The sequence below is a fragment of the Pseudomonas sp. GM102 genome (genome assembly GCF_000282555.1).
In the GTDB taxonomy this organism is placed as follows: Bacteria; Pseudomonadota; Gammaproteobacteria; order Pseudomonadales; family Pseudomonadaceae; genus Aquipseudomonas.
In genome coordinates this window covers 1-102,053 of record NZ_AKJB01000090.1, presented here as the reverse complement: position 1 = coordinate 102,053, position 102,053 = coordinate 1, and the positions used below count along the sequence as shown (strand labels likewise).

Below are 102,053 nucleotides of genomic sequence, written 5' to 3'. Positions count from 1 at the left end.
TGTAGATACCTATGCCGCGATTAGAGAGTGTCAGTCGACATCGATGTTGCCTGACACACCGCTATCGCGGGCAAGCCCGCTCCCACAGGTTCTGCGTTTGATGGCCTGGATGTTTCTAGCCTTGAAGCGCTTCCATCAGCACTTGCACCAACTGCCCACCTTGCGGCGTAGCCCAGCTTCCGGCGAGTTCTGCAATCAGCTGGTTGGTGGTCGTCAGCGTCACGCCGCCTTTATCCATCCGCCGCAGGGCGATGTCATCGGCCATGACACTCGGTGAGCCGCCACCATCGGCCACCACCTGAACGTCATACCCCTCGCGCACCAGGCTCAGCGCCGGATACACCGTGCAGACGTCGTTGGTGACACCGGCAATGATGAGTTTTTTTCGGCCCGTGGCTTTGACGGCGGCGGCGAAATTTTCATCGTCCATCGCGTTGACGATACCCAGGCGTTTGACGCGGGAAGCGAATTCGGCGGGCAGGATCTGCTCCAGTTCACTGAGCAGCGGCCCCTGAGCGTATTCCTCCATGCTGGAGGTCAAGACCACCGGAAGCTTCAGGATGCTTGCGGCTTTTGCGAGCATCAGCGCATTGCGTTTCAGCTCTTCGAACGGAATGGATTTCACCCACCCCATCGTCCCCACCTGGTGATCGATCAACAGCAGGGCGGCATTGTCGGCACTGAATTTTTCGTACGTCATGATGATTCTCCTGGCAGTAAGGTTGGGGCATGCATGGGAATGGCCGTTTCCTCAGGCGTTTTGAGCCGGGCTCATGGTCGGGTAATCGATATACCCCTGAGCGCCCGGTGCGTAGAACGTGTCTTTGTCCGGCACATTCAGCTCGGCGCCTGTGAGAAAACGCTCGGGCAGGTCGGGATTGGCGAGGAATGCGTTGCCAAACACCACCGCGTCGGCCTGGCCCTTAGCGAGCAGGGATTGGGCGGCGTTTTGGTCGAGCCCACCACCGATCAGGTAGCTGCCATCGAACAGTGGGCGCAACAAGGCGTGGTAGTCGACGCTGGCGCCGAACAGGGCAACGTGCAGATAAGCGAGATTCAGCCCGCGCAATTGCTCGACCAGCCAGGTGTAGGTTTCTTGCGGGTTGGCATCGACGATGTCGTTGAAGTTCATTTCAGGGGAGAGTTTGATGCCGACGCGATCACTGCCAATTTCCGTCGCCATGGCGTTCAACACCTCCAGTACAAAGCGAGCACGGTTTTCAACCGATCCACCGTACTCATCCGTGCGCTGATTGCTGCTCGTCGAGAGAAACTGTTCAGGCAGATACCCCGAAGCGGCATGCAGCTCCACACCGTCGAAGCCGGCCTCGATGGCCAGGCGTGCGGCCTGACGGTAGCCCTCGATGACCGCGGCAATTTCGACCACGGTCAGCGCATGTGGGGTGACGAAGTCCTGAAGGCCCGTGGCTGTCCAGGTCTGGCCGGCAGGTTTGATCGCGGAGGGGGCCTGCGGCAACGCGCCGCCAGGCAACAGCGAAGGGTGCGATATGCGTCCACAGTGCATCAGCTGCATGAAGATCCGACCGCCGCGAGCATGAACGGCTTCGCAAACCTGCTTCCAGGCAGCCACTTGCTCGGCGGTTTCGATACCGGGAGTACGCACATAACCCTTGCCAAGGGCCACAGGGAACACCCCTTCAGAGATGATCAACCCGGCACCGGCGCGTTGCGCGTAGTAGGTCGGCACCAGCTCGGTCGGCACCCCGTAATCATCGGAACGCGAACGGGTCATCGGGGCCATGACCATGCGGTTGGTCAGTGTATGGCGACCGATCTGGACCTGAGAAAAAAGCGAATGCATTGCGGTACTCCTCGGTAAACGATGTGGCTATCATTGATCAATCCGAATCCGGGATAAACCGGGTAAAACTGAATTGACTGATCCACTGATGGAGCAATGACATTGGAGTTTCTCAACGACATGGCGTTGTTCGTCGAAGTCGTGAAGGCGCGCAGTTTCCGCCGGGCGGCGGAGGCGATGGGGATGCCGAATTCGACGCTGTCGCGTCGGATAAGTGGCCTTGAAAAGGAAATCGGACTAAGACTTTTGCATCGCACCACGCGCAAAATCGAGCTGACCGAGGCGGGGCAGTTGTACTTCGACCGCTGCAAACGCATCGTCGACGAAGCGCGGCTAGCGCACGAGCAGCTCGGCGAAATGCTTGCCCGGCCCAGCGGTGTACTGCGGGTTTCACTCCCGGTGGATTTCGCCAATATTTACCTGGCACCGCTGATTGCGGAGTTTGCCCGGTTGTATCCCGGTATCAGCTTCGAGTTGGATCTGACCCCGCGTCAGGTCGATCTGGTGAGTGAGCCGGTTGATGTGGTCATTCGCATGGGCGAGCCCGCGAGTTCGAATCTGATCGCCCGTAAGCTCGCCAGTTTGCGCCGCAGCCTGTACGCCTCACCCCGTTATCTCGAACTGCACGGTGATCCGACTCATCCCACGGACCTGACCAGTCACGAATGCCTGCGTATGCGCGGCACGCGCGCCGACCGCTGGATACTCTCCGGCAGTGAAGGGGAGGTGGAGGTTGAGGTTGGCGGTCGATTCGAACTCAACAGCGTTGGAATGATTCGACGTCTGGCGACGCTGGATCTGGGTATTGCGTTATTGGGGGAAGGTATCGTTGCGCAAGACCTTGCCGATGGCACACTGCGCAGAGTCTTGCCGCAGTGGCAGGCTTCACCCGTCTCGGTTTACGCCCTCACCGAAACGCGGCTGTTGCCGGCGAAAACCCAGCGGTTTATCGAGTTTCTGCGTGAGCGGCTTCAGGATGCGTAGCGTTCCGGGCTGTTCATGGAGTGGGCTATTTCTCTAATCTTGTGCAAAATCACGGGTACAGCGTACTCACCGCCTATTGATCGCATGTTAAGCACGTATTGTGAGTAATCGATCGCGCTAATGCAGTGCAACGAGAGCCAATGAAAAACCATTTTGAGATAAGTGATGTCTTTGAGCCCGATCCAGTCACCCATCAGCAGCCGGCGGTAACAGCATGATCGAGGTCACCGAGGTTTCCATTGCCCAACTGCGTGCTGCGCTCGAATCGGGCCAGACGACGGCGGTTGAACTGGTCCAGGCCTATCTTGCCAGGATCGACGCCTACGACGGCCCCGACACGCCCACCGCCCTCAACGCCGTGGTGGTTCGCAACCCCGATGCGCTCAAGGAAGCGCAGGCGTCCGATGCCCGTCGGACCAAGGGCGAATCGCTGGGGCCGCTCGATGGCATTCCCTATACGGCCAAAGACAGTTATCTGGTGAAGGGGCTTACCGCCGCCTCTGGAAGTCCCGCGTTCGCGAACCTGATTGCTTATCGCGATGCGTTCACCATCGAACGGCTTCGTGCCGCTGGCGCAATTTGCCTGGGCAAGACCAATATGCCGCCCATGGCCAACGGCGGCATGCAGCGCGGGGTGTATGGCCGGGCCGAGAGCCCATACAACGCTGACTATCTCACCGCACCCTTCGCCTCGGGCTCATCGAACGGCGCCGGTACTGCAACCGCCGCCAGCTTCGCGGCATTCGGCCTCGCCGAAGAAACCTGGTCGAGCGGCCGGGGCCCGGCGTCGAACAATGGTTTGTGTGCCTATACGCCTTCGCGCGGCGTGATCTCGGTGCGCGGGAACTGGCCGTTGACGCCGACCATGGACGTTGTCGTGCCGTTTGCCAGAACCATGGCCGACCTGCTCGAAGTGCTCGACGTGGTGGTGGCGGATGATCCCGACACACGAGGCGATCTGTGGCGGATGCAACCTTGGGTGCCCATCCCGAGTGTCGCCTCGGTGCGTCCCACTTCCTATGGGTCGCTTGCCGCGAACACCGATGCCCTCGCTGGCAAACGCTTCGGCGTTCCTCGTATGTACATCAACGCGGATCCCGAGGCGGGCACCAGCGATGCGCCTGGCATTGGCGGTCCGACGGGCCAGCGGATCAACACCCGCGCTTCCGTGATCGGCCTTTGGGAAGAGGCTCGCAAAGCACTCGAAACCTTTGGTGCCGAAGTGATCGAGGTCGATTTCCCGCTGGTCTCCAATTGCGAGGGCGATCGTCCTGGTGCACCGACGGTGTTCAACCGCGGCCTGGTTTCCAAAGAGTTCCTTCACCATGAGTTGTGGGATCTGACGGCTTGGGCGTTCGACGATTTTCTGCGGGCCAACGGCGATCCAAAACTCAATCGCCTGGTCGATGTGAACGGGCCGCTGATTTTCCCCCACGACCCGGGGACGCTGCCCAACCGTGAGGGCGACCTTGCCGCTGGCATGGATGAATATGTGCGGATGGCCGAGCGCGGCATCACCCCTTGGGAGCAGATCCCCACGGTGCCGGACGGGCTACGCGGCCTTGAGCAGACGCGCCGGATCGATCTTGAGGACTGGATGGATCGGTTGGGGCTTGACGCAGTGATCTTCCCGACGGTGGCCGACGTTGGGCCGGCGAATGCCGATGTCGATCCGAAGTCTGCGGACATCGCATGGAGTAACGGTGTCTGGGTCGCCAACGGCAACCTCGCCATCCGCCACCTGGGTGTTCCCACGGTCACGGTGCCGATGGGAATCATGCCGGACATCGGCATGCCCGTCGGGCTGACATTCGCCGGTCGTGCCTATGACGATTCGACGCTGCTGCACTTGGCTTCGGCGTTTGAGTCGACGGGGACGAAGCGATTGATTCCGCCTCGAACCCCACCATTGTCCGGTGGCCAGAAATAAGAAGGGCGGGATTGGGGCTGTACACGCTCCAATCCCGCCGCTTTCAGGTATTCAGTCGGCTGCTTTGGTTCTGGTATGTCAGTGATGAATGGGGGGCAGCCTACGATGGCTCTGTGACCTGAAAGCTCTTGCTTAGGTATCCTGAGTTCCCATATTTGAGCCCGGTCTGGAGCTTTGCATGAAAGTTGGCGTGATCTCCGATACCCATGGCTTGCTGCGCACCGAAGCCCTTGCTGCCCTGGAGGGTTGTGAGTGGATCATTCACGCCGGCGACATCGGCAAGCTCGAAATCCTTGATCAACTGGCGTCAATTGCCCCGCTGCATGTAGTACGCGGGAACAATGATCTGGACGCCCCTTGGGCAGAAAATCTCGCCGACCGACTATGTTTCGACCTGAATGGATGGCAGACCTTGCTGGTACATGACATTGCCGATGTCCCAGCCGAGCTTGATGCAGGCATCAGGCTGGTGATCACCGGCCATTCGCATAAGCCACGCATTGAATGGCGCGGCGAACGGCTATACCTCAACCCTGGCAGCGCTGGCCGGCGGCGCTTCAAACTACCGGTGACGCTGGCTCTACTCGAGGTGCTTACGTGTTCGATTGAGCCGCGCCTGGTCTCGCTACTGGAATGACATTCCTTGGAGGGGCTTGGAAAGGCATGCAGTTTCATCTCATACAGCTTTGCAATGAAAGCATCAGGATTGGATAGCAGTCTGCTTTTTGGGGCCGATGGCTACTTGTTGCGAAGGGCAGCAACCGACCCAAACTTGCCTCACAGCTTGCCAAATAACGGATGCTCAATGGACAACGGGCATCACACACATCGGGTTCAGGTTTCCATTGCCATGGACCTTGCGCTACCCCGTGTAGTACTTGTCCCAGAGCTTGTTCCGGAATCGCTTGGCCGGATCGAATTGCGCCTTGAGTGCGAACAGGCGTGGCGCGTTGGGGTAGGCACGTGAGAACTGCTCCCGCGTCGCATGCAGCTGATAGGGCAGATAATAGGTACCCCCAAGCGACAGCGCGGCGTCGATAAGTTCGCGCGTCCACGTGCCGACTTCCTCGCGGTCAACCATGGAAACGTGTTGCCAGTAATAGAGTACGAAGGAAAACACTTCTTCGCGTGCCCAAGACAAAAACGAGTCGGGGTCGCCCGGAGCGTGCCGGATGGAGATATTAACGGCGTCAACGCGGTGCGCCTGTAGGATGGCGGCCATTTGCTTTACGAACGCATTGAACTGTGCCACCGGCACAAAATATTCCTGCAACGCGTAGGTACTGTTTCGGGTTGCGATAGGCCCAAGTGAGGCGACATCCGCACTGGCCTCGTAATTGCGCCGCACAACCGGGTGGTTGAGGTAGCGCAGTGGATCGATCACATCCTTGCGAATCAGCGGGCCGCCGGGAAGCTTGGCCACACTCCACATGAGGGTCTGGTTGAATTTGTACGATTGACCCGGCGCGACCAGCCTTTCTGCGACTGTCAGCTCTTTGTCCGAGGCACGCCAGGTGACGGAAGTGGCCTGGTCAAAGTAAGGGGGGGCCAGATCGGCGTTGTGCAGAATAGTCTGTTCGTTCCCACGGACCTGGTCATTGAAAAAATTCGGGTAATCGGCAACTGACATGCGGTGTATCTGACGTTCCATTGTGACGTTGGACGCGAGGTCCAGTTCGACCTCAGTGATCACCCCCAGCGCACCATAGCCACCGATGGCAGCGTGGAACAAGTCGGCATTTGCGGTGCGGGACGCTTCTACTACCGAACCGTTGGCGAGCACCAGTTGCAGAGAACGCACAGAGTTGATTACCGGGCCAGCGCCGACATAGCGCCCATGAGCATTGACCGACAGCGATCCGCCGACGGTGAAGTTGGCATAGCTCTGCATGATTTTTATCGAGAGATCGTGCGGGTCTATGACCGACTGCAGGTCACGCCACCGCATCCCTGTTTGCACGCGTATGACCCTGCTCTCAGGCGAGTAACGGATTACCTGATTGAACTGACGCATGTCGAGGTGCAGGCTGTCTTCGGTGGCAATCTGTCCACCCATGCTATAGCGGCCACCACCGATACTGACCGGGCCTGACCACATGGCAAGCGCCTGTTGAATTTCGTCGGTGGTGCGCGGTGCGAACAGGCGATTAACCCAAATCGGATTGAGCAGCGTCACATCGTTAACCAAGACGCCCGATGGTGCCGCCCATAACGACCAAGGTGAAAGCACACTGACTGCAATCCCGGCCATGCCAGCCTGGAGTAGATTGCGCCGAGTGAGAATATGCGACGACTCTGAAGTGGAGTGTGGTTGCGTATTGTCGATCATATTGCGTTCCCTCGCTGTGAATCGAAAATAACGCGCACATTCGGACTTCGAAGCAGACTCGCTGAATTGACGGTACACCGTTGCTACAGAACTCGTCCGAAATACCACAGAAAGTGGAGATTCGACCCGGGAGCCTGACGCTTTTGCTTTGCCATCATCTTGTCCACTGCCCGCTTTTGGCCGATTCCTACTGTCACAAAGGGCTGCTATCGACCCATAGCTGTCATTAAATTGAGGTAACGAAGCGGGTTTCGAGGCCTACACTTACTGGCGGTAGCGCATTAATCAATACGACGGCATCGTCGCCCTGGTTAAGGTAGATCAATGAGTCACCGGTCTCGAACGTAACTCTGAATCCGGCCAGCCAAGGCTCTTGCCCGTTGAAAGAGTCAAGAATTCCCTCAACTGCGCAAATTTTTGTGTTCTCGAGGTGGGTTGCTGATAGAGCCGCAAGCAGGTTTTCCCTCTTCCAGGAGCAGGTCACGTTTGGCTCTATCTCGAAGGAAGCCGGCGTATCAGAAGGCAACAAGTCCGCACCTACTCTCTCGCCATCACTCAAGAGATACATGGATAGAACTTCTCCTTCGCCAAAACGCCACTCTAGAGAACCTATGTCTCCCAGATCTTTCTCGTCGTTGAAATAGTACTGGTCGTGCAGCAGCACGCTCAGCCGCTTTCCCAAAAGCGAACGTGCGTTTTGCAGGTCTAGGACAGCTCTTGTAGGGGATGGGGAGTGTCGGCTAGACATCGGCATCTCATATAGGTGGGAAGAGAGGCAGATACTACACAAACGCCATTAAGTCCGCTTTTGGCCGTTTTCTGCTCTGCGCGAAGTGCAGCAATAGCTCATGCTCAGACGTTGGGATGGTGAAAAATGATGCTGGTTGCGACGGCCGTTGCCGCAGGAACTTCAGGGTATTGGCCAGGTCCATAGCGGCCCGGTATCGGAATTGCCGAGCAGCGCTGTGATCTGTTTACGGCAGCGCCATCCGAATTCAGTCGAGTCCGCCCCCTGATGCCAACCAAGAATTTTCTGCCGGGTCTCATCCTGGTGTTCTGCGCCATCGCGTCGCTTTGTTCGTTTGCTGCCGAGCGAAGAGCGCCCGCGCAAAGCAACAGCGCATCAACGACCCTGATCGAAACCGCCTCGCGGCAGTATGAAAATGGCCAACTGGATCAGGCCGCCGCCACGCTGGAGCGTGCCCTGCATATCCAGCCGAACAATCCCGCGACGCTGCATTACCTCGGTGTGTTGCGTCTTCAGCAGGGGCAGTACCAGCAGGCTGAAACCTTGGCGGTGCGCTCGAACATGCGGGTGGGTCGTAACGTCGAGTTGCGCAACCGCAACTTCCAATTGATCCAGGCGGCGCAGCAGGCCCAGTCTTCGGGTACCTCACCCAATGCCAAAGAGGACCTGGTCGCAGTGCAGAAGGGGTTGGCAGAGGAGACCCAAAGGCGCCGCGAAGCGGAAATGGCGGTTGTTGAGCAATCCACTCAGAACCCTGGTCGCGACGCTGACAACTTCACTCGCGCAGAGGCAAATCGGGTTTCGGACGCATCGACGGCTGGCAGCGCCGGGCCCGAAGGACAATTGCAAAGGGTTAATGTCGAACCAGAGCCTGCGTACGGTGAGGTTGAGATTCCCCGCGGCCATATGCCACCTCCGGGTAAATGCCGAATTTGGTTTCCTGATCGTCCGCCGGGGCATCAGCCTGCACCGGGCAAATGCAAGAAGCTGCGACATCGGGTTCCGTCAGGGGCCTACCTGGTGCGCGGTTGAGTTTCTGGGTGTGCAACCAACCCTGAGCGCGTCAGCTCAGGGTCGAAAGCTGCTTGCTCCGCTATTGCAGCGGAACATACACATCAGTTTGCCATTGATCCTGCGGTGTCTCGGGATAGACGCTCAGGTAATGAAAGAACAGCGGCTGGTCACGAAGTTCCTCTCCACTGGCGGGAAGCCAATCGCGGTAAATCGGATAGATCGTTTCGCCGATGTGATCCGGTGACCCCGTGTGTCGCACCACGACGCAGCGACCGCCAGGAATGACGATCTCGTGCACGCCGAATTCATTCGGCGCCACGGCCTCGTGAATCTCGCCGCAAATGGCGAAGCGAAATGCTTGTGAAGGTGTCGTATCGGGGTTGCCATAGGGAATGCCAAAGCTGCGACTCGATGCCACCGGCGACTGTCCGCTCTGCATACGCCACTCGATGAACTTGCGCACACTCTCATTGACGAGCCCGGCTGGCCCGCAGTGCTCAAGCGTCGCTACCCTGACTTCAGGGAATTCCACGATTCGTACTTGCATGATGATAGTCCTGGAAAAGTGAGGGATTGCGAATACCGCATTCCAGACCTGCCAGTTCGGTTCCTTCCTGAACGCACTCGGCGTCATACCGAACGCCCGCCTGAACGCCCTGCAAAATGCCTCGGGACTTTCAAAGCCGGCACCGAGTGCGGCGTCCAGTACCGAGTGATCAGCGGCGGCGGCCAGGCGATGTGCTGCGCGTCGTAGTCGCATCAGTTGCACATAACGTGAGACAGGCACTCCTACGAACGCGGTGAATTGTCGATGGAAGTGAAACGCCGAAAAGTTCGCCACATGGCTCAACGTCTTCACCGACAGGTCACCTTCGAGATGGGCATCAATGTAGGCGAGTACGGTGTTGAAGCGTTTTGTGTAAGCGAAGTGGGTCGGCATGTCAGACACTGGGAGAAGGCTCCTGGAAGTACGGTCGGCAATAGAGTCGACTATAGCGGCGTGAACGCGCCTAGCCGCATTTGCTCAAGGCACGTTTTGGGTTGGCCAATGCGATCTTCCAAATTGTGCAGGAGCACGATTACACAGCCTGAGCCGAAAGCAGGCACCCGTTACCTCGCCTAAGCTGGAAAGGAACAAAAGGGTGAAGGCGTCCGGCGTACTCACCTTCGCCACGCAAAGGAAGCGATGAATATTTTTGTGATGCTCCAGCCGTTGTTCGACATTCTGATGTGGCTGCTGCCATTGTTGGTCCTGGCCGTCATCATCAAGACGCCCTGGTTCAAGGGCTGGTTCGGTGAGTTGCTGGTGCGGGCATTCGCCCACTATGGGCTGGATGGCCAGGTCTACCGCCGGTTGCACAACGTCACACTGGACACGCCCGATGGCACTACACAGATCGATCATGTGTTCCTGTCGCCCTTTGGCATTTTCGTGTTGGAGACCAAAAACATGGGCGGCTGGATCTTTGGAGGTGAGCGCCAGGCCCAGTGGACGCAGCAGATTTTCCGGCATCGCTTCAGGTTCCAGAACCCGCTGCGGCAGAATTACAAACACTTGAAGGCACTAGAAGCGCTGCTCAGCGTTCCGCCCGAGCACATCCATTCTGTAATCGCCTTCGTCGGCGGCAGTCGCTTCAAGACCGTCATGCCGGACAATGTCACCCAAGGCGTCAGCTGCATCCGCTATATCAAGTCCTTTCAGCAGCCTGTGTTTAGCGAAGCGCAGGTGAGTGTAATGGTGAAGGCGCTGGAGAGCGGGAAGAGGGAGAGCACGCTCACTACCCACTACGAGCATGTACAACGCCTGAAACAGCGAAACGACCCTTTCGCGAAACGCAGTTGCCCGCGTTGTGGAAGCGCTTTCGAAATTCGTATCCGTAAGACGGGCGATAGAGCAGGAGAGCGATTCTGGGGGTGCAGCGCCTACCCCAAGTGTCGAGCGAAACAGGATTTGGATTAGTCCTCTCCAGGCACTTCGTTCTTTGACGCCGCGAATGAAAACAACTGACTGATCATCCGTTCCCCGGCAAAAGCGGCCTGGAACGAGAAAGCCTCGTTGTGCTTGAACGCCATGAGTACCTTGGGCCCGGTAGCTGCCAGGCATCGAAAACAATCGCATTGTCTGGACCAACGCAAACCAGTCCGCTGAACGGAGCCAAGGGCAGGCGCAACACCGTCTAATCTGAGTAGTACGCGAGCACAAACATGCCTCACGCCTCTTGCTACAGGGGAAACGGGATGACCGGAACAACAGCATGCCAATGCTCGTCTTGGGGCCTACTCTCACTGCTGGCCATCAACCTGGTGCTGACGGCGGGATGTGCAGGCAAAGCTGCCACGGCTCACTATTCGGCCTCAAACATAGGCTCAAACTGCTATGCAAAAGCGCTACCCACTTCCGGCGAGGGTGGCCTGGCTTGGGGCTCCACCTTGAACATGGCTCGCGAAAAATCCATGGCTAACTGCATACGCTATGCCGGCCGATCCGGCGGCACGCCGAGTACCTGTGAAGTGGTGTTGGCGGAGTGCAAAAATTAGAAAACGGCTCGTTAAATGGAACGAGCCGTTGTTGTGACGGTGCTTATCGGGGGAAGTGCACGGATGTCAGACCGGATTCAAAGATGGTCCGCATCAATCACAGCCTTGGCGAATGCCTGCGGATCTTCCTGCGGCAGGTTGTGGCCGATGCCGCCGCTGATCAGCCGGAACTCATATTTGCCGGTGAAGCGCTTGGCGTAATCCTCGGGGGCAGGGTGCGGCGCGCCGTTGGCATCGCCTTCAAGGGTGATGGTCGGCACGCTAATGGAAGGCGCCGTAGCCAGTTTCTGCTCTAGCGCTTCGTATTGGCTTTCACCTTGAACCAGCCCCAGGCGCCAGCGGTAGTTGAATACGGTGATGTCGACATGGTCGGGGTTCTCCAGAGCCTTGGCGCTGCGGTCGAAAGTGGCGTCATCGAACGCCCATTTCGGCGACGCCAGTTGCCATATCAGCTTGGCAAAGTCGTGGGTGTTTTTCTCGTACCCGGAGCGACCGCGGTCGGTGGCGAAGTAAAACTGATACCACCACTGCAACTCGGCCTTGGGTGGCAGCGGATTTTTGCCGGCCGCCTGGTTGCCGATCAGATAGCCGCTGACCGAGACCAGCGCCTTGACCCGTTCTGGCCACAACGCCGAGACGATGTCGGCCGAACGCGCGCCCCAGTCATAGCCACCGAGCACCGCCTGTTTGATCTTCAGCGCATCCATAAAGTCGATGACGTCACTTGCCAGTGCCGCCGGTTGACCATTGCGAACAGTTTTATCGGACAGGAAATGTGTATTACCGTAGCCACGTGCATACGGCATAAGCACTCGATAGCCCTGTGCTGCAAGCAATGGCGCGACCTCGTCATAGCTGTGAATGTCGTACGGCCAGCCGTGCAGAAGAATGACTACCGGCCCATCGGCCGGGCCTGTTTCGGCGTAGGCCACGTTCAACAGTCCGGCGCTGACATGCTTCAGCGGGCCGAACGGGGAGGGTGCCGCATGAGTGGCGCCGGCACTGATCGCGTCTGGCGCCACAGCTGCGGTTGTTTGTGCGTGGGCCGCACCGAGAGCGCTGAACAGGGTGAACGCGAGGATCGACGAGCCGACCAGACGGCGGCGAGTTGTGCCGGTTTTGTTCTGCAGTGCCATCTTCATGGTGATGTCTCCGTTGCAAGCCGTTGGCCAGGGGGGCTGGCTGATCCCCTTCAAACCTGGCTTGCATTTGAACGCGGCGACGTATCTGGTTTGTGTCGCATCGGATGCCAGATGAAAACTTATGTACCGGGATGTCATCCAGACACACTGCGATACACCGCGCCAACGAGCTATCCCGCCATTTAGGGTGTTTACTTCTAATCAGGCCTATATGCACAGAGAGGAAAGCACCATGGGCAACGAACAGGTGGCACCTGATACGAAAGGTGTTGCGGTGAAGTTACTTGCAACGGTTGACCTTGGCCCTGAGATCGAGGGCATGGCAGGGCGCCAACTTAGAATGCGTATGGTGACCATCGAGCCTGGAGGCGTCTTCGGGCCGACTCACAACCATAAAGACAGACTAGGCACCGTCTACATACTGCAAGGAACCATCACTGACCATCGAAATGGAGTCGCCACGGACTATGGGCCAGGAGTGGGCTGGCCCGAGGACAGGAACACCACACACTGGCTTGAGAACCGAGGAACGGTTCCGGCGGTGGAGATCTCGGTGGATATTGTCAGGCAAGAGTAGGCTCAGACCTGATATCAAACATGATCGGGCCTGACACGTGGCTCAGCCGGAAACGGCGCCGACAGAAAGACAGATCGTCCCAGTCTTGAGCCGATCTATCAATGCCGGTTAGAAGTGCCAATGCTCAGCGTGAACGACACGACAGAACGGGCCCGCCAGAGTTGCATTGTGATGAGCGACGATATTTTCGGCCTTCAATGCAGGGGTGTCGGTGCAGGTATGACCGTCGGCGATCAACACTGCATCGAACCCAAGATCTCGTGCGGCGCGGCAGGTGCTGTCGACACAATACTGGGTCTTCATTCCGGCAATAACCACGCCTTGAGATCCACACGCTTTTAGCCGATCGGCCAGGTCAGTCATGGCGAAAGCGTTGGGTCGGATTTTTTCGAAGATCACTTCGTCTCCTTGTAGCCGCAGTTCCTGCACCAGTTGCGTCAACGGGCTTGCAGGTTCGATAGGCGAGCCTGGGGGACCTACGTGGCGAGCAAGAAAAACTGGCGCGCCTGCTTTCCGGGCTTTGCTCAACAGGCTATTCAAAGTGTCTAGCAACGCGTCGCCAGCCCATGGCTTATCCGGGCCATGAAACAATCCAACCTGCATATCGAGAATCAACAGTGCATACATAGTGCTTTTCCTTGCGTTTGGACCAGTGACAAAAGGGCAAAAGAAAAGGCCCTATCCATCACTGGCGGGCCTTTTGAAGTTCGTGCGTTATTGGCTCACGGCACCTCTCACGACCCGCCTCGGGCGGTCGTGGTAGTGGTGGTCGAGGCAATGCGTGGCTGATTCATAGGGCTGACAGTATCAGCACGGTACATGGTTGGAAAGGGGGCGCATCCGTGCGCCAAACGACCTGTTTTAGCGCTTGATCAGGGAAATCTTGGTTCCTTCGATGCTGATCCCGGCCATTAAACCCTGCTGGTCGAAAATGAACGCGTAGGCATCGTCCTTCACTGTCGTGCTGGACAGATTTTTCGCCACCCCTTCATCAACCATTACAACGGTGGGCCCTACGCCGATTTCCCAACCCTTGGTTTTACGTACATAGTCCACGGCTTTGTCGGTCATCAGGAAAACCGCATAGCCATACGACTGGGCGCCTGCCTGCAGCCCCCAGGACCCGGTTACGGAGTTGTAATAATTCTCTACTTTCTTGTCCTTCAACAACACGCCTTCGCCATAGCTGCCGCCAAACACAAGGCCTGCCTTGATGATTTTCGGGAAGACAAGAATCGCTTTGGCGTTGTGCGAAATGTTTTCAGCAAATGGCGTGGACTTGTAGAGCGTTTGCAACGCTTGCCGAGAGTCGACATCCAGGTCCTCGGCAGTTGCCGCACCGGCAGTGTTCAGGAGGCTGGCCGATGCCAGCGAAGCTGTCGCAAGGACGATCGATAGGAAGAACCGCATTGACTGAGTCATTTTAGTACTCCGATACGGGAGCATTGGATGTGAGGCAGTCAGCACCTGCCCTCGGCAGAAATCCGAGCCTGCTGAAATTATCCAGCGCACCCTAAAGTGTGTGAATACTGGCTTCGCCCTTGAATGAAGCAGGCCAGAGGCCTTTGATCATTGGCGAGGTCATCACTTGCTTTGACCTCTGTGTATTGGCCGGGTTCGTCGTCAGAAACGATGATGGTCAAAAGTAGATACTGTTAGTCAAAAGGGCACCGGTGCTGCTGGCCTGTACTAGGCTGTTCATCCAGGACAACCTGCTGGAGAGGGCAACGATGCCTGAATGTTTTGATACGCTGGATACTGCATTCGCAGCGGTAGCCAGGGACAAGGAAAAGAAACGGTTATGGACTATCCTCACTTTTCAGGGCAGCAATACGTTTTACCTGTTCTGGAGTGCAGCCAATGCCGGTCAGATTGTGGCGGGCATATTGAATGAGGATTTGCCTGCCAGCGATGCCTCCTTGCCGACAGTGTTACCTAACAAAGCGCTGCCGCAACTCAAGCGAGGTGGCGTGGACAAGGGCCACCCTGAGTACGAGCAAAACGAGATCAACCGCCAAACGGTATCGAAGACAAAAGCGTTGCGGGCAAGCGTGGCCGACGTGCTGGCTCAGCAATGGAAGGTCAACACCTGGACCTTCACAGGGCATGCGGAGGAGCGAATGCTGCTTAACTTTGGTGCCCTTTACACTCAGTTTGCTGTTGCGTCAGGACAGATTCCGACGGTAATCATCTACAACTCTGACTCGCCGTGTACGGTCGACGACCCGCGTGCGAGCTCTTTCTTGCAGCCGCGATCCTGTTCGGCCAAGTTGACCCATCTGGCCAAGCGTTACCCCTTTGCGCAGTTCACTATCTACTATTACAAGGCCTATCACGGCGGGGGATCCGCATCGAAGGACGGCGCGTCCTCCAGTTCGAGCGCTGGCAGCACGTCCCCCAACTTCGTCTCGGGCGACAACATCGAGTTGCTGCCTTTCACCCCGGAATTACGGGAGTTGTGCGCCCAGAACAACATTAAATAGTCGCTTTCAACGAAAAGCTCAAGTGTCGTAGCGTAACGCAATGGCGCCGTCGTGCCGCTTGATTTTAGAGGAGATGCAGCATGGACCGATTCACCGGCGGTTGTCTGTGCGGCAACGTCCGAATTGAAGCGTCGGGGCTCCCATACCGGGTCGGCCTTTGTCACTGTCTCGACTGCCGTAAGCATCATGGGGCACTTTTTCACGCCTCGGCAGTGTTCCCTCAGGATGCGGTGACGATCGATGGCGAAACACGCGACTACGCCGGGCGGTTTTTCTGTCCCCGTTGCGGCTCGTCCATTTTCGCTCGCACAGCCGACGAAATCGAAGTGAACCTGGGATCCCTGGATGCCCCTGACCAACTGAAGCCAACCTACGAAAGCTGGATCATCCGTCGCGAATCCTGGTTGCCACCGTTTCCGCTGACGCGACGATACGAGCGTGATCGTGATGCCACGGGGCGCTTTGAGGAGTAGGCCGTCAATCGGCATATCCAGCAGATAGCTCCTCTCCTGGAAAAACTCACCCATCCTGCAACAGTTCCAAGGCACGATCAAAGTCGAACAGCTCCACCTGCTCCGCGACCAGAGCCAGGCGTTTGGCCAAGGCGCGATCGAGTGACAGATTGCGCAGTTCGGTAAGCGCTTCCATGGCGGCCGTGTCACTTTCGGCCAAAAGACCTTTGAGCCTGTTCAGTTGCTCGCTCAACTCGGGGCCATTCTGCAGGTCATCGCTCATCGATGCGGGGGCGTTTGCGGTCAGGTCAGCCAGGGCCGCCAAGGTCGGCAGCAGGCAACTCTCGACCTCCGTCGCCAGCGCTTGCACCCTCGTAGCGGACTCGCCGTTCTGGCAGGCCTGTTCCAGCGCAGCGGCAGCCTGCGCCACGGTTTTGGCGCCGATGTTGCCGGCCGTGCCGCGCAGGCTGTGAGCCACTCGTCTGGCCGCGCCAGCATCCGGGTCAGCCAGTGCCGCCTGGAAATGCTCGGTAAAGCCTGTCTGAGAGTCTCGAAACTTGCAGAGCAGGCGAAGATAGAGTTCTCGCCGGCCCATGCAGCTGGCTAGGCCGGCAACCATATCAATGTCCGCAAGACGATCCGGCAACCCATCTGGCAGGCCTGCATCTGGCGATGATGGTGCTGCCTGGGCAGCGGTCCGTGGCCTGATCCATTTTGCCAGTGTGGCGAACATGTCATCGACATCGAGTGGCTTGGATATATGGTCGTTCATGCCACTGCTCAGGGCTCGCTCGCGGTCACCGTCCATGGCGTTGGCAGTCATGGCGATCACCGGCAAAGCGTTAAAGCGCGGCTGCTGGCGAATCTGCTGGGTGGCGGTGTAACCGTCCATCACCGGCATTTGGCAATCCATCAGCACGCCGTCGAAGTTGCCATCCTCGGCCAGGATGTCCAGGGCCTCCTGGCCGTGCCTGGCCAGTCGCAGCCGTATTCCGACACTCTCCAGCAGCTCGCAGGCCAGTTCCTGATTCAGTTCGTTATCTTCCACCAGCAGCAGCCGGGCTCCATTCAGGCTGGCTACGGTGCTGGCATTTTGTTGGGAGCGTTCGTCGGCACGAGTATCGCCTTTCGGGCCTCTGCCCAGCACCACACCGATGGCTTCGAGCAAAGAGGACGGCGTTACTGGCTTGGTCAGCACCACCGGTAACTGGATGCCCTGACGCTCGGCTTCCTCGCGCGCCTCTTCGCGGCCAAAGGCGGTGACCATGATGACCGACGGCGTATGCATCAGGCTGGCGGAATGCATTCTGCTCACGGTTTCCACGCCATCCATGCCGGGCATCCGCCAATCCATCAGCACCAGATCGTAGGGCAGCGCCTTATGCTCGGCGTCGGCCAACATGCGCAGCGCCAGACTACCGTTATGCGCGACATCCACCTCCAGGCCAAAGCTGCGCGCCATGCCCGAGAGGATTTCACGGGCACTGGCGTTGTCGTCCACGACCAGCACCCGCATACCCAGCAGTTCATCGGCCTTGAACATACGACGCGGCTGAACGCCTTGCTGCACGCCGAGGCGCACCTGGAAATGGAACGTGGAGCCGACTCCCGGCTCGCTCTCAACCCAAATGTGGCCGTCCATCAGCTCCACCAACTTCTTCGAGATGGACAAACCCAGCCCAGTGCCGCCGTATTTGCGCGTGGTCGAGCTGTCGGCCTGACTAAACGACTGAAACATGCGCGAACACTGCTCGGCGGTCATGCCGATGCCCGTGTCGCGCACCCAGAAATGCAGTTGCACACGGTCGTCCTGCACGCCAACTTCTTCCATACCAACCACAATTTCGCCGCGTTCGGTGAACTTGGCAGCGTTATTACCCAAGTTGATCAGCACTTGCCCCAGGCGCAGGGGGTCTCCGAGCAATGCAGTGGGTAGATCGGGCGGGGTCTGGAACAACAATTCCAGGCCCTTGTCCTCGGTTTTCAGGCCAATCATGGCGGCGAAGCTGTCGAGTACGTCCTCCAGGCGGAAGGGGGTCTGTTCGAGGCTCATCCTGCCGGCCTCGATCTTGGAAAAATCGAGGATGTCGTTGATGATCCCCAGCAGGTTCTCCGCCGAGCGGTGCACCTTTTCAATGTAGTTGCGCTGGCGACTATCCAGATCGGTACGCAGCGCCAAGTGGCTCATGCCGATGATGGCGTTCATGGGCGTGCGGATCTCGTGGCTCATGTTGGCGAGGAACTCGCTCTTGGCCTGGGTCGCGTCCTCGGCCGCCGCCCTTGCCTCTGCCAGTGCAGTCACGTCGATGTTGATGCCGGTTGCGCGCAAGGGCTTGCCGTCAGGTGTACGTGAGAAGCGGGTGAGCGATTTGAATGTGCGCACCCGCCCATCGTTTTGCCGCACGATGCGAAAGTCGAACTCGGTGCGATCATCATCACTTTGGATTGCGCGCTCGAACGTGCTACTGGCACGCGCCATGTCATCCGGATGCACCAGCGCCTTCCAGTGCTCCAGAGTGCCACCGAATTCGCCAGGCTCAAGCCCGAACAGCGTTTCGAGCTGTGGCGTCCAATAGTTTTTGCCGCTGATCAGATCAACGTCGAACAAACCGATGTCGCCGGCCTCCTGCGCCAGGTTCAGGCGATCGCTGGCAATACGCAGCTTGGCCTCCATCGCCCTGCGTTCGCTCACGTCGCGCACCGAGGCACAAACGCAGACGCCACGGCCCTCCAGGCGGGGCAGATGGGACAGGCCAATTTCCACGGAGAACAGGCTGCCGTCCTTGCGCACGCCGCTCAGATCATCCAGGTCGCCGCCCATCTGCCGGGTGCCGCCGCTGGCAATGAACCCGTCGCGTAACTTGACATGCCGCTCGCGGGCAGCCTGCGGCACCAGATGCTCGATGCTGGCACCGATCAGTTCGCCCTGTTCATAGCCAAACAGAGTGTCCATTTGCGGATTGGTCATCAGGATATGGCCGTCGGCACCCAGCACCAGCATGCCGTCCGGTGCCGCCTCGATAATGCCGCGGTACCAGGCCTCGGTGGTGCGCAGTGCCACCTGCTGGGCCTCCAGTTCCCTGGCCTGACGTTCCAGTTGCAAGGTTTGGGCACCCATCTCGTCAGCCTGGCGGCGAGTTTCCTGCAGTAGCGCCTGGGCCGCCTCGCTGCGTTCCATAATGGCCATGGCTCCGGCCAGCCTTGGTAGCACTTCCTGCAGCAGCAACGCCTCGTTCTCTTCCAGCGGGCGAAAGCCGGCCATTTCCATAACCCCGAGCAGACGCTCGCCACGCAGCACAGGCTGAACCAGCAGATGGCTGGCGGGGGCTTCACCCAACTGTGTGCGCACACGCCAGAACTGCTCAGGCAGATCCTTGAGCTGGCGGGGTTGGCGATCCAGTGCGCACTGGCCAAGTAGCCCTTCACCGAGCTCGAGCTCCGCGCGCAGTGGGCGCTCACTGTCCACCGCATAACCACCCAGCAATTGCAGGCGTGGCGCACCTTCATAGAGAACGTACAGCGCGCCTTGGCACATGCCCAGCTGTGGCGCGATGCGGCAAAAGAAAGCTTGGGCCAACTGCTGCGGCGTCTCTGCCTGTTGCAGATCCACTTGCAGGAGCGAGGCGTGGGCCTTGACCCAGCGCTGGCGCTCAAGTTGACAAGCCTCCAGTTGCAACGTGGCGATGGCGCGCGCCAGGTCGCCGGTTTCGTTGCGAAGCTCGGTGTGAGGGATCTGACCGTCCAACTTGCCGGATGCCAGCTCGTCAACCGCCGCGCGTACGCGATTCAGCGGCACGCGGATGGAGTGACTGACCAGCCAGGTCAACAGCAAGGCCAGCGTCGATCCGCCCAGCAGCAACACATAAGTGATCGTGCTGCTGTGCTGCGCATACTCGGCCAGATTCTTCGCCGTATCGTAGATGTCGGCTTCCTTGTTTTTCTCTATCTGCAGAAGCAGCTCTTCGCTTTCCTGCTCCCGGGCGAGAAACTCCTTACTGTTGAGTAACATCAGCGCCTGACCCAGGGAGCCCTTGCCAGCCAGTTCCAGTGCTTCATCGCCATTTTTCTGCAGGCGCTGCAAGACCACCTCAAACGCCAGCAAGCTGTTGAGGCTGCTCTGTCGCCGCAGCGTTGGGCGAACCTGCTCCAGGGCCTCGTGCAGACGCTCTTGGGCGACGTCCATCTGCGCTCTGGCGCTGATGCGGATGTCCGCGTTGCTGGTAGCGACGGCGCGTTGCAGTGCCAGCAACAGATGCGGAAGCCGCACCCGAATCTCCTGCACATGCTGGATACCGACCAGATCCTGTTGGTACAACTGCTGCATTTCGTACCTGAGTGAATACTGGGTGCGCAGGCTTTGCACGCCAAGCACCAGGATCAATACCAGCAACGCAGCGAAACCGATAATCAATTTACTGCGCAGGGACAGGCGCTCGAGCAGCTCGAACAGTCTGTTCATATACCGCCTCATTCAGCTGGGTGTGCACAAGGATGCAAGGACTCAGGGCTGGTCAGCGATCTGCTCGAGTAAGGCTAACTGCTTGGCCATGTCCTGATCGCTGTCGGCGAACCGCTCGGCAATTTCCCGGAACCGTTCGGCATTGGCCAGAAAGGTATCGCAGATGTCTGGGTCGAAATGCGAACCCCGGCCTTCGCGCATAATTTCCACCGCCTGCTCATGGGGCATACCGGGCTTGTACACGCGGCGGCTGATCAGCGCATCGTAGACATCCGCCACGGCCATCAAACGGGCGCTGATGGGGATGTCGTCGGTGGCCACCCCTTGCGGATAGCCACTGCCATCCCATTTTTCCTGGTGGCCATAAGCGATTTCCTTGGCCAGATGAAGGAAGTCGACGCCTATCCCTAACTGACCCTCGGCGTGTTGGATGGCATCGCGCCCCAACGTCGTGTGGGTCTTCATGATCTCGAACTCTTCCAGAGTGAGACGTCCCGGCTTGAGCAGGATGCGATCGGGAATGCCGATCTTGCCGATATCGTGCAGCGGTGCCGATTTGAACAGCAGCTTGATGGTTTCCTCGTCGAGGAAGTGGCGGAAGCGAGGATGCTCGCGCAGTAGCTCGGCCAGCAGTTTGATGTAGTGCTGGGTACGGCGAATGTGGTTGCCGGTTTCGTTGTCGCGGGTTTCGGCCAGCGATGCCATGGCGTGGATGGTGACGTCCTGGATTGCAGTCACCTCGCGGGTGCGGCGCTGCACCTCCTGCTCCAGAAATTCGTTCTTGTCACGCAGGAAGTCCGCAGCCGCCTTGACCTTGATCTGGGTCGCGACCCTGGCCATGAGCACCGGGGGGATGATCGGTTTGGTGATGTAGTCCACGGCGCCCAGGTTCAAGCCGCGAATCTCGTCCTCTGTGGCAGCCATGGAGGTCAGGAAAATGATCGGAATATGGCGAGTGCGGGGGGCAAGCTGGAGCTGCCCGGCAACCTCGTAGCCGGACAGGCCCGGCATCATGATGTCCAGCAGGATCAGGTCGGGAAGTGGGTCGCTCTGGAGAAGACGCAACGCTTTCTCGCCGCTGTTGGCTGCCTTGACCCGATAGCTGTCCTTGAGTAACTCGGCTATCAACATCAGGTTGTCGGGGGTGTCGTCGACCACCAGAACGGTGGCTGATGGATAAACGCTCTGCATGCTATCCATAGATGTTGGCTCCCTAGCCTGACAATTAAGGAGAGGCCGTACTTACGCCATTCCCTTGCTGGCAAGCGTAGCTAGGAAATCTGCAATCGCTAGGAGAAAGTCGGAGGCTTGTGGGTGTCCGTTTCTGGCCGATTTCTGCCTGTTGCATCGACCGGTTGAATCCACATCTTCAAATTCTGCCGTTTGACGCTATTTATAATGTTGCTCAAACACCGCTACCTGATCCGGCGTGATCAGTTGAAAGGGCACCCAGACATCCGTCTCGACCGGCTCCCCTTTGATCATCTTGATGGCCGCTTGCAGCGCGCTGGTCGCTTGCGCTTTGGGGTCTTGAAAGACGGAGGCTACGAGCATTCCACGCTTGATGGCCGCCAGACCGTCAGGCAGGCCGTCGATGCCGACAATTGCAATCTCGCCCTTGGCTTTGCCGGCTTGCTGCAGTGCCATGGCGGCGCCGATGGCCATCTCGTCGTTGTTGGCCACGATGGCATCAAAACCGGTGCCGGCCAGCAGCCAGTTGCTGGTCAGGTCCATCCCTTTGTTGCGCTGCCACTCGGCACTTTGTTGTTCGACGATCTTGATACCGGGATAGTCCTTGAGCACTTGTTTGACACCTTCGGTGCGGTCGTGCGTGGAGTTCTGCGCGAGGTCGCCCATGATGATCGCGATGTTGCCTTTGCCCGCCATCTTGTCAGCCAGATAGCGCATTTGCAGTTGCCCGGCCTCAACGTCGTTGGAGGCCACCGTGACCACGCCTTTGGGCAGGACGCGTTCGTCCGGATGGCGGTTGACGTAGACCAGCGGTATTTTCGCTTCGACGGCGGCGCGAGTCATGTTGGCGGTGGCGGCGGTGTCCACGGGCAGGACGATGACGGCATCCACTTTCTGGCCGAGAAAGCCCTGAATCTGATTGAGCTGGCGAACCACATCGCCCTGGGCATCCTCGAACTGGATCTGGACGTTCTCCTTCCTGGCGGCATCTTCCAGGCCGCTGCGCACATAGGTCATGAAATTGTCGTCAACCCTGGCAATGCTGACGCCGATGCGATAGTCGGCTGCGGCCCATTGGCTGAAGAGGAATAACAGCGTGGAAAAAAGAAGTGTGCAGCGACGCATGATGGTTTTTCCTTTTTTGTTATGAGTTGAAATTCATCAAGATCAAAAAAATGCGTAATGCGATCTGTAGCAGCTGTCGAGCCTGCGAGGCTGCTCCTACAAGGGCGGATCTCAGCCTCGCTGACCGGCATTTCAATCCAGCGTGAAGGCTAGCCGAAAGCGTTCAAGTGCCGCTTCGCTGTCGCCGCTGGCCCAGCCCTCAAGCCCGACGACACCGGTGTATCCCATGCGGAACAAGGCTTTGGCAATGGCCGGATAATGGATTTCGCCGGTGCCCGGTTCCATGCGGCCGGGGACATCGGCGACCTGGATTTCCCCGATGGCGCTGCCTGCGCGCTGGATCAGTTCGATCAGGTTTCCTTCGCCGATCTGGGCATGGTAAAGGTCCAGGTTCATCTTCAGATGAGGGCTGCCCACAGCCTCGATCAGCGCCAGGGTATCGTCGGCGCGAGCGAAGGGAGTGCCGGGGTGGTCCACCTCGGTATTGAGGTTTTCCAGCAAGAATACCCGGCCTGCGTCTTCGCCCAGGCGAGCGATTTTTTCCAGGGTCTTGCAGGCGCTCAACCACATGCGTCCGGTGGTGTGGGCCACGGGTTTGACCGGCAAACCTTTGTCACCCAGGCCAGTGCCATGCAGGTTGAGACTCGGGCAATTGAGTTGTGCGGCGACGGCCAGCGATTCTCGTGCGCTGTCGAGCAGGTGCTGGATGTCTTCGGGGTCGGTCAGGTTGCCCGAGATGTAGCCGGTCATCGAGGTGAAGTCAGCGCCCGTGGCGACAAGGGCCGCAATGTCTTTCTTCGTCCAGTCCCAGAGTTCGGCACTGAACCCCAGCGCGTGAATGCGTTTTACGCGCTCTGTGAACGGCAAGTCGAGGAAGACCATCTCGGCACTGATCGCCAATTTGAACGGTGTGAAACTCATGAATGGGCTCCTTGCACGCGCACTGGTTTGCCCTGCTGGAAGGACTCGATACACGCGCGGGCAATGGCCAGTGCCGCGCGGGCGTCTTCGCCGCTGGCGAGCGGTTTTTCACCAGTGCGCAGGCAGTCGACAAAGTGGTTGAGCTCGGCCACATACGCATCACGCAGCAGGTCGGTGTCGAGGCGCTGGGTATCGGCCTGGATGCCATTGGCCAGATAGCGCACCAGGTCAGACTCATTGACGCTGCCCATGGTCAGCATGCCAGCGCTGCCGAACACTTCCCCTCGAACATCGTAGCCATACACGGCCTGGAAATTGGCCTCGGCCGTCGCGATGGCGCCGTTGTCGAAACGGATCGTGACCACGGCGGTGTCGAGGAAGCCCTTGGCCTTGTAGTCCGGTGCGATCAGGGCATCGGCCATGACAAAAACTTCGACCACTTCGGAACCGGGATTGAGGTAGCGCAGGGTATCGAAGTCATGGATCAGGGTTTCGAGGAAAATCACCCACTGCGGCGAGGCAGCCGGATTGTTCAGCGCCGGGTCGCGGGTCAGCGAGCGCAGCAGTTGCGGCGTACCGATGCGGCCTGCGACCACGTCCAGGTGGGCGGCGCGGAAGCTTTTGGCGAAGCGGCGGTTGAAGCCGACCTGCAGCGGCACGCGCGCATCGGCAGCTGCGGCGATGGCGCGGTCGGCCTCGTCGAGGGTGATGGCCATGGGTTTTTCACAAAACACGCCTTTGCCGGCGCGGGCCGCACTGATCACCAGTTCGGCATGGCTGCGGGCGGGGGCGGCGATCAAGACAGCGTCGATTTCCGGGTCATCGAGCAGTTGCTGTGGATCGGTATAGACCCGTTGCACACCCAACTCTGCAGCCAGGCGCGCGGCTTGACCGGGGGTAGGGTCGGCGATGGCGGCCAGACAGGCGCCGGGAATGTGTCTGGCGGCAGTCAGGCCGTGAAAGCTGCCCATGCGGCCAGCACCGATGAGACCCAGGCGGATGATCTTGGACGTACTCATGAAATGACTCCCTTTTATTGTTGTTCAATGACTCGCAGCAGGAATGTCCTCGCTGGCGTTAATCAAGAGAGCAAGGGCTGTGCCAATATCTAAATGCTTGATATTTAAGGAGTTAATTAATATTTACTGAAAGATGTGTTCATTCGAATGACATGTCTACACTGACATGTCTAAAACGTGAACATAGAAGCGGATTGATGATGGTGAACCCACAGCTAACAGCCTTCAGCGCGCAAGACCTCGATTACATCACCGCGCTCGGGCCTGCATCGTTGAACGAAGGACCGATCGCCGAGCTGGACCAGGCTTGGCTGGCTTGCCTGAAAGGGTGCATCGATCGACCTGCGGGGGTCAGGCAGGTTATCTGGGATTCCTGGCTGCGCAGCGTCAGTGCCGGCCTCGATCCTGAGGATGGCGAATACCGGTTCGTCGCCCCGGCCGTTCTGGCCGCAACGCTTGCGGCCAATCGCGCCTTGATCTCCGCAGCGGCGGAGGTCATGAAGGGATTACTGGCTTACAACCCCAGGGGCCATATCAATCTGACCGATGCCGCAGGCACGACCCTGTATTTCTGCGGCCTGGACCTCACGCCTGTGGGCAGCCGGCTGTTGGAGTCGGTGCAGGGCACCAACTGCACCGGGCTGGCGCTTGCCGAAGATCGCTTGGTGTATGTGCTGGCCGAGGAAAACTTCGGGATCGGCCTGCGTCGCCGGCGCATGCATTGTGCTGCCGCGCCGATCAGGGATGCGCAGGGCAGGACGCTGGCCATGCTGACCTTGACCGCTGAGCCGGGCTGGTTTCATTTCCATACACTGGGCACCGTCCAGGCAGCGGCCGAAGCGGTCTCGCGGCAGATGGCGCTTCAAGCTCTGTTGGAAGAACAGCAAACCGTCCTCGAAGTGCTCAACGAGGGTCTTGTGGTGCTGGATGAACGGGGCTGCATCAAGGCGCTCAACCGTTATGCCCGCCAATTGTTTCGTGTGGGGCTGGATCTACTGGGCAGCCCGTTCCAGCGTCTGGGCCAGAGCGAGCTGACCGATGAGATTCTGCTGCGTGGCGGGGAAGGGCAGCAGTATGAAGGGATAAGGGACCTGGATTGCACGTTTGAATTGCATGATCGCAGCCACTTGGCGTGTCTGGTCTCGGTGTGCCCACTGGAGCAGGGCGGGCGCATTGTTTCGTTGCGCGAGAACCGGCGCATCCGGGAAATTACCCGGCGGATCATCGGCACTCAAGCCAGCTACACCTTCGAGACCATTCAAGGCAGTTCGCGAGCCATACAGGACGCGTTGCACCTGGGGCGGATTGCCAGTCGCAGTGACTCGACCACGCTGATCCTGGGGGAAAGCGGCACCGGCAAGGAGCTGTTCGCCCAGTCAATCCATAACGCCAGCGAGCGTTGCAACGGTCCGTTTGTGGCCGTCAATTGCGGGGCCATTCCGCGAGATCTGGTGCAGAGCGAACTGTTTGGTCATGTCGAGGGCGCCTTCACCGGATCGGCCCGTGGCGGCTCTGCCGGGAAGTTCGAATTGGCCGATGGCGGAACGATCTTCCTCGACGAAATCGGTGACATGTCTTTCGATGCCCAGGTCAGCCTGCTGCGCGTCTTGCAAGAAGGCGAGGTGACTCGCGTGGGCGCGAAAAAATCGCAGCAAGTGGACGTACGCATCATCGCCGCCACCCACCGCAACCTGAGCCAGGCGGTTGCCGATGGCGCCTTCCGTGAGGATCTTTACTACCGGCTCAATGTACTGAACCTGACGGTTCCGCCGCTGCGGATGCGTCGGGAAGATGTTCCATTGCTGGCGCGGCATTTTCTCAATCGTTGCACCCGGTCGTTGCGCAAATCGGTGCAGGGCATCTCGCCAGAGGCGTTGGATATTCTTTCGGCCTATAGCTGGCCGGGTAATGTTCGTGAGTTGGAAAACACCATTGAACGTGCGACCAATCTGGCGGTGACCGAACTGATCCAGCCAGCTGATCTACCGCTTGAAATCAAGCAAAGGCTACGTCAGCCGGTGCCGGGAAGTGTGCCCGAACCCCGGGCTGCCCTAGACCTCGGCACCCATGAAATGAATGCGATCATCGCCGCCCTCAGGGATACCCGCGGCAACATCCGCCTGGCCGCGAGGCAGCTGAATGTTTCTCGCGGCGGGTTGTACAACAAGATGAATCGGTTCGGGCTGAGTGCCGATGCTTTCCGTTCGGAGCCCGACTTCTGATGAGTAGGATGAATGAAGAGCGACCTTGTGGCGAGGGAGCTTGCTCCCGCTGGGTCGCGCAGCGGCCCCAATAGGGCTGCCGCAGTTTTTTCAGAAAGAACTCAGTGATCGGTTTTGGGGCTGCTACGCAGCCCAGCGGGAGCAAGCTCCCTCGCCACAGGTTTGGTGTGTCTGCGAAAGTGTGTGGATATTCTCGGTAACCCTCACAGGTTCAGCCTCGAGCGTTCTCTGAGGTGATGATCTGCAATGGGATATAAATTCGATGCCGTATCGGATCGAAGTCCGGCGTGGTCTGCAGTTCGACCAGCAAGTCGACCAGCGCTGCCGCCAGCAATCGCGGCTGGGAGTCGATCACCAGGCTGATCAATCCCTGATTCAACGCTTGTCGCGACAGCTCGGTCGACTCCTGCAGAATGCAGCACAGCGACGGCTGCTTCGGTAGCTGCGACAGGGCATTGATGACCCCGTCGCCGCCACCGCCGACCACGCACAACCCCCGCAAGTCGTCATGCCGCGCCAACAGGTCCAGCGTCGCCTCTTCGGTGATGTCGCAATTGTCCAGATTGATCACCGCTTCCAGCAGCCGCAACCCTGGGGCGCGCTCCGCCAGGTAGCTGCGCAGCCCCTCGACCCGCGCCTGATGGCCAAGAAAACGGTGGCCGCCGAGCAACACCCCGACGCTGCCTTTGCGGGCGCCACACGTGTGCGCCATCAGCCAACCCATGGTACGTCCGACCTCGTGATTATCCTGGCCGACGTAAGGCTCATCCGCCGTCTCATGAATGTCCGACAGCATCGCGATCACCGGCACGCCGGCCTCTCTGATCTGCGCGATGGCGGCATTGATCAGCGGATGCGCGAAGCTGACCACCGCCAGAGCGTCGCACTGCACCGCCAGTTGTTCGATCTGGGCAATGATCGCGCTGGGCGTGCGATCGAAAACGTACTCGAATTGAATGCTCAGGTTGGCGCCAGCCTGACGCTGCGCCGCCTCGGTGATGGCGGCGGCCACGTTGCCATAAAACGCCTGGGCGGTACCGAGTAGCAGGATGCCGAAACGATAGGTGGGACGCCGTTCGCGGATCCGCTGGCCGATCAGCCTGGCGGCGAAATAACCGACCGCTTCGGCGGCCTGGAATACCTGCTCGGCGGTGTCCGGGTTGACCGGAGCCCTGGCGTTGAGCACCCGGTCCACGGTGGCGACACTCAAGCCAGCGTGTTCGGCAACGGTGGCGATGGTTGGGCGTTTAGTGTTGTTCATGGCGGGCCCCGCAAGCGCTTTGATAGAAAACTATCAAGCTTCAATGGGCCTGGATGATAGCTTGATAGGGAATGTATTCAAGGGCTTGAGGGTGATTTCTGCGCTCTCTATATTTTCCCCAGCGATGTGATCCCGCGTCGAAAAGTGCCTAAAATAATCAAGCTTGCGGAGAACAATAAAATGCCTGAACAAAACGCAGCCTTTGAAAACCCCGGTAAACCCAAGCCTCGGGATTATCGATTGACCGGCCCCGAAGCCGCCCGAGCGGCGCAAAAAGGCCTGGTATCGGCAAGCTGGTACCAATCCCCCATTTCTCGTAAACGCATGAAGGAATTAATGCAGCGCCGCGATGGCCCGGCCTTGCTGGATACCGCGATCTGGCTGTCGGCGATGGTCGTGACCGGGGTCGGTGGTTACTGGTTCTGGGGCTCCTGGGCCTGCGTTCCGTTCTTCTTCGTCTACGGGCTGCTCTACGGCACGGCGTCCAATGCCCGTTGGCACGAAGCGGGTCACGGTACGGCGTTCAAGACCCGCTGGATGAATGACGCGATCTATCAGCTGTCGAGCTTCATGTTCATGTTCGAACCCCAAGTCTGGCGCTGGAGCCATGCACGGCACCACACCGACACCGTGATCGTCGGCCGCGATCCAGAGATTGTCGAACCACGTCCGCCAAGCCTGATCAATATGGTGCTGAGCCTGTTCAGAATGCCTTACGCGTTGAACACGATGTGGTCAGTCTGCAAGCACGCGGTAGGGCGGATGGGTGAAGAAGAGCAGACGTTCATCCCCGAATCCGAGTGGCCCAAGGTGGTGAGGGACGCACGCGTCTGGCTGGTGATTTATGCGCTCACCGTGGGTACTGCGGTTTATCTGCAGAGCTGGTTGCCGCTGATGTTCATCGGCCTGCCGACCCTCTATGGCGGTTGGCTCTCCTACCTGTTCGGCCTGTCGCAGCATGTCGGCCTGGCTGAGGACGTACTCGATCACCGCAGCAACTGCCGCACGATTTATATGGGCCCGGTGCTGCGCTTTATGTACCTCAACATGAACTATCACCTTGAGCATCACATGTATCCGATGGTGCCGTTTCACGCGCTGGCGCAGCTTCACGAGGAGATTCGCCGTGACTGCCCGCCGCCTTACACCAGCCTGTTCGAGGCTTTCAAGGAAATCCTCCCGACCATCTGGAAGCAGCGCAAAGACCCGACGTATTTCGTCTCTCGTCCTTTGCCACAAAGCACCAAACCCGCCGCAACCGTCCGGGCACAACCTGAAGCAATGCCGGGCTGACATCCAATAGGCACAACCCCTGTGGGAGCGGGCTTGCTCGCGAAGACGGCGTCACAGTCAACATCGATGTCGCCTGATACACCGCTTTCGCGAGCAAGCCCGCTCCCACATGACACCTTCCTGCCTGTACCACTACAAGAGAAAACGCCATGACCGATCAATGGATCGATGTATGTGCCGTGGACGATATCGACGATGAAGATGTCATTCGTTTCGACCATGGCCAGCACACCTATGCCGTCTACCGCTCCGCTAACAGCGAGTTTTTCGCCACCGCGGGCCTGTGCACCCACGAGTCCATCCACTTGGCTGATGGTTTGGTGATGGACCATGTCGTCGAGTGCCCCAAGCACAACGGGCGTTTCGACTATCGCTCCGGCAAAGCCCTTGGCGCACCGGTGTGCGTCAATCTCAAGACCTATGAAGTCCGGGTCGAGGCGGGGCGTGTGCTGCTCGCCATCACGGTTTAACTGCACGGAGTCTGTGCCATGAATCCTGCCAATGCTCCACTGGTCATCGTCGGCGCCGGGCATGCGGGTGGCCGTGCGGCCCTGACCCTGCGCGGCGAAGGTTATAGCGGTCGCCTGATTCTGATAGGCGACGAGTCCCACGCGCCCTATGAACGTCCGCCGCTGTCCAAGGGGCTGTTGCAGGGCACGGTCGATCTGGCGGGTTACAGCCTGTGCGATACCGCTCAGCTCGCCGAACTGGACATCGAACACCTGGCCGGCAACCCGGTGAAATGCCTGGATCCGCAGCAGCATCGTCTGCAACTGGCTGACGGCAGTTGGCTGCATTACGCCCGGCTATTATTGGCGACGGGAGGGCGCTCGCGCAGACTCGCCTCGGTGCCCGAGCACCTGCTCAATGTGCATTATCTGCGTACCCATGACGAGGCCCTGGCACTGCGCGCTTCGTTGCAACCTGACACCCGCGTGGTGATCATCGGTGGCGGCTTCATCGGGCTCGAAGTCGCCGCCACCGCCCGGGCCTTGGGTTGCACCGTGACCTTGCTCGAGGCCGGTCCGCGCTTGGCGGGTCGGGTGTTGCCGGAGCAACTGTCCAGTGTCCTGCTGGACCTGCATCGCAGTCAGGGCGTGGATGTCCGGCTGAATGTGGCGATTGAGGCGGTGCAGGGCACTACTCACGTTGAGTCCGTGCAACTGGTCGACGGCGAGTTGCTGCCCTGTGACTTGGTGGTGGTGGGCATCGGCATGCAACCCAACATTGAACTGGCCGCGGCCGCAGGACTTGAGGTCGGCCAGGGCATTCGCGTCGATGCCCAACTGCGCACCAGCGCGCAGGACATCTTTGCGGCGGGCGATGTCTGTGAGTTTCGACTGCACCCGCAAGGCGTTTTCCAGCGACAGGAAACCTGGCGCAACGCCGAGACCCAAGGTCGTCACGCCGCCCTGAATCTGTTGGGCGGCGAGCTGCCTTTCGAGGTCATTCCCGGTTTTTGGTCCGATCAATACGACTGGGGATTGCAGACCGTGGGCATGATCGCAAACACACAACCCACGGCGAGCCGGATAACACCGGGTGGCGGATTCCTGTTGTTCTACCTCGATGCCGAGCAACGTTTGCAAGGCGCTTGCGGCTGGGGGCAGGGGAATAGCATCGCCAAGGACATCAAGCTGTGCGAACGGCTGATCGCTCACCGTAACCTCCTTTCGGTAGACGCTCTGGCCGACGCCGATGTACCGCTCAAACAACTGCTGAGGAACTGACATGCGTGAATTCCTGGTCTTTCAGTCCCAGTGGGCCATGCAAGATCACCGCGGCCAATGCGACCTTCCCCTGGAAGCGCAAGTGGAGAAAATCGCCGCCGCCGGCTTCGACGGCATCACCGACCATTTCTGGGTCGCGCCACATGCCGCACGCCTGCATGCCGCCGCCAAGGCGCAAGGCCTGCAAATCGAAGGGCAGGTGTTCCCCCGCACCGTGGATGATCTGGCGGCAGCGATCGACGTCGCGGCCCGCTACGGCTGCCACCACCTCACGCTGCAAGCAGACGTGCGGCCGCGCACGCTGAAGCAAGCTATCGAACTGATCGAAGGCTGGCAGCGTCTGGCCGAGCAGGTGGACTTTCCCGTTCTGCTGGAAACCCACCGTTATCGCCTCACCAATGACCTGTTGTTCACCCTCGACATTCTCGAGGAAATGCCCAATCTCAAACTGTTGGCCGACCTGTCCCACTATGTCGTAGGCCGCGAACTGCCAGAGCCGGCCACCGCCGAAGACGACGAACAGATCCACACCATCCTGCGCCACAGTTGGGGTTTTCATGGGCGTGTCGCCAACGGCGAACAGGTCCAGGTGCCCCTGAGCTTCGCCCAGCATCGACCCTGGCTGGAACGTTTCCTGGGCTGGTGGCGCTATGGAATAGAGGATTGGCTGGCCCGCCCGAACACGCCCGCCAGCCTGTCCTTCACCTGCGAACTCGGCCCGCCACCTTATGCCATCACCGGTGCCGATGGACGCGACATCACCGATCGCTGGGCCGAGGCGCTGATGCTTAAGGAGGTGATACGTGAGGTTTGGGATGATTGTCGGGCGGGGTCAAATGATGGGGGGGGATTTAATGCAGGAGTGGCGTAGGGTAGGCACTTTCAACCCCATAGCGGACGTTTAGCAAACTCGATCCTTTCGCCTGTCCTTGGTCAGGCGGGGACGGGTTTGGGCGGCGCATCTGCAAAATAGCCGCACAGCGCTGCCATACATTTGATTCAGAAGCGCTCGACAACGGGCTCTTGGTGCTGGCGGCCGCCCATGCAGTCGCTACATCCAGAAGCGTGTCTAGGCCTCAGTCTCGATGACTGCTTAACGCACAACATCCACTGCAGTGAACGTGTACACGCTATTCGATTTGTCCCACGTCGACTCCAGCGTCAGGGAAACCCCCAAATCCTCGATAAAGGCGTTGGAGGTTTTACTGGTGCCCTGTTCGCACTCAAGCGCGATGGCATCGCCGGTCAGTGAGGCGAATACTTGCCGGGCAGGGAAGCGCTGACCCACGGTGCAAGTCGTCGACAGCTTCATGGGTTTGTCGGTTGGCCGGGCAGGCACTTCTTCCATGACCAGGCGAGCGCTCAACGTCTGGCCGGGGCTCCAGCTCGTCGGGGCCTTAACCTCAAGTTCGCGGGTGAGCAACACGCGTCCATCGCCTACGCCGTTCATTTTCGACTTCAACTGAATCAGGCCCGCCTGGGTGAGACGCTCGACGTGGAAGGTTTTGCTGTAGATCTCGTTCTTCTTCAGCAAACCGCCATCTGCGGTGTACTCAACCGTCACCGGACGATCCTTGATCGCATTGCCTGTCCTGGTGGCGTAGGTGTAGCTCAACGTTTTGAATTTCGGCTTGAGCAGAGGCGAGTCGAGGCGCTTGAGCACGTCTTCCGGTACGGCGACACCGGCAATGCTCGTATCCGGTTGTGGCTGAGGATAATCCGCCGGCGTGATGTCCGGGCGCAGTTGGGTAAGCATCGCACCGTCAACGGCGCCTTGCAGGGAACAATTGACCCGCGACTGAGTGCCCTGTTTGCCTTGCGCCTCGACGATCAAGATGCGTTCCACACGTTTGTTACCCGGCGCCGTGCCTGGCTGCGGTTGGATGAGTCGCCATTGGTCACCGACCTTGAGTTCACTGCGCACATAGGACGAGCCTACATTCTGCAGTTGCCCAGGTTGCTCCATCAGCGGCGCGAGGCGCTTAGCCACTTCGTCTATGCCGCCTTCAACAATGAAGCCCCAGAAATAGTAGTGACCCAGTTGGCCGAGGTCGTTACTCTCGTCGACATAGGACAACAGTTTCATACCGGCAACGATCGGCGTACCGCGCAGAGACACTGAATTTTCCGGGCTGCTGCCGCGGCTTTTAACGGTTATCCACGCCGCATCTTTTTCCTGCTTAAGCGGCGCAAACGCCCCCCAGGCATCACGGTGGGTGTTCAGGCTGGAGAAGAAACTGGCATCGCAGCGGGTGAAGGCCTTGAACGTTTCGGTCAGCGCAGAATCGCTGGCTTGGGCGACGATGGGCAGGAGCAGAGCGCAAGCGAGGAGCAGAGCAGAGGACGGCAACTTCATCGAACGGGATGTCCTTATCAGTGGGCTGTACGGATGACGGCATATGGCCATTATCCAGAAACTGGAGGGTGAACTCCAGTCGTTCCTGTGCAAGTCACGATCGTCCACCGGGTTGCTTTACACTCCAATGTCGCTATGGGGTAAAACTTGAAAACCACGTTCGTTATTGGCTGAAAGCAGCCTGTCAGTTAGGGAAGAGTTGAATGGTGTTCAGGGTGATGGTGGTCGGTGGCTACGGAAACTTCGGTAGCATCGTTTGCAGGCATTTGGCGACGATGCCAGATGTGGAGCTGGTGATCTCGGGCCGCGATCCACACAAGTTGCAGCGCAAAGTCGATGAGTTGAAAAGCCAATCGGGCACTGTCGCCGAAAGTTGGTGCGGCAATGCCATGGGCACTGAGTTCAAATCCGTTTTGGGCTCGATGAACATCCAGTTGGTCATCCATACCGGCGGCCCGTTTCAGGGGCAATCCTATGCAGTCGCCGAAAGTTGCATAAACGCTGGCGTGAACTATTGCGACCTGTCGGATTGCCGAACCTTCGTCAACGGCGTTGGCGTACTCGATGCCCAGGCGAAACAGGCCGCAGTGGCGATCCTCAGTGGCTGCAGTTCAGTGCCGACGCTTTCGTCAGCCATCATCGATCAGCAGCGCTCTCGCTTCAGTCGTATCGACTCGATCGAGCACGGCATATCCTCTTCGGCGAAGATACCGGGATTGTCGACCGTCGAAGGCGTACTCGCCTACGCAGGTAAACCGATCAAGCAATTCAAGAATGGCAAGGTGCATGAAGTGTTGGGTTGGCAGGATCTGACGCTTCGCAAGATGCCGCACTTGGGCACTCGGGTGCTGGCCAACGTCGATGTGCCGGACATGGATATTTTCATCGGCCGCTATGGCGCGCAAACCCTGAGCTTCAAGGCCGGCGCAGGCTTGAAGCTTGGGGGTGTCGCCAACTATCTGCTGGCTCAGGCGCTGAGGATCGGGCTGGTTCGCGACCATGCCCTTTGGGCCGCAAGACTGCATCGGCTGGGGACCAGGTTTGAACGCTTCGGCGATGGTAAAAGCGCGATGTACATCGACGTTCAGGGCATGGGAGTTGATGGGAAACCGCTGGCCATGACCGTGCAACTGACGGCCATGAATGACAAAGGTCCGGAGATCCCAAGCTGCGCAGCTGTAGCCTTGGCCGCGAAAATGGCCCAGGGGTATGTGCCGCAACCCGGTGCCCGGGCTTGTGTGGGCGAAATTACTGTCGATGAATACATGGCAGCGATCAACGATCCGGACAATTTGAGCCTGTCCGTGCAGTTCTCTGACGAGCCGCGCTGAGATGCTCTATCTATGCCTGAAGTACCTCCACGTCATCGCCGCGATTTTCCTGTTCGGATTCGGCATGGGCTCCTACCTCTACCTGATCGCAGCCAGCCGTACGGCCAACCCTCAAGTGATTGCGCATGTGGCCCGAATGGTCGTGCGTTTCGACACCTGGATCACCACGCCGGCAGGCTTTATTCAGATCATCACGGGCTACTTGCTGATGAGGCTCTCCGGACTTCCCATGACCACGGAATGGGTGCTGACTTCGTTGATTATCTTCTTCTGCGTGGGTTCGCTTTGGCTGCCGGTATTGGTGCTGCAGAAGCGGCTGTATCTGATGGCGTCGTGCGCGGTTGAGGCTGGAAACGGACTCGATGATGAATACCGATCCGTGTACAAAAAATGGTTGTGGATGGGGGTAGTCGGTTTTGTCGGGATGTTTGTGATTGTGCTGATGATGGTGACGAAGATGACGCCGGTGCAACTGGTCGAGCTATTGGGATAGCAGGATCGGCTGGCTCAAGACTTGGTGTTCCAGGCCACTGCGCACAGGGCAAGTCCCGCCACATTCAACGAGACCGGATTGAAGGCATCCTTGAGCATTGATGGATTGAAAATCGCCACATCCAGCAGCAGGCCAAATAGCGCCGTCGCGGCGACGGCAAGAGGCCAGCCACTGCGCGGCGCGAGCAGTATCCATAAGGCCAGTGCAATCTCTGCGACCCCGGCAATATTGGCGAACAGCTCAACCTGAGTGATCCCGTGAGACTGGATCATTGTCAGCTCGCCCGGGCTTAGCCACAGCAACTTGGGAATCAGACCGTGGTAGCCAAACATGAACGCCAGCCCCCCACGGGCGATCCAGTTAATGCGTGTGAGGGCGTTCATAGGGGCGCTTTCAAAAAGCGCTGTTCATGATCAGGATCCGGCAACAGGCACCTGTCGTATTTCCCGAAGAGCCGATAACGATTAAGCGCAATGCGGTCGTATGCCCAATCTCGAAGCTTGCGAGGGAAGATGCGCAAGAGGTTCACGGGGCGCCAGAGTGCGGGCAATTGGGCGATGACTTCGAAAAATGCGTCTGAACGCTCCCAGTAATGTCGGTCACGGATCACTGCCATGGTCTCGAATTGATCCACGGGCAAACCTGCCCACGCGAGCAGGGCCTGCCCCTCGGGTGACTGAACCGCCGCCAACCGCACGCGCCGCTGGCGGTCATGGCGAATCAAGAACCTCGCCCAGCCATTGCACAATTTGCAGACTCCGTCGAACAAGACCACAGTTTCTCCTGGCTTGAGCAGGGGGGCGGGAGAGGGGCGGATTTGCGAGGCTGGCATAAGCAATGGGTCCGAGGGAGCCTGGTTATCCCGGATCATAACCGCGTATCAGCGTTAAAGTCTGCGTTTGGCCGGTTGCTTTCAGTCACGAAGGGCCGTTAACGGACCCAAAGGTGACGGTAGCGCAAGACCGCAATCAGCAAGAAAGCGGGTGTTGGATTTCTATCACTGCTTGATTGAATTTGCCGTCAAGGTATCTACCAAACCCGAGGTGATTCAGCAGGTGGGCGGCGAAGAAAGCATCTCCAGACCACTCCCGCACGGGTCTATCAGGTAAAAACCAGAACGGAATCACTTTTTCGGTGGTTTACCGCTGGCAGGGATGTGCAGGTACGACATCACGCTTTCAGTCAGTTCGGTTGCCAGTTTGACCGCTTCTTTATTGCGCGCCATCACGCCGGCGACCAAGCCTTCGATCAAGGCCAGCACGGCGATGTTGGAACTGGTCAGCACCGGGTGATCGCAAGGCGCAAACAGCGTGTGCTCGGCAATGCCGGTGAGCGGCGAGGCGGGGGAGTCGGTAATGGCCAGCACCGATGCGCCACGTTCATTGGCGAAGCGTGCCAGTTGCAGGGTGTCGAGGGAGTAGCGCGGCAGGGAGATCGCCAGCAACACGTCCTGGTCGGTGATTGCGGCCAGACGGTAAGCGGCGTTTTCGTTGCCGCCTTCCATGCTGATGGCCGCGGCGTCCGCACAAAAGGGCATCAGGGTCGAGGCAGCAAGACCGGCGAAGTAAACACTGTTGCCGAACCCCAGAATGTAGATTTTGCGTGCCGTGGTCAGGCGAGTGACGAAGGCTTCAAAGGTGTCGGCGTGGTTGTTGGTCACTGCCGTGGCCAGGTTGCTGCTGGCGCTCTGGAGTTGTTCATGCAGGCCAAACGCGCCACCGGGGCGATGGGCAAGTTCGTTGCGCAGTTTGTCGACCGGCGACACCATCTGCTGCAACGTTGCGACCAGCTCGGCCTTCATGCCGCTGTAGCCACCGAGGTCCAGTGCTTTGGCCAGACGGTTGACGGCGGCGGGTGAGGTCAATGTCTCGTGAGCCATCTCCTCGATGGTCAGTGTCGCGGCCTTGAGCGGGTGACGCAGGATAAAGTCCGCCACCTTGCGCAGTGACGGCGGCAGTTCGGAAACGATTTCCGTCAGTTTGCGCATGACCGGCGCGGCATAGACAGTGGTGTCTTTCGATGGGGTTGGCATATCCAGCTCAACATTTCCTGAAGGTGAAAGAAGGGCTGTGCCTGATGCCCTGACAAGGTTGGCTGGAGTGTATCCCAAGCCTGCCTTGTCAGGGCAGCGCCGAGCCGTGGATGGGTGGGCGGCGGTCTTACTTCAAACTCCCGGACAGAAACTGCTGGAGGCGTTCGGATTGCGGGTTGACCAGCACCTCGCTCGGGTCGCCGCGCTCTTCGACAACGCCCTTGTGCAGGAACACCAGTTGGTTCGACACCTCTCGGGCAAAGCCCATTTCGTGAGTCACCACCACCATGGTGCGGCCTTCCTGCGCCAGATCCTGCATGACTTTAAGCACTTCGCCGACCAGTTCGGGGTCGAGCGCCGACGTCGGCTCATCAAACAGCATCACTTGCGGTTCCATCGCCAGTGCGCGGGCAATGGCCACGCGCTGCTGCTCGCCACCGGACATATGCGCCGGCCAGGCGTTCATGCGGTGGGCTACCCCGACTTTATCAAGGTAGTGCTCGGCCTTTTCCCGTGCCTCTTTCTTGCCCAGGCCCTGCACATGCACCGGGGCTTCCATGACGTTTTCCAGAGCGCTCATGTGTGACCAGAGGTTGAAGTGTTGAAACACCATCGATAGCTGTGAACGCATGCGTTGCAACTGCTTGGGTTCGGCCGCCTTCAGCCCGCCAAGCTTGTTGGCGACCAGCTTGAGCGGTTCGCCATTGAGTACGATATTGCCCGCATTGGGTTGCTCCAGCAGGTTGATGCAGCGCAGGAACGTACTTTTGCCAGAGCCGCTGGAACCGATGATGCTGATCACGTCACCGGCCTGTGCTTGCAGGGACACGCCCTTGAGCACCTGGTGCGCGCCGTAGCTTTTATGCAGGTCTTGAACTTCGAGTTTGTACATGGTTTTAACTCTCTGGCATCAGTCGCTGAGCAAGCGACCCTGGCGAATGGGGGTAGAACCGGCAACTTTGGCCAACCACAATCCAGGCTGGGCATAACGCAGCCGTTCGCGGGCATAGAGAATCCCGTCGGTACTGGCGTTCACCACGCTATGGCGGTCGGTCAGCGGGTCGATGACCTCGAAGAGCGGATCGCCAACCTTGACCTGCGCGCCCAGCGGTTGCAGAAAACTCACCACACCCGGATGGGGCGCACAGGCGTACTGCGCGCCGGCGAATGGCATGGCCTGGCAATGGCTCGGCGGTGCCGCTGGCCAGTCACCGCTGATCAGGCCTTGTTCGGCGAGATACCCGAGAATGGCTTGTGCACTGTCGACGCATTGCCCGCGCTCGGTGTCTGCCATGCCACGCAATTCGATGGTGGTGGCCATGCACGCCAGGGGAATATTGGCTTCAGGAAACCGCTCAGCCAGGCGTAACCATGCAATTGCGCAGGCTTCGTCGAAGGCACTGCCGCCCGCATCTTCGGCCAACAACGTGACCCCGGCGCCGAGGCGAGCGGCCAGTGACTGCAAGCGTGGCCAATGTTGCGGCATCGCATACAACAACATGATCGATTCGAAGTCGCAGTGCAGGTCCAGCACCACATCGGCGTCACAGGCATGCTGCAGCAACAAGCGACGCAGGCCGTCGAGTTCCGAGGTCGGTGCTGGCATGGCGGCGAGGGCATCGCCCATGGCGCGGCGGATGCGTGCGACGTTGGCGTCGGCATCGTCTACCAATTGGCCTTCCAACAGGGGGGCGACGGCATCGACCAACTCCGGGAACTCGCGATTGAAGTTCTTGCCGCTGGAGAACTCAAAGCGCCCCTGATGGGTGGCCTGGAACATCTGGGCGATACCGATCGGGTTGGCCATTGGCACCAACTCGATCACCCCGCTCAGGCGGCCTTGTGTTTCCAGTTCCAGAAGACGGCGCTTGAGCTCGACGGCGACGCGCATCCCCGGCAACTCGTCGGCATGCAATGACGCCTGGATGTACGCTTTGCGTGGTCCACTGCCAAAACGAAACAGCGTCAGCGTGCGTTCGGTGCCCGATGCACTCCACGGCAAGCGGTATTGAATGTGCTCCATAACAGCTCCTTAGTACTTGCGCGGTGCCAGATACGCCAGCCAATGGCGCTCGGCCAACTTGAACAGGCGCACCAGAATGAAGGTCAGGGCGAGGTAGATGAGCCCGGCGGTGATAAACGCCTCGAACGGCAGATAGAACCGTGAGCTGACAGTCCGCGCGGCCCCGGTGATGTCGACGAGGGTGACGATGGAGGCCAGGCTGGTGGTTTGCAGCATCATCAGCACTTCGTTGCTGTACTGCGGCAATGCCCGGCGCAAGGCCGATGGCATGAGAATGCGGCGATACAGGGTCAGGCGTGACATGCCCATGGCCTTGGCGGCTTCGATCTCGCCATGGGGGGTGGATTTCAAACTGCCGGCCAGCAACTCGGCGCTATAGGCACTGGTGTTGATCGCGAAGGCCAGGCAGGCGCAAAAGGTGGCGCTGGAGAGGTAAGGCCAGAGCACGCTTTGGCGCACGGCTTCGAACTGCGCCAGGCCGTAATAGATCAGGAACAGTTGCACCAGCATCGGCGTGCCGCGAATCACGTAGGTATAGAGCCAGGCCGGGAAGTTGATCAGCGGTGATCGCGACACCCGCATCAGCGCCAGTGGAATCGCCAATACCAAACCCAGGGCCAGGGAAATGAACAGGACTTTGAGGGTTAACAAGGCGCCATTGAAGTACAGCGGCAGGTTTTCCCAGATCAGGTTGTAGTCGAGAATCATCGGCGGTTTCCCTCACAATTCGGCGGCTTTGATGCCGACCGAGTAGTGTTTTTCCAGATAGCGCAGCACCAGCAAGGACAGGCTGGTGAGCATCAGATACAGCGCCGCTACCGCGAGGAAAAACGTGAATGGCTCGTGTGTGGCATCCGCTGCGTTCTTGGCTTTGAACATCATGTCCTGCAAGCCGATCACCGAGATCAGCGCGGTGGATTTGGTCAGTACCAACCAATTGTTGGTGAACCCGGGAATGGCGAAACGAATCATCTGCGGTACCAGAATTCGCCAGAACACCTGCGCACCGCCCATGCCATAGGCCACGCCAGCCTCGGCCTGACCTTTGGGGATCGCCATGAAGGCGCCGCGAAAGGTTTCCGAGAGGTAGGCACCAAAAATGAAGCCCATGGTGCAGACGCCAGCGATAAAGGGGTTGATGTCGATATAGCGGGTGTAACCGAGCGCCAGGGCGATGCGGTTCACCAGATCCTGGCCACCGTAGAAAATCAGCAGGATCAGCACCAGGTCTGGAATACCGCGAATCAGGGTGGTGTAACTTTCCCCGAGCACGGCCAGCCATTTGAGTGGTGACAATCGGAATGCCGCGCCGATCAGCCCCAGGGCAATTGCCAGGGACATGGACGTCAAGGCCAGGTTTATGGTCAGCCAGGCGCCATCGAGAATGCTCGATCCGTAGCCGTGAAGCATCATGAAGTTCCTCAAGCGAGCGCCGCGAGGCGCGCAAGACAAGCCCCGACAGACGCCTGCGATGGGCCGTCGCCGGGTCTTGGGTCAGGGGGGCAGGGGTAAGGCTTACTCGCCGTAGATATCGAACGCGAAGTACTTGGCCATCACTTGCTGGTACTTGCCATTGGCGCGAATGGCGTCAATCGCGGCACTCAGGCGCGCAACGTTGGCACTGTCGCCTTTGCGCACGGCGATCCCGGCGCCCCGGCCAAAATATTTCGGGTCGTTGATGTCGGGCCCTGTCAATGCGAAACCCTGCCCCGCCGGTGTTTTGATGAAGCTCTCATCGGTGTTGACGATGTCGGCGAGGGTGGCGTCCAGACGACCCGAGGCGAGATCGAGGAAGGCTTCATTTTGTGAGGAGTAGCGCACCACGACGACGCCGGCTTTTTCCAGTTGCTCGGTGGCAAAACGATCGTAAGTCGAGGAGCGCTGCACGCCGATTTTCTTACCCTTGAGGTCCACCAAAGGGTCATTGATCAGGTTGCCGGCCTTCATCGCGAACTTGCCCGGTGTGTGGTAGTACTTTTTGCTGAAGTCCACGGACTTCATCCGGTCTTCCGTGATTGACATCGACGACAGCACGGCATCGATCTTGCGCACTTTGAGCGACGGGATCATGCCGTCGAACTCCTGAATCACCCACTCGCATTTGACCTTCATTTCTTCGCACAAGGCGTTGCCGATGTCGTAATCGAATCCGCTGACGTTGCCCTCTGGTGTCTTGAAGGAGAAGGGAGGGTAGGCGGCTTCGATACCGATACGCAGGCTGTCTTCGTCGGCATGTGCCAGGAAGCTGAAAGCGCATAGCACCAGAGCACCTAGAAGTTCTGTCTTGTTCATATTGTTGACTCCTTGGAGGGCATTTTGGGGGTACGGGTGCCCGCCATCCGGGTTGGCGCGGCGGATCAGTCCTGTGATCGGCGAGGCTATAAATGACACAATAAAAATCAATTTTCAATACTTGTGAAAATATTCATATCAGTTCGGGGCGTGGCAAAGCGCAACAGTGCCCGGTTAGCGTGGGCACTGTTGACCGGTTCTGCGGGGATCAGAAAGATTATTCCGGGGGAGGCGAATGACCGTTTTTTGGTGTGGATTCAACCGGTGATGCGACCGATTGGCTGAATTTTTCAGCGGGTGTTTCGTCGTTCAGGGTTTCCCAACGCCAACCATTTCAGACGCCGCGACGGCGAACAGGACCTTCAGGCAATATCCATGAGAGGGTGGGATGCTAGCGTCTCCAAAGAACCCAGCCAAAAGCCTGTTGCCGGACTTCAAAAGTGTCTCGCAGGGATGATAGTGCGGCGGCCAGGCATGATTGATTCATTGTGCCTGGCTAGCGCTCACTGCATTTTTTTGTTCCTGGGATCGTCCGCCGGGTTGAGGTAAGTGATCCCCCAAGGCCCTGTGCCGTGGAGTTGAAGCACGGTTTCCTGTTCTCGACTGGCGCCGAACATCGACATGCCGACAGGAATGATCAGGGTGTCACCCGGATGATAGGCCTTGGCCCGTGCCGGATCGAAGGTGTCTCCGGTGGCGAAGTAGAAGGTGCCCGAGATAACGGTTACGCGTTCGGTCACGGGATGGGTATGCACGCCGATTTTTGTATTGGCCGGCAGCTTCAAGCGCAGGGTGAAGGGCTCGGCGGCTTTCAGATCACCTTCAATCACGGCAATCATTGCGCCGGGGCCCACTGCCGGCGCAGGTTTCCAATTGAGTCCGGATGAGGTGGCGGCAATAAAACCCGCTTCCTCGGCCAGGGCGGTCAATGTCAGAAAGGAAGGGCTGAGCAAGGCCAACAAAACAGCGGCCGCTTTGTGGGCAATCATCATGGTTTCCTCGTGTCTGGGGGCCTCAGCGCACAGGAGCAGAGCCTGTGCAATCAAGTCATATATACGTTGACGGTAGCCGAATGCCGGAGCGCGGATATACCCATTGTGAACCAGTGCTATAACGCATAAGCATGATTTATGCTGGCCTGGTCCTACCGGCGCCCACCCTGGGGGTGACAACCATCATGAAGAAGATCGACCCAAAAGACGGCGAGGAGGGAGGCTCCGTCTCCGCACTGATAGAAGCAAAAATCAAGGAGCTGACTGACTGGCGGGGTGAGACCCTTGCTCGGGTTCGAACGCTGATCAAGCAGGCGGACCCTGAAGTGGTCGAGGAATTGAAGTGGAGAGGGGTTCCGGTGTGGTCGCACGCCGGCATCATCTGCACCGGTGAGACATACAAGAATGTCGTAAAGATGACCTTCGCCAAAGGTGCCTCGCTGGAGGACCCTTCAGGTCTGTTCAACGCCAGCCTCGAGGGCAACACCCGACGTGCCATTGATATTCATGAAGGCGAGAGAATTGATGAAGAAGCGTTGAAGGCCCTGATTCGTGCGGCGGTGGCGCTCAATACGTCGAAGTAAATTGTTCTATACGGCTAACTGATCGACTCCAGAGTTCTCGGATAAAAAAATCGGCACTGTTTAGATCGATTATTTCTTTCGGTTCTTTATATAGCTCTGGGGCGAATATCCGTAACTGATAAAACCGCGTCTTCGTTTTGCTTCTGTATGCGATGAAGACGCTATCGCCGCTATAACAGACGGCGCCGTACCGACCGCGACACTAAAGCGGTTTCAACGTCAAAACCTGCTGCTCGGCCATCATCTTGTCGTCCCTTCGCCAGTCCTTAGAATCCGCCTCCATCAGCTTCGTCCAACTATCGAATCGCTTAGGGAGTTACACCATGATGAACGCCATGCAGATGCCAATGCCGATGATGAACGCCAACATGCCGATGATGCCAATGATGGGCATGCCGATGATGATGGCGACCATGAGCTGCGAAATGATGGACGACGGCATGATGTGCAAAATGATGCCGGCCGCTGGCATGGACATGGCCATGTTCAAGAACAGCGCTGAAATGATGCAGATGATGATGAACTGCGGCATGCCGATGATGATGCACTGCGCCAACATGAGCATGATGTGCATGTCCCAGGCGAGCATGGCCATGCCGATGATGAACATGATGATGCCAATGCCGATGATGGGCATGCCGATGCCGTCGATGAAGTGCGTGATGGAGTGCACCATGATGGCCGACGGCATGATGTGCAAAATCATGCCGATGGCCGGCATGAACATGGACGTGATGAAAAGCTGCTGCGACTTGATGATGAAAATGATGAACGATTGCAGCATGCCGATGATGATGAGCTGCAATGGCATGCCGCTGATGTGCTGCACCTGCTGATCCCTGACAACACAAAAAAAGCCCCCGCGACCTTACGGTTACGGGGGCTTTTTCATTCCAGCAGACACCACATCCCCCCGTAGGAGCGAGGCTTGCCCGCGAAGGCAGAGTATTAGCCAATATCAATGTTGGATGTTCATTGCTCTTTCAGGCGATTAATCCAGCCGTTCCGGGTATGTCACCACCAGATAAGCCACGGCCTCACTGTCGGCGGGGTTGCGGTAGCGGTGGGGTTGGTCGGCGTAGAACAGGATCGAGTCGCCGGTAGACAGCAGGTAACGTTCATCGTTGACGCTGATTTCCAGCACACCCTGCGACACCACCAGGTTCTCCTGGACACCGGGCCCATGCCCCTCGCTGTGGTCTTCGCCCAAAGGGCTCAGGCGCAGTTCGTAAAACTCCGATTGGCGTGCCACGTCGAACGGGAACAGGGCGCGGCTGACGAAGGCTCCGCTGGCGCTGACCAAGCGTTTGCTCTCACGCGCCGACAGCACGGCCACACCTTCGAAGGCCCGATGCTCCAGAAAGGCGGCCACCGAGACCTTCAGGCCTTTGGCAATTTTGCACAGCACTTTGATAGACGGCACGCTGCGTCCGGACTCGATCTGCGCGAGCATTGCCCGACTCACACCGCATTGTCGGGCCAGCGCGTCGAGGGACAAGTGACGCTTGCCCCGCAGCCGTTGCAGGTTCTGTGCGACTCGCTCACAGATCGGGTCTTCTTCCAGTGGCTCCAGATTATTCAAGTCCGTCACGGGTTCGTCTGCACTCGCCAGAAAACGCGAGGGTTGCTGCGCGTTCATGCGTGACGGGTCTCGGTCGAATGAGCGGCCTGAATCCATTGATAGGCCTGTAGACCGGCGTTACGTGCATACATCTCCCACATGGCCCGCGCCCGTTGCTGAGCCTGTTTGCGTTTGCGGTAACTGGCGAAGTCGATGAGGTTGTCAGTCGGATTCATGGGGCACTTCACTGTGGTGATGAATGACGGGATGGGCTGAGAGTACTTGGATATTTTTATAACGATAAATACTGATTTTGTATTTGTTAATTCATTTTTGTTATTTAAATTAATATTCCATTAAGGAATAAGCAGATAATTATCTATTCCTTTTGTTGTCGGTTCAGGTGGTGCACTTTGAGGGCCTGCACATCCATGTGGATGCGCGCGACACCAGACAGGAAGCCTCATCATGACCATCAAAGCGATCAACGTTCGCAACCAGTTCAAGGGTGTCATCAAGGAAATACTAGAGGGCGAAGTGGTGTCCGAAATCGACGTGCAAACCGCTTCCGGGATCGTCACCTCGGTGATTACCACCCGTTCGGTGCGCGACCTTGAATTGAAGGTGGGGAGCGAAGTGATTGCCTTCGTCAAATCCACCGAGGTGTCGATCGCCAAGCTCTGAAATTGAAATTTGAGCGACGAAAATCTGTAGGAGCGAGGCTTGCCCGCGAAGAACGATGACGCGTGATACCTGAAAAACTGCGGTGCATTCTTCGCGGGCAAGCCTCGCTCCTACAGGGTCTACGTCTTGACTTCCATAACGTTGAGGTTTTCATGGCGACTCCTTTCAAGCGCTCCGCATTGACACGGTTGGCAGCCTCCGTGGCTGCGGTGAGTGCGTTACTCAGCCCCGGCGCTCAGGCCGAAGGCAAAATCAGCATTGCCCAGCAATTTGGTATCGGTTACCTGATCCTGGATGTGGTGCGCGATCAGCAGCTCATCGAGAAACATGGCAAGGAGCAGGGCCTCGACATCAAAGTCGACTGGAGCAGCATCTCGGGGGCCACGGCGATGAACGAGGCGTTATTGGCCGGTGCGCTGGATGTGGTGTCGGCCGGCGTGTCGCCGATGCTGACGATCTGGGACCGGACCAAGGGCAAACAAAACGTCAAGGCCATCGCCTCGCTGGGGTCGATGCCCAATTACCTGCTGACCAATAATCCGAACGTAAAAAGCCTCAAGGACTTCACCGAAAAGGACCGCATCGCGGTACCGGCTGCAGGGGTAGGTTTCCAGTCGCGCACTTTACAAATCGAAACGGCGAAACAGTTTGGCGCGCAAAACTTCAAGAAGTTTGACGACATCTCGATCAGTCTCGCCCACCCGGATGCGACGTCGGCGCTGATTGCCGGCGGTTCGGAGATCAACTCACATTTCTCCAGTTCGCCGTTCCAGTACCAGGAGCTGCAGAGTCCCAACGTACACAAGGTGCTGAGTTCCTACGACGTATTGGGTGGCCAGGCCACGTTTAACGTGCTGTACACCACCGAGAAATTCCACGACGAAAACCCGAAAACCTACAAGGCGTTTTACGCGGCACTCGCCGAGGCCGAGAAAATAATCAAGGCCGATAAGCCTGCAGCCGCCCAGACCTACATCCGGGTGGAACAATCGAAGCTGGCGCTGCCACTGGTTGAGAAAATCGTCGCCGACCCTGAAATCGACTTCACCGTTGTGCCCCAGCGCACCTTCATCTACGCCGAGAAACTCCAGGAACTCGGTGTGCTGAAAAACAAGGCTGCCAGCTGGAAGGATTACTTCTTTGAAGAAGCACACAGCAGCGAGGGAAGCTGAGCGGGTCAGAGCCCCCGGCTGCTTCTGATCAACTCATAGGCTCGACGTACCAGCGGATTCACGGTGTTGGGCCGAATCCACAAGTGGTAGGTCACGTCCGGCAGCCGTGGCAGGCCATCGGTCTCGCCGAGTACGCGCATGTCCGGGCCGAGCATTTCCATGCTTCTGGGCGTGACGCCCAGCCCGGCACGCGTCGCGGCTTTGATGCCGATCAGGTTCGACGCCAGGTACGCCTGCCGCCATGGAATATTGGCGCGCTCCAGTGCCTCAAGGGCGTACCGACGATAAATACTCGGCTCATCCACCAGGATCAGCGGCAAAGGTTCGCCGGGCGTATGGATGTACTGCGCCGAGCAGATCCACCACACCGGCGAGGTGCGCAAGGCAAAGCCTTCGAGCGTCGGGTCTTCGCGAGTGGAAATCACCATGTCGACCTTGCCCCGGTGCAGGTCATCCATCAAAAACGGGCTGCGGCCGACATCGATTTCCAGGCGCAGACGAGGGGCCGAGCGGGCGATGTGGCTGAGGATCGGCGGCAGGATGGTATCGGCAATGTCATGGGGCGAGCCGATGCGCAATACACCGCTCAAGTTGCTTTCGCGCAGCGAGTTCAATGCATCGTCGTTGAGCGAAAGCATCTGCCGTGCATGGCGCAACAACTGCAAACCGGGTTCGGTGAGTTGCTTCTGTCGCCCGCGCTTCTCGAACAGGCTCACCCCGACTTGTTGTTCCAGGCGTTGCATGTGCTGGGTGACCGACGATTGCGTGCGAGCCAGTTGCGCGCCGGCCTCGGCAAAACTGTGGTGATCGACCACGGCAATGAAGGTGCGCAGTAATTCGAGATCGAGGGTAGATGAGGTCGACATGGCCATTCCCGAGGCTGTTTTTATATCAAGGCTGCAAACATAAACATTACATTTATTTATGTATTTTTGGCGATATTTTATTGTGTAAGACACAAATTCCAGTAATTGCTGGGGTTTCTAAGATTGTCGTTTAGCGACAATACGGCAAGTTATAACGATATTAGATATTTGAATTTCCGTTACACCAATGCTGTACCTAGGATGCCCTCACATCAGGTCGGGGGACGCCGATCATTCCATGAGGGGAAATCCATGTTGCTTGAGCACTCACCTGTAAAACGATTGTTGCCTGCCTTGCTGGGCGCCGTGATCTCATTGGCCGCCAGTGCCGGTGCTCAGGCTGATGCAACGCTGGACAAGATCCAGCAACGCCATGTGCTGACAGTGGGGGTTGTACTGTCCGGCGGCCCCTTTGGCAGTATCGATCCGGGTACCCAGAAGCCACGGGGTTTGAACGTTGACCTCGCTCAGGAGTTGGGCCGGCAATTGGGCGCCGAGGTGCAACTGGTGCCGGTACTGCCCGCCAACCGCGTGCAGTTTTTGCAGCAGGGCAAAGTTGATCTACTGATTGCCAACATGGAATGGACGGCCGAACGCGGCGAGATTCTCGGTTTTGTGCCGACGCCGTTCTACCGCGTTGGCGGTTCCGCGGCGCTGCTCAAGGACAGCAAAATCACCCGTTGGGAAGACCTCAAAGGCCAACCCGTTTGCACCTCCCAAGGCAGCAGCTACATCAAGCCGCTCACCGAATTGGGCGTTGAAATCAAGGCCTTCAAGAGCTCGTCGGAATCCTTGCTCGCGCTGCGTGGCAACAACTGCGTCGCGGCGGTGCATGACGCCACGCTGATCAACCCGTTGATCGCCGACAACGCCGAATGGCAGGGCTATCGCGCGCTCAGCCCGGAACTCAACCCGGCCCCTTCAGTGATCTGGACCCGACCAGGCGAACGCGATACCCAGGCTCGACTCGACCCCATCGTCAAGGAACTGCATCGCAGCGGTTGGCTGATCGAAGCCCAGACCCGCAATCGCATCACCCCCGCGTCACCAGCCTTGGTGGATTTACAGAAACAGTTCCAGGCCAACGGTGCCTGACCGGTTCACCTCATCGTTTCAATAAGCCGCCGACTGGCTCGGCGGTCGTTCAAGGAAGTCGTGCATGAACCGATATTTTTCCGCCAGAGGCCTGGCCACGTTGTGCCTGGCAGGATGCGCCGTGCTGGGCGCCAGCCTCGCTCAGGCCGACGCCACACTGGACAAGATCGAGCAACGCCACGCCATCAGCGTCGGGGTGATTCTCAGTGGCCCGCCATTCGGCACTCTCGACCCCAAGACCGGCGAGCACCTGGGGTACAACGTCGAACTGGCCAAGGGCATCGCCAAGGCGCTGGGCGTCGAGGCGCAAACGGTTTCCGTGCTGGCGCCCAACCGGGTGCAGTTCCTGCAACAGGGCAAGGTCGACATCCTGATCGCCAATATGCAGTTCACCGAAGAGCGCGCCGAGATTCTCGATTACGTGCCCACGCCTTATGAAGAAGTCGGCGGTGCCGCGTTGATTCGCAAAGGTGCGGGCATCACCCAGTGGGCCGACCTCAAGGGCAAACCGGTGTGCGTGTCCCAGGGCAGCAACTTCATCAAGCCATTGCAGGAAACCTACGGCGCACAAATCAAGGCGTTCCGCAGCCAGTCCGAATCACTGTTGTCGTTGCGCGGCAATGGCTGCGTGGCGGCGGTGCATGTCAGCCCGACCATGCATACCTTGTTGAGCGATGCCGAGTGGGCCGGGTATGAAATCCCGCTGCCGGGTGATTTGATCCCGTCGAACTCGGTGATCTGGGTCCGCAAGGGCGAACACGATACCCAGGCGAAACTCGATGCCATCGTGCGTGACTGGCACCGCAGCGGCTGGTTGATCGAATTGGGCGAGCGCACCGGCATGGCGCCGTCGCAGGCCTTGCGTGACCTGCACGAGCAATACCGCAACGCGGCACCGTTGGCTGTGCGGCCATGAGTCGGCCGTTGTTCGTCGCCCTGCAGCAACTGCTCGGCGCCCGTCATGTGCAGAGCAACGAAGAGGCCGCCGCGTACCTGACCGACAAACAGGGCCGTTATGTGGGGCAGGTGATTGCCGCTGTCCATCCGGCAAACACCGAAGAAGTCGCCGCGGTGGTTCGTGCCTGTATGGCTTGTGATACGCCGGTGGTGGTGCAGGGCGGCAACACCGGGCTGATGGGTGGAGCGACCCCGGACGCCAGTGGGCATGCGGTGTTGCTGCTGCTCGATCGCATGAACCGCGTAAGGGCGGTGGACACCGACAACGACACCCTGACCGTCGAGGCGGGCTGCATTCTGCAAACCATTCAGGATGTCGCCCGTGACGCCGGGCGTCTGTTCCCGCTGAGCCTGGGCGCCGAAGGCAGCTGCACCATCGGCGGTAATCTGGGCACCAATGCCGGCGGCACCGCGGTGTTGCGTTACGGCAATACCCGCGAATTGACCCTCGGTCTGGAAGTGGTCACCGCTCAGGGTGAAATCTGGAATGGCCTGCGCGGTTTGCGCAAGGACAACACCGGCTACGACTTGCGCGACCTGTTTATCGGCAGCGAAGGCACGCTCGGCATTATCACCGCCGCGACCCTGAAACTGTTCCCGCTGCCCAAAGCCCAAGCCACGGCGTTGCTAGCCTTCGATTCGTTGGCCCAGGCGGTGACGTTCCTGTCCCATGCCCGCGCCGGTTTCGGCGCCAGTCTCACGGCGTTCGAACTGCTCAGCGCCGAGTGCTTCGCGCTGCTGCGTGAACAATTTCCCGAAGGCCCGCAACCCTTTCTTGGCGCTCGTCAGCCCTGGTTCGCGCTGTTGGAATTGTCCGATAACCACAGCGAAAGCCATGCCCGCGAAGCGTTTGAACAGGTACTGGGCGAAGCCTTCGAACAGCGCTTGCTGGCCGATGCGCTGATCGCCGAAAGCCTCGCCCAGAGCCAGGCGTTATGGCTGTTGCGCGAAAACATGAGCGAGGCGCAGAAGCGTGCCGGTCGCAACATGAAGCACGACGTCTCGGTGCCGATTTCCCAGGTGGTGGCGTTTGTCGCCGATACCGATGCGTTGTTGCAGCGTCATTTTCCCGGTGTGCGGCATTACACCTTCGGCCATCTGGGCGACGGTAACCTGCACTACAACGTCGCCCATCCGCAGGATTCGACGGTCGAGGCGCACATGATCCATTACGTGGCACTCAGCCAACTGGTGCACGACAGCGCCCACGCCCACGGCGGTTCAATCAGCGCTGAACACGGTATCGGCCAGCACAAACGGGACATGCTCGGGCGCTATAAAAGTCCCGTAGAACTCAACCTGATGCGTCGGATCAAGCAGGCGCTGGACCCGAAAAACCAGCTCAATCCGGGCAAGGTACTGGAGGCGATCGAGTCATGAATGTTCGCCTGTCCAAACGCGTGCAGCGCGTCTCGCTGTCGGCCAATGCCGCCGCCAAATCCCAAGCCACGGCCCTGCGCGAGGCCGGTCGCGACATCCTTGACCTGACCATCGGCGAGCCGGATTTCGACACCCCGGACCACATCAAGCAGGCCGCTTATGCCGCCATCGCTGCCGGTGCCACCAAGTACACGCCGACACCGGGCGTGAAGGCCTTGCGAATTGCGGTGCAACGCAAGCTCCGGCAGGAAAACCATCTGGACTACCCGCTGGAATCGATCGTGATTGCCAACGGTGCCAAACAGATCATCTTCAATGCCTTCGCCGCCACCCTCGACGACGGCGATCAAGTGCTGGTGCCGACGCCGTATTGGCCGTCGTTTCCGGACAGCGTGCGCTTCAACGGTGGCGAGCCGGTGTTCATCGAATGCGGGTTGGCGCAGGGTTGCAAACTGACGGCCGAGCAGTTGGAGCAATACATCGGCGAGCGAACTCGCTGGCTGATCCTCAACGGCCCCGGCAACCCCAGCGGCGCGGTATACAGCGAGGCCGAGCTGCAAGCCTTGGCCGAGGTGCTGCGGCGCCATCCCCAGGTGCTGATTCTGCTGGATGAGCTCTACGAACATATCCGCTTCGACGGTCGGCCGGCCCAGAGCCTGCTCAACGTCGCGCCGGATTTGCAGTCGCGCTGCCTGCTGGTGGGCGGCGTGTCCAAGACCTACGCCATGACCGGTTGGCGCATTGGTTTCGGTGCCGGACCGCAAGTGCTGACCCATGCGATGACGGTGGTGCAATCGCAATCCACCTCGGGCGCTTCGTCGGTAGGGCAAGCCGCCGCGTTGGCAGCTTTCGACGGTGGGCTGGATTTTTTGCGGTCGCAGGTCGCGGCCTATCAGCAACGCCGGGATTTACTGGTGAGTGCTTTACGCAAAGTCGACGGCCTTGAAGTGCTCGAACCTCAAGGTGGTTTCTTCGTATTTATTCGTTGCGCCGGATTATTGGGCCGCTATCGCCCGGATGGTCAGCGCTTGCAAACCGATGCCGACGTCGTCGCGTATTTGTTGGAGGAAGGCGTGGCCGGCGTAGCGGGCAGCGCTTATGGCTTGTCGCCGTGGTTTCGCTTGTCCATTGCCACTGCGACTGAAACCGTCGCCGAGGCCGGACGACGCATCGCTCAAGCCTGCGGGCAATTGCGGGGCGAACCATGAGTCATTTGCTGGAACTGTTCGTCCGCTGGGCCGCCGGGTTCGGCCTGAACTACGGCTTTCTGCTGGACGCCTATCAGCGCGGAACCCTGGAGCAGGGCGCGCTGACCACGGTGTTGCTGTGCCTGTTCACCATCGTCGGCAGCCTGCTGGCGGGTCTCGGGTTGGCGGCGATGTTGACCTCGGGCAAACCCTGGCTGGCGAAACCTGCGCGGGTGTTTGTCGAAGTTACCCGCAACACGCCGACGCTGGTGCAGCTGTATTGCGCGTTCCTGGTGCTGAACATGCTGCTGACCCAGGCCGTCGGCGCGGCCAACCCGCTGACGCCGTTCGCCTGGGTGGTGATCGTGATCTCGCTGCACAAGGGCGCGTTCCATGCCGAAGCCTTGCGCGCCGGCATCGAAGCCGTGCCGGCGGTGACGATGGAGGCGGCCAGTTCGCTGGCGTTCAGCAGTCGGCAGTTGTTGTGGAATGTGCAACTGCCGCTGGCCCTGCGCTTCGCCTTGCCGTCGCTGATCAACAACCTGATCGACCTGGTGAAAATGACCGCCGTCGCCTCGGCGATTGCCGTCGGCGACATCACCTACGCGGCGATCATGATCTGGACCCAGAGCGATAACGTGCTGGAGTTGATGATTCTGATCCTGACGTTTTTTGGTCTGCTGAGTTTTACCGTCAATTGTGTGGGGCGCCTGCTCGAAGCGCGCCTGAGGATGCCCGGCTATGGCCATTGAATCGTCCGTCACCGCGCCAGTGGCCTGGCCACGGCGGCATGTCGGCAAGTTGCTGGTGTTGGCGGTTGCGGTGCTCTGGCTGGGGTATTTCGCCCCGCACAGCCCGGTGCTCAAGGCCTTGTTGCAATGGTCGCCAGCGCTGGTCGTGGGCTTTGGCCAGAACATTCTGATCAGCCTGGTGGCGATCGGGCTGGGGTCGTTGCTGGGGTTGCTGGTGGGTGCCCTGGGGTTGTCGCCGTTGTGGCTGCTGCGCTTGCCGGCACGGATCTGGGTGCAGGTTTTTCGCAACGCGCCGTGGCTGGTGCTGATCTATTTCACCACCTATGTGTTCCCGTTCGAGATCCACATCGGCAGCGCCTATGTCTCGTTCCCCGATTGGGTCAAGGTCACCCTTGGCCTGGCGTTGCCGGCGAGCGCCAACGTTGCGGAAATCTTCCGTGGCGCGGTCGCCTCGATCCCCAGTACCCAATGGGAGGCCGCACGTTCCCTGGCGTTCACCCGTGGGCAGATTTTCCGCTCGATCATCCTGCCGCAGTGCTTCAAGCGCATGTTGCCGCCGTGGATGAACCTCTACGCGGTGATCACCATGGGCACCGCACTGGCGTCATTGGTGGGCGTGCATGACGTGATCGACACCGCGCAAATCGCCAGCAACACGGTGAACCTGACCGGTTTTACCGTGGTGATTTACCTGAGCCTGCTGGTGCTGTTCTTTGCCTATTGCTACCCGATTTCCCGACTCACCCAACACTTGGAGCGACGTTATGCCTTCTACTGAAACCGTCGCTGAACCTCTGGTCAGCCTGCGCGACCTGCATCTGTCGTTTGGCAGCAACCCGGTGCTCAAGGGCATCGACCTCGACGTGCACCGTGGGCAGGCCGTGTCGATCATCGGCCCGTCCGGTTCCGGCAAGTCGACGATCCTGCGTTGCATCACCGGCCTGTTACAGCCTCAGCGCGGCAGTATTCGCGTCGGCACCACCGAGGTTCACACCCTGGCCCAGGAAGCCCAGCGCATCGAGTTGCGCAAGCGCGTGGGGTTTGTGTTCCAGCAGTACAACCTGTTCCCGCATTTGTCGGTGCTGGAGAACCTGGTGATCGCACCGCGCAAAGTGCTGGGGCGCAACCGCGCCGAGGCGGAGAAAGACGCCCGCGCCTTGCTGGCCAAAGTGCGCATGGAGCACAAGGCTGATGCTTATCCGGGACAACTTTCCGGCGGTCAGCAGCAGCGAGTGGCGATTGCTCGCGCATTGGCCATGCGCCCGGAATTGATTCTGTTCGATGAGGTGACCTCGGCCCTCGACCCGGAAACCGTCGGCGAGGTGCTGACGGTGATTCGCGAGCTGACCGAAGAGGGCATGACCTGTGTGTTGGTGACCCACGAAATGCGTTTCGCCGAAGAGATCAGCGACATCGTCTACTTCACCGAAAACGGCGTGATCGTCGAGCACGGCAGCGCCGCGCAGATTTTCCAGCACCCCACCAGCGAACGCACTCAAGAGTTTCTTCGTCATGCACTGGGCGATCCGGGACGCCGTCCCCGCGTCGCCAACGATCCGTATCTGTTGACCAATCTGAGCCGCTACAGCCTGTCTGTCTAATACCGAGGAGCCTGTTCATGAGTACCGATAACCGTGCCGCTGTCATCGAAGATTTCCTCAAGAAAATCCGCGTCATCAATCAGCGTGGCGTCGACCGCGCTGCGTTGACGCAAATCGTCGCCTTGCTCGAAACCCTGGCTGAGCGTCGCGATCTGTTCAATTTCGACGCGTTCCCGGCGCCAGTGCCGGGGCAGGGCAGCACCGCGTTCCGCTACCGTCTCAACGACGATGGCGACACGCCGACGCTGTACCTCAACTCGCTGTTGCCGGGCAAAAGCACCATCCCCCACAACCACGAAACCTGGGCGATCATCAGCGCCGTCGAAGGCCAGGAAATCAACTACGTCTACGCCCGTGATGACGAGGGTCGCGAGCCTGGGTTCACGACCCTGCACCTGGAAAAAGAAGTGATCGTGCAGCCTGGCACCTCGATCTCGTTCCTCGGTGAAGACCTGCATGGCATTCGTGTCGAAGGCGAACAACCGACCTTGCATTTCCACCTGTACGGCTTGCCCCTGGAATCGCTCAACGGTCGTTATGGGGTCGAGGCCGACGGGCGCATTCTCAATTACAACGCCTCGCAAATGGCCCCATCGATCAAGGCCTACGCATGATCGATCTGGCCCACTGGCAATGGCTTGAAGATCGGCATCTTGCGTAAGGATCTGGGGCTTGAATACCGCGTGGTGGCCCTGAAGCCAGGCATTTAAGCGATAGATCGAGCGATGGAAAACCTGTGGCGAGGGAGCTTGCTCCCGCTGGGCCGCGAAGCGGCCCCAAACAAAGGACAGCTACGCAGTCCGACGGGAGCAAGCTCCCTCGCCACAGGTTCAGTGCCATGCATAACTGACGGGAGTTGGTCGCTGGCCCTTCGACAATATTCATTTTTTATTTTTCACACGGGACTCTCATGAGCCAGACGGTAACTCCAGGGCAACTGCAGCAATGGCTGTTCGACGGGCAGGAAATTGCCCTGTTTGATGTGCGTGAGTATGGCCAATATGGCGAAGCCCATCTGTTTCACGGGGTGAACCTGCCCTACAGTCGCCTGGAATTGGAGGTCCGACGCCTGGCGCCGAATCCACAGGTGCGGTTGGTGATTTATGACCAGAACGCTGGGGACGTCGCGGCCCGTGCCGCTCAGCGTCTGCAGGCGTTGGGGTATGGCCGCGTGCATATTCTCGACGGTGGTGCCGATGGCTGGCAGGCGGCAGGCCTGCAACTGTTTGCCGGCGTGCACGTGCCGTCCAAGGCCTTTGGCGAGTTGGTGGAAGAGGTCAGTCATACGCCGCACGTCACCGCCAGGCAGTTGGCCGAATGGCAAGCCCGGGGCGATTCGCTGGTGGTGCTGGACGGTCGGCCGTTCGACGAATACTGCAAGATGACCATCCCCAGTTCCGTCTGTTGCCCGAATGGCGAACTGGGCTATCGCGTGCAGGATCTGGTGCCGGACGACAACACGCCGATCGTGGTCAATTGCGCCGGTCGAACCCGCAGCATTATTGGCGCCCAGACCCTGATCAATCTGGGTTTGAAAAACCCGGTCTACGCCCTCGAAAATGGGACCCAGGGCTGGTACCTGGAAGACCTTCAGCTGGAGCATGGCAGCACCCGCCGCTATGCCGATGAGGTGTCATCGAAGACCTTACCGCAACAGCGCCTTGCGGCGGCACGACTGGCCGAACGGGCCGGGGTAAAAACCGTTGCGACCGCGCAGGTCGAGCAGTGGGCCGGGGAGGCCGCACGTAGCCTGTTTCTGTGCGACGTGCGCACCGTCGAGGAGTTTGCCGCTGGCAGCCTGTCGGGCGCGCAACACACGCCGGGTGGTCAGCTGATTCAATCCACCGATCTGTACATCGGCGTGCGTCAGGCGCGGGTGGTGCTGATTGACAGCGATGGCGTGCGGGCACCGATTATTGCCAGTTGGCTTCGGCAGTTGGGGCATGAGGCTTATGTTCTAGCGGACGGGGTGAATAGCGGTCTGGCGTTGCCTGCAGTTGAGCCCCTCGCTCACGAAGCGTTGCCAGTGATCACGGCACAAGCCCTGAACGATGCGCTGAAGGATAACGCCGTGGCACTGATTGACCTGCGCCTGAGCATGGCCTACCGCAAGGGCCATATCGCCGGCTCGCGCTGGTCAATCCGCTCGTTGCTGGCGAGTGAGTTGGCCGATGAACAGCGACCTCTGGTGTTGCTGGCCGATGACCCGCTGCTGGCCGCTTTCGCCACGCTGGAGTTGCCTGACGCTCAGCGTGCACAAACCCGCCTGTTGGACGGCGGTCTCGACGCCTGGCGCACGGCGGGGTTTGCAGTGCAGGAAGATGCCAACACACCACCCGATCACCAGTGCATCGATTTCCTGTTCTTTACCCATGATCGTCACTCCGGTAACAAGGAGGCGGCGCGTCAGTACCTGGCTTGGGAAATAGGCTTGTTGGCGCAAATGAGCGCAGACGAAATCGCCAGTCTCAAACCGTTGCGCGCGCAGTCACAAGCCACCCGTGATGCACGGGTTCGTACCCGTCTGGTGCATTCAGCACGAACTGAAAAAGGCAGTGGCGGTCGGGCGGTCAACGTGCCGGTCACTCGTTTGAGCACGGTGCTGTTCGACAACCTGGCGCAAATGCGCGACGCCCGTGCTCGCCGTGATAGCGAACGGGTTCTGAGCTATGGTGCCCGGGGCAATCCGACAGCCTTCGCCCTGGAAGATCTGGTGACGGAGCTGGAGGGCGGTTACCGCACTCGGTTGTTCGATACCGGGCTGGCGGCGGTGGCGCAGACGTTCCTGGCCTATCTGCGGCCCGGCGATCATGTGCTGATCACCGACGCGGTGTATGCGCCCGTGCGACGTTTGGCCCGGGAGCTGCTTGAGCCGTTCGGCATCCAGGTCAGCTACTTCGCGCCTGACGGCAGTGGCCTGCAAGCGCAACTGCAAGCCAACACCAAAATGCTCTACACCGAGGTGCCCGGCTCGCTGTTGTATGAACTCTGCGACCTGCCGGCCATCGCCGCTTTGTGTAAACCGCGCGGCATCCTGCTGGCCGTGGACAATACCTGGGGCTCGGGCTACCTGTACCGGCCACTGACTCTGGGCGCGGACATCTCGATCATCGCGTTGACCAAGTACCTGTGCGGTCACAGTGATGTGGTCATGGGCAGCGTCTGTGCCCGGCAAGAGGTCTGGCGGCCGCTGGCGTCCATGAGTGACACCTTTGGCATCACCGTCAGCCCCGACGATGCCTATCTGGTGCTGCGAGGTGCACGAACCCTGGCGCCGCGCCTCGACGTACACGAACGCCAGGCCCTGGAAATCGCTCAATGGCTACAGGCGCAACCACAGGTGAAACGGGTGTTCCATCCAGCGCTGCCCGATCATCCCCATCACGCACTGTGGCGGCGGGACTTCAATGGCAGCAACGGTTTACTCTCCTTCGAACTGCGCGAGGCCGACGCCACGTACGTCGAACGGTTTATCGATGCGCTGCAGGTGTTTGGTCTGGGCGCATCCTGGGGCGGCTACGAAAGCCTGGTCACCGTCGCTGATACCAAGGATCGCAACAGTGCGGTAGATCGTGCATTGAACCCGGTGCTGCGACTGCACATCGGCCTGGAAGATGTCGACGCGTTGATCGAAGATTTGCAACGCGGGTTCGCCGCCGCTGTGGACTAAGGCTTGCGCAACAGAAGCAACAGCAACGCCGCAGCCGCCAGCACCGCTCCGACGATGAAAGTGCTGGCCGAGCCCGAGGTCTCCCACAGCGCACCGGCGAGCACACTGGCGATCAACAGGCACACGCCGCTGATCAAATTGAACAGGCCGAACGCCGTGCCCCTGAGGTGTTCGGGCGCGGTGTCGGCGATCAGCGTCGCGAGAATGCCCTGGCTGAAGCCCATGTGCAGGCCCCACAGGGCCACGCCCGCCAGCATGGTCATGATCGAGTCTGCATGCGCCAATAACAGGTCCGCCAGGATCAGCAGGACGATGCCGACACACAGCACTTTGGTGCGGCTGATCCGGTCGGACAACCAGCCGGCAGGGTAGGCAGACACGGCATAAAGCAGCGACATGACCACCATCACCATCGGCACCCAGGTTGCTGTCAGACCTGTTTGCTGTGCTTTCAATACCAAAAAGGCTTCGCTGAAACGGGCCAGCGTGAAGAGCCCACCGACGATCACCACCCACCAATAATCGCGCGAAAAATCCCGCAGAACTTTCCAGTGGATAGGCGAGCGAAAGGTGCGTTCGCCAGCGGCAGCGGTCGGTTCTTTTACCCCGCCGACAATCAGCGCCACCGATATCACCGCCGGGATCACCGCAAACCACAACACCAGATGGATCTGCCCGAGCCAAAGCATCAGCACGATCGCCAGGACCGGACCCAGAATGGCGCCCACGGTGTCCATCGATTGGCGCATGCCAAAACACGCGCCACGGATTTCGGCGGGTGCCACATCGGCAACCAGCGCATCTCGCGGCGCGCCACGAATGCCTTTGCCGATGCGATCCAGAAAACGCGCGGTGAACACCACCTCCACCGACTGCGCGAGGGGAAAGAGCGGCTTCGACAAGGCTGCCAGACCGTAGCCCATCAACAGCAGGCCTTTGCGCCGGCCGAGAAAGTCGCTGATAGCGCCGGAGAATATCTTGGTCAGCATCGCGGTCGCCTCGGCGATGCCCTCGATTACCCCGACGGTCAACGCGCTCGCGCCCAAGGTCGTGACCAGAAACACCGGCAGCAGGCTGTGCACCAGCTCTGAAGACAGGTCCATGAACAGGCTGACAAAACCCAGGGCCCAGACTGTGGAAGGGATACGCAGTGAAGCCGGTCTGGGTTTTGAGAAGTTGTCCATGCTGGTTTCCGGGATTGAATGCTCACCGATTGTTTATGTCGCCAACCCCGGCGATCAGGCCTTAAAGATTCTGACTCAAAAAGAGCAACGTATTGCCATGTGCCTCGACCGCCGCCCTCTGGTTGTAGCTGTCACGGTGTGAGCAGTTGAAGCCATGTTCGGCTCCCGGATACACCTCGATATCGACGTCGTCGTTGAACTCGAAACGCTCGGCGATTTGCTTCACCGCGTCGATGGGGATGTGGCTGTCCTGTTCGCCGAAGTGCATCAGCATCGGCACCTTGAGTTCACCGGCCCGATCCAGTTGGTTCTGAATACCGCCGCCGTAATAGGCGATCGCCACGTCGACGAAACCATTGGCCGCGGTGTTGTACGACAGCATGCCGCCGAAGCAGAAACCAATGGAGGCGATTCTGCCGTCCAGCCCCGGATGAGCCTTCAGGGCGTCGATGGCCAGTTTGATGTCGGCCTGCGCTTTTTGGGTGTCGGTGGCGTTCATCAACTCGACGGCGCGTTTCCAGCCGGCTTCGTCGTAGCCCAGTTCGGTCCGGTGGCCGTGGCGCCAGAACAGATCCGGCGCGATGACCAGGTAGCCGTCGGCGGCGTATTGCTCAGCGACCGAGCGGATGTGCTCGTTGACGCCGAAGATTTCCTGAATCAGCACAATCCCTGGACCTTTACGGGTGTGAGGAATGGCCAGGTAAGCGCCGAACGTGCCCTCGGCGCTGGTGATCTCGATCCATTGGGTGGTTACGCTCATGATGGCTCCTTTACATAAGTTGGGTAGGTTATCGAGACGCTGGCGTATCAGCGGTGACTGCGCCGCCAGAAGTATCGAGCCAACAGCGCGTCCACGCTGAGCTTGCCGGCCCCCGAGAGCAGCAACGGCATGAGGGCTGCGAGGTAGATCAGCGGCAGTTTGAAGTTGCCATGGCCTTTATTGCTGATGGCATAACCTTGGGCAAGTTCACTCAATGTAGACCAATCAGCCGGCCAGTGAACGGCGGCGGTCGCGACGATCGTGACCATGGTCAGAATAACCGCCGAAACCCGCGTTCCCAGGCCCACCAGCAGGGCGAGGGCGCAGATCAATTCGGCCCACATCGCCAGTTCCCAGTTCAGCGTGGCCGGAACGTGGTTGAAGGGAAACGGGAAGCTGTTCTGGATGTCGGCGAACCAGTTCTGGCCGTTCCATTTTTCCAGGCCGGACTCGAAAAATTCCCAGGCCAGAAACACCCGTAGGGTCAGGGGTGCGATCCAGCTGCCGGCACGGTCGAGGTTCAGGTGCAGGCCTTTGAGGGCCGATGAGAGAGAGGTATTCATGGGCTTTAGCTCCGGGGTTTGATCGGCAGGTGCATTCATTGTGGGAGCGGACTTGTGGCGAGGGGGCTTGCCCCCGTTCGGCTGCGAAGCAGTCGTAAACCCGTTACATGCGGTTTAACTTTGAAATGCCGGGGCCGCTTCGCGACCCAACGGGGGCAAGCCCCCTCGTCACAAAAGCCCGCTCACACAAGGGAATGTTGGTGTTGTTGAGGTTTCATTCGGTCAATAACGCATGCCTGGTTGATCGTTTGTACTTCAGCGCAATCTTGCCCAGCAGCCGAATCACGATTGCCGAAAACATCAAACCGAACGGCAATACGTACCAGGCGCTTAGGGGGATGCGTTTGAAGTTGGAATAGGTGAACACCGCCGCGAGCACCCACATGCCGCTGACGTGCAGGGCTTTCCAGGCTGTGGGGCCGATCAGTCGCGCTGTGGTTTTGAACGAGGTCAACGCCATCAGCAGGATGAACAGATAACCGACCGAGCCCGGGATGTTGCCGACCGTGGTGCGGCCGGGCCAGAACTCGGGGTTCAGTTGGCCATAGCTGTAGATAAGGACGGCGTGCACCAGGTGGGAAAACGCGAAGGCCAGGCCGATGAAGCGTCGTTCGCGCACCAACGAACGGCTGAAAGGCGAGGGCACCAGCACCGCGAAGGCCGAGGCGGTGAACGCGGCGAGAAACAGTGCAAACGAAGTGCGCGCGGTAGCACGAATGGCGCTGCGGGTGGCTTCCACCAGATCCGGGTTCAGCAGCAGAATCAGGCCGGTCATCACTAGCACTAGCAAGGACAGCAGGCCAAACAACGACCAGCCGTGGTAACGAGGAACTTGGGTCATCATGACAACACTCCTGAGCAAAGGGCCGACCCGGTTTTTGCCGGTGGTCAGCGGACAGCAGGAGTTTTTCAACCGGGTGTATAGGCGGTATGTCCGAAAGATCACCCGGTGCAAGTTCATGTATCCCGGGCCGCGACAGATACATTCCCATACAAAACTGTGATTCAGTACCGACCAGCAGCGTCTAGCGACAGTGTCCCCGCAATCCCATGGGGCGAGACTTCGGAACCCGGCATGCAAGCGCTGTTGAACGAGATCCTTGACGCAGTCCGACCGTTGATCGGTCAGGGCAAAGTGGCTGACTACATTCCCGCCCTCGGCACGGTGCCGTCCAATCAGTTGGGCATTGCCGTGTATGGCAATGACGGCGAGTTGTTTTGTGCCGGAGACGCCGACACGCCGTTCTCGGTGCAGAGTATTTCCAAGGTATTCAGCCTGGTGCAGGCCATCGACCATTCCGGCGAAGCGATCTGGGAGCGTCTGGGCCATGAGCCGTCCGGGCAGCCGTTCAACTCGCTGGTGCAGCTGGAGTTCGAGCGCGGGCGCCCGCGCAATCCCTTCATCAACGCCGGCGCGTTGGTAATTTGCGACATCAACCAGTCACGTTTTGCCGCGCCGGCATTATCGATGCGCGATTTTGTCCGGCGTTTGTCTGGCAACCCGAATGTCATGGTGGACGGCAAGGTCGCCGAATCGGAATACCAGCACCGCGCGCGCAACGCGGCCATGGCGTATCTGATGCAGTCGTTCGGCAACTTTCATAACGACGTCGAAGCCGTGCTGCGCAGCTACTTCAGCCATTGCGCGCTACGCATGAGTTGTGTGGATCTGGCCCGCACGTTCTGCTTTCTGGCCAACGACGGTTTCTGCAAACACAGCGGCGCCCAGATCCTCAGCGCCCGCCAGACCCAGCAAGTCAACTCGATCATGGCCACCAGCGGGCTGTACGACGAAGCGGGCAATTTTGCCTATCGCGTCGGTCTGCCGGGCAAGAGCGGCGTGGGCGGGGGCATCGTCGCGGTAGTGCCGGGTCAATTCACGGTGTGCGTCTGGTCTCCGGAATTGAACACCGCCGGCAACTCCCTCGCCGGCATGGCGGCGCTGGAGTTGTTGAGTCAGCGGATCGGCTGGTCGGTGTTCTGATGGCATTTCTTGACTAGCGCTCGATGACCGCTACCGTGAAGCAGGCATGCTTTGACTCAAGGGGCGGGTGACTTCATGGTGAATTTCGGTTCCGCGCTTCTAGTCTTCAATGACCCGGACACTCATTTGCGCAAAGGCTTGTCTGCCGTGGTCCAGATAGGCGACACCCTGTGGGTCGCCAATGATGAATCCTTGAGCCTGGAGCGCTTCACTTTGCGTGAGCGCGTCGGTGCGGGCGAGTTTCTGTTTGACCAGCACAAACAGTTCCCGTTGGCGTCCCTGTTGACGCTGCCGGTCATCCCGACGATTGGCGAAGAATTCGTTGAGGCAGACCTGGAAGGTTTGAGTTACGACCGCGACACGGGGTATCTCTGGGTTGTGGGGTCTCACAGCTTGAAACGGAAAAAACCCGATAGCACCAAGTCCCTGAAGAAAAACGCCGAGCGTCTGGCAACTGTCAGCCGCGATGGCAATCGTTTTCTCCTGGCCCGGATTCCGGTGGTCGAAGAAAACGGGACGTTCACTTTGGTAAAGAGCACCATCAACGATGCTCGAGTTGCCGCCCAATTGTCCGGCGATCAACTGGGTAACGAATTGCTCAATGAACTCAAGGATGACGAGCATATAGGGGCATTTCTGCACATTCCCGGTAAGGACAACGGGTTCGATACCGAAGGCCTCGAGGTCAATGGCAAGCGGGTTTTTATCGGGTTGCGAGGGCCTGTGCTGCGGGGCTGGACCATTGTTCTGGAGGTCGAACCCGAAGACCATCCCAAGGCCGTCCACACGCTGACGCTGAAAAAAATCGGGCCCAAGGGGCGCAAATACCGAAAGCATTTTCTCCAGCTGGATGGACTCGGCGTCAGGGACTTATGCATCGATGGTGACGACATGTTGATCCTGGCCGGGCCGACAATGAACCTCGACGGGCCTGTCAGCTTGTTTCGATGGCACAACGGCGCCAGACCAACAGACGAAAGTTTTGTCTTCAGCGAACAACTGACGCCGGCCCTGGAGGTTCCTTATGGGCAAGGAGAGGATAAAGGCCGCGATCATGCCGAAGGAATGACCTTTGTCAGCACCGCCGGCGTAGAAGAGCCCTTGCTGCTGGTGGTCTATGACGCGAACGCCAAGTGGCGCAAACAGGGGAGCAATCGCCTGGAGCAAGATGTATTTCGACTGGCAAAAAAGTAACCGCCACTGCACCCCGGTGAATGACGCTTCATGGATTTTCCTATACATTTTCTGGCCGCTCTCCTGCATGGTGAAACCGTTTCATGTCTCTTGCGCTCGAACGTCTAGTCGCTGGCACGCCAATCCCTTTTTCCGGTAATCGTGTCACTGTCGTCAGCCCCGAACTGGCGGCGCGCTTTCAGCCCGGCGACCATCTGCTGGTGGAGCAGGTCAGCGGCGAATTGTTGTTGATCCCGGTGGCGGACCAGCAAGCGGCGGCGGTCGCCATCGAGCGCGCCGAAGCGGCGTTCACCGCGATGTCCAGCGTCTCGGATCAGGCCATCAGCGAGTTCTTCGATCGCTTTGCGCAACGCCTGGAAACCCCGGACTGCTGGGCCTTGATTGCGACCGCCAACCTGGCCGACATCGCGCGGGCCAAGGCTCGCGGGCGTTCCACCACGCGGTTGCTCGCCGATGAGCGTATGCGCGGCGACATGATCGCCGGCCTGCGGGCCTGGCGTGATGCACCGGCCACTCGCGGCAAGGTCGTGAGCTGCGTCGAGCACGACGGCTGGAAAGTCGAGCAAGTGGTCTCGCCGCTGGGCATCGTCGCGTTCGTGTTCGAAGGCCGACCGAATGTCTTTGCCGATGCCGCCGGTGTATTGCGCACCGGTAACACCGCAGTGCTGCGCATTGGCAGCGACGCGTTGGGCACCGCCCAGGCCATCGTCACCCATGCATTGAATCCGGCACTGGCCGACGCCGGGTTGCCGACCGGTGCGGTGTCACTGGTGGAAAGCGTCAATCATGCCGCCGGTTGGGCGATGTTCGCCGATCGGCGCCTGTCATTGGCCGTGGCCCGTGGTTCGGGACGGGCGGTCAGCCAGTTGGGCAGCATCGCGCAACAGGCCGGCACCGCGGTCAGCCTGCACGGCACCGGTGGCGCCTGGCTGATCGCCGACAAGGACGCCGATGCCCAGCGCTTTGCCGCCGTGGTGCGCAACTCGCTGGACCGCAAAGTCTGCAACACCCTGAACGTCTGCCTGATCCACCGTGATCGCGCTGCCGAACTGGTGCCGCTGTTTCTCGATGCACTGCAACAGGCCGGCACCGCTCGGGGCCAGGGCTGCAAGCTGCATATCGTCGAGGGGAGCGAGGCCTGTTTGCCGGCCGATTGGCAGACCGCTAGCGTCGAGGTGTACCGCGCCGAAGGCTATCAGACCGAAGCGTTGGCCGAACCGCTGCCCGAGGATCAATTGGGTCGCGAGTGGGAATGGGAAGAAACCCCGGAAGTCAGCCTGAAGATCGTCGACGACCTGGACCAGGCCATCGCCTTGTTCAACCGCTACAGCCCGCAATTCACTGTGTCGCTGATCAGTGAAGATGCCCCGGCGCAGGAGCGTTTCTATAACGCGGTCAATGCGCCTTTTGTTGGCAACGGGATTACCCGCTGGGTCGATGGACAGTACGCGCTGAACAAGCCGGAACTGGGGCTTTCGAACTGGGAGAGCGGGCGCCTGTTTGCGCGCAGCGCGATTCTCTCGGGGGATGGTGTGTTCACGATCCGTAGCCGCATGACCCAGACGAGTCTGTCGGTCAAACGTTGAAACGGCACTCCAGAACGGTGAAAATCCTGTAGGAGCGAGGCTTGCCCGCGAAGAATGCACCGCGGTTTTCAGGTATTACGCGTCATCGTTCTTCGCGGGCAAGCCTCGCTCCTACAGGATCAGGGACCGCCCCCCGACCGCAGGCCACGGCACGCACTATACTTAATGTGTGTGCGTCTCTGCGGTGGGGCGGGCGGCGCATCTGATTACGTAAGGGAGGGTTGCGCCATGAAACTTCATTCCTTTCAACATTATTCTCATGGTCTGGAAACGGTCGTTCACGACATGTGGATTACCGCCCGGGTGAAGTCGGCCCTGGCATTGGCCGAAACCACCCTTGGCCTGAATGTCCATGTCAAAACCCATGCGGGCACGGTGGCATTGAGCGGTCGCGTCAACACTCACAGGCAGTGTGAGCAGGCTGTTGCTCTGGCCCGTTCGGTGCCTGGTGTCGTCAATATCGATGCCAGCGAATTGCTCACTCACGTGTTCACCCCAGGACATTCTCCAGAAGCACCGAATGCCGAAGAGACCACTGAGCGTCGGCCACCCTCGTCAGACGACAAATGACTATGGTGATCCAGTGAGTGTCATGCCTGTTCGCAGCCATGGACGGGCGCAGTAGCGCGCCTGCCCATTTTGTAACGTTGCGCCAAGCCTTCAAGCGGCTTCGACTGCTTTGCCATAAACGGCACAGGTGTCCGGGTGTTCGGCCAGCGATACGAAGTTGCGACGGCTGGCATCCAGCGCATCGACGGAGCCAGTCTCGATGTCATAAACCCAACCATGCAGGTTCAGCAGGCCTTTTTCCTGGGCCAGACGCACGCTCGGGTGAGTCTGGATATTCGCCAGTTGGGCGATGACATTTTCCCGGACCATCGAACTTACCTTGGCTGCGTCGCTGGCGTGAGGGCGGGAGTCATTGATTACCTTGGCCGACTCGGCGTGTTGCAACCAGCCGCTGACGGCGGGCAGGTGATCCATGCATGTGCACTGGGCGATGGCGGTCATGGCGCCACAGTCCGAATGCCCGCAGATTACGATGTCCGTGACGCCCAATACCGCGACGGCATATTCGACCGTGGCCGACACGCCGCCAGGATGCGGACTGTAAGAGGGCACGATGTTGCCGGCATTGCGCACCACGAACAGTTCACCGGGTTCTTGCTGGGTTAGCAGCTCCGGCACCACACGGCTGTCGGAACAGGTGATGAACAAGGTACCGGGATGCTGGGTGGTGGCCAGGTGTTTGAACAGGTCGGTACGTTGCGGGAAGGCTTCTTTCTGGAACTTCAATAAACCTTCGATGAGCGCTTTCATGGCTGACTTCCTTGCATGAGTGAGGGGGGGGCAGACGCAGAAACTGTAGGAGCGAGGCTTGCCCGCGAAGAACGATGACGCGTAATACCTGCAAAACCGCAGTGCGTTCTTCGCGGGCAAGCCGCGCTCCTACAGTTGTCTTAGAACGGACGCAACGGCAGGAACTTGCCGTCCAGGGTAATCACTGCGCGAGAACCACCTTCCGGGTCTTCAACTTTCTTCATGTCCAGCTTGAAGTTGATCGCGCTGATGATGCCGTCGCCGAATTGCTCGTGAACCAGGGCTTTGAGCGTGGTGCCGTAGATCTGGATCATTTCGTAGAAACGGTAGATGGTCGGGTCGGTCGGGATACCCGAGAGGCTGCCGCGCAGCGGAATGATCTGTAGGCGAGCGACGGCGTCGGCGTCCAGTTCGAGTTTCTCGCCAATCACCCTGGCGGCGGCTTCCGGCAGCGGATGCTGGCCGAGCAGGGCGGCGGTGACGTAGGCCAAACCCAGGCCGGTGCCGTCGGTCAGGTCCTGCCAGGACAGATTCTTGCGTGCCTTGGCATCGAGGATCGAAGTGGTCAGGGCCAGACTCGGGTCCTGGTAAGCGTGGGACTGTTGCATGGTGTGACTCCTATCGGTTGTGGCTGGAAAGTGGAGCCATCTTCGGTCGATTGATTCATAGCGTCCAAGACCGATATACAATGCTTCGCATAAGTCTTGCCTATAGATGGTGTGCCCCATGCTGCTCCGACATTTGCGCTACTTGCTGGCAGTCGCCGACCACGGCGGCTTCACCCGCGCCGCCGAGGCGTTGCATGTCTCCCAACCGACGCTGTCCCAGCAGATCCGGCAGCTGGAGGAAACCCTCGGCGTCAGCCTGTTCGACCGCACCTCGCGCACGGTCAAGCCGACCGATGCGGGGCAGGCCTATATCGAAAGTGCCCGTCGGGTACTGGTGGAACTTGAAGCGGGAAAACGTGCGCTGCATGACGTGAAGGACTTGTCTCGCGGCACTTTGCGACTGGCCATGACGCCAACGTTCATGGCGTATCTGGTGGGGCCGCTGGTGCGTGACTACGTGGCGAAGTTTGCGAACATCCATCTGCAGATTTTCGAGTTATCGATGGATGACATCGAGGCCGGGTTGCTCGATGACTCACTGGACATCGCCATTGCCTTTACCCCGGTGAGGAGCCCCGACATCGAGTGCCTGCCGGCATTTGTCGAGACCTTGGGCGTGATGGTCGGGCGCAGTCATCCGTTGTACGAGCGCCAGAGCCCGCTATCGCCAAAGGAGGTGGCGCAACTGGAGTTCGCGTTGCTGACGCCGGACTTCATCACCCGATCCTCCATCGACGGGTATTTTCGGCAACAGAACATCACACCCAAGGTGGCGATCGAGGTGAACTCGGTGAGTACGCTGTTGGAGGTCATTCGTCACGCGCCAATGGCCACCATCCTCCCGGAGCCTATCGCCACTGCGGAACGGGCATTGCGCAAAATTCCGCTGCTGGGGGAGGCGCCCAACCGAGGGGCCGCGCTGCTTCGGCGCAAAAACAACTATCACAGTGCGGCGTCTGTGGCCTTCATGGACCTGGTGTTGGGCGCGGCTGCGGTCGAGTCGGCGAAGTCAGTCATCCACTGATTGGCACAGCCCATTGGGAGCCTTGCCGGTGGAGGTCACGGTCACTGAATCGTCATCGGCGAGGATGATCGAGAGCGTGATGCCCGAACCCTTGGCTTCGAAGCGGCGATCGTTGATGGCTTTGGTTTCCGCCTCTTTACTGTTGATCAATACCGGGCCGTCCTGATCCGCATGGACGACGACTTTACCGGGGCAGTCCACATCGAATGAGGGAATGCCAGGGAGGGTGTTCGCGTGGGCAACATTGGCCATTGCCAACACTATGAATGTCAGGATTCTGTTCATCGCAAGCCTCCAGGGATCCAGCAGGGCATACGGTTAACCATAGCTTTATTTGGTGCGCACGAGACAAACGAAAAGGCCCCGCTCGATATTCCGAGCGGGGCCTTCTTTCTTTACTGAGGGGGGATATCAATACAACCGATCAATCACCCGAACTTCGTTCTGGTTCTGCATCGATGCCCACGCCTGTTTCAGCGTTTGCAGCACATTACCGATGAAGTCCTTGTCGGCCGCGGCCTTCTTGCCGACATAACCCTGGCCGCGACGGTACATCTTCAGTCGGGCGAGCAGGTTCTGGTTGTTCTGGTCGAACTCTGCTTCGTGGGCATGGGGCGACAGGCAGTCGATATGAACCTGGCCCGATTTGCTGATCCACAGAATATGGCTGTCCTGGCTGTCTTTTTGCGCAGCGAACAAGCGAGCCAGTTCATCGATAGTAGGTTGATTGTTCAGATTCATTGTAAGCCCCTTGACCATTTGGTGATCTTTCAAAGTTGATTCGCTAATACAAGTAGCCCATCGGTTAGTTGATCCCTGGCACCGAAACCAGGACGTCAGCGGTCGGCCGTCAATACGACGGGGTCCCGCGTCTGCTGCATGTAGTCGTGTTGAATAACTGCTACGCAATAGCGTCACAACGAAGAGAAGCGGCGAAAACCTGGAGGCCACTGCCGACGCTTTCAGGGTCGGCCACAAGCTTCATGAGGATTGATCGCCAGCGCTTCTCGTCCTTTGTACTGGACGTTCAGGCCAGGTCAGCTTCTTCAATCTGCCTTGTGGGCAGCGTGTATCCGGGAAAAACAGCTCGGCGGTCAGACGAGCTTGCTCAAACGTGTTGCCTTACTCCCGATCGGGGAGATGTCTGCATCATGCAAGGGCAAATCGGAGGCGTCAACGGTTTTGTAGTGATTATTTTTGCTCACTACATATTGTCGGACAAAGTGGTTTTGGAATTAAAAAGTCAGGCGTGGCTGGCTGGGGCGTCGCGGGAATTCGCCCCCCGTAGGAGCGAGGCTTGCCCGCGAAAGCCATCACGCGGACAAATGGCAGGACTGCGTCATCGTTCTTCGCGGGCAAGCCTCGCTCCTACAGGGCGTGCGATCTTTTAAAGCGGTAAACGGTGCAGGGGTAGCCGTCCACTGCCAGTTGATGCACGGTGAATGCTGAGCCCGTGAGATCAGGCATCACCCTGGCCCAGAACAGCCGCGCAGGCTGATTGGCATCGATGTGGAAAATCTGCCATTGACCGGGGAACCGGTTCAAGAGGGCGGAGACGACAAACTTCGCGACGCCTTGGCCACGAAAGCGTCGGCTGACAAAAAAGTAGCCGATGTTGTACTCAGCACCGACGATATGGGTTTCGTTATCCACGGTCACGAAACCGGCAAGCTCGCCGTCAACCTTGATCAGAAACGGCCTGGTTGCCGGGTTGCGCCAGTAATCCAGTTTGGGCTGGATGTTGAAGAAGCCATGATCCCCGAGTTTCAGTGGCAACCATTCGCTGAAGTCATACACGTAGAACTGCATCAGGTTCTCGATGGTTTCCAGTTCGTCGCGCTGAGCGGCGTGCAGTTCTATCGAGGGCTGATTCCTGATTGTCTCCATGGTCGTACCTTTTCAGAAAGCAGGGCTGTTGCCTGATGCGCCGCAAAACCTGTAGGAGCGAGGCTTGCCCGCGAAGAACGATAACGCGTAATACCTGAAAACCGCGGTGAATTCTTAGCGGGCAAGCCACGCGAAGGGAACAATGGGTCCTATGTGCGCGAAGGCGAATCCAGCGATCCGCCAAAGCCAATGATTGCTTTGGTTTCCAGATACTCCTCAAAGCCGTAGACACCGTACTCACGACCATTACCCGATCGCTTATAGCCACCGAACGGAGCCATTGGATTCCAGGCGGGGTAGTTCAGATGCACTTGTCCTGCTCGAATACGAGAGGAAACGACACGCGCAAGATCAAGGTTCTGCGCCTGAACATGGGCGCCCAGCCCATATACCGTGTCGTTTGCGATAGCGACCGCCTCATCGACCGTCTCATACGGAATAATGCACAACACTGGGCCAAAAATTTCCTCTTGGGCGATCCGCATGGCGGAATTCACCTCGGAGAAAACAGTCGGTCGGGTGTAGAAGCCCTTTTCAAAACCCGGCACTCGTCCTGGTCCGCCGCAAACGAGTTTTGCCCCCTCATTCAGGCCGGTCTCGATCATTGCTTGCACGCGGTTGAACTGCGCCTCGTTGGCAATCGGACCCAGTACCGTATCTTCCGATTGCGGATCACCCACGATGATTGCATTGGCGGTTGCGGCAGCCAGCGATTCGACCTCCGCCAGCCGGTCCTTTGGAACGATCATTCTTGTCGGGGCGCTGCACGATTGTCCGACGTTGCGAAAGGCAGACATCACTCCCAGCGGGACGGCTTTGGCGAAGTCGGCGTCGGGAAGAAAAAGATTCGGCGACTTGCCTCCCAGTTCTTGTGTGACACGTTTCACCGTATGGGCGGCCGCCTGTGCAACCAGAGCGCCTGCGCGGTTTGAGCCGGTAATTGAAATCATATCGATATCGAGATGCGCCGCCATGGCTGCGCCGACCTCGGGACCACTTCCGTTCACCAAGTTGAAGACGCCAGGCGGTAGGCCTGCGTCATGTACCAGTTGTGCAAAAAGAAGGGCGCTTAGTGGCGACAGTTCGCTTGGTTTCAAGACCACTGTGCACCCGGCAGCAATCGCCGGGGCGACTTTGGCGGTGATTTGATAAAGCGGCCAGTTCCACGGAGTGATGAGCCCGCAGACGCCTATGGGTTCACGTTCAATCGCGGTGCCGCCTTCAACCGTTTGGAAACGATAGGTGGACAGGAGGTCACGTGCGACCCGAACGTGTTCGGCCGCCAGAGGTACTTGCATTGCCCGTGCGAAACCGATGGCAGCGCCCATTTCCAGAGAGAGGGCCTGCGCAAGAACCTCTTTTCGCTCAAGGATGAGATCGTAGATCTTTCCAAGGACAAGCGCACGCGACTCTGCCGAGGAAGCAGACCAACCTGGAAACGCTGCACGCGCCGCGGCTACTGCCCGATCAACATCCTCGGCAGACCCGCGCGCGACCTCAGCAACAACGGCTTCACTTGCCGGATTGACCACCGGCAAACTTGCCGGGATTGCAGGGGAAGACCAACAGCCGTTGATATAAAACTTGTGAGACGTTTGTGGATCAACGCTGTAGTTATTCGAAGATTGTGTTGTCATCCAACTAGCTCCTTGGAGCGGTAATAGGCGCCGCGAACAGCAGGGCCGGGGAGGTCGCGAGTCAGAGCATCACCGTAGCGACCAGTACATCCCTAGGGCCCTGTCACATCAATAAACTAACAAAATGGCTCAGGCAAAATATGCCGTTGTTCAAGTCGGCAAAGGATAATCTGCTGTATCTGCCGGGCTAACTTTGCATCAATGCAACTGAGCCGCTTACGTTGGTATTGCGTTCAGATAAAACCCTTGCTGGCGGTCGTGATCGCTAGCCGATAGCTTGAGTAACCAGAGCAAATTGCTTGATTGCGCCGCGTGATTGCGGGGGCACTCCGAGAACCATTCGCGGCGCTCTGTCGACGCACTGCAACCCCAGGCTCTCAAGCCAGCCGGCCAACCCGCAATCGGCCAGAATGTCGAAGCGAACAAAGGCACCAGGTATCAAACGCAGAAGGTGGTGAATTCGTCATTGACCTTCTGCACCTCGGCGACCTCGGTGCGCTCTTCGATCCGCGCACCAAGACGGCGTGCTGCCCGGGCAAAGGCCGGCGCCGCCAGACGCGGGTTGGCGTAGCCATCGTGGGGAGCATAGGAGCCGCCCTTGACCTCCGGGCCGAGGAACGGGAAGCGGGCATGCAAGGCCTTGCCGGTGAGGATCTGCAAGTCCAGTTCACGGGCCTCCGGGGCCGCCGCATAGGCCTCCAGTTCAGCAATTTCATCTTCGCGATAACACACACACGCATATGGCCGCTGGCGATGAATTCGAGGTCGTCGTCGATCAGCTCCGGCAGTCCTTTCCACAACGCCCAGGAACGGTTGGCCAGTTCCAGCTGCCGCCGACGTCGAGCCTATGATGCCGCCACCGATAATCAGGACATCGCTTTTTTGCGGGTTCATGAGGGCTCCTCGATGATTGTCATCGGTCATAGGTAGGTCTCCTTTTGTCCACCGCGGGCCAGTGCTTCGATTTCGATCAAGTAACCATGATGCAAGACCGGAACGGGTACCACGGCGCGTGCTGGCCGATGTTCACCCAGGTAATGGGCATAAATCCGATCAAAGGCGGGCCAGTGTTCTATCCCGACGACATAGACAGTGACCTTCAAGAGGTCACTCGTGCTCTGGCCTGCTTCGCTGAGGATCGCCACGAGGTTATCGAGGGCGATTGATGCTTGAACCTCAAACGGTTGGTCGGCACTGTGGTCGCCATTCGCGCGTACCGGCAGTTGCCCGGACATATATAGAACTCCCTCGTGCAATACCGCTTGGGAGTAGTGTCCGCCCGGAGCTGCTGCATTAGCCGTGTGGATTAAGTCGATCGGACCTGTTTGATTACCAGCCATGTAGGCGACTCCAGGTGTGCACGACGCCCTCGGCGTCACAGGCGTGATAGTCCGGAAATTGCGCGCCTGTGGCACATGCATGGTTGGGCAGAATGCGCAGACGGCTGCCGATGGGGAAGCGCTCTACGATGTTGGCGCTCTTGGTCGCTCCAAGGGTGATGATTCCATGTTCCTGATTGGCGCCAGTGACCAGCGCGCCCTCGATCCAGTCGCCAGCTTCGGTACACACCTGTCCGTAACCGAAGTCCTGTCGCTGGCGTTGCGTGCCGCGATCACGACTCATGGCCATCCAGCCGGCATCGGTGATGATCCAGCCTTTATCGTGCTGGTGGCCGATGACGGTGGTCAGCACGCTCAGTGCCAACTCGTCTGTCTGGCAGACACCGATGTTGTGCATTACCAGGTCGAAGAACACATAGACGCCTGCGCGTACTTCAGTGACGCCTTCCAGACTCAGTGCCGATAGTGCCGTGGGAGTGGAGCCGATGCTGACCTCTGGACACGCCATCCCGGTGTCGCGGATTCTTTCGGCGGCGCTGACGCAGAGGAAGCGTTCCTGTTCGGCCAAAATCTGTAGCGCTTCAAGATTGTCGAGTTCGTAACTGGATCCGGCGTGGGTCATCACGCCTCGCAATTGCATGCCCCCCTCAACAAGGACACGTGCGACGTCTATGAGTGCGTTGTCTTCAACGGTCAGACCGGATCGATGGCCGTCGCAATCTATCTCGATCCAGACCTCGAATCGTTCGTCGTGTTTCTGTCCGAAGGTGACGATGGCTTGAGCCCCCATGACACTGTCGGTGAGCACGCTCAGCTTGCAGCCTTTGCGCCTGAGTGTCAGTGCCTGGACCAATTTGCCAGGCGCTATTGCAACGGCATAGAAAATGTCGCTGATGCCTTCAGCGAAACAATGCTCAGCTTCTTTCAGGGTGGAAACCGTGACACCGCTTGCGCCAGCGTCTATCTGTGCCTTGACCACGGGGAGGCATTTGCTGGTTTTGATGTGCGGGCGCAAACGCACACCCAAGGTGTCCATGCGTTGCTGCATGCGCTGGATATTGCGCTGCATTCGCGGGACATCGATTATCGCGATGGGGGTATCGAGGGAGGCAATAGGGGCTGACATGACAGAACTCAGGTGGCTGGGTATGGGGTCACTCTACTCAGCCGTCTTGAAGTTGTGGTTCAATGGATAGTCATCAATCATTAAGTAAAATTGAATGATCTCCGTCGAAGACCTGCGTCTGGCCGTAACGCTGGCGCGCTCCGAGTCTTTAAGCGCTGCTGCCAGAGTCCTCAATGTCACGCCACCGGCGCTGTCCATGCGTCTACGTAAACTGGAGACGCTGCTGGGGCTGACCCTGGCCAATCGCGATGCCCGGCGTCTGAGTCTTACTGCCGATGGTGAGCGTTTCTCCCGTGAATGCGCGATCTTGCTGGAGCAGCTGGATGCGCTCCCGGAATCCTTCAAGCAACAAGACGAGCGGCTGGTGGGCACACTCAGGCTGGCGGCACCGTTCGGCTATGGGCGACAGCGCATTGCGCCGCTGCTGGCGCGTTTTGCCAGGTTGCATCCACAGCTGTGCCTGCACTTGGATTTACGTGAAACGCCGTGGCCTGATCGTCACGACAGCGATGCGGTGATTCACATCGGTAACCTCAACGACAGCCTGTGGGTCGCCAGACCCCTCACGTCAAACAATCGATGGTTATGCGCCAGCCCGGCCTATCTAGAGCAACACGGTGTGCCGTCGTCGCCGGAGCAACTCGCCGAGCATCGCTGCATTTGCATTCGTGAGAATGATGAAGATGTCACGCTGTGGCATATGCGAAAGGGGCAGGGGCGCAAAACGTTGCGCATCGAACCAGTATTGTTGAGCAACGATGGAAGCGTAGCCCGGCGTTGGGCCGAGCAAGGCTTGGGGTTGGTGCTACGTTCGCAGTGGGATGTCAGTGACGCAATCGCCAACGGCAGCCTGATACGGGTGTTGGCGGATTGGCAATTCGACAGCGCACCGATCAACCTGTTGGTGCCCTCACGCAAACTTCGCAGCCCTCGCGTACAGGCATTGGTGACATTTCTGGAAGATGCATTGAAAGCATGATCAGGGCGAGAAGCAGCATGGATCACTTCGTTGGCCAGCACCGGTTGGCGATGCATGATCGGTGTTATTCAAATATCTGTTGAGGGGATTACATCTTTTCTTTCAGGTATCAAGTTTCGCTCATTCGAGCGCTTCCCTGTTACAGCGAACACCGACTCCGGTGGTAATTGGCCCCGCCTCTCCCTCGCAGCACAATCAGCGGGCGTATCCTCGGGGGATGCGCCCATTCTCGTTCCACCAGTCGTAGATTCTGCCGCACGTTGCGTTGTGCATGGCATCGTCGATGCACCATAACAGTCCGCAAAGGCATAGAAACAGGGGTGGAGTGCCTGAGTCTGGAGCATCCCGCAAAGTCTGCTGAGCAAGCCCTGCAAAACGGTGGTTTGTACCAAGCAGCCTATACTTTTAACAGTTTATGCATGGTCTCTTGGTGTTGTAATAAATCCGTGATGCAGCGTTGCACCGATGCTTCCCGAACGGTGTAACTGCTTGCCCCGTCATGACCTCAACAATCATCCAGGACTGCACTCATGAGCTTTCTTCGACCCAAGTTTATTACCTTTGACTGCTACGGCACGTTGACCAACTTTCAAATGGGAAACATGACGCGCGAACTGTTCGCCGACCGTGTCCCTGCCGGGCAAATGGATCAATTCGTCAAGGACTTCTCCGCCTATCGTCTGGATCAGGTGATGGGTGACTGGCGGCCGTATGATGAGATTATCAAGACCTCTCTGGCGCGGGTCTGCAAGCGTTGGGGCATCGAGTACAAAGGCGAAGGCCAGCTCTACTACGACGCCGTACCAACGTGGGGTCCACATGCCGACGTGCCGGCCGGCCTGGCGAAAATCGCCGACAAAATTCCGCTGGTGATTTTCTCCAACGCGATGGACGAGCAGATCATGTCCAACGTCGACAAGCTCGGCGCGCCCTTCCACAAGGTCTTCACCGCCCAGCAAGCCCAGGCCTACAAGCCGCGCCTGGCTGCCTTCGAGTTCATGCTCGATAACCTCGGCTGCGGGCCGGAGGATGTTCTGCATGTGTCTTCAAGCTTCCGCTATGACTTGATGCCGGCCCACGACATGAAGATCAAGAACAAAGCCTTCGTTGCCCGTGGTCACGAGCAGCCGGCGAATGCGGTCTATGGCTACCACCAGATCCCCGATATCGGCGGTTTGGCCGGGTTGGTCGGTCTCTAAGTCTCAGGGCACTCTTCAAGGTAAAAGGGGTTAGACATGGGCAGTGAGTCCTATTGGCTCGATACCGCACCGGTATTCACCGGTGCCCAGCTCGGTGCGTTGCCTGGGCAGGTCGATGTGGCCATCGTCGGTGGTGGTCTCACCGGCCTGGCGGCGGCCCGCGCCCTGGCCTTGAAGGGGGCCAGTGTGGTGGTGCTGGAAGCGGGGCGGGTAATCGGCGAGGCGTCAGGGCGCAATGGCGGTCAGTGCAACACCGGCGTTGCCCAGGACTACGCGGCACTCAGCGCCAGCCTCGGCGCTGATAAAGCGCGAGCCTATTACCTGGCCTATGAAAGCGCCGTGCAGAGTGTCGTCTCGCTGGTAGAGCAGGAGCAGATTGCCTGCGACCTCAAGCGTAATGGCAAGCTCAAACTGGCCGCCAAACCGATGCATTACGAAGGCCTGGCGCGCACTTGCGAACTGATTCGGCGGGAGGTCGATGCCGAGGTCGAGTTGCTGTCTGCGCAAGAGACTCGTGCTGAAGTCAACTCGGCCCAGTTTCATGGAGGCTTGCTGCAGCGCAACGGCGTGCAGATGCATGTCGGGCGCTTCGGTGTCGGTCTGGCCGAGGCGGCCGCACGTCACGGTGCGTTGATCTTTCAGGGCGTGTCGGTGACGGACTGGAAGGCCCGTGCCGGCGGCTATCAGGTCAACACCACCAAGGGCTCACTGCATGCCAAACAGGTTCTGCTGGCTACCGGCACGTGCCAGCAGGGCGGATTGGGTTGGTATCGGCGGCGGATCGTGCCGGTGGGCAGTTTCGTGATCGCCACCGAGGTGCTACCGCAGTCCCTGATCGACAGCTTGCTGCCGGCACGGCGTTCCTATGTCACCAGCCGCATGATCGGTAACTACTTCCGCCTGACGCCAGACAACCGCTTGCTGTTTGGTGGTCGTGCACGGTTTGCCATGTCTGACAGCGTTTCCGACGCCAAGAGCGGCAAAGTGTTGCAAGCGGCGATGGTGCAGATGTTCCCGCAGTTGGCAGGCGTGAAGATCGATTATTGCTGGGGCGGGTTGGTGGACATGACCTCTGATCGTTTGCCACGGGCCGGTCAGCATGGAGGCGTTTATTACTCCATGGGTTACAGCGGTCATGGGGTACAGATGTCGGTGCACATGGGGCAGGTCATGGCCGAGGTCATGGCCGGCAAGGTCGAAGCCAATCCCTGGCGCGAACTCGACTGGCCGGCCATCCCCGGGCATTTCGGCAAACCCTGGTTCCTGCCCCTGGTCGGTGCGTATTACCGCCTGCAGGACTACCTGCACTGAGTTCAAGGTATTTGCTTTACGTTTCAACCACACACCATTTATCGCGCGCACTCGAGCCTTATCACTTTTCGAAAGGTAGAACTGACATGACTGACAACAAAAATAGTATCGACTCCCAGTTGATCACAGGGGAAGAAAGTCTGCGCATTTTCGAAGGGCTCAATCGCGGCATGTCACGCCGCAATGCATTGCAAATGCTGGGGTTGGCCGGGGTGGCCGCAGTAGGCGCCGGTAGCCTGTTCGGCGCTGCCGGCAAGCTGTTTGCCGAGGAAGCCGCAAGCCCTGGCAAAGGCAAACCCGGCGGTCGTATCCGCGTCGCCGGCTCGTCCAGTTCCACCGCCGATACGCTGGACCCGGCCAAAGGGTCATCGTCCACCGACTACGTGCGCCATTACATGTTCTACAACGGCCTGACGCGTTTCGACAGCCATATGGTGCCGCAACTCGAGTTGGCCGAGCGTATCGACACCACTGACGCCACGCTCTGGGTGATCACCCTGCGCAAGGAAGTGGTCTTCCACAACGGCAAGCCTCTGACAGCCGCCGACGTGGTGTTCTCTCTGCTGCGGCACAAGGATCCAATCACCGGTTCCAAGGTCCTGCCGCTGGCGTCGCAGTTCGCCGAAGTCAAGGCCAACGGCACCCATGAGGTGCAGATACAGTTGAGCGGCCCAAATGCTGAGCTGCCATCGGTTCTTGCCATCTCTCACATGTTGATCGTTCCCGAGGGGACGAGCGATTTCAGCCTGGGCATCGGAACCGGCCCGTTCAAGGCCAAGGAGTTCAAGCCCGGGGTGCGTTCGATTGGTGTGCGCAATACCAATTACTGGAAACCTGGTTTGCCCTATCTGGATGAAATCGAATTTATTGCCATTGCCGATGAGCCGTCGCGGATCAACGCTCTGTTGTCGGGCGACGTACACATCTGCAACGAAGTTAACCCGCGCTCAACGATCCGCATCAAGGCCAGCACCAAGCATCGGGTCGTGGACTCGCCGTCGGGTAACTACACCGACCTCATCATCCGTCAGGACCAGTTGCCAGGCAAAAGCCCGGAATTCACCGAGGCGATGAAGTTGCTGCTGGACCGGGAACAGATCAAGTCGGCGATATTCCGTGGCTTCGCCAGGGTCGGCAACGATCACCCGATCGCACCCGGTGCACGCTTCTACAACGCCGACCTGCCGCAACGTGCCTACGACCCGGAAAAGGCCAAGTTCCTGCTCAAAAAGGCCGGTATGGAAAGCATCACCATGCCGCTGATGTGCTCGCCGGCCGCAACCGGTTCGGTGGACATCGCTGTGTTGCTGCAGCAGTCAGCCAAAGAGGCCGGGCTCAAGCTCGACGTCAACCGCCTGCCGAGCGATGGCTACTGGTCCAACCATTGGGCGAAGCACCCGCTGAGTTTCGGCAACATCAACCCACGGCCCAATGCCGACATGCTGTTCTCGCAGTTCTTCCAGTCGACAGCACCCTGGAACGAGTCCGGCTGGAAAAACGATCAGTTTGACCAGCTGCTGATACAGGCCCGAGGCGAAACTGACGAGGCCAAGCGCGGCAAGATGTACGCAGACATGCAAACCCTGGTGCATGAGCACAGCGGTATCGGCGTGCCGGTGTTTATCAGCAACATCGATGGCGCCGATCAGCGCGTCAAAGGCTATGGCACCAACCCCCTGGGAGGTTTCATGGGCTACATGTTCTCCGAGCAGGTCTGGCTGGACGCTTGATGAAAGTCGGTTTTTGCTGCAGCGATATTGCATGAGGATAGGGTGATGAATAGCAACACACTGTGGTTGATCGGCCGGCGCCTGGGCGCGGCGATCGTGACCTTGTTGATTGTGTCCATGGTGGTTTTCGCCATCACGGCGGTGCTGCCGGGGGACGCGGCGCAACAGTCTCTGGGGCAGTTCGCCACGCCGGAACAAGTGGCAGCCTTGCGCCTGAAAATGGGGCTGGATCAGCCTGGTGTGTTGCGCTACCTGCACTGGTTGATGAGCCTGCTCAGCGGTGACATGGGGCTGTCCGTTTCCAACGCCATGCCGGTCAGTGAGTTGATGGCCGGGCGGGTGCCTAACACCCTGATGCTGGCGGCCGCCACGGCTCTGGTATCAGTACCGGTGGCGTTGATCCTGGGCATTGGTTCGGCGATGGGGCGGGGCGGGCGCATCGACGGTTTCCTCAGCTTTTTGACCTTGACCATGGTAGCGGTGCCGGAGTTTCTGGTAGCGACCCTGGCGGTGCTGATATTCGCGGTGAACCTGGGCTGGTTGTCGGCACTGTCGTATGCCAGTGACATCACTTCACCCTGGCAATTCATGCGCACTTACGCGTTGCCGGTGATGACGCTGTGCTGCGTCATCGTCGCGCAAATGGCACGCATGACCCGGGCGGCGGTGATCGATCAGCTCGACAGTCCTTACGTGGAAATGGCCCGGCTCAAAGGCGTGAGCAAGATGCGGATCGTCCTGCGCCATGCCTTGCCCAATGCCATCGGGCCGATTGCCAATGCCATCGCCCTGAGCCTTTCCTACCTGTTGGGCGGGGTGGTAATCGTCGAGACGATCTTCAACTACCCCGGCATCGCCAGCCTCATGGTCGATGCAGTGACCAACCGCGACATGGCACTGGTTCAAGCCTGCACCATGTTGTTTTGTACGGCGTATCTGACGTTGGTACTGATTGCCGACCTGTGCGCGATTCTTTCCAATCCGAGGCTGAGAAATCAATGAACAATCTCATTGTGAAATCGCCGGTTACTACCAAATTAGCGCTGGGCAAGGTTTCCCACGGATCGTCCTGGCTCGGCCTGATCGGCGCCGCGATGTGTGTGATCTGGTTGCTGGTGGCCATCTTCGGCCCGTGGTTGGCGCCACATCCGGTCGGGGAAGTGGTCTCTGATAATGTCTTCGACAACCTGAGTGCTGCTTACCCGTTAGGCACCGATTACCTGGGCCGCGACATGCTCAGCCGGATCCTCGTCGGCGCACGCTTCACTGTCGGCCTGGCATTGGTGGCCGCGGTAATGGCCAGCGGTCTGGGGACCAGCTTTGCGTTGCTGTCGGTGGTTTCACCAAAGTGGCTGGATGAGTTGATCAGTCGCCTGATGGACGCCTTCATTTCGATCCCGAGCAAGATGCTGGCGCTGATCATGGTCTCGGCCTTCGGCTCCTCGGTCACCTTGCTGATCTGCACGGCGGTATTGAGTTTTACCCCGGGCGCGTTCCGTATTGCCCGCAGCATGGCGGTGAACATCGAAGCGTTGGAATACGTGCAAGTGGCCCGTACTCGCGGCGAGCGTCGGCTGTACATCGCCTGCGTGGAAATCCTGCCGAATATGCTCAACCCGGTGTTGGCTGATTTGGGGCTGCGCTTCGGTTTCATCGTGTTGTTGCTCAGCGGCATGAGCTTCCTGGGTCTGGGCGTGCAACCACCAGATGCCGACCTCGGCTCGCTGGTGCGCGAGAACATCGGTGGTCTCAACCAAGGGGCGCCGGCCATCGTGATTCCGGCTTTGGCCATCGGCACGCTGACCATCGGTGTGAATCTGTTTATCGACCGGCTGTCGTCGCGACGTAGTCGACGTTCGGGAGGCCATTGAAATGAGCGAATTGATTCGAGTCCAGGACCTGCGAGTAGTCGCCTGTGGCGAACTCGGCGAGGTGGAAATCGTCAAGGGCGTCAGCTTCTCCCTGCAAAAAGGTGAAGTACTGGCGTTGATCGGTGAGTCTGGTTCCGGCAAGACCACCATTGCCCTGGCGTTGCTCGGTTATGCCCGGCGCGGTTGTCGGCTGGCAGGTGGCGTGGTGCAAATCGGCGAACACGACATGCTTGCGTTGAGCGAAAGCGAGCTGCAAGGCCTGCGCGGCAATCGGGTGTCGTACATCGCGCAAAGCGCTGCGGCGGCGTTCAACCCGGCGAAAAAACTCATCGACCAAGTGGTGGAGGGCGCGTTGATTCATGGTCTGGGCAGCCGGACGGTGCTTGAGGCCAAAGCCATCGAGTTGTTCCGCGACCTGGCCCTGCCAGACCCCGATCGCATTGGCCAGCGCTACCCGCATCAGGTCTCCGGCGGGCAACTGCAACGGGTGATGGCGGCCATGGCACTGATCAGCGATCCACTGCTGGTGGTGCTCGACGAACCGACCACGGCACTCGATGTGACGACCCAGATCGACGTGCTGCGTGCCTTCAAACGGGTGGTACGCGAACGTGGCGCGACGGCAGTCTATGTATCCCACGACCTCGCTGTGGTCGCGCAGATGGCTGATCAGATCGTGGTGCTCAATGGTGGCGAAATCTTCGAACAGAGTGCCACGGCGCCATTGCTCAAAGGCCCGGCCCACGAATACACCCGCAGCTTGCTGGCGGCAGCACGGCCGGACACCACGATCCGTCCACCCTGCGGTATCGCTGAAGATGCGCCTTTACTGACTATCCAGGGCCTGACCGCCGGTTACGGCAACAAGAACGCGCAAGGCATGCCGGCCATTCGCGTGCTGGAAGACATCGACCTGACGGTTCGCAGAGGCCAGGCCATCGGCGTGATCGGTGAGTCGGGCTCTGGCAAGTCAACCCTGGCACGGGTGGTGGCCGGATTGTTGGAGCCCGCTCTCGGCGGTCTGACCTTCGATGGCCAACCCTTGGGGGGCAGCCTGTCGTCGCGCACCGATGAGCAGTTCCGACGCATTCAAATGGTCTTCCAGAATGCCGACACCGCACTCAACCCGATGCACAGCGTCAGCACCATTCTGAGTCGTCCGCTGAAAATGTACTTCGGCCTTAAGGGGGCCGCGTTGCGCGAGCGTATCGGCGAGCTACTGGATCTGGTGCGCTTGCCGCGAACCATGGCTGAACGCCGTCCGAACGAACTCTCCGGCGGGCAAAAGCAACGGGTCAATCTGGCCCGGGCCCTGGCCGCCAAGCCGGATCTGATTCTGTGCGATGAAGTGACCTCGGCGCTGGATACCGTGGTGGGTGCGGCGATTCTCGAACTGTTGCGCGACCTGCGTCAGCAACTGGGCGTGTCCTATCTGTTCATCAGCCATGACATCTCCACCGTGCGAGCGCTGTGCGACGATATTGTGGTGATGTACAGCGGCCACAAGATTCAGGCCGGCACTCGCCAGTCGTACGCCCAGGCGCCGTTCCATCCCTACACCGACCTGTTGATCCATTCGGTGCCGGAGTTGCGCCAGGGCTGGCTGGAAGGCTGTGGAACAACGACCTGCGGCACGCTGCCGCCGATTGGGGCAAAAGCCAATGTGCCTGGGCTGTGCACTTTCCTCAATCGTTGCCCGGTGCGGGTTGACGGCCTGTGCAATTGCGTCCCTCCGGACCGTCGGTTGATTGTTGGCGGCAGTGAAGTCCTTTGTCATCACGACAGTGCCGAGTTGCTGAAAACCCAGAAGGATTCCAACAGCATGATCACGGGAGCCTATGCATGAACGGGCGTTTCGTAAGGCTGGCCGAACAGGGCCGGCCCACCATCAAACTGCAGGTAGACGGCAAGCCCATCGAGGCGCTGCAGGGCGATACGCTGATGGTCGCATTGCTGACTCAGGGCTCGGCGTTGCGCCAATCGGAATTCGATTCGGGCCGGCGCGCCGGTTTCTGCCTGATGGGCGCGTGTCAGGACTGTTGGGTCTGGACCCGCAGCGGCGAGCGTCTGCGCGCCTGTTCCAATGAGGTCCGTGAAGGGCTGGATATTGTCACCACACAACCGGAGGCGATATGGCCACTGCGCGGATAGTCATTGTCGGTGCCGGGCCGGCCGGCATACGTTGTGCCGAAACCCTGGTCGCCGCTGGTTTCAAGCCCATCCTGATTGACGAGAATCGGCGGGATGGCGGGCAGATCTACCGTCGCCAGCCCGAAGGTTTTACCCGTGATTACGCCACGCTGTATGGCACCGAAGCCGCCAAGGCCAACGACCTGCACCAGAGCTTCGACCGCTTGCGCCGGCAGATCGGCTATCGCCCGGACACGCTGGTATGGAACCTGACGCCGGGGCAATTGTGCTGTGTCAGCCAAGGCAAGCATTCGACAGTGGATTACGACGCGCTGATCCTGTGCACCGGCGCCACCGACCGTTTGATGCCAATCGAAGGCTGGCAATTGGCGGGCACTTACAGCCTCGGCGGGGCGCAGATCGCGCTCAAGTCCCAGGCCGTGTCCATCGGCCACCGCGTGGTGTTCATGGGCAGCGGGCCGTTGCTGTATTTGGTCGCCAGTCAGTATGTGAAAGCCGGGGCCAAGGTCGCGGCGGTGCTCGACACCTCGCCGTTGAGCAAGCGAATTGGCGCATTGCCCAAGCTGTTGGCGCGCCCCGGATTGCTGTTCACCGGGATGAAACTGCTGGCGCAGCTCTACCGAGCGAAAATTCCGGTGCACCTGGGCATTTCTCCGCTTCAAGTGCTCGGCGATGCGGCCAACGGTGTCAGTGGCGTACGCGTGCTCACGGCGCGCGGTGAGACTTTGACGGTGGATTGCGATGCCGTGGCACTGGGTTATCACTTGCGCCCGGAAACCCAATTGGCCGACCTGGCCGGGTGCCGTATGCGCTTTGACGAGGCCTCCAGCCAATGGTGGCTGGCCGTCGATGAAGACGGTCGGACCTCGGTCAGCGGTGTATATGCCGCCGGCGACGGTTCGAAAATTCGCGGTGCCGATGCCGCCGAGCACGCCGGAAGGCTAGTGGCCATGGCGCTGCTGGAGGATCTTCAGCAACCGGTGAACATCGGGTTGCGCGACGAACAACGGCACGCGCTGGCGGTAATGGATCAGTTTCGTCTCGGCCTGGCCCAGGCGTTTCCCTGGCCGGCGGCGCAAGCCAAAGCGTTGCCGGACACGGCCATCGTCTGCCGCTGCGAAATGATCAGCGCGGGCGAATTGCGTGCCGTGGTCCGGGAAAAAGGCGCTTGTGAAGTCAACCGGGCCAAGGCGTTCAGCCGGGTCGGCATGGGCCGCTGCCAGGGGCGTTATTGCTCCCAGGCCGGGGCTGAAGTGATTGCCGCGGCCGCCGGCGTTTGCGTGGAACAGGTCGGTCGTCAGCGCGGTCAGGCACCGGTCAAACCCCTTTCGATGCTCACCGAGGAGGTGTCGTCATGACGCTACACAAAGCCGATGTCGTGATTGTCGGCGGCGGCCTGATGGGCTCGGCGGCGGCGTTTTTCCTGCGCCAGCGCGGGCAGTCGGTAATTCTGTTGGAGCGCGACCAGATCGGTCAGTACGCCAGCGGCGTGAATTTCGGCAACGTGCGGCGCCAGGGGCGTTACCTCGGGCAGCTGGAATTGGCCAACCGCTCCTGGGCGCTGTGGAAGCGTCTGCCGGAGCTGATCGACGACGACCTCGAATTCATCGCCAGCGGTCATATGCGGGTGTGTTACCGCGAAGACGAGATCGCCGAGCTGCAAGCCTATGCCGACGCCCCTGAGGCGGAGCAGTTGGACTTGAAAATCTTTCGTGGCGACGAGTTGCACAAGCGTTTTCCGTTCCTCGGCCCTGATGTGAAGGGCGGCTCCTACGCTCCCCACGATGGTCACGCCAACCCGCGTCTGGCGGCCCCGGCGTTTGCCCGGGCAGCACGACGCCTTGGCGCGCGGATTGAAGAGCGTACTGAAGTGGCCGAGGTGCAGAAGGTCGGCGGCGAGTTCAACATCAGCACCACCGACGGCCGTCAGTTCAGCGCCGAGCGCCTGCTGATTACTGCCGGCGCCTGGGGGCAAAAGCTTTCGGCGCAGTTTGGCGAACCCGTGCCATTGGAAACCCATGGCCCGCAAATGGCCGTGACCGAACCGGTGCCGTACGCCTTGCCGACGGTGATCGGCGTGTACACCAAAATTCCGGAGGAAGTGATCTATTTCCGCCAGATACCCCGCGGCAACATCATCATTGGTGGCGGCTATCGCAGCGAACCGGACATGCTCAACCGCCGGGCCTATGTCGAGCCGCGCAGCATTCTCAATCAAATGGATCAGATGCGTCGTCTGCTGCCGGGTGTCGGCAACCTGAACATCATCCGCGTGTGGAGCGGCATAGAAGGCTACCTGCCCGATTCCCTGCCCGTGATGGGGCCAAGCGGTACGGTTGATGGTTTGTTCTATGCCTTCGGTTTCTCCGGTCATGGCTTCCAGCTCGGTCCGGGCGTGGGCGACGTGATGGCCGAACTGATCAGCACCGGCAACACCAGCACTTCGATTTTGCCGTTTTCCATCAACCGGTTCGCATCTTCCGTCGAGCAACGGAGCAAGGCCTCATGAAAGCTCGCGTGCTGGATATTCTCAAACGGCTGATGGCCTTCGACACCGTGTCGTCGGAGTCGAACATGGCCTTGATCGAGTACGTGCGCGATCTGCTGCTGAGCAAGGGCATCGAGTCGTTGATCGTCAAGGATTGCACCGGTAAAAAAGCCAACTTGTTCGCCAGTACCGGTCCAAGGGAAGTGCCGGGGATTTTGCTGTCCGGGCACACCGACGTGGTTCCCGCAGCGGGACAGGCCTGGACCTTCCCGGCGTTTCAGGCGACGGTGCAAGACGGGCGGATTTACGGGCGTGGCAGTTGCGATATGAAGGGCTTTATCGCGCTGGCGATCGACGCCATGCTCGATGCCGCTGACCATTCATTGAACCGGCCATTGCAACTGGCACTGTCCCATGATGAAGAGATCGGTTGCGTCGGTGTGCGGCGTTTACTGGATGTGTTGCATCTGGCGCCGGTGCGGCCGTTTTTGTGCGTGATCGGTGAGCCGACCAACATGCAGTTCGTGCTCGGGCACAAGGGCAAGGGTTCTTACCGCACTTACTGTCGCGGTCTGGAGGCTCATTCATCGCTGGCGCCGCGCTCGGTCAATGCGATTCACGTGGCTTGCGATTTCATCGCTGCACTGCGTCAGAGCCAGCAGCAACTGCAAGAGCAGGGCGCCCAGGATGCCGACTATGACGTGCCCTTCAGTACCGTGCATGTCGGGCAGATTGTCGGCGGCAAGGCGCTGAACATCGTGCCGAACCTGTGCACCCTGGATTTCGAAGTGCGCAACTTGCCGGCGGACGACCTGGATCAGTTTCTGGAACAGATGCGCGAGCGTGCCGATGTGATCGTGCGCGAAGCTAAAAAGCTGTCCAGTGTGGCGGATATCGAAATTGAAACGCTGAACGTCTATCCCGGTCTCGATACCCACCCGAGTGTCGAAGCGGTGCGCTTTCTGAAAAACTTCGCTGCACCGGATACCGGCACCGCTAAGGTCTCCTTCGGCACCGAGGGCGGGTTGTTCAAGCAGCGCCTGGATGTGCCGGTGGTGGTCTGCGGCCCGGGCTCGATAGAACAGGCGCACAAGCCTGACGAGTTCATCGAGATCAGCCAGATGGACGCCGGGGAGCACTTCCTGCAAGGGTTGTTGGGCTCGATGCGGGTTTAGAGTTCTGTTTGCCTATGCCGAACACTTGCATACCACGCTTGTGTCTCGGTTATGGCATGACGCCCGAGCTTGAGTTCACCCCTTCAATGTAGCTGACAGTGTGGGAAGTGCTGAGAAAGCCTTCCCAGGCTTGACTGCGCCTATTCAGAAAACCGCTAGCCACTCGCAACCCTTCTGGAGTTCCCCCATGAAAGTGCTTGAGCGCCTGTCATTCTCTGGCAAATTCGTCTTGCTCGGCTTGCTAGCCGTAACCCTTATTGCCATTCCAACCAGCCTCTACGTGCTCGGCGCCTATCAGAATAGCTCCCAGACAAACCAGGAGCTTCGCGGCATCCGGCCGGTGCAGGCATTGCTCCAGCTGATCCATTTGACGCAGCAACATCGCGATTTGTCATCCGTCGTGCTGGGCGGCAACCGGACTTTCCACGAGGCTCGTTTGAACAAGCAGGCCGAGGTGGATCAAGCCTTCGAGGCAACCGAGCGCGTGTTACAGGAGGCCAAGGTCAGCCCTGACATCCTGGCTGCCTGGGGGCGGGCGCAGCAACAATGGCGTGAGCTGGCCGGCGAAGTGGGCCAGACCACAATCAAAGGTTCGCAGAGTCTGGCCCGGCATAGCCAGTTGATCGCAGCCTATCTGCTGATCGAGGACGCAATGCTCGATCACTTCAAACTGTCCCTTGATCCAGTGTTAGGGACGTACTCATTGATGGCGGGCGCCTTGATCGAGTTGCCGCAAGCCACCGAGTTGTTGGGTCAGTTGCGTGGTGCCGGCGGCCTGTATCTGGCGCAGGGTCGGATCCTGCCTGAGCAACAAGGTGCGCTGCGTGGCTTGGCCACCCAGGCGCTGAGCAGCGTTGACAAGGCGGCACGTGCCTTGACCAAGGCGAGTGCCGCCGAGCCGGAGCTCAAGGCTCTGCTGGAAGCGCCGCTAACGGCACTAGGTCCGCAAATCCGGCAGGCGCTTGAACTCAGCAATGCGAGATTGGTGTCGGCCGTCGAAATGGATATGGATTTCGCGCCCGGCGCAAGCCCCGCAGGAAATAGCGAGCCTACCGATGCCTTGTACGCGCTTAAGCTCAATTATCCGGTCGGCGAGTACCTGACTGCTTACAACAAACCGGTTGATGCCTTGTATGCCCTTGGCCACTCAGCGCTGACGGGGCTCGATGAAGCGCTGATGAAACGCCGCGACAGTGATCGGGAGAGACTTATCCTGATGTCTGCAGGTTTGCTGGTGCTGCTGTTAGCTGGCGGCACCTTGGCCACATTGATCGTGCTGCGCTTGCTTAAACAGTTGGCCATTGCCATGTCGGCAGCCGAGCGTATCGCCAAGGGTGACCTGACCCAGCCACTGATTATCGTTGGCATGGATGAAGCGGCGCGCCTGCTGCAAGCGCTTGAGCGCATGCAAATGAACCTGCGCAGTACCGTCAGGCAGGTGTTGAGCTCTTCCGAGCGACTGGCCACGACCTCCGCTCAGTTGAGTGCCGTGACCGATGACGCCACCCGTGGCGTGCGACGCCAGAGCACCGAACTCGATCAGGCGGCCAGTGCCGTGACCCAAATGACTGGCGCGATCGAAGACGTGGCGCGCAACGCCGCCTGGGCCTCAGAGGTTTCCCAGGCAGCAGACCAGCGCTCGCGTCAGGGTCAGGAGAGCGTCTGCCGTACTGTCGGTGCCATCGAATCGTTGACTGAGGATATCGAGGATACCGCGGGGGCCCTGCAGGCCCTGGCAGGCCAGATAGGTGATATCGGCTCGGTGTTGGATGTGATTCGCGGCATTGCCGAGCAAACGAATCTGCTCGCGCTGAATGCGGCGATCGAGGCGGCTCGCGCGGGCGAAAGCGGACGGGGCTTCGCCGTGGTGGCCGACGAGGTCCGGGCCTTGGCGCAACGAACCCAGGAGTCGACCAAGCAGATTGAGAGCATCATCGGCTCAGTGCAAAAAAGCAGTCACGGCACGCTGCGAGCCATGCAAAGCAGTAATGGTAAGACCCGGGAAACCCTGGAGGTCGCCCGTGCGGCAGGCGCAGTGCTGAATGCCATCGTAGACGACATCGCCCAGATCAATGAACGCAATCTGTGTATTGCAAGTGCCACCGAAGAGCAATCCCATGTTGCCCGTGAGGTGGACCGCAACCTGCTCAATATCCGTGATGTTTCCCAACAGGTCTCGGCCGGGGCCAATCAGAGTCAGGCCTCTAGCCGGGAACTCGCGGGCCTGGCCAGCGAGTTGAATCGCATGGTCAAGCATTTCATCGTCTGACCGAGTTCGTCGTGTTCGATCATCACAAACCAACAGTAGAGCCTGCCGTCGAATCCTGATTTTCAGCATTCAAGGCTGCAGGAACGGCGCTTTCAGCATCCTCGTCTGTGACGACCCAATAGACTGAAGGCTGTCTCGGAACAGGACTCGACCATGCTCAAGAATCGCCTGAAAGACCCCAGCCTGCTGGTAGAACTCGCTTACATCGACGGTCAGTGGATCAGCGCCGACAACGCCGCCACCCTTGACGTCATCGACCCGGCCAGCGGCCAGTTGCTCGCTCGTGTACCCGCGATGCAAGGCAGCGAAAGCCGACGCGCCATCGAAGCCGCCGAACGCGCCTGGCCAGTATGGCGCGCACGCCCGGCGGCGGAACGGGCGGCGCTGCTTGAGCGCTGGTATCAGGCCATGATCGATAACCTTGACGATTTGGCGATGATCATGACCTGCGAACAGGGCAAGCCGCTGAATGAAGCCAAGGGTGAAATTCGCTACGGTGCCGGCTTCGTCAAATGGTTCGCCGAAGAAGCCCGACGGGTCTACGGTGAAACCATACCGGCACCCAGCGGCGATCGCCGTTTGCTCACGCTCAAGCAGCCGGTCGGGGTCTGCGCCGCCATCACGCCGTGGAATTTCCCCAATGCGATGATCACCCGCAAGTGCGCGCCGGCTCTGGCTGCCGGATGTACGATCATTGTCAAACCCTCGGACCTGACCCCGCTGTCGGCCCTGGCGCTGGCCGTGCTCGCCGAACGGGTCGGCATTCCGTCCGGCGTGTTCAACGTAGTGACCGGCATGCCCGCCGGCATCGGCGAAGAACTGACCGGCAACCCGGCGGTGCGCAAGATCTCCTTTACCGGATCCACCGCTGTCGGTCGGCTGCTGATGCGTCAGAGCGCCGAACACATCAAGCGCTTGAGCCTGGAGTTGGGCGGCAACGCACCGTTCATTGTGTTCGACGACGCTGACCTTGAGCAGGCAGTGGCCGGCATCATGCTCAGCAAGTTCCGCAACGCCGGCCAGACCTGCGTTTGCGCCAACCGGATTCTGGTGCAGGACGGTATTTACGAACGCTTCGCCCAGCGCCTGGTAGAAGAGGTGGGCAAGCTCAAGGTCGGCAACGGCCTGGACGCCGACGTCAGCATCGGCCCGCTGATCAACGCGGCGGCGGTGACCAAGGTTGCCCGGCACATCGATGATGCCCTGAGCCTGGGCGCGCGTTTGCTCTGTGGCGGTATCCCCGAGGGCGACAGCCAGTTCGTCCAGCCGACGGTGCTCGGTGAGGCCCATGCCGGAATGTTGCTGGCCAACGAAGAAACCTTCGGCCCGGTTGCACCGCTGATGCGCTTTACCACGGAGGAAGAGGCACTGACCTTGGCCAATGCCACACCTTATGGCTTGGGCGCCTATTTCTTCACCCAGGACTTGCGCCGTTCATGGCGGTTCGGCGAGGCGCTGGAGTTCGGCATGATCGGTCTCAACACCGGGCTCATTTCCATGGAAGTCGCCCCATTCGGCGGTATCAAGCAATCGGGCCTGGGCCGTGAAGGCAGCAAGTACGGCCTGGATGAATACCTTGAAGTCAAAGCCTTCCACATCGGTGGGCTGTGATCCGGACACCGTTTGAACAGGACATTGAGGAGCCACGATTGATGAGCAAACCATTCAGAATCGCCGCGATTGCCGGCGATGGTATCGGCAAGGAAGTCTTGCCTGAAGGGCTGCGGGTACTGGAGCAGGCCGCGAAGAAATGGCAACTGGATTTGAGCATCGAGGTGCTCGACTGGGCTCACTGCGATTACTACCTGGAACACGGGCAGATGATGCCCGATGACTGGTTCGAACAACTCAAGGGCTTCGACGCGATTTACTTTGGCGCAGTAGGCTGGCCGGATAAAGTGCCGGATCACATTTCCCTTTGGGGTTCGCTGCTGAAGTTTCGCCGTGACTTCGACCAATACGTGAACATCCGTCCTGTGCGGCTGTTTCCCGGTGTGCCGTGTCCGCTGGCCGGACGCGAAGCGGGGGACATCGATTTCGTGGTGATCCGCGAAAACACCGAGGGCGAATATTCCTCGGTCGGCGGCAAGATGTTCGAAGGCACCGAGCATGAGTTCGTGCTGCAAGAGTCGGTGTTCACCCGGCGCGGCGTGGACCGGATTCTCAAGTTCGCTTTCGACCTGGCCCAGACCCGGCCGCGCAAGCGCCTGACGGCGGCGACCAAATCCAACGGGATTTCCATCAGCATGCCGTACTGGGACGAGCGCACTGCATTGATGGCTGCAAAGTACCCGGACGTCACTTGGGACAAGCAACACATCGACATTCTGTGCGCGCGGTTTGTGCTGCAGCCGGATCGTTTCGATGTGGTCGTGGCGTCGAATTTGTTCGGCGACATTCTGTCCGACCTGGGGCCGGCCTGCGCCGGTACCATCGGCATCGCGCCTTCGGCCAACCTCGATCCCGAGCGCCGTTTTCCGTCGCTGTTCGAACCGGTCCACGGCTCGGCCCCGGATATCTATGGGCAGAACATCGCCAACCCGGTTGCGATGATCTGGTCCGGTGCGCTGATGCTGGACTTCCTGGGCAATGGCGATGAGCGTTATCGCGCAGCCCACGACGGAATTCTGCAGGCGATCGAGCAGGTTATCGCCCAAGGGCCGATCACTCCCGATCTGGGAGGGCAGGGCTCGACCCAGGATGTTGGTATGGCGATCGCCGCATTGCTTTGAGCCGAGGCAACAACTGCTCGGCAGGAAGCTTTATTCATTCTGTCTCACCCTTTTAGCCCGTCTCACTGCGGGCTTTTTTTTCGCGCGCAAACCCCCCTCTGATAGTCTCTGCTCATTGTGGCCTGCTGGGCGTCTGCGCAGGTGAAACCGTTGCGAACGGCTCTTTCTGTTGCGAAGGATCAGCGAAGAGGAATCAAAGGAATGTGGAGGGCGTTGCGCGAGGGCGTCTTGCCCGGAATGATCTCAACGGGTTAGTTGATGTACCCAGGTACTTCGGTGAGGCGGGTAGCTGGGTTATACCTGGCTCAATGCTTTGGCTTACTCTTCATGCAACGTCTCGACAAGGTCTGGCGGAGTTGGAAGGAGATGAAAGCATTGAGCGCATGGCAATGTCGTTGATGGGGTGGGCGGGCTAGCTGCTTGCAACCACTTGCCGCAGTGCCTCGACGAAGCGGCACAGATCGCTCTTCTGCGTGTAGATGCTCGGCGATACCCGAAGTCCGCTTATGTGTCTGATCTGGCGGAACTTGACATGCACCTTGTGGGTTTTTCGAAGTTTCTGCTCAACCCATCGAGCATCGCATTGATCGATAGAGAACAGGCTTACTGCGCCCAGCTCGACGGTATCAAGTGGTGTGTGGAGCTTGAAACCGGGAATGTCTTTGGCGAGGTCAACCCAGTAGCGGGTCAGCTCCTGAAGACGCGCGTGAATGGCTCGCGTGCCGATTTGCGCATGGAAACGGATAGCCGGAGCAATGCCCGCTTGTATCGCCGAGTTGTAGGTGCCGAGATTCCAGTGGTCGAACTTGTCGATCTGGAGCGGCGGAGGGTCGAAAGGCCCCAGCAACGGCCAAGTGCTGTCGATTCGCTCGCGCCTGACAATGAGCATGCCATTGCCGACCGGCGCACCGAGCCATTGTGGAGGCTGGTGACGAAGTAGTCGCAATCCAGTTCGCGGAAGCTGAGCGGCATCTGCGCAAACGTCTGGGCACCGTCCACCACCGTGATGATCGCTTGCGCCCGGGCTAGGGCACAGATGCGCTTGACCGGCAGGGCTCGCCCGGTCCAGTGCAACATGTGGGTCAGCTGGATCACCCGGGTACGCGGGGTAATTGCCTGCGCATAAGCTTGCACGATGACATTCTCATCGGCCATCAGGTCGAAGTCGACGGTCACCACTTCGATGCCTTCGCGCTCCTGACGCTGCAACCATCCGGCTATTACGCTTGGATAGTCCCACAGTGAGATCAGCACCTGGTCGCCGGCCTTCAAAGGAATGCCGAAGATGGCTGTCGACAAGCCCTCGGATGAGTTGCGGTTCAGGGCAATCTCATCGGGATCGCAATCAGCCATGTCAGCCAACTGTTGTTTGATCGCAGGAAGCTCTGCATCGAGCTTGCTCCACATATTGACGTCCGGGTTCTGGCTGATCAGCCGATAGGCATCGATTACAGCCTGCTCTACTACCAGTGGCGGCGGACTCACGGCCGCGTTGTTCAGGTTCAACAGGGGACGCTGCTCTGGATAAGCTGCGCACACGCGCTCCCAAAATGCTTCCCCAGCGACGGACTTGTCGGACATCAGCTGCATTTCCATTCCCGTTTCTCACCTCTGTTTGAATTGTTGACTGGAGCTTGGGCACTAGGGATTAGTATTTTTTTACCGAGTCTTCGAGCGTGCGCGCCTGAGCGTCAATGGGCGGGTCCCTGGGCTCCTCGGTGACTGGCGTATCGTCGCCCATGGATTTGCGGAACCCTCTGATCGTGTCGCCGATATCCGCCCCCAGGCCTTTCAGGCGCCTGGTTCCGAACAGCATCACCACGATCAACAGGATGATCAGGAGTTTTCCGGTACTGAAGCCGCCTAATCCCATTGTCTGTACTCCGCAAGGATTGATCGGTTTTGTGTGGGGCCGGCGGAGGAAAATTCATCCGCCGGCGTTAATGCGGATCGAGTTATTTGACGACGTAAAACTTGCGCACATACACGCTGCTACTCCAGGCACAGGGGGCACCTCGAGGCACGAACACCGTATCGCCAGTGTTGACCGTCAGATGGGTCCCATCCGCAATCTGGAGGGTGACGCTGCCTTCGAGCAGGTGCATCAGTTCATGCAGCATGTGCGGCCTCGCCTTGCGGGTATAGGGTGTCGAGTCCCAGACGCCGATGCGCAGGTTGGTCGCTTTTTCGACAAACACATTGTGCGAGCGACATTGCGGTGCCGGACTTAGCAGAATTTCCGCATCCGGTGCTGCCGAGGGAGAGAGCAGGGTTAGAGGAGGGAGCGCCGTGAGCCCGGTTTGGCGCTCCTCAACGAGCTGGGTATCCGCGCAGAATGCCCAGAGAGAATCGGGTTGTGCCTCGACCTGAATCGATGTCCCCCGGGCAATCACCGCGCTATCACCAGGATTGAGTTGGAGCGTGCCATCTTGGCTCTGCAGGGTGACATGTCCCGCGTGTACCACGATCATTTCGCTGTAGGGATAGTCATCGACGCTGAATTGTCCGCTCGCCTGGATCACGCCGGCAGCAATGTCATCCGGCCCGACATAAGCAATATGCCTGTCGAAAGGATCGTTGGCGCCCAACGAGCCGGGAGTAAATTTTGTTAGAACGGGACTGTCGTCGGCGTGTGCCAACAGCACTGCAGTGGGCTCTAGCATGAAGGTGTTTCTCCAGGAAAATGCAGCGTGTTGCGTTGGATGTAACGGAGGGGGTTATCAGCCGATGGCCTGAGTCACCAGGGCAAACTGGTGCACTGCGCCGATCACCTGCGGTGGGGTACCGCGAGCCATTTGTGCGACGGTGTCGACGTGCTTCAGCCCGGACTCTTCCAGCCAAGGGACCAGACCGCTGTCGGACGGTATATCCATGCGTACGAAGGCGTCCGGTACTTGGGCCAACAACACCGCGATCAAGTGTTTGGCCTGCTCTGGATTTTCTGCGATGACCGGGCCGATACAGCGACCACGGCCGAATGGGCGCAGCAGGGCGAAAGCGCGCAGTTGACCATCACGCTCGATACCGACCGAGTGTTCGACAATATCGAACAGATCCTTGAGCACGGCGTCTCGGTCCAGGCCGCTGCCGGCGTTGGCCAGTTCAATCTGGACGCTCCGATCGGCTTCGGTCAGCGGACGGCAGCGCTCACCCGCTGGCAAATCATTGGGTACTGGGGGCAGCGCATGCCCCTGATGTTGTTGAATATGCCCAAAGTCAACGAACCCCTGGCTGGCATAAAGCGGGGCACCGGCCAGCGTTGCATTGAGTATGGCGGTGCGCGATCCGCAAGCCTCAAGTGCCAGTTCCATCAGCTTGCGACCTATACCCTGGCCCTGGTACTCATCACTGACGATCACCAGGCCGATAGTGGCGTAATCTCCCTGCGCACAGGTGAACGCAGTACCGATCAGGCGGCCTTGGTCTTCCACGACAAAACCTTGCGCGATGCGCTGCAACATGGCCCATTCTTCCAGGCGGTGGGGCCACTTCAACTGTACGGACAAGGCGTGGGCCGACGCCACATCGGCCGAGGTCATGGGGCGATAGGTATAAGCAGGGCGTTGCGAAATGGACATGACAGGTCTCCAGTGACAGGGAGCGTAATCGGTCGGATTTCTCCGCGGAAAGTATTGGTATCTCACCTGCGGCGAGGCCTGACAAGAGGTCCCTATTGATTCGGTAGATTCTTAAAGCGGCAGCTCTGTAGGCCACATTTACTGCTCAAATGACAAGCAGGATCGGCAGCAAATACTGGATCGACTTTCAGGATGCAGGCCAAAGCAAATGCACTTCTGATGGGGAGATTGCTTAAAAAAAAGGCGCCCGGATGGGCGCCTCAAGGCTAAGGGAGCGAGGAGCAGACCTTCAATTAAACCGGCCGGTCCACAGGTAAAACCGGCCAGGGCCAAACGTTACAGAATGCTCAGCGGATACTCGATGATCAGGCGGACCTCGTCGATATCGCTCTCGAACGAGGTTGCGCGGTGTGTAGCCTGGCGCAGGCGGAAGGACAGGTCCTTGGCGGCCCCTTCCTGGACCACGTATTTTGCTTCCAGGTCACGCTCCCACTCCTTCTGGTCGTCACCCACCTTGTTGGCATAGGCACCGTTCGGATCGGCCTTGGTGCCATCGATTTGATCACCTTTGACATAGCGGGTCATGAAGCTCAGCCCCGGTATGCCGAACGTAGCCATATTCAGGTCATAACGAGCCTGGATGGAACGCTCGTTGGGGGCGTTGAAGTCGGAATACTGAATCGAGTTGGCCAGCCAGATCGAGTCCACGCCTATGTAGTCGAAGTACTCGTCGCCATCGATTTTCTGATAAGCCAGGGTGAGCTTGTGGGCGCCGAAGGCATAGGCAGCCTTGGCCGACCAGCTCGTGGTGTCCAACTTGCCGGCACGCGCATCGCCTTGGTCCTCGGTCTTATAGACCGTCAAACCAAAATTCAGCGATTGCTGGTCAGCCAGCGGAATCGTATAAGAAGCACTGCCGAAGTGCTGACGCCAGACATTGAGGGCCTCACTGGTGTACGCCATCAGACTGAGGTTGTTGTTGACTTTATAGGTGCCGCCAATGAAGTCGACACTGTCAGCTTCGGTCCCCCCGTATGTGGTGAACAGCCCGTCATCGGAGTTGGTCGAGGCTCGATTGTTGAACGCTGTGAAATGACCTGCTTCGAAAGAGAAGGCGTCGAACTCTTTGCTCGACAGTTGGAAGCCGGTAGCTGTTTCCGGCAGCAAGCGGTTGTCGCCGGTGGCGAATACCGGAGCAGTGGGGCGTTGTTCACCGTACTTCAGCACTGTAGAGGAAATGCGCATCTTCACTGCGCCGCCGATCTCGCCGTAGCTATCCGGCACTTCAGCTTCGGCGGTGCGGTTGTTGCTGATCGGCAGCAGCCCGTTGCCAGCCCGGCCACGGCCGGTGTCCAGCTTGACCCCACCGTAGGCGAAGGCATCGGTGCCGAAACCGATGGTGCCCTGGGTGAAACCGGAGGCGAAGTTGAGCATGGCCCCTTGTGCCCATTCCTCCCGATAGCCATTGCGCTCGCTGGCCGGCTTGGAGCCGTTGGTACCTTGGCTATTGCTGCCGCCATTACGGAAGTCGCGATTCATATAGAAATTACGATTGAGCAACCCGAGGCTGCTGTCTTCAATGAAACCATCGGCTTCTTGTTGCTGACCAGCTATTGCCAGTTGCGTGGTGGCGGCAATGACAGCCAAGGAGAGAGAGCTTAGTTTTGCGATGTTCATCGCTTACTCCATTAGTTCTTATTAGTGTTCGTTGCCTGCACGGCAAGCAACGCTCTTACGGCTGCTCAGGTAAACCTCTGCGAAGTTAACTCGGGAGAGTCCTGTCGATCAGCGTCTTGCAGTGGACTTGACCAGCAGCCGGGCTCCGCAGCGGAGGCTGTATCGCAGTTACGGCGAGACCTGACAATGGGGGGCAGTCAATTCGGTAGATTGCATAAGTTGCGGCTTGACGGGCCGCAATTACTACTCAAACGAGGGGAGAGATCAGCAGCAAATGTCGGCTTGTTTTTTGGGGGGGGATGCGCAGAAACAGCAAATGGGATGAACAACAGGTCTGTTTTGTATAACGCCAGATTTACCTCGCAGAAGTAAAAAAATCTGGCGCCGGTTGGTTGTTACCGGTGGGTTGGTAGTCGTTGGTCAGTAACTTCGCTCGCGGTCTACCTGGCCAAGCATTGCCTCGCCACGTTGATGACGGCGGATATTCTCCAGCAACACGCTAAACGCACTTTCCGGTTGGGTCATCGCAGCGATATGCGGTGTCAGCAATATCTGCGGATGGTGCCAGAAGGGATGGTCCGGCGCCGCCGGCTCCTGTTCCAGCACGTCTAGCACCGCCGCGCTGAGTTGACCGCTGGCCAAAGCCTCAAGCAGATCCTCTTCTATCAGGTGCCCACCCCTTCCCATGTTGATCAAGGCAGCGCCTTTGGGCAGGTGCTGGAATAACTGACGGTTGAGAATCCCTTTAGTCTGCTCGGTCAATGGCAGGACACAAAGCACTATGTCGCACTGGCCGAGGAACGCTGGAAGTTGCTCGGCACCTGCAAAGCAGTCCACCCCGGCAATGTGATGCTCGCTACGTGCCCAGCCCGATAGGGCGAACCCAAAGGTCTGCAAGGTGGCCAGAATCTGTTGAGCCTGGGTACCGAGGCCCATAACACCTACCCGACGTTTAGCTGCCGGCTGTAGCAAGTGAGCCTGCCAGCACCGAGCTATTTGTTGCTGGCGATAACGGAGCATATCCCGATGCAGGCTGAGCACCGCAAAACTGGCGTACTCGCACATACCCCGGGTGATGCTTGGGTCGAGTAAACGTACCACGGGCAGGCTCGTTGGCAGGCGGTCAAGGTCAAGTTGGTCGACCCCGGCTGACAAGGCGAACAGTACCTGCAGGTTTGGCAACAATGTTTCGAGATCGTCCGGCGCCTGCCAGGCCGCCAGGTAGCGAATATCCTTCGGATCGCCGATGTCCGGCCAGGCACGCCATTCGATATCTGGAGCGTGTTCAGCGAATAGACGCTTCCATTGTTCGCCGCGCACCGGGTCAGCTTTATAGAGCAGGGCCATGGGTAACTTCTCGCATTAGATAGGGAGTATCCAGCATGCCCGAGTGGCAGAGCAGGATATGTCGAAAGAATCTGCTTAAACGCATAACGTTGCGTTGTATGGGGCGCATGTCGGCAGATTCCTTGGGGACAGCAACAGCTGAAGGATTCTGCTGTTTACGGGGGTGAAAACAGTCGATCCGAATTTCTCAGAGGCCAAGTTCGGCTTAGACAATTGCGTCGAAAGCTTAACCTTTGGAACACATTGCAGCCGTTTCCCGGTTGCCAGGTTCACTATGGGAGATGCCATGAACAGTAAAGTCGAAGAAACACCGAGTTTGCTCCGTCAGCGTGATCAATTCGTGCCACGGGGTTTGGTTACAGCACACCCGCTGGTCATCGACCGGGCCCAGGGTTCTGAAGTGTGGGACGTGGACGGCACGCGCTACCTGGACTTCGTCGGCGGCATTGGCGTTTTGAACATCGGTCATAATCACCCGAAGGTGGTTGCGGCAGTGCAGACCCAATTGCAAAAGATCAGCCATGCTTGCTTCCAGGTAGTGGCCTACAAACCCTACATCGACCTGGTACAGCGTTTGTGCGAGTTGGTGGGTGGTCAAGAAGCCTACAAGGCGGCGCTGTTTACGTCCGGTGCGGAGGCTGTGGAGAATGCGGTGAAGATCGCTCGCGCACATACTAATCGTCCCGCCGTTATCTCCTTTCGTGGCGGTTTTCATGGTCGTACTTTACTGGGTACGACCCTGACTGGCATGAGCCAACCCTATAAGCAGAACTTCGGGCCCTTCGCGCCCGAAGTTTTCCATACCCCATACCCTAACGCCTATCGCGGTTTCAGCAGCGAGATGGCGCTGCAAGCCCTGAACGAATTGCTGGCGACCCAAGTCACTCCGGATCGGGTAGCGGCGATCATCATCGAGCCGGTGCAGGGCGACGGAGGCTTCCTTTCCGCGCCGCCGGAATTTCTCCAGGCGCTGCGGGCTCTGACCGAACAACATGGCATCGTGCTCATTCTCGATGAAATTCAGACCGGTTTCGGCCGTACCGGCAAATGGTTCGGTTTTCAGCACGCCGGGATTCAGCCGGATCTGGTCACCGTCGCCAAGAGCTTGGCCGGTGGTTTGCCAATATCGGGTGTGGTGGGTCGTGCGCACATCATGGACGCGCCATTACCCGGCGGTCTCGGCGGTACCTACGGCGGTAACGCCCTGGCTTGTGCGGCCGCGTTGGCAGTGATCGAAACTTACGAACAGGATCAGTTGCTCGAGCGTGGTGAGGTATTGGGCGAGCGGCTGCGTCAAGGCCTGCTGCGCTTGCAGGCATCTCACCCTCGTATTGGCGACGTGCGCGGTACTGGCTTCATGCTGGCAATCGAATTGATCAAAGACGATGAGGCCCGCAGCCCCGATGCAGAACTCACCCAACAACTGATCGATCAGGCCAGGATAGGCGGGCTGTTGGTGATTAAATGTGGGGTGTACCGCAATGTGCTGCGCTTCCTGGCTCCGTTGGTAACCGAAGAGAATCAGATTGACGAAGCGTTGACGATTCTTGAAGCCGCATTGTTACGAGTGTTGGATTAATCTCAGGTCTCGGTTGGCGCAATGTAGCAATGCGCCGACCGAGGGCATTTAGAACACATGGATTGATGAATGCATCATGGGAGGCTACACACCATGCACCTGACTGATTATCGTGCACTGCTGATCGATTGCGATGAAGTTCTGGTCGATCGGGATTCCGGTATCTGGACGGCCCTGCAACCGTTGCTGGAAAACCATCGGGGCACGCTGGGCAGGGAAGAGGTATTGGCAGAGTTTGACGAGGCGGTGCGCACGCTCTATCCACGTTTTTCCGAGTTGGGGTTCAGTGGCTTGTTGTGCTTCGCCCATCGCCAGTTGGCAGAGCGGTTTGGGCTCGAGGCCAGTTGGGAGGAGGGTATGAGATTCGCCCGGTCGGTGGGCAACTGGTCGCTGTTCGAGGACGCGCCCGGCGCCATGTTGTATCTGCGCAAGTTCTATCGGCTGCTGGTGTACTGCGATCGTGATGCCGAGGATCGCGAACAGCTCTGCGAGCGTTTGGGGATTGTGCCCGAAGACCTGCATGCCCGAGCCAGTAATCCATTGGAGGACGGCGAATGGTTGCTGGCCAACAATCTGGAGCCCAAAAATATTCTGCAGGTTTCCCGACCTCCTGCGCAGTCGCCAAAAGAGGCTGGTTTGTGCCTGATCTGTCGTGACCATGGAGATGCTACCCAGCAATATCCTGCGGATTTTTACATCAACAGCATGGCCGATCTGGTCACTCAGCATCAGCAATCTTTGCGCCGCTGATTTTGCTATAACCTCTGTCTATCTGAACGGCAATCAAGAGGTACGCGATGGAAGGTTTAATCAAGCTGGACAGAATTGATATCAGTATCCTGGTTGAACTGCAAAAAGACGGCCGTATGACCAACGTCAGCCTGGCCGATGCGGTAGGCCTGTCGTCCAGCCCATGCTTACAACGGGTCAAGCGGCTTGAGTCGGCCGGCTATATTTCCGGGTATAGAGCCCATCTCAATCTTGCCAAAATCACCGACTCAGTCACGGTATTTACCGAGATCACGCTCAGCGACCACAAGCGGGAGGACTTCGCCAAGTTCGAGTCCAATATCCGCTTGGTCGATGAGGTGCTCGAGTGCCACTTGATTAGCGGCGGTTACGATTATCTGGTGCGTTTCATGACCTGCAGCATCCAGCACTATCAGGAAGTGATTGAAGGTCTGCTGGACAAGAACATCGGTATATCCAAGTACTTCAGTTACATCGTGATTAAATCGCCGGTGCTGAAAGATGGGGTCCCGCTTCGCAAGTTATTGCGTCACTGATGCCTCCCAGGTCAATTGGATCAGACGAAGTAAGAAGTAGTACGAAGTTAAGATCCATATTGCTCAGCTGCTTCCAGACATGACTTGTCGTTAAAAGAGCACAACACCATCACGGGTGCTTGAGACGTCGGCTATAGCGCTTGCGAGCCGAGCACGTTTAATCAGTGCAAAACATTTAACAAAAACAACTATTCACCGAG

The 102,053-nt window shown here is 59.1% G+C and carries 96 protein-coding genes and 3 pseudogenes; 51 read left to right on the top strand and 48 right to left on the bottom strand.

The annotated features are described in order from the left end of the window. Positions 1-115: 115 nt before the first annotated feature. Together PMI18_RS07115 and PMI18_RS07120 are read right to left on the bottom strand one after the other, a co-directional pair. Entirely contained in the window at positions 116-700 is a 585-nt protein-coding gene (locus PMI18_RS07115; RefSeq protein ID WP_007904567.1) for an isochorismatase family protein, read from the bottom strand. A gap of 51 nt (positions 701-751) precedes the next feature. Continuing rightward, the gene (locus PMI18_RS07120; protein ID WP_007904566.1) at positions 752-1,822 is read right to left on the bottom strand and encodes an alkene reductase; all 1,071 of its coding nucleotides are present in this window, start codon (positions 1,820-1,822) and stop codon (positions 752-754) included. Between the two features lie 102 nt (positions 1,823-1,924). On the opposite strand from PMI18_RS07120, the gene PMI18_RS07125 reads away from it, so the two are divergent. The 3 genes from PMI18_RS07125 (at position 1,925) to PMI18_RS07140 (ending at position 5,373) form a co-directional block, all read left to right on the top strand. Then, positions 1,925-2,806 (top strand): LysR family transcriptional regulator, encoded by an 882-nt coding sequence (locus PMI18_RS07125; protein ID WP_007904565.1) that lies wholly within the window; start codon positions 1,925-1,927, stop codon positions 2,804-2,806. 214 nt (positions 2,807-3,020) lie between these two features. Continuing rightward, positions 3,021-4,736 (top strand): amidase, encoded by a 1,716-nt coding sequence (locus tag PMI18_RS07135; RefSeq protein WP_007904563.1) that lies wholly within the window; start codon positions 3,021-3,023, stop codon positions 4,734-4,736. Positions 4,737-4,914: 178 nt separating this feature from the next. After that, on the top strand, positions 4,915-5,373 hold the full coding sequence (locus PMI18_RS07140) for a metallophosphoesterase family protein (protein WP_007904562.1): 459 nt from the start codon (positions 4,915-4,917) through the stop codon (positions 5,371-5,373). 225 nt (positions 5,374-5,598) lie between these two features. Here the strand turns inward: PMI18_RS07140 and PMI18_RS07145 are convergent, their stop codons facing one another. After that, entirely contained in the window at positions 5,599-7,065 is a 1,467-nt protein-coding gene (locus PMI18_RS07145) for an FAD-binding oxidoreductase (protein ID WP_007904561.1), read from the bottom strand. Between the two features lie 226 nt (positions 7,066-7,291). Continuing rightward, complete coding sequence (locus PMI18_RS07150) at positions 7,292-7,729, bottom strand: hypothetical protein (RefSeq protein WP_157221684.1); 438 nt, start codon at positions 7,727-7,729, stop codon at positions 7,292-7,294. Positions 7,730-8,080: 351 nt separating this feature from the next. Between PMI18_RS07150 and PMI18_RS07155 the strand changes: the two genes are divergently transcribed. Next, positions 8,081-8,845, top strand: coding sequence for a tetratricopeptide repeat protein (locus PMI18_RS07155; protein ID WP_007904557.1), 765 nt, complete (start codon positions 8,081-8,083; stop codon positions 8,843-8,845). Between the two features lie 61 nt (positions 8,846-8,906). Here the strand turns inward: PMI18_RS07155 and PMI18_RS07160 are convergent, their stop codons facing one another. Then, positions 8,907-9,776, bottom strand: a complete 870-nt coding sequence (locus PMI18_RS07160; protein ID WP_007904555.1) for an AraC family transcriptional regulator — start codon at positions 9,774-9,776, stop codon at positions 8,907-8,909. A gap of 237 nt (positions 9,777-10,013) precedes the next feature. Here PMI18_RS07160 and PMI18_RS07165 point away from each other — a divergent pair, with 237 nt between their 5' ends. Then, positions 10,014-10,787 carry a nuclease-related domain-containing protein gene (locus tag PMI18_RS07165; protein WP_007904554.1) on the top strand — a complete coding sequence of 258 codons (774 nt, stop codon included), beginning with the start codon at positions 10,014-10,016 and terminating at the stop codon, positions 10,785-10,787. Between the two features lie 278 nt (positions 10,788-11,065). Further along, positions 11,066-11,365: a hypothetical protein gene (locus PMI18_RS31610; protein WP_081499884.1), complete on the top strand. Its 300-nt coding sequence runs from the start codon at positions 11,066-11,068 to the stop codon at positions 11,363-11,365. Positions 11,366-11,442: 77 nt separating this feature from the next. Here the strand turns inward: PMI18_RS31610 and PMI18_RS07170 are convergent, their stop codons facing one another. After that, positions 11,443-12,507 (bottom strand): alpha/beta fold hydrolase, encoded by a 1,065-nt coding sequence (locus PMI18_RS07170; protein ID WP_007904549.1) that lies wholly within the window; start codon positions 12,505-12,507, stop codon positions 11,443-11,445. Positions 12,508-12,739: 232 nt separating this feature from the next. Between PMI18_RS07170 and PMI18_RS07175 the strand changes: the two genes are divergently transcribed. Further along, a complete protein-coding gene (locus tag PMI18_RS07175; RefSeq protein ID WP_007904548.1) occupies positions 12,740-13,084 on the top strand; it encodes a cupin domain-containing protein in 345 nt (114 codons plus the stop codon). A 108-nt stretch (positions 13,085-13,192) separates the two neighbouring features. On the opposite strand, the gene PMI18_RS07180 is transcribed toward PMI18_RS07175, so the two are convergent. After that, positions 13,193-13,711 (bottom strand): cysteine hydrolase family protein, encoded by a 519-nt coding sequence (locus PMI18_RS07180; RefSeq protein ID WP_007904547.1) that lies wholly within the window; start codon positions 13,709-13,711, stop codon positions 13,193-13,195. 234 nt (positions 13,712-13,945) lie between these two features. Continuing rightward, a complete protein-coding gene (locus PMI18_RS07185; RefSeq protein WP_007904545.1) occupies positions 13,946-14,506 on the bottom strand; it encodes a YSC84-related protein in 561 nt (186 codons plus the stop codon). A 251-nt stretch (positions 14,507-14,757) separates the two neighbouring features. Between PMI18_RS07185 and PMI18_RS07190 the strand changes: the two genes are divergently transcribed. Both PMI18_RS07190 and PMI18_RS07195 read left to right on the top strand, forming a co-directional pair. Beyond that, the gene (locus tag PMI18_RS07190) at positions 14,758-15,567 is read left to right on the top strand and encodes a hypothetical protein (protein ID WP_157221683.1); all 810 of its coding nucleotides are present in this window, start codon (positions 14,758-14,760) and stop codon (positions 15,565-15,567) included. 80 nt (positions 15,568-15,647) lie between these two features. Further along, a complete protein-coding gene (locus PMI18_RS07195; RefSeq protein WP_007904542.1) occupies positions 15,648-16,040 on the top strand; it encodes a GFA family protein in 393 nt (130 codons plus the stop codon). 46 nt (positions 16,041-16,086) lie between these two features. On the opposite strand, the gene PMI18_RS07200 is transcribed toward PMI18_RS07195, so the two are convergent. The 5 genes from PMI18_RS07200 to PMI18_RS07220 form a co-directional block, all read right to left on the bottom strand. Beyond that, complete coding sequence (locus PMI18_RS07200; protein WP_007904538.1) at positions 16,087-20,478, bottom strand: response regulator; 4,392 nt, start codon at positions 20,476-20,478, stop codon at positions 16,087-16,089. Positions 20,479-20,520: 42 nt separating this feature from the next. Then, positions 20,521-21,678, bottom strand: coding sequence for a response regulator (locus PMI18_RS07205; protein WP_007904532.1), 1,158 nt, complete (start codon positions 21,676-21,678; stop codon positions 20,521-20,523). Between the two features lie 189 nt (positions 21,679-21,867). Continuing rightward, on the bottom strand, positions 21,868-22,794 hold the full coding sequence (locus tag PMI18_RS07210; RefSeq protein ID WP_007904530.1) for a sugar ABC transporter substrate-binding protein: 927 nt from the start codon (positions 22,792-22,794) through the stop codon (positions 21,868-21,870). Positions 22,795-22,926: 132 nt separating this feature from the next. Then, the gene (locus PMI18_RS07215) at positions 22,927-23,715 is read right to left on the bottom strand and encodes a TIM barrel protein (RefSeq protein ID WP_007904524.1); all 789 of its coding nucleotides are present in this window, start codon (positions 23,713-23,715) and stop codon (positions 22,927-22,929) included. Then, the gene (locus tag PMI18_RS07220; protein ID WP_007904522.1) at positions 23,712-24,734 is read right to left on the bottom strand and encodes a Gfo/Idh/MocA family oxidoreductase; all 1,023 of its coding nucleotides are present in this window, start codon (positions 24,732-24,734) and stop codon (positions 23,712-23,714) included. The genes PMI18_RS07215 and PMI18_RS07220 overlap by 4 nt, the downstream gene beginning before the upstream one ends. A 200-nt stretch (positions 24,735-24,934) precedes the next feature. Here PMI18_RS07220 and PMI18_RS07225 point away from each other — a divergent pair, with 200 nt between their 5' ends. Next, on the top strand, positions 24,935-26,956 hold the full coding sequence (locus tag PMI18_RS07225; RefSeq protein WP_007904520.1) for a sigma-54 interaction domain-containing protein: 2,022 nt from the start codon (positions 24,935-24,937) through the stop codon (positions 26,954-26,956). Positions 26,957-27,167: 211 nt separating this feature from the next. Here PMI18_RS07225 and PMI18_RS07230 read toward each other — a convergent pair whose 3' ends face one another. Beyond that, on the bottom strand, positions 27,168-28,217 hold the full coding sequence (locus PMI18_RS07230) for a LacI family DNA-binding transcriptional regulator (RefSeq protein WP_007904518.1): 1,050 nt from the start codon (positions 28,215-28,217) through the stop codon (positions 27,168-27,170). A 180-nt stretch (positions 28,218-28,397) separates the two neighbouring features. Between PMI18_RS07230 and PMI18_RS07235 the strand changes: the two genes are divergently transcribed. The 4 genes from PMI18_RS07235 (at position 28,398) to PMI18_RS07250 (ending at position 32,111) form a co-directional block, all read left to right on the top strand. Further along, positions 28,398-29,510 (top strand): fatty acid desaturase family protein, encoded by a 1,113-nt coding sequence (locus tag PMI18_RS07235; protein ID WP_007904517.1) that lies wholly within the window; start codon positions 28,398-28,400, stop codon positions 29,508-29,510. 149 nt (positions 29,511-29,659) lie between these two features. Then, positions 29,660-29,980, top strand: coding sequence for a MocE family 2Fe-2S type ferredoxin (locus PMI18_RS07240; RefSeq protein WP_007904516.1), 321 nt, complete (start codon positions 29,660-29,662; stop codon positions 29,978-29,980). Positions 29,981-29,998: 18 nt separating this feature from the next. Next, entirely contained in the window at positions 29,999-31,240 is a 1,242-nt protein-coding gene (locus tag PMI18_RS07245; protein WP_007904515.1) for an NAD(P)/FAD-dependent oxidoreductase, read from the top strand. Position 31,241: 1 nt separating this feature from the next. After that, complete coding sequence (locus tag PMI18_RS07250) at positions 31,242-32,111, top strand: sugar phosphate isomerase/epimerase family protein (protein ID WP_007904509.1); 870 nt, start codon at positions 31,242-31,244, stop codon at positions 32,109-32,111. Between the two features lie 222 nt (positions 32,112-32,333). Here the strand turns inward: PMI18_RS07250 and PMI18_RS07255 are convergent, their stop codons facing one another. Further along, positions 32,334-33,596: a hypothetical protein gene (locus tag PMI18_RS07255; protein ID WP_007904499.1), complete on the bottom strand. Its 1,263-nt coding sequence runs from the start codon at positions 33,594-33,596 to the stop codon at positions 32,334-32,336. Positions 33,597-33,799: 203 nt separating this feature from the next. On the opposite strand from PMI18_RS07255, the gene PMI18_RS07260 reads away from it, so the two are divergent. After that, entirely contained in the window at positions 33,800-34,927 is a 1,128-nt protein-coding gene (locus tag PMI18_RS07260) for a saccharopine dehydrogenase NADP-binding domain-containing protein (protein WP_007904498.1), read from the top strand. Between the two features lies 1 nt (position 34,928). Beyond that, a complete protein-coding gene (locus tag PMI18_RS07265) occupies positions 34,929-35,420 on the top strand; it encodes a DUF2269 family protein (protein WP_007904497.1) in 492 nt (163 codons plus the stop codon). Between the two features lie 14 nt (positions 35,421-35,434). Here the strand turns inward: PMI18_RS07265 and PMI18_RS07270 are convergent, their stop codons facing one another. From PMI18_RS07270 to PMI18_RS07310, 9 genes are all read right to left on the bottom strand, one after another. After that, positions 35,435-35,803 carry a DoxX-like family protein gene (locus PMI18_RS07270; RefSeq protein ID WP_007904496.1) on the bottom strand — a complete coding sequence of 123 codons (369 nt, stop codon included), beginning with the start codon at positions 35,801-35,803 and terminating at the stop codon, positions 35,435-35,437. Further along, entirely contained in the window at positions 35,800-36,252 is a 453-nt protein-coding gene (locus tag PMI18_RS07275) for a thiol-disulfide oxidoreductase DCC family protein (protein WP_033036772.1), read from the bottom strand. Before PMI18_RS07275 ends, PMI18_RS07270 begins: the two co-directional genes overlap by 4 nt. 291 nt (positions 36,253-36,543) lie before the next feature. Next, a complete protein-coding gene (locus PMI18_RS07280; protein WP_007904493.1) occupies positions 36,544-37,452 on the bottom strand; it encodes a MurR/RpiR family transcriptional regulator in 909 nt (302 codons plus the stop codon). 127 nt (positions 37,453-37,579) lie between these two features. Beyond that, positions 37,580-38,344 (bottom strand): ABC transporter ATP-binding protein, encoded by a 765-nt coding sequence (locus PMI18_RS07285; protein WP_007904480.1) that lies wholly within the window; start codon positions 38,342-38,344, stop codon positions 37,580-37,582. 18 nt (positions 38,345-38,362) lie between these two features. After that, positions 38,363-39,475, bottom strand: coding sequence for a succinylglutamate desuccinylase/aspartoacylase family protein (locus PMI18_RS07290; protein ID WP_007904478.1), 1,113 nt, complete (start codon positions 39,473-39,475; stop codon positions 38,363-38,365). 9 nt (positions 39,476-39,484) lie between these two features. Next, positions 39,485-40,183 carry an ABC transporter permease gene (locus PMI18_RS07295; protein WP_007904476.1) on the bottom strand — a complete coding sequence of 233 codons (699 nt, stop codon included), beginning with the start codon at positions 40,181-40,183 and terminating at the stop codon, positions 39,485-39,487. A gap of 12 nt (positions 40,184-40,195) precedes the next feature. Further along, on the bottom strand, positions 40,196-40,885 hold the full coding sequence (locus PMI18_RS07300) for an ABC transporter permease (RefSeq protein WP_032830789.1): 690 nt from the start codon (positions 40,883-40,885) through the stop codon (positions 40,196-40,198). Positions 40,886-40,990: 105 nt separating this feature from the next. Next, on the bottom strand, positions 40,991-41,767 hold the full coding sequence (locus tag PMI18_RS07305) for an ABC transporter substrate-binding protein (protein ID WP_007904471.1): 777 nt from the start codon (positions 41,765-41,767) through the stop codon (positions 40,991-40,993). A gap of 503 nt (positions 41,768-42,270) precedes the next feature. After that, positions 42,271-42,756, bottom strand: coding sequence for a cupin domain-containing protein (locus tag PMI18_RS07310; RefSeq protein WP_033036769.1), 486 nt, complete (start codon positions 42,754-42,756; stop codon positions 42,271-42,273). Positions 42,757-42,944: 188 nt separating this feature from the next. On the opposite strand from PMI18_RS07310, the gene PMI18_RS07315 reads away from it, so the two are divergent. Continuing rightward, positions 42,945-43,343, top strand: a complete 399-nt coding sequence (locus tag PMI18_RS07315; RefSeq protein WP_033036768.1) for a DUF1801 domain-containing protein — start codon at positions 42,945-42,947, stop codon at positions 43,341-43,343. Positions 43,344-43,666: 323 nt separating this feature from the next. Next, complete coding sequence (locus PMI18_RS31600; RefSeq protein ID WP_081499883.1) at positions 43,667-44,179, top strand: hypothetical protein; 513 nt, start codon at positions 43,667-43,669, stop codon at positions 44,177-44,179. A 155-nt stretch (positions 44,180-44,334) separates the two neighbouring features. Here PMI18_RS31600 and PMI18_RS07325 read toward each other — a convergent pair whose 3' ends face one another. Together PMI18_RS07325 and PMI18_RS31285 are read right to left on the bottom strand one after the other, a co-directional pair. Further along, the gene (locus tag PMI18_RS07325; RefSeq protein WP_007904465.1) at positions 44,335-44,982 is read right to left on the bottom strand and encodes a helix-turn-helix domain-containing protein; all 648 of its coding nucleotides are present in this window, start codon (positions 44,980-44,982) and stop codon (positions 44,335-44,337) included. Beyond that, entirely contained in the window at positions 44,979-45,140 is a 162-nt protein-coding gene (locus PMI18_RS31285) for a hypothetical protein (RefSeq protein ID WP_007904464.1), read from the bottom strand. The genes PMI18_RS07325 and PMI18_RS31285 overlap by 4 nt, the downstream gene beginning before the upstream one ends. Before the next feature lie 232 nt (positions 45,141-45,372). Here PMI18_RS31285 and PMI18_RS07330 point away from each other — a divergent pair, with 232 nt between their 5' ends. Beyond that, entirely contained in the window at positions 45,373-45,588 is a 216-nt protein-coding gene (locus tag PMI18_RS07330) for a TOBE domain-containing protein (RefSeq protein ID WP_007904463.1), read from the top strand. Between the two features lie 152 nt (positions 45,589-45,740). Beyond that, complete coding sequence (locus PMI18_RS07335) at positions 45,741-46,760, top strand: ABC transporter substrate-binding protein (RefSeq protein WP_007904462.1); 1,020 nt, start codon at positions 45,741-45,743, stop codon at positions 46,758-46,760. Positions 46,761-46,765: 5 nt separating this feature from the next. Here PMI18_RS07335 and PMI18_RS07340 read toward each other — a convergent pair whose 3' ends face one another. After that, entirely contained in the window at positions 46,766-47,626 is an 861-nt protein-coding gene (locus PMI18_RS07340; protein WP_007904461.1) for a LysR substrate-binding domain-containing protein, read from the bottom strand. A 252-nt stretch (positions 47,627-47,878) separates the two neighbouring features. On the opposite strand from PMI18_RS07340, the gene PMI18_RS07345 reads away from it, so the two are divergent. The 9 genes from PMI18_RS07345 to metC all read left to right on the top strand — a co-directional run bounded on the left by PMI18_RS07345 (position 47,879) and on the right by metC (position 58,268). Then, positions 47,879-48,721, top strand: coding sequence for a transporter substrate-binding domain-containing protein (locus PMI18_RS07345; protein ID WP_007904460.1), 843 nt, complete (start codon positions 47,879-47,881; stop codon positions 48,719-48,721). 64 nt (positions 48,722-48,785) lie between these two features. After that, positions 48,786-49,637, top strand: coding sequence for a transporter substrate-binding domain-containing protein (locus tag PMI18_RS07350; RefSeq protein WP_007904459.1), 852 nt, complete (start codon positions 48,786-48,788; stop codon positions 49,635-49,637). After that, positions 49,634-51,058, top strand: coding sequence for an FAD-binding oxidoreductase (locus PMI18_RS07355; protein WP_007904458.1), 1,425 nt, complete (start codon positions 49,634-49,636; stop codon positions 51,056-51,058). The genes PMI18_RS07350 and PMI18_RS07355 overlap by 4 nt, the downstream gene beginning before the upstream one ends. After that, a complete protein-coding gene (locus PMI18_RS07360; RefSeq protein ID WP_007904456.1) occupies positions 51,055-52,266 on the top strand; it encodes an aminotransferase class I/II-fold pyridoxal phosphate-dependent enzyme in 1,212 nt (403 codons plus the stop codon). Before PMI18_RS07355 ends, PMI18_RS07360 begins: the two co-directional genes overlap by 4 nt. Then, positions 52,263-52,997 carry an amino acid ABC transporter permease gene (locus tag PMI18_RS07365; RefSeq protein WP_007904455.1) on the top strand — a complete coding sequence of 245 codons (735 nt, stop codon included), beginning with the start codon at positions 52,263-52,265 and terminating at the stop codon, positions 52,995-52,997. The genes PMI18_RS07360 and PMI18_RS07365 overlap by 4 nt, the downstream gene beginning before the upstream one ends. Then, the gene (locus PMI18_RS07370; protein ID WP_007904454.1) at positions 52,987-53,775 is read left to right on the top strand and encodes an amino acid ABC transporter permease; all 789 of its coding nucleotides are present in this window, start codon (positions 52,987-52,989) and stop codon (positions 53,773-53,775) included. The genes PMI18_RS07365 and PMI18_RS07370 overlap by 11 nt, the downstream gene beginning before the upstream one ends. Continuing rightward, positions 53,762-54,598 carry an amino acid ABC transporter ATP-binding protein gene (locus PMI18_RS07375; protein ID WP_007904450.1) on the top strand — a complete coding sequence of 279 codons (837 nt, stop codon included), beginning with the start codon at positions 53,762-53,764 and terminating at the stop codon, positions 54,596-54,598. Before PMI18_RS07370 ends, PMI18_RS07375 begins: the two co-directional genes overlap by 14 nt. 17 nt (positions 54,599-54,615) lie before the next feature. After that, entirely contained in the window at positions 54,616-55,212 is a 597-nt protein-coding gene (locus tag PMI18_RS07380) for a cysteine dioxygenase family protein (RefSeq protein ID WP_007904449.1), read from the top strand. Between the two features lie 296 nt (positions 55,213-55,508). Continuing rightward, positions 55,509-58,268, top strand: coding sequence for a cystathionine beta-lyase (metC, locus tag PMI18_RS07385; RefSeq protein WP_007904448.1), 2,760 nt, complete (start codon positions 55,509-55,511; stop codon positions 58,266-58,268). On the opposite strand, the gene PMI18_RS07390 is transcribed toward metC, so the two are convergent. From PMI18_RS07390 to PMI18_RS07405, 4 genes are all read right to left on the bottom strand, one after another. After that, on the bottom strand, positions 58,265-59,452 hold the full coding sequence (locus tag PMI18_RS07390; protein WP_007904446.1) for an MFS transporter: 1,188 nt from the start codon (positions 59,450-59,452) through the stop codon (positions 58,265-58,267). The genes metC and PMI18_RS07390 overlap by 4 nt on opposite strands. A gap of 61 nt (positions 59,453-59,513) precedes the next feature. Beyond that, positions 59,514-60,212, bottom strand: coding sequence for a dienelactone hydrolase family protein (locus PMI18_RS07395; protein WP_007904444.1), 699 nt, complete (start codon positions 60,210-60,212; stop codon positions 59,514-59,516). A 47-nt stretch (positions 60,213-60,259) separates the two neighbouring features. Beyond that, positions 60,260-60,775 (bottom strand): HvfX family Cu-binding RiPP maturation protein, encoded by a 516-nt coding sequence (locus tag PMI18_RS07400; protein WP_007904442.1) that lies wholly within the window; start codon positions 60,773-60,775, stop codon positions 60,260-60,262. Positions 60,776-60,989: 214 nt separating this feature from the next. Continuing rightward, on the bottom strand, positions 60,990-61,619 hold the full coding sequence (locus tag PMI18_RS07405; RefSeq protein ID WP_007904441.1) for a ferric reductase-like transmembrane domain-containing protein: 630 nt from the start codon (positions 61,617-61,619) through the stop codon (positions 60,990-60,992). Between the two features lie 231 nt (positions 61,620-61,850). Between PMI18_RS07405 and glsB the strand changes: the two genes are divergently transcribed. The 4 genes from glsB to PMI18_RS07425 all read left to right on the top strand — a co-directional run bounded on the left by glsB (position 61,851) and on the right by PMI18_RS07425 (position 66,109). Further along, positions 61,851-62,759 carry a glutaminase B gene (gene glsB / locus PMI18_RS07410; RefSeq protein WP_007904438.1) on the top strand — a complete coding sequence of 303 codons (909 nt, stop codon included), beginning with the start codon at positions 61,851-61,853 and terminating at the stop codon, positions 62,757-62,759. 75 nt (positions 62,760-62,834) lie between these two features. Further along, the gene (locus PMI18_RS07415) at positions 62,835-63,953 is read left to right on the top strand and encodes a DUF3616 domain-containing protein (protein ID WP_007904436.1); all 1,119 of its coding nucleotides are present in this window, start codon (positions 62,835-62,837) and stop codon (positions 63,951-63,953) included. 83 nt (positions 63,954-64,036) lie between these two features. After that, a complete protein-coding gene (locus PMI18_RS07420) occupies positions 64,037-65,539 on the top strand; it encodes an aldehyde dehydrogenase family protein (RefSeq protein ID WP_007904433.1) in 1,503 nt (500 codons plus the stop codon). 228 nt (positions 65,540-65,767) lie between these two features. Further along, positions 65,768-66,109 carry a BON domain-containing protein gene (locus PMI18_RS07425; protein WP_007904432.1) on the top strand — a complete coding sequence of 114 codons (342 nt, stop codon included), beginning with the start codon at positions 65,768-65,770 and terminating at the stop codon, positions 66,107-66,109. Positions 66,110-66,199: 90 nt separating this feature from the next. On the opposite strand, the gene PMI18_RS07430 is transcribed toward PMI18_RS07425, so the two are convergent. Together PMI18_RS07430 and cynS are read right to left on the bottom strand one after the other, a co-directional pair. Next, positions 66,200-66,859 (bottom strand): carbonic anhydrase, encoded by a 660-nt coding sequence (locus tag PMI18_RS07430; RefSeq protein ID WP_007904430.1) that lies wholly within the window; start codon positions 66,857-66,859, stop codon positions 66,200-66,202. Positions 66,860-66,999: 140 nt separating this feature from the next. Then, positions 67,000-67,467: a cyanase gene (gene cynS, locus PMI18_RS07435; protein WP_007904428.1), complete on the bottom strand. Its 468-nt coding sequence runs from the start codon at positions 67,465-67,467 to the stop codon at positions 67,000-67,002. 118 nt (positions 67,468-67,585) lie between these two features. Between cynS and cynR the strand changes: the two genes are divergently transcribed. Next, entirely contained in the window at positions 67,586-68,491 is a 906-nt protein-coding gene (gene cynR / locus PMI18_RS07440; protein ID WP_007904426.1) for a transcriptional regulator CynR, read from the top strand. On the opposite strand, the gene PMI18_RS07445 is transcribed toward cynR, so the two are convergent. The 8 genes and pseudogenes from PMI18_RS07445 to PMI18_RS07470 form a co-directional block, all read right to left on the bottom strand. Then, positions 68,477-68,776: a hypothetical protein gene (locus PMI18_RS07445; protein ID WP_007904424.1), complete on the bottom strand. Its 300-nt coding sequence runs from the start codon at positions 68,774-68,776 to the stop codon at positions 68,477-68,479. The two genes, cynR and PMI18_RS07445, sit on opposite strands and share 15 nt — an antisense overlap. A 126-nt stretch (positions 68,777-68,902) precedes the next feature. Then, entirely contained in the window at positions 68,903-69,232 is a 330-nt protein-coding gene (locus PMI18_RS07450; RefSeq protein ID WP_007904423.1) for a hypothetical protein, read from the bottom strand. A gap of 627 nt (positions 69,233-69,859) precedes the next feature. Further along, positions 69,860-70,378, bottom strand: a complete 519-nt coding sequence (locus PMI18_RS07455) for a GNAT family N-acetyltransferase (protein ID WP_007904421.1) — start codon at positions 70,376-70,378, stop codon at positions 69,860-69,862. Positions 70,379-70,527: 149 nt separating this feature from the next. Further along, the gene (locus PMI18_RS07460; protein ID WP_007904420.1) at positions 70,528-72,015 is read right to left on the bottom strand and encodes an aldehyde dehydrogenase family protein; all 1,488 of its coding nucleotides are present in this window, start codon (positions 72,013-72,015) and stop codon (positions 70,528-70,530) included. Between the two features lie 265 nt (positions 72,016-72,280). Continuing rightward, positions 72,281-72,475 (bottom strand): annotated as a pseudogene (locus PMI18_RS31595) (GNAT family N-acetyltransferase); the annotation flags it as partial. After that, a pseudogene (locus PMI18_RS07465) lies at positions 72,472-72,909 on the bottom strand (FAD-dependent oxidoreductase); the annotation flags it as partial. The pseudogenes PMI18_RS31595 and PMI18_RS07465, both read right to left, overlap by 4 nt. 26 nt (positions 72,910-72,935) lie before the next feature. After that, complete coding sequence (locus tag PMI18_RS0129695) at positions 72,936-73,355, bottom strand: RidA family protein (RefSeq protein ID WP_033036766.1); 420 nt, start codon at positions 73,353-73,355, stop codon at positions 72,936-72,938. Next, on the bottom strand, positions 73,345-74,481 hold the full coding sequence (locus tag PMI18_RS07470) for a DSD1 family PLP-dependent enzyme (RefSeq protein WP_007904417.1): 1,137 nt from the start codon (positions 74,479-74,481) through the stop codon (positions 73,345-73,347). The genes PMI18_RS0129695 and PMI18_RS07470 overlap by 11 nt, the downstream gene beginning before the upstream one ends. Positions 74,482-74,575: 94 nt before the next feature. Here PMI18_RS07470 and PMI18_RS07475 point away from each other — a divergent pair, with 94 nt between their 5' ends. The 14 genes from PMI18_RS07475 (at position 74,576) to PMI18_RS07540 (ending at position 92,386) form a co-directional block, all read left to right on the top strand. Then, on the top strand, positions 74,576-75,460 hold the full coding sequence (locus PMI18_RS07475; RefSeq protein ID WP_007904416.1) for a LysR family transcriptional regulator: 885 nt from the start codon (positions 74,576-74,578) through the stop codon (positions 75,458-75,460). Between the two features lie 530 nt (positions 75,461-75,990). After that, positions 75,991-76,659: a haloacid dehalogenase type II gene (locus PMI18_RS07480; RefSeq protein ID WP_007904415.1), complete on the top strand. Its 669-nt coding sequence runs from the start codon at positions 75,991-75,993 to the stop codon at positions 76,657-76,659. 36 nt (positions 76,660-76,695) lie between these two features. After that, on the top strand, positions 76,696-77,970 hold the full coding sequence (locus PMI18_RS07485) for an NAD(P)/FAD-dependent oxidoreductase (RefSeq protein WP_007904414.1): 1,275 nt from the start codon (positions 76,696-76,698) through the stop codon (positions 77,968-77,970). Positions 77,971-78,056: 86 nt separating this feature from the next. Then, entirely contained in the window at positions 78,057-79,700 is a 1,644-nt protein-coding gene (locus tag PMI18_RS07490; RefSeq protein WP_007904413.1) for an ABC transporter substrate-binding protein, read from the top strand. Positions 79,701-79,745: 45 nt separating this feature from the next. Continuing rightward, a complete protein-coding gene (locus PMI18_RS07495; protein WP_007904412.1) occupies positions 79,746-80,702 on the top strand; it encodes an ABC transporter permease in 957 nt (318 codons plus the stop codon). Further along, positions 80,699-81,571 carry an ABC transporter permease gene (locus PMI18_RS07500; protein ID WP_007904411.1) on the top strand — a complete coding sequence of 291 codons (873 nt, stop codon included), beginning with the start codon at positions 80,699-80,701 and terminating at the stop codon, positions 81,569-81,571. The genes PMI18_RS07495 and PMI18_RS07500 overlap by 4 nt, the downstream gene beginning before the upstream one ends. Position 81,572: 1 nt before the next feature. Continuing rightward, positions 81,573-83,417, top strand: coding sequence for an ABC transporter ATP-binding protein (locus PMI18_RS07505; protein WP_007904410.1), 1,845 nt, complete (start codon positions 81,573-81,575; stop codon positions 83,415-83,417). Then, positions 83,414-83,722 carry a (2Fe-2S)-binding protein gene (locus tag PMI18_RS07510; RefSeq protein ID WP_007904408.1) on the top strand — a complete coding sequence of 103 codons (309 nt, stop codon included), beginning with the start codon at positions 83,414-83,416 and terminating at the stop codon, positions 83,720-83,722. The genes PMI18_RS07505 and PMI18_RS07510 overlap by 4 nt, the downstream gene beginning before the upstream one ends. Further along, entirely contained in the window at positions 83,704-85,080 is a 1,377-nt protein-coding gene (locus PMI18_RS07515; RefSeq protein WP_007904407.1) for an FAD/NAD(P)-dependent oxidoreductase, read from the top strand. The genes PMI18_RS07510 and PMI18_RS07515 overlap by 19 nt, the downstream gene beginning before the upstream one ends. Continuing rightward, positions 85,077-86,231, top strand: coding sequence for an NAD(P)/FAD-dependent oxidoreductase (locus PMI18_RS07520; protein ID WP_007904406.1), 1,155 nt, complete (start codon positions 85,077-85,079; stop codon positions 86,229-86,231). Before PMI18_RS07515 ends, PMI18_RS07520 begins: the two co-directional genes overlap by 4 nt. Further along, a complete protein-coding gene (argE, locus tag PMI18_RS07525; protein WP_007904405.1) occupies positions 86,228-87,385 on the top strand; it encodes an acetylornithine deacetylase in 1,158 nt (385 codons plus the stop codon). Before PMI18_RS07520 ends, argE begins: the two co-directional genes overlap by 4 nt. 187 nt (positions 87,386-87,572) lie before the next feature. Beyond that, the gene (locus PMI18_RS07530; RefSeq protein WP_007904403.1) at positions 87,573-89,654 is read left to right on the top strand and encodes a methyl-accepting chemotaxis protein; all 2,082 of its coding nucleotides are present in this window, start codon (positions 87,573-87,575) and stop codon (positions 89,652-89,654) included. Between the two features lie 153 nt (positions 89,655-89,807). Continuing rightward, positions 89,808-91,265 (top strand): NAD-dependent succinate-semialdehyde dehydrogenase, encoded by a 1,458-nt coding sequence (locus PMI18_RS07535; protein ID WP_007904402.1) that lies wholly within the window; start codon positions 89,808-89,810, stop codon positions 91,263-91,265. A 41-nt stretch (positions 91,266-91,306) separates the two neighbouring features. Beyond that, on the top strand, positions 91,307-92,386 hold the full coding sequence (locus PMI18_RS07540) for a tartrate dehydrogenase (RefSeq protein ID WP_007904401.1): 1,080 nt from the start codon (positions 91,307-91,309) through the stop codon (positions 92,384-92,386). 412 nt (positions 92,387-92,798) lie between these two features. Here PMI18_RS07540 and PMI18_RS31755 read toward each other — a convergent pair whose 3' ends face one another. From PMI18_RS31755 to PMI18_RS07565, 7 genes and pseudogenes are all read right to left on the bottom strand, one after another. After that, a complete protein-coding gene (locus PMI18_RS31755; protein ID WP_274517921.1) occupies positions 92,799-93,275 on the bottom strand; it encodes an aminotransferase class V-fold PLP-dependent enzyme in 477 nt (158 codons plus the stop codon). A gap of 89 nt (positions 93,276-93,364) precedes the next feature. Continuing rightward, positions 93,365-93,967 (bottom strand): annotated as a pseudogene (locus PMI18_RS31750) (aminotransferase class V-fold PLP-dependent enzyme); the annotation flags it as partial. Positions 93,968-94,034: 67 nt separating this feature from the next. After that, complete coding sequence (gene tatA / locus PMI18_RS07545) at positions 94,035-94,259, bottom strand: twin-arginine translocase TatA/TatE family subunit (RefSeq protein WP_007904399.1); 225 nt, start codon at positions 94,257-94,259, stop codon at positions 94,035-94,037. A gap of 82 nt (positions 94,260-94,341) precedes the next feature. Then, on the bottom strand, positions 94,342-95,049 hold the full coding sequence (locus PMI18_RS07550) for a cupin domain-containing protein (RefSeq protein WP_007904392.1): 708 nt from the start codon (positions 95,047-95,049) through the stop codon (positions 94,342-94,344). Positions 95,050-95,106: 57 nt separating this feature from the next. Further along, complete coding sequence (locus PMI18_RS07555) at positions 95,107-95,964, bottom strand: GNAT family N-acetyltransferase (protein ID WP_007904390.1); 858 nt, start codon at positions 95,962-95,964, stop codon at positions 95,107-95,109. Between the two features lie 336 nt (positions 95,965-96,300). Continuing rightward, entirely contained in the window at positions 96,301-97,641 is a 1,341-nt protein-coding gene (locus PMI18_RS07560) for an OprD family porin (RefSeq protein WP_007904388.1), read from the bottom strand. Positions 97,642-98,061: 420 nt separating this feature from the next. After that, entirely contained in the window at positions 98,062-98,988 is a 927-nt protein-coding gene (locus PMI18_RS07565; RefSeq protein ID WP_007904387.1) for a 2-hydroxyacid dehydrogenase, read from the bottom strand. A 286-nt stretch (positions 98,989-99,274) separates the two neighbouring features. On the opposite strand from PMI18_RS07565, the gene gabT reads away from it, so the two are divergent. The 3 genes from gabT (at position 99,275) to PMI18_RS07580 (ending at position 101,853) form a co-directional block, all read left to right on the top strand. Next, on the top strand, positions 99,275-100,567 hold the full coding sequence (gene gabT, locus PMI18_RS07570; RefSeq protein ID WP_007904385.1) for a 4-aminobutyrate--2-oxoglutarate transaminase: 1,293 nt from the start codon (positions 99,275-99,277) through the stop codon (positions 100,565-100,567). 93 nt (positions 100,568-100,660) lie between these two features. Then, the gene (locus PMI18_RS07575; RefSeq protein WP_007904383.1) at positions 100,661-101,317 is read left to right on the top strand and encodes an HAD family hydrolase; all 657 of its coding nucleotides are present in this window, start codon (positions 100,661-100,663) and stop codon (positions 101,315-101,317) included. Positions 101,318-101,364: 47 nt separating this feature from the next. After that, the gene (locus PMI18_RS07580) at positions 101,365-101,853 is read left to right on the top strand and encodes an Lrp/AsnC family transcriptional regulator (RefSeq protein ID WP_007904381.1); all 489 of its coding nucleotides are present in this window, start codon (positions 101,365-101,367) and stop codon (positions 101,851-101,853) included. Positions 101,854-102,053 lie beyond the last annotated feature (200 nt).

What these genes read in the sequence shown, in the direction of transcription:
- PMI18_RS07115 (WP_007904567.1), bottom strand. Translation starts at nt 700, where the DNA reads ATGACGTACGAAAAATTCAGTGCCGACAATGCCGCCCTGCTGTTGATC.
- PMI18_RS07120 (WP_007904566.1), bottom strand. Translation starts at nt 1,822, where the DNA reads ATGCATTCGCTTTTTTCTCAGGTCCAGATCGGTCGCCATACACTGACC.
- PMI18_RS07135 (WP_007904563.1), top strand. Translation starts at nt 3,021, where the DNA reads ATGATCGAGGTCACCGAGGTTTCCATTGCCCAACTGCGTGCTGCGCTC.
- PMI18_RS07140 (WP_007904562.1), top strand. Translation starts at nt 4,915, where the DNA reads ATGAAAGTTGGCGTGATCTCCGATACCCATGGCTTGCTGCGCACCGAA.
- PMI18_RS07145 (WP_007904561.1), bottom strand. Translation starts at nt 7,065, where the DNA reads ATGATCGACAATACGCAACCACACTCCACTTCAGAGTCGTCGCATATT.
- PMI18_RS07155 (WP_007904557.1), top strand. Translation starts at nt 8,081, where the DNA reads ATGCCAACCAAGAATTTTCTGCCGGGTCTCATCCTGGTGTTCTGCGCC.
- PMI18_RS07165 (WP_007904554.1), top strand. Translation starts at nt 10,014, where the DNA reads ATGAATATTTTTGTGATGCTCCAGCCGTTGTTCGACATTCTGATGTGG.
- PMI18_RS31610 (WP_081499884.1), top strand. Translation starts at nt 11,066, where the DNA reads ATGACCGGAACAACAGCATGCCAATGCTCGTCTTGGGGCCTACTCTCA.
- PMI18_RS07170 (WP_007904549.1), bottom strand. Translation starts at nt 12,507, where the DNA reads ATGAAGATGGCACTGCAGAACAAAACCGGCACAACTCGCCGCCGTCTG.
- PMI18_RS07175 (WP_007904548.1), top strand. Translation starts at nt 12,740, where the DNA reads ATGGGCAACGAACAGGTGGCACCTGATACGAAAGGTGTTGCGGTGAAG.
- PMI18_RS07180 (WP_007904547.1), bottom strand. Translation starts at nt 13,711, where the DNA reads ATGTATGCACTGTTGATTCTCGATATGCAGGTTGGATTGTTTCATGGC.
- PMI18_RS07185 (WP_007904545.1), bottom strand. Translation starts at nt 14,506, where the DNA reads ATGACTCAGTCAATGCGGTTCTTCCTATCGATCGTCCTTGCGACAGCT.
- PMI18_RS07195 (WP_007904542.1), top strand. Translation starts at nt 15,648, where the DNA reads ATGGACCGATTCACCGGCGGTTGTCTGTGCGGCAACGTCCGAATTGAA.
- PMI18_RS07200 (WP_007904538.1), bottom strand. Translation starts at nt 20,478, where the DNA reads ATGAACAGACTGTTCGAGCTGCTCGAGCGCCTGTCCCTGCGCAGTAAA.
- PMI18_RS07205 (WP_007904532.1), bottom strand. Translation starts at nt 21,678, where the DNA reads ATGGATAGCATGCAGAGCGTTTATCCATCAGCCACCGTTCTGGTGGTC.
- PMI18_RS07210 (WP_007904530.1), bottom strand. Translation starts at nt 22,794, where the DNA reads ATGCGTCGCTGCACACTTCTTTTTTCCACGCTGTTATTCCTCTTCAGC.
- PMI18_RS07215 (WP_007904524.1), bottom strand. Translation starts at nt 23,715, where the DNA reads ATGAGTTTCACACCGTTCAAATTGGCGATCAGTGCCGAGATGGTCTTC.
- PMI18_RS07220 (WP_007904522.1), bottom strand. Translation starts at nt 24,734, where the DNA reads ATGAGTACGTCCAAGATCATCCGCCTGGGTCTCATCGGTGCTGGCCGC.
- PMI18_RS07225 (WP_007904520.1), top strand. Translation starts at nt 24,935, where the DNA reads ATGGTGAACCCACAGCTAACAGCCTTCAGCGCGCAAGACCTCGATTAC.
- PMI18_RS07230 (WP_007904518.1), bottom strand. Translation starts at nt 28,217, where the DNA reads ATGAACAACACTAAACGCCCAACCATCGCCACCGTTGCCGAACACGCT.
- PMI18_RS07235 (WP_007904517.1), top strand. Translation starts at nt 28,398, where the DNA reads ATGCCTGAACAAAACGCAGCCTTTGAAAACCCCGGTAAACCCAAGCCT.
- PMI18_RS07240 (WP_007904516.1), top strand. Translation starts at nt 29,660, where the DNA reads ATGACCGATCAATGGATCGATGTATGTGCCGTGGACGATATCGACGAT.
- PMI18_RS07245 (WP_007904515.1), top strand. Translation starts at nt 29,999, where the DNA reads ATGAATCCTGCCAATGCTCCACTGGTCATCGTCGGCGCCGGGCATGCG.
- PMI18_RS07250 (WP_007904509.1), top strand. Translation starts at nt 31,242, where the DNA reads ATGCGTGAATTCCTGGTCTTTCAGTCCCAGTGGGCCATGCAAGATCAC.
- PMI18_RS07255 (WP_007904499.1), bottom strand. Translation starts at nt 33,596, where the DNA reads ATGAAGTTGCCGTCCTCTGCTCTGCTCCTCGCTTGCGCTCTGCTCCTG.
- PMI18_RS07260 (WP_007904498.1), top strand. Translation starts at nt 33,800, where the DNA reads ATGGTGTTCAGGGTGATGGTGGTCGGTGGCTACGGAAACTTCGGTAGC.
- PMI18_RS07265 (WP_007904497.1), top strand. Translation starts at nt 34,929, where the DNA reads ATGCTCTATCTATGCCTGAAGTACCTCCACGTCATCGCCGCGATTTTC.
- PMI18_RS07270 (WP_007904496.1), bottom strand. Translation starts at nt 35,803, where the DNA reads ATGAACGCCCTCACACGCATTAACTGGATCGCCCGTGGGGGGCTGGCG.
- PMI18_RS07275 (WP_033036772.1), bottom strand. Translation starts at nt 36,252, where the DNA reads ATGCCAGCCTCGCAAATCCGCCCCTCTCCCGCCCCCCTGCTCAAGCCA.
- PMI18_RS07280 (WP_007904493.1), bottom strand. Translation starts at nt 37,452, where the DNA reads ATGCCAACCCCATCGAAAGACACCACTGTCTATGCCGCGCCGGTCATG.
- PMI18_RS07285 (WP_007904480.1), bottom strand. Translation starts at nt 38,344, where the DNA reads ATGTACAAACTCGAAGTTCAAGACCTGCATAAAAGCTACGGCGCGCAC.
- PMI18_RS07290 (WP_007904478.1), bottom strand. Translation starts at nt 39,475, where the DNA reads ATGGAGCACATTCAATACCGCTTGCCGTGGAGTGCATCGGGCACCGAA.
- PMI18_RS07295 (WP_007904476.1), bottom strand. Translation starts at nt 40,183, where the DNA reads ATGATTCTCGACTACAACCTGATCTGGGAAAACCTGCCGCTGTACTTC.
- PMI18_RS07300 (WP_032830789.1), bottom strand. Translation starts at nt 40,885, where the DNA reads ATGCTTCACGGCTACGGATCGAGCATTCTCGATGGCGCCTGGCTGACC.
- PMI18_RS07305 (WP_007904471.1), bottom strand. Translation starts at nt 41,767, where the DNA reads ATGAACAAGACAGAACTTCTAGGTGCTCTGGTGCTATGCGCTTTCAGC.
- PMI18_RS07310 (WP_033036769.1), bottom strand. Translation starts at nt 42,756, where the DNA reads ATGATTGCCCACAAAGCGGCCGCTGTTTTGTTGGCCTTGCTCAGCCCT.
- PMI18_RS07315 (WP_033036768.1), top strand. Translation starts at nt 42,945, where the DNA reads ATGAAGAAGATCGACCCAAAAGACGGCGAGGAGGGAGGCTCCGTCTCC.
- PMI18_RS31600 (WP_081499883.1), top strand. Translation starts at nt 43,667, where the DNA reads ATGATGAACGCCATGCAGATGCCAATGCCGATGATGAACGCCAACATG.
- PMI18_RS07325 (WP_007904465.1), bottom strand. Translation starts at nt 44,982, where the DNA reads ATGAACGCGCAGCAACCCTCGCGTTTTCTGGCGAGTGCAGACGAACCC.
- PMI18_RS31285 (WP_007904464.1), bottom strand. Translation starts at nt 45,140, where the DNA reads ATGAATCCGACTGACAACCTCATCGACTTCGCCAGTTACCGCAAACGC.
- PMI18_RS07330 (WP_007904463.1), top strand. Translation starts at nt 45,373, where the DNA reads ATGACCATCAAAGCGATCAACGTTCGCAACCAGTTCAAGGGTGTCATC.
- PMI18_RS07335 (WP_007904462.1), top strand. Translation starts at nt 45,741, where the DNA reads ATGGCGACTCCTTTCAAGCGCTCCGCATTGACACGGTTGGCAGCCTCC.
- PMI18_RS07340 (WP_007904461.1), bottom strand. Translation starts at nt 47,626, where the DNA reads ATGTCGACCTCATCTACCCTCGATCTCGAATTACTGCGCACCTTCATT.
- PMI18_RS07345 (WP_007904460.1), top strand. Translation starts at nt 47,879, where the DNA reads ATGTTGCTTGAGCACTCACCTGTAAAACGATTGTTGCCTGCCTTGCTG.
- PMI18_RS07350 (WP_007904459.1), top strand. Translation starts at nt 48,786, where the DNA reads ATGAACCGATATTTTTCCGCCAGAGGCCTGGCCACGTTGTGCCTGGCA.
- PMI18_RS07355 (WP_007904458.1), top strand. Translation starts at nt 49,634, where the DNA reads ATGAGTCGGCCGTTGTTCGTCGCCCTGCAGCAACTGCTCGGCGCCCGT.
- PMI18_RS07360 (WP_007904456.1), top strand. Translation starts at nt 51,055, where the DNA reads ATGAATGTTCGCCTGTCCAAACGCGTGCAGCGCGTCTCGCTGTCGGCC.
- PMI18_RS07365 (WP_007904455.1), top strand. Translation starts at nt 52,263, where the DNA reads ATGAGTCATTTGCTGGAACTGTTCGTCCGCTGGGCCGCCGGGTTCGGC.
- PMI18_RS07370 (WP_007904454.1), top strand. Translation starts at nt 52,987, where the DNA reads ATGGCCATTGAATCGTCCGTCACCGCGCCAGTGGCCTGGCCACGGCGG.
- PMI18_RS07375 (WP_007904450.1), top strand. Translation starts at nt 53,762, where the DNA reads ATGCCTTCTACTGAAACCGTCGCTGAACCTCTGGTCAGCCTGCGCGAC.
- PMI18_RS07380 (WP_007904449.1), top strand. Translation starts at nt 54,616, where the DNA reads ATGAGTACCGATAACCGTGCCGCTGTCATCGAAGATTTCCTCAAGAAA.
- metC (WP_007904448.1), top strand. Translation starts at nt 55,509, where the DNA reads ATGAGCCAGACGGTAACTCCAGGGCAACTGCAGCAATGGCTGTTCGAC.
- PMI18_RS07390 (WP_007904446.1), bottom strand. Translation starts at nt 59,452, where the DNA reads ATGGACAACTTCTCAAAACCCAGACCGGCTTCACTGCGTATCCCTTCC.
- PMI18_RS07395 (WP_007904444.1), bottom strand. Translation starts at nt 60,212, where the DNA reads ATGAGCGTAACCACCCAATGGATCGAGATCACCAGCGCCGAGGGCACG.
- PMI18_RS07400 (WP_007904442.1), bottom strand. Translation starts at nt 60,775, where the DNA reads ATGAATACCTCTCTCTCATCGGCCCTCAAAGGCCTGCACCTGAACCTC.
- PMI18_RS07405 (WP_007904441.1), bottom strand. Translation starts at nt 61,619, where the DNA reads ATGATGACCCAAGTTCCTCGTTACCACGGCTGGTCGTTGTTTGGCCTG.
- glsB (WP_007904438.1), top strand. Translation starts at nt 61,851, where the DNA reads ATGCAAGCGCTGTTGAACGAGATCCTTGACGCAGTCCGACCGTTGATC.
- PMI18_RS07415 (WP_007904436.1), top strand. Translation starts at nt 62,835, where the DNA reads ATGGTGAATTTCGGTTCCGCGCTTCTAGTCTTCAATGACCCGGACACT.
- PMI18_RS07420 (WP_007904433.1), top strand. Translation starts at nt 64,037, where the DNA reads ATGTCTCTTGCGCTCGAACGTCTAGTCGCTGGCACGCCAATCCCTTTT.
- PMI18_RS07425 (WP_007904432.1), top strand. Translation starts at nt 65,768, where the DNA reads ATGAAACTTCATTCCTTTCAACATTATTCTCATGGTCTGGAAACGGTC.
- PMI18_RS07430 (WP_007904430.1), bottom strand. Translation starts at nt 66,859, where the DNA reads ATGAAAGCGCTCATCGAAGGTTTATTGAAGTTCCAGAAAGAAGCCTTC.
- cynS (WP_007904428.1), bottom strand. Translation starts at nt 67,467, where the DNA reads ATGCAACAGTCCCACGCTTACCAGGACCCGAGTCTGGCCCTGACCACT.
- cynR (WP_007904426.1), top strand. Translation starts at nt 67,586, where the DNA reads ATGCTGCTCCGACATTTGCGCTACTTGCTGGCAGTCGCCGACCACGGC.
- PMI18_RS07445 (WP_007904424.1), bottom strand. Translation starts at nt 68,776, where the DNA reads ATGAACAGAATCCTGACATTCATAGTGTTGGCAATGGCCAATGTTGCC.
- PMI18_RS07450 (WP_007904423.1), bottom strand. Translation starts at nt 69,232, where the DNA reads ATGAATCTGAACAATCAACCTACTATCGATGAACTGGCTCGCTTGTTC.
- PMI18_RS07455 (WP_007904421.1), bottom strand. Translation starts at nt 70,378, where the DNA reads ATGGAGACAATCAGGAATCAGCCCTCGATAGAACTGCACGCCGCTCAG.
- PMI18_RS07460 (WP_007904420.1), bottom strand. Translation starts at nt 72,015, where the DNA reads ATGACAACACAATCTTCGAATAACTACAGCGTTGATCCACAAACGTCT.
- PMI18_RS0129695 (WP_033036766.1), bottom strand. Translation starts at nt 73,355, where the DNA reads ATGGCTGGTAATCAAACAGGTCCGATCGACTTAATCCACACGGCTAAT.
- PMI18_RS07470 (WP_007904417.1), bottom strand. Translation starts at nt 74,481, where the DNA reads ATGTCAGCCCCTATTGCCTCCCTCGATACCCCCATCGCGATAATCGAT.
- PMI18_RS07475 (WP_007904416.1), top strand. Translation starts at nt 74,576, where the DNA reads ATGATCTCCGTCGAAGACCTGCGTCTGGCCGTAACGCTGGCGCGCTCC.
- PMI18_RS07480 (WP_007904415.1), top strand. Translation starts at nt 75,991, where the DNA reads ATGAGCTTTCTTCGACCCAAGTTTATTACCTTTGACTGCTACGGCACG.
- PMI18_RS07485 (WP_007904414.1), top strand. Translation starts at nt 76,696, where the DNA reads ATGGGCAGTGAGTCCTATTGGCTCGATACCGCACCGGTATTCACCGGT.
- PMI18_RS07490 (WP_007904413.1), top strand. Translation starts at nt 78,057, where the DNA reads ATGACTGACAACAAAAATAGTATCGACTCCCAGTTGATCACAGGGGAA.
- PMI18_RS07495 (WP_007904412.1), top strand. Translation starts at nt 79,746, where the DNA reads ATGAATAGCAACACACTGTGGTTGATCGGCCGGCGCCTGGGCGCGGCG.
- PMI18_RS07500 (WP_007904411.1), top strand. Translation starts at nt 80,699, where the DNA reads ATGAACAATCTCATTGTGAAATCGCCGGTTACTACCAAATTAGCGCTG.
- PMI18_RS07505 (WP_007904410.1), top strand. Translation starts at nt 81,573, where the DNA reads ATGAGCGAATTGATTCGAGTCCAGGACCTGCGAGTAGTCGCCTGTGGC.
- PMI18_RS07510 (WP_007904408.1), top strand. Translation starts at nt 83,414, where the DNA reads ATGAACGGGCGTTTCGTAAGGCTGGCCGAACAGGGCCGGCCCACCATC.
- PMI18_RS07515 (WP_007904407.1), top strand. Translation starts at nt 83,704, where the DNA reads ATGGCCACTGCGCGGATAGTCATTGTCGGTGCCGGGCCGGCCGGCATA.
- PMI18_RS07520 (WP_007904406.1), top strand. Translation starts at nt 85,077, where the DNA reads ATGACGCTACACAAAGCCGATGTCGTGATTGTCGGCGGCGGCCTGATG.
- argE (WP_007904405.1), top strand. Translation starts at nt 86,228, where the DNA reads ATGAAAGCTCGCGTGCTGGATATTCTCAAACGGCTGATGGCCTTCGAC.
- PMI18_RS07530 (WP_007904403.1), top strand. Translation starts at nt 87,573, where the DNA reads ATGAAAGTGCTTGAGCGCCTGTCATTCTCTGGCAAATTCGTCTTGCTC.
- PMI18_RS07535 (WP_007904402.1), top strand. Translation starts at nt 89,808, where the DNA reads ATGCTCAAGAATCGCCTGAAAGACCCCAGCCTGCTGGTAGAACTCGCT.
- PMI18_RS07540 (WP_007904401.1), top strand. Translation starts at nt 91,307, where the DNA reads ATGAGCAAACCATTCAGAATCGCCGCGATTGCCGGCGATGGTATCGGC.
- PMI18_RS31755 (WP_274517921.1), bottom strand. Translation starts at nt 93,275, where the DNA reads ATGCTCATTGTCAGGCGCGAGCGAATCGACAGCACTTGGCCGTTGCTG.
- tatA (WP_007904399.1), bottom strand. Translation starts at nt 94,259, where the DNA reads ATGGGATTAGGCGGCTTCAGTACCGGAAAACTCCTGATCATCCTGTTG.
- PMI18_RS07550 (WP_007904392.1), bottom strand. Translation starts at nt 95,049, where the DNA reads ATGCTAGAGCCCACTGCAGTGCTGTTGGCACACGCCGACGACAGTCCC.
- PMI18_RS07555 (WP_007904390.1), bottom strand. Translation starts at nt 95,964, where the DNA reads ATGTCCATTTCGCAACGCCCTGCTTATACCTATCGCCCCATGACCTCG.
- PMI18_RS07560 (WP_007904388.1), bottom strand. Translation starts at nt 97,641, where the DNA reads ATGAACATCGCAAAACTAAGCTCTCTCTCCTTGGCTGTCATTGCCGCC.
- PMI18_RS07565 (WP_007904387.1), bottom strand. Translation starts at nt 98,988, where the DNA reads ATGGCCCTGCTCTATAAAGCTGACCCGGTGCGCGGCGAACAATGGAAG.
- gabT (WP_007904385.1), top strand. Translation starts at nt 99,275, where the DNA reads ATGAACAGTAAAGTCGAAGAAACACCGAGTTTGCTCCGTCAGCGTGAT.
- PMI18_RS07575 (WP_007904383.1), top strand. Translation starts at nt 100,661, where the DNA reads ATGCACCTGACTGATTATCGTGCACTGCTGATCGATTGCGATGAAGTT.
- PMI18_RS07580 (WP_007904381.1), top strand. Translation starts at nt 101,365, where the DNA reads ATGGAAGGTTTAATCAAGCTGGACAGAATTGATATCAGTATCCTGGTT.